121 protein-coding genes, 9 tRNA genes, 2 pseudogenes and 3 other annotated features (2 of these 135 only partly in view) are annotated in these 115,343 nt (G+C 33.8%); of the genes and pseudogenes, 9 read left to right on the forward strand and 123 right to left on the reverse strand.

Going from position 1 to position 115,343, the window contains the following annotated elements; genetic code table 11:
* From der to TETH514_RS10145, 39 genes are all read right to left on the reverse strand, one after another.
* On the reverse strand, positions 1-713 hold the 5' portion of the coding sequence (gene der, locus TETH514_RS09955; protein ID WP_009052532.1) for a ribosome biogenesis GTPase Der. 607 nt of this gene lie to the left of the window's left edge; 713 of the gene's 1,320 nt are visible here — the first part of the coding sequence; it begins with the start codon at positions 711-713; its stop codon lies off the left edge, out of view.
* Positions 714-717: 4 nt separating this feature from the next.
* The gene (locus TETH514_RS09960; protein WP_009052533.1) at positions 718-2,034 is read right to left on the reverse strand and encodes a DUF512 domain-containing protein; all 1,317 of its coding nucleotides are present in this window, start codon (positions 2,032-2,034) and stop codon (positions 718-720) included.
* Between the two features lie 58 nt (positions 2,035-2,092).
* Positions 2,093-2,557, reverse strand: a complete 465-nt coding sequence (locus tag TETH514_RS09965) for a DUF3189 family protein (protein WP_009052534.1) — start codon at positions 2,555-2,557, stop codon at positions 2,093-2,095.
* A gap of 12 nt (positions 2,558-2,569) precedes the next feature.
* On the reverse strand, positions 2,570-3,001 hold the full coding sequence (locus tag TETH514_RS09970) for a DUF3189 family protein (RefSeq protein ID WP_003867952.1): 432 nt from the start codon (positions 2,999-3,001) through the stop codon (positions 2,570-2,572).
* 9 nt (positions 3,002-3,010) lie between these two features.
* Entirely contained in the window at positions 3,011-3,214 is a 204-nt protein-coding gene (locus TETH514_RS09975) for a hypothetical protein (protein WP_003867951.1), read from the reverse strand.
* A 9-nt stretch (positions 3,215-3,223) separates the two neighbouring features.
* Positions 3,224-4,129: a YIEGIA family protein gene (locus TETH514_RS09980; protein WP_003867950.1), complete on the reverse strand. Its 906-nt coding sequence runs from the start codon at positions 4,127-4,129 to the stop codon at positions 3,224-3,226.
* Positions 4,126-5,271, reverse strand: a complete 1,146-nt coding sequence (spoIIP, locus tag TETH514_RS09985) for a stage II sporulation protein P (protein WP_009052535.1) — start codon at positions 5,269-5,271, stop codon at positions 4,126-4,128. Before spoIIP (TETH514_RS09985) ends, TETH514_RS09980 begins: the two co-directional genes overlap by 4 nt.
* On the reverse strand, positions 5,249-5,953 hold the full coding sequence (locus TETH514_RS09990) for a DUF1614 domain-containing protein (RefSeq protein ID WP_003867948.1): 705 nt from the start codon (positions 5,951-5,953) through the stop codon (positions 5,249-5,251). The genes spoIIP (TETH514_RS09985) and TETH514_RS09990 overlap by 23 nt, the downstream gene beginning before the upstream one ends.
* 101 nt (positions 5,954-6,054) lie before the next feature.
* Positions 6,055-6,708: a phosphate signaling complex protein PhoU gene (gene phoU / locus TETH514_RS09995; protein ID WP_012268757.1), complete on the reverse strand. Its 654-nt coding sequence runs from the start codon at positions 6,706-6,708 to the stop codon at positions 6,055-6,057.
* A gap of 14 nt (positions 6,709-6,722) precedes the next feature.
* Entirely contained in the window at positions 6,723-7,472 is a 750-nt protein-coding gene (pstB, locus tag TETH514_RS10000; RefSeq protein WP_009052536.1) for a phosphate ABC transporter ATP-binding protein PstB, read from the reverse strand.
* A 41-nt stretch (positions 7,473-7,513) separates the two neighbouring features.
* Positions 7,514-8,401: a phosphate ABC transporter permease PstA gene (pstA, locus tag TETH514_RS10005; RefSeq protein ID WP_003867944.1), complete on the reverse strand. Its 888-nt coding sequence runs from the start codon at positions 8,399-8,401 to the stop codon at positions 7,514-7,516.
* Positions 8,398-9,297: a phosphate ABC transporter permease subunit PstC gene (gene pstC / locus TETH514_RS10010; RefSeq protein WP_003867943.1), complete on the reverse strand. Its 900-nt coding sequence runs from the start codon at positions 9,295-9,297 to the stop codon at positions 8,398-8,400. The genes pstA and pstC overlap by 4 nt, the downstream gene beginning before the upstream one ends.
* Positions 9,298-9,493: 196 nt before the next feature.
* Positions 9,494-10,378 carry a phosphate ABC transporter substrate-binding protein gene (locus TETH514_RS10015; RefSeq protein ID WP_003867942.1) on the reverse strand — a complete coding sequence of 295 codons (885 nt, stop codon included), beginning with the start codon at positions 10,376-10,378 and terminating at the stop codon, positions 9,494-9,496.
* Between the two features lie 81 nt (positions 10,379-10,459).
* Positions 10,460-11,830, reverse strand: a complete 1,371-nt coding sequence (gene pnpS, locus TETH514_RS10020) for a two-component system histidine kinase PnpS (RefSeq protein WP_009052537.1) — start codon at positions 11,828-11,830, stop codon at positions 10,460-10,462.
* Positions 11,830-12,534 (reverse strand): response regulator, encoded by a 705-nt coding sequence (locus tag TETH514_RS10025; RefSeq protein WP_009052538.1) that lies wholly within the window; start codon positions 12,532-12,534, stop codon positions 11,830-11,832. The genes pnpS and TETH514_RS10025 overlap by 1 nt, the downstream gene beginning before the upstream one ends.
* Before the next feature lie 47 nt (positions 12,535-12,581).
* Positions 12,582-13,058, reverse strand: coding sequence for a transcriptional regulator NrdR (gene nrdR / locus TETH514_RS10030; protein ID WP_009052539.1), 477 nt, complete (start codon positions 13,056-13,058; stop codon positions 12,582-12,584).
* Positions 13,059-13,125: 67 nt separating this feature from the next.
* On the reverse strand, positions 13,126-13,371 hold the full coding sequence (locus TETH514_RS10035) for a YlmC/YmxH family sporulation protein (RefSeq protein ID WP_003867938.1): 246 nt from the start codon (positions 13,369-13,371) through the stop codon (positions 13,126-13,128).
* A gap of 68 nt (positions 13,372-13,439) precedes the next feature.
* Positions 13,440-14,210, reverse strand: a complete 771-nt coding sequence (gene sigG, locus TETH514_RS10040; protein ID WP_004402381.1) for an RNA polymerase sporulation sigma factor SigG — start codon at positions 14,208-14,210, stop codon at positions 13,440-13,442.
* Positions 14,211-14,279: 69 nt separating this feature from the next.
* Complete coding sequence (sigE, locus tag TETH514_RS10045) at positions 14,280-15,005, reverse strand: RNA polymerase sporulation sigma factor SigE (protein WP_009052540.1); 726 nt, start codon at positions 15,003-15,005, stop codon at positions 14,280-14,282.
* A gap of 14 nt (positions 15,006-15,019) precedes the next feature.
* The gene (spoIIGA, locus tag TETH514_RS10050) at positions 15,020-15,850 is read right to left on the reverse strand and encodes a sigma-E processing peptidase SpoIIGA (RefSeq protein ID WP_009052541.1); all 831 of its coding nucleotides are present in this window, start codon (positions 15,848-15,850) and stop codon (positions 15,020-15,022) included.
* Positions 15,851-16,024: 174 nt separating this feature from the next.
* A complete protein-coding gene (ftsZ, locus tag TETH514_RS10055) occupies positions 16,025-17,098 on the reverse strand; it encodes a cell division protein FtsZ (protein ID WP_003867934.1) in 1,074 nt (357 codons plus the stop codon).
* Positions 17,099-17,112: 14 nt separating this feature from the next.
* On the reverse strand, positions 17,113-18,339 hold the full coding sequence (gene ftsA / locus TETH514_RS10060; RefSeq protein ID WP_009052542.1) for a cell division protein FtsA: 1,227 nt from the start codon (positions 18,337-18,339) through the stop codon (positions 17,113-17,115).
* Between the two features lie 25 nt (positions 18,340-18,364).
* Positions 18,365-18,709, reverse strand: a complete 345-nt coding sequence (locus TETH514_RS10065) for a small basic family protein (protein WP_009052543.1) — start codon at positions 18,707-18,709, stop codon at positions 18,365-18,367.
* A complete protein-coding gene (locus TETH514_RS10070) occupies positions 18,709-19,431 on the reverse strand; it encodes a DUF881 domain-containing protein (protein WP_009052544.1) in 723 nt (240 codons plus the stop codon). Before TETH514_RS10070 ends, TETH514_RS10065 begins: the two co-directional genes overlap by 1 nt.
* A gap of 15 nt (positions 19,432-19,446) precedes the next feature.
* Positions 19,447-20,160: a cell division protein FtsQ/DivIB gene (locus tag TETH514_RS10075; RefSeq protein ID WP_003867930.1), complete on the reverse strand. Its 714-nt coding sequence runs from the start codon at positions 20,158-20,160 to the stop codon at positions 19,447-19,449.
* A gap of 57 nt (positions 20,161-20,217) precedes the next feature.
* Positions 20,218-21,471, reverse strand: coding sequence for a UDP-N-acetylglucosamine 1-carboxyvinyltransferase (gene murA / locus TETH514_RS10080; RefSeq protein ID WP_009052545.1), 1,254 nt, complete (start codon positions 21,469-21,471; stop codon positions 20,218-20,220).
* A gap of 73 nt (positions 21,472-21,544) precedes the next feature.
* A complete protein-coding gene (murG, locus tag TETH514_RS10085; RefSeq protein ID WP_009052546.1) occupies positions 21,545-22,639 on the reverse strand; it encodes an undecaprenyldiphospho-muramoylpentapeptide beta-N-acetylglucosaminyltransferase in 1,095 nt (364 codons plus the stop codon).
* A 6-nt stretch (positions 22,640-22,645) separates the two neighbouring features.
* Complete coding sequence (spoVE, locus tag TETH514_RS10090) at positions 22,646-23,752, reverse strand: stage V sporulation protein E (protein WP_003867927.1); 1,107 nt, start codon at positions 23,750-23,752, stop codon at positions 22,646-22,648.
* Between the two features lie 4 nt (positions 23,753-23,756).
* Positions 23,757-25,121: a UDP-N-acetylmuramoyl-L-alanine--D-glutamate ligase gene (murD, locus tag TETH514_RS10095; protein ID WP_009052547.1), complete on the reverse strand. Its 1,365-nt coding sequence runs from the start codon at positions 25,119-25,121 to the stop codon at positions 23,757-23,759.
* A gap of 12 nt (positions 25,122-25,133) precedes the next feature.
* A complete protein-coding gene (gene mraY / locus TETH514_RS10100; protein WP_009052548.1) occupies positions 25,134-26,084 on the reverse strand; it encodes a phospho-N-acetylmuramoyl-pentapeptide-transferase in 951 nt (316 codons plus the stop codon).
* Position 26,085: 1 nt separating this feature from the next.
* Entirely contained in the window at positions 26,086-27,471 is a 1,386-nt protein-coding gene (gene murF / locus TETH514_RS10105) for a UDP-N-acetylmuramoyl-tripeptide--D-alanyl-D-alanine ligase (RefSeq protein ID WP_009052549.1), read from the reverse strand.
* The gene (locus TETH514_RS10110) at positions 27,468-28,919 is read right to left on the reverse strand and encodes a UDP-N-acetylmuramoyl-L-alanyl-D-glutamate--2,6-diaminopimelate ligase (protein ID WP_009052550.1); all 1,452 of its coding nucleotides are present in this window, start codon (positions 28,917-28,919) and stop codon (positions 27,468-27,470) included. Before TETH514_RS10110 ends, murF begins: the two co-directional genes overlap by 4 nt.
* A gap of 83 nt (positions 28,920-29,002) precedes the next feature.
* Positions 29,003-31,078 (reverse strand): stage V sporulation protein D, encoded by a 2,076-nt coding sequence (locus TETH514_RS10115; protein ID WP_009052551.1) that lies wholly within the window; start codon positions 31,076-31,078, stop codon positions 29,003-29,005.
* A 12-nt stretch (positions 31,079-31,090) separates the two neighbouring features.
* The gene (ftsL, locus tag TETH514_RS10120) at positions 31,091-31,534 is read right to left on the reverse strand and encodes a cell division protein FtsL (protein ID WP_009052552.1); all 444 of its coding nucleotides are present in this window, start codon (positions 31,532-31,534) and stop codon (positions 31,091-31,093) included.
* A 28-nt stretch (positions 31,535-31,562) separates the two neighbouring features.
* Positions 31,563-32,489 (reverse strand): 16S rRNA (cytosine(1402)-N(4))-methyltransferase RsmH, encoded by a 927-nt coding sequence (gene rsmH / locus TETH514_RS10125; RefSeq protein ID WP_003868863.1) that lies wholly within the window; start codon positions 32,487-32,489, stop codon positions 31,563-31,565.
* A 12-nt stretch (positions 32,490-32,501) separates the two neighbouring features.
* A complete protein-coding gene (gene mraZ / locus TETH514_RS10130; RefSeq protein WP_009052553.1) occupies positions 32,502-32,933 on the reverse strand; it encodes a division/cell wall cluster transcriptional repressor MraZ in 432 nt (143 codons plus the stop codon).
* Between the two features lie 140 nt (positions 32,934-33,073).
* Positions 33,074-34,351, reverse strand: a complete 1,278-nt coding sequence (gene yfmH / locus TETH514_RS10135; protein WP_009052554.1) for an EF-P 5-aminopentanol modification-associated protein YfmH — start codon at positions 34,349-34,351, stop codon at positions 33,074-33,076.
* Positions 34,352-34,353: 2 nt separating this feature from the next.
* Positions 34,354-35,619 (reverse strand): EF-P 5-aminopentanol modification-associated protein YfmF, encoded by a 1,266-nt coding sequence (yfmF, locus tag TETH514_RS10140; RefSeq protein WP_009052555.1) that lies wholly within the window; start codon positions 35,617-35,619, stop codon positions 34,354-34,356.
* 103 nt (positions 35,620-35,722) lie between these two features.
* Entirely contained in the window at positions 35,723-36,229 is a 507-nt protein-coding gene (locus TETH514_RS10145; RefSeq protein WP_009052556.1) for a YhcN/YlaJ family sporulation lipoprotein, read from the reverse strand.
* Positions 36,230-36,371: 142 nt separating this feature from the next.
* On the opposite strand from TETH514_RS10145, the gene ychF reads away from it, so the two are divergent.
* Complete coding sequence (ychF, locus tag TETH514_RS10150; RefSeq protein ID WP_009052557.1) at positions 36,372-37,463, forward strand: redox-regulated ATPase YchF; 1,092 nt, start codon at positions 36,372-36,374, stop codon at positions 37,461-37,463.
* Between the two features lie 28 nt (positions 37,464-37,491).
* On the opposite strand, the gene TETH514_RS10155 is transcribed toward ychF, so the two are convergent.
* The 16 genes from TETH514_RS10155 to lpdA form a co-directional block, all read right to left on the reverse strand.
* Positions 37,492-37,788, reverse strand: coding sequence for a DUF2089 domain-containing protein (locus tag TETH514_RS10155; RefSeq protein WP_009052558.1), 297 nt, complete (start codon positions 37,786-37,788; stop codon positions 37,492-37,494).
* Between the two features lie 178 nt (positions 37,789-37,966).
* Complete coding sequence (thiI, locus tag TETH514_RS10160) at positions 37,967-39,109, reverse strand: tRNA uracil 4-sulfurtransferase ThiI (protein WP_009052559.1); 1,143 nt, start codon at positions 39,107-39,109, stop codon at positions 37,967-37,969.
* A gap of 3 nt (positions 39,110-39,112) precedes the next feature.
* Positions 39,113-40,264, reverse strand: coding sequence for a cysteine desulfurase family protein (locus TETH514_RS10165; RefSeq protein ID WP_012268760.1), 1,152 nt, complete (start codon positions 40,262-40,264; stop codon positions 39,113-39,115).
* Between the two features lie 82 nt (positions 40,265-40,346).
* Positions 40,347-40,613: a metal-sensitive transcriptional regulator gene (locus tag TETH514_RS10170; RefSeq protein WP_003867269.1), complete on the reverse strand. Its 267-nt coding sequence runs from the start codon at positions 40,611-40,613 to the stop codon at positions 40,347-40,349.
* A 166-nt stretch (positions 40,614-40,779) separates the two neighbouring features.
* The gene (ltrA, locus tag TETH514_RS10175; RefSeq protein ID WP_009052561.1) at positions 40,780-42,192 is read right to left on the reverse strand and encodes a group II intron reverse transcriptase/maturase; all 1,413 of its coding nucleotides are present in this window, start codon (positions 42,190-42,192) and stop codon (positions 40,780-40,782) included.
* A 448-nt stretch (positions 42,193-42,640) separates the two neighbouring features.
* Entirely contained in the window at positions 42,641-43,312 is a 672-nt protein-coding gene (locus TETH514_RS10180) for a hypothetical protein (protein ID WP_003867268.1), read from the reverse strand.
* A 159-nt stretch (positions 43,313-43,471) separates the two neighbouring features.
* Positions 43,472-43,774: a ferritin family protein gene (locus TETH514_RS10185; RefSeq protein ID WP_019907801.1), complete on the reverse strand. Its 303-nt coding sequence runs from the start codon at positions 43,772-43,774 to the stop codon at positions 43,472-43,474.
* 185 nt (positions 43,775-43,959) lie between these two features.
* Positions 43,960-45,108, reverse strand: coding sequence for a dihydrolipoamide acetyltransferase family protein (locus TETH514_RS10190; protein WP_009052562.1), 1,149 nt, complete (start codon positions 45,106-45,108; stop codon positions 43,960-43,962).
* Positions 45,109-45,112: 4 nt separating this feature from the next.
* On the reverse strand, positions 45,113-46,111 hold the full coding sequence (locus TETH514_RS10195) for an ATP-NAD kinase family protein (RefSeq protein ID WP_009052563.1): 999 nt from the start codon (positions 46,109-46,111) through the stop codon (positions 45,113-45,115).
* A 40-nt stretch (positions 46,112-46,151) separates the two neighbouring features.
* Positions 46,152-47,123 (reverse strand): alpha-ketoacid dehydrogenase subunit beta, encoded by a 972-nt coding sequence (locus TETH514_RS10200; protein ID WP_009052564.1) that lies wholly within the window; start codon positions 47,121-47,123, stop codon positions 46,152-46,154.
* The gene (gene pdhA, locus TETH514_RS10205; protein WP_009052565.1) at positions 47,120-48,106 is read right to left on the reverse strand and encodes a pyruvate dehydrogenase (acetyl-transferring) E1 component subunit alpha; all 987 of its coding nucleotides are present in this window, start codon (positions 48,104-48,106) and stop codon (positions 47,120-47,122) included. The genes TETH514_RS10200 and pdhA overlap by 4 nt, the downstream gene beginning before the upstream one ends.
* A 17-nt stretch (positions 48,107-48,123) precedes the next feature.
* A complete protein-coding gene (locus tag TETH514_RS10210) occupies positions 48,124-48,489 on the reverse strand; it encodes a Lin0512 family protein (protein WP_009052566.1) in 366 nt (121 codons plus the stop codon).
* Positions 48,490-48,633: 144 nt separating this feature from the next.
* Positions 48,634-50,601 carry a sigma-54-dependent Fis family transcriptional regulator gene (locus TETH514_RS10215; protein WP_009052567.1) on the reverse strand — a complete coding sequence of 656 codons (1,968 nt, stop codon included), beginning with the start codon at positions 50,599-50,601 and terminating at the stop codon, positions 48,634-48,636.
* Positions 50,602-50,659: 58 nt separating this feature from the next.
* Positions 50,660-51,508, reverse strand: coding sequence for a lipoyl synthase (gene lipA, locus TETH514_RS10220; RefSeq protein ID WP_003867259.1), 849 nt, complete (start codon positions 51,506-51,508; stop codon positions 50,660-50,662).
* Positions 51,495-52,181 carry a lipoyl(octanoyl) transferase LipB gene (gene lipB / locus TETH514_RS10225; RefSeq protein WP_003867258.1) on the reverse strand — a complete coding sequence of 229 codons (687 nt, stop codon included), beginning with the start codon at positions 52,179-52,181 and terminating at the stop codon, positions 51,495-51,497. The genes lipA and lipB overlap by 14 nt, the downstream gene beginning before the upstream one ends.
* A gap of 18 nt (positions 52,182-52,199) precedes the next feature.
* On the reverse strand, positions 52,200-53,552 hold the full coding sequence (lpdA, locus tag TETH514_RS10230) for a dihydrolipoyl dehydrogenase (RefSeq protein ID WP_009052568.1): 1,353 nt from the start codon (positions 53,550-53,552) through the stop codon (positions 52,200-52,202).
* 153 nt (positions 53,553-53,705) lie between these two features.
* On the opposite strand from lpdA, the gene TETH514_RS10235 reads away from it, so the two are divergent.
* A complete protein-coding gene (locus tag TETH514_RS10235; RefSeq protein WP_009052569.1) occupies positions 53,706-55,091 on the forward strand; it encodes a hypothetical protein in 1,386 nt (461 codons plus the stop codon).
* On the opposite strand, the gene TETH514_RS10240 is transcribed toward TETH514_RS10235, so the two are convergent.
* On the reverse strand, positions 55,088-55,345 hold the full coding sequence (locus TETH514_RS10240) for a DUF3343 domain-containing protein (RefSeq protein WP_003867254.1): 258 nt from the start codon (positions 55,343-55,345) through the stop codon (positions 55,088-55,090). The genes TETH514_RS10235 and TETH514_RS10240 overlap by 4 nt on opposite strands.
* 120 nt (positions 55,346-55,465) lie before the next feature.
* Here TETH514_RS10240 and TETH514_RS12415 point away from each other — a divergent pair.
* Positions 55,466-55,585: pseudogene (locus TETH514_RS12415) on the forward strand (CAP domain-containing protein); the annotation flags it as partial.
* 19 nt (positions 55,586-55,604) lie between these two features.
* On the opposite strand, the gene TETH514_RS10245 reads toward TETH514_RS12415, so the two are convergent.
* The 39 genes and pseudogenes from TETH514_RS10245 to pepV all read right to left on the reverse strand — a co-directional run bounded on the left by TETH514_RS10245 (position 55,605) and on the right by pepV (position 86,979).
* On the reverse strand, positions 55,605-57,008 hold the full coding sequence (locus tag TETH514_RS10245) for an aminopeptidase (protein WP_009052570.1): 1,404 nt from the start codon (positions 57,006-57,008) through the stop codon (positions 55,605-55,607).
* 98 nt (positions 57,009-57,106) lie between these two features.
* Positions 57,107-57,733 carry a response regulator transcription factor gene (locus tag TETH514_RS10250; RefSeq protein ID WP_012268762.1) on the reverse strand — a complete coding sequence of 209 codons (627 nt, stop codon included), beginning with the start codon at positions 57,731-57,733 and terminating at the stop codon, positions 57,107-57,109.
* On the reverse strand, positions 57,711-58,877 hold the full coding sequence (locus TETH514_RS10255) for a sensor histidine kinase (RefSeq protein WP_009052572.1): 1,167 nt from the start codon (positions 58,875-58,877) through the stop codon (positions 57,711-57,713). The genes TETH514_RS10250 and TETH514_RS10255 overlap by 23 nt, the downstream gene beginning before the upstream one ends.
* A gap of 135 nt (positions 58,878-59,012) precedes the next feature.
* Positions 59,013-59,088 (reverse strand) — tRNA-Ala (locus tag TETH514_RS10260).
* Between the two features lie 49 nt (positions 59,089-59,137).
* Positions 59,138-59,833: a sporulation protein YunB gene (gene yunB / locus TETH514_RS10265; protein WP_003867250.1), complete on the reverse strand. Its 696-nt coding sequence runs from the start codon at positions 59,831-59,833 to the stop codon at positions 59,138-59,140.
* A 44-nt stretch (positions 59,834-59,877) separates the two neighbouring features.
* Positions 59,878-60,312: a DUF523 domain-containing protein gene (locus tag TETH514_RS10270; RefSeq protein ID WP_009052573.1), complete on the reverse strand. Its 435-nt coding sequence runs from the start codon at positions 60,310-60,312 to the stop codon at positions 59,878-59,880.
* Between the two features lie 11 nt (positions 60,313-60,323).
* A complete protein-coding gene (locus TETH514_RS10275) occupies positions 60,324-62,699 on the reverse strand; it encodes an endonuclease MutS2 (protein ID WP_009052574.1) in 2,376 nt (791 codons plus the stop codon).
* Complete coding sequence (locus TETH514_RS10280) at positions 62,699-65,050, reverse strand: DUF3656 domain-containing protein (protein WP_009052575.1); 2,352 nt, start codon at positions 65,048-65,050, stop codon at positions 62,699-62,701. The genes TETH514_RS10275 and TETH514_RS10280 overlap by 1 nt, the downstream gene beginning before the upstream one ends.
* A 10-nt stretch (positions 65,051-65,060) precedes the next feature.
* Positions 65,061-65,435, reverse strand: a complete 375-nt coding sequence (zapA, locus tag TETH514_RS10285; RefSeq protein ID WP_003867245.1) for a cell division protein ZapA — start codon at positions 65,433-65,435, stop codon at positions 65,061-65,063.
* A gap of 105 nt (positions 65,436-65,540) precedes the next feature.
* Positions 65,541-67,925 (reverse strand): phenylalanine--tRNA ligase subunit beta, encoded by a 2,385-nt coding sequence (gene pheT / locus TETH514_RS10290; RefSeq protein WP_009052576.1) that lies wholly within the window; start codon positions 67,923-67,925, stop codon positions 65,541-65,543.
* A 12-nt stretch (positions 67,926-67,937) separates the two neighbouring features.
* Complete coding sequence (gene pheS / locus TETH514_RS10295) at positions 67,938-68,957, reverse strand: phenylalanine--tRNA ligase subunit alpha (RefSeq protein WP_012268763.1); 1,020 nt, start codon at positions 68,955-68,957, stop codon at positions 67,938-67,940.
* A gap of 50 nt (positions 68,958-69,007) precedes the next feature.
* Positions 69,008-69,223: a binding site (T-box leader), on the reverse strand.
* A gap of 26 nt (positions 69,224-69,249) precedes the next feature.
* A complete protein-coding gene (locus TETH514_RS10300; RefSeq protein ID WP_009052578.1) occupies positions 69,250-70,014 on the reverse strand; it encodes an RNA methyltransferase in 765 nt (254 codons plus the stop codon).
* A gap of 52 nt (positions 70,015-70,066) precedes the next feature.
* On the reverse strand, positions 70,067-70,426 hold the full coding sequence (gene rplT / locus TETH514_RS10305) for a 50S ribosomal protein L20 (protein WP_009052579.1): 360 nt from the start codon (positions 70,424-70,426) through the stop codon (positions 70,067-70,069).
* A 20-nt stretch (positions 70,427-70,446) separates the two neighbouring features.
* Entirely contained in the window at positions 70,447-70,644 is a 198-nt protein-coding gene (rpmI, locus tag TETH514_RS10310; RefSeq protein ID WP_003867239.1) for a 50S ribosomal protein L35, read from the reverse strand.
* A 27-nt stretch (positions 70,645-70,671) separates the two neighbouring features.
* Complete coding sequence (gene infC, locus TETH514_RS10315) at positions 70,672-71,223, reverse strand: translation initiation factor IF-3 (protein ID WP_013150518.1); 552 nt, start codon at positions 71,221-71,223, stop codon at positions 70,672-70,674.
* Positions 71,204-71,326 (reverse strand) — a sequence feature (ribosomal protein L20 leader region). It overlaps the preceding gene by 20 nt.
* Positions 71,327-71,483: 157 nt before the next feature.
* Positions 71,484-72,536 carry a chorismate synthase gene (locus tag TETH514_RS10320; RefSeq protein WP_009052581.1) on the reverse strand — a complete coding sequence of 351 codons (1,053 nt, stop codon included), beginning with the start codon at positions 72,534-72,536 and terminating at the stop codon, positions 71,484-71,486.
* 11 nt (positions 72,537-72,547) lie between these two features.
* Positions 72,548-73,789, reverse strand: a complete 1,242-nt coding sequence (locus TETH514_RS10325; protein WP_009052582.1) for an MFS transporter — start codon at positions 73,787-73,789, stop codon at positions 72,548-72,550.
* 102 nt (positions 73,790-73,891) lie between these two features.
* Positions 73,892-75,796, reverse strand: coding sequence for a threonine--tRNA ligase (gene thrS / locus TETH514_RS10330; RefSeq protein ID WP_012268764.1), 1,905 nt, complete (start codon positions 75,794-75,796; stop codon positions 73,892-73,894).
* A 53-nt stretch (positions 75,797-75,849) separates the two neighbouring features.
* Positions 75,850-76,041 (reverse strand) — a binding site (T-box leader).
* Positions 76,042-76,093: 52 nt separating this feature from the next.
* Positions 76,094-76,693 carry a DUF445 domain-containing protein gene (locus TETH514_RS10335; RefSeq protein WP_003867234.1) on the reverse strand — a complete coding sequence of 200 codons (600 nt, stop codon included), beginning with the start codon at positions 76,691-76,693 and terminating at the stop codon, positions 76,094-76,096.
* A gap of 84 nt (positions 76,694-76,777) precedes the next feature.
* Entirely contained in the window at positions 76,778-77,656 is an 879-nt protein-coding gene (ytxC, locus tag TETH514_RS10340) for a putative sporulation protein YtxC (RefSeq protein WP_003867233.1), read from the reverse strand.
* Positions 77,657-77,711: 55 nt separating this feature from the next.
* The gene (locus TETH514_RS10345) at positions 77,712-78,446 is read right to left on the reverse strand and encodes a DUF6873 family GME fold protein (protein WP_003867232.1); all 735 of its coding nucleotides are present in this window, start codon (positions 78,444-78,446) and stop codon (positions 77,712-77,714) included.
* A 58-nt stretch (positions 78,447-78,504) separates the two neighbouring features.
* Positions 78,505-79,461: a response regulator gene (locus tag TETH514_RS10350; RefSeq protein ID WP_012268765.1), complete on the reverse strand. Its 957-nt coding sequence runs from the start codon at positions 79,459-79,461 to the stop codon at positions 78,505-78,507.
* 98 nt (positions 79,462-79,559) lie between these two features.
* On the reverse strand, positions 79,560-79,895 hold the full coding sequence (locus tag TETH514_RS10355) for a thioredoxin family protein (RefSeq protein ID WP_003867230.1): 336 nt from the start codon (positions 79,893-79,895) through the stop codon (positions 79,560-79,562).
* Between the two features lie 111 nt (positions 79,896-80,006).
* A tRNA-Cys gene (locus TETH514_RS10360) sits at positions 80,007-80,081 on the reverse strand.
* Between the two features lie 4 nt (positions 80,082-80,085).
* Positions 80,086-80,161, reverse strand: a tRNA-Gly gene (locus TETH514_RS10365).
* A 5-nt stretch (positions 80,162-80,166) separates the two neighbouring features.
* A tRNA-Phe gene (locus TETH514_RS10370) sits at positions 80,167-80,242 on the reverse strand.
* Positions 80,243-80,247: 5 nt separating this feature from the next.
* Positions 80,248-80,324, reverse strand: a tRNA-Asp gene (locus TETH514_RS10375).
* 1 nt (position 80,325) lies between these two features.
* Positions 80,326-80,401: transfer RNA gene (locus tag TETH514_RS10380), tRNA-Val, on the reverse strand.
* A gap of 125 nt (positions 80,402-80,526) precedes the next feature.
* Positions 80,527-81,411 carry an Hsp33 family molecular chaperone HslO gene (gene hslO / locus TETH514_RS10385; protein WP_009052585.1) on the reverse strand — a complete coding sequence of 295 codons (885 nt, stop codon included), beginning with the start codon at positions 81,409-81,411 and terminating at the stop codon, positions 80,527-80,529.
* Positions 81,412-81,471: 60 nt separating this feature from the next.
* Positions 81,472-81,675 carry a cold-shock protein gene (locus TETH514_RS10390; RefSeq protein WP_009052586.1) on the reverse strand — a complete coding sequence of 68 codons (204 nt, stop codon included), beginning with the start codon at positions 81,673-81,675 and terminating at the stop codon, positions 81,472-81,474.
* 75 nt (positions 81,676-81,750) lie between these two features.
* Positions 81,751-82,497, reverse strand: a complete 747-nt coding sequence (locus TETH514_RS10395) for an NAD-dependent protein deacylase (protein ID WP_009052587.1) — start codon at positions 82,495-82,497, stop codon at positions 81,751-81,753.
* A 25-nt stretch (positions 82,498-82,522) separates the two neighbouring features.
* Complete coding sequence (locus TETH514_RS10400; protein WP_003867226.1) at positions 82,523-82,693, reverse strand: small, acid-soluble spore protein, alpha/beta type; 171 nt, start codon at positions 82,691-82,693, stop codon at positions 82,523-82,525.
* Between the two features lie 340 nt (positions 82,694-83,033).
* Positions 83,034-83,177: a zinc ribbon domain-containing protein gene (locus tag TETH514_RS12605; RefSeq protein WP_157748019.1), complete on the reverse strand. Its 144-nt coding sequence runs from the start codon at positions 83,175-83,177 to the stop codon at positions 83,034-83,036.
* A gap of 105 nt (positions 83,178-83,282) precedes the next feature.
* Positions 83,283-83,504 (reverse strand): NifU family protein, encoded by a 222-nt coding sequence (locus tag TETH514_RS10405; RefSeq protein WP_003867225.1) that lies wholly within the window; start codon positions 83,502-83,504, stop codon positions 83,283-83,285.
* A 53-nt stretch (positions 83,505-83,557) separates the two neighbouring features.
* Positions 83,558-84,022 carry a GAF domain-containing protein gene (locus tag TETH514_RS10410; RefSeq protein WP_009052588.1) on the reverse strand — a complete coding sequence of 155 codons (465 nt, stop codon included), beginning with the start codon at positions 84,020-84,022 and terminating at the stop codon, positions 83,558-83,560.
* A 76-nt stretch (positions 84,023-84,098) separates the two neighbouring features.
* A pseudogene (locus tag TETH514_RS13200) lies at positions 84,099-84,212 on the reverse strand (Uma2 family endonuclease); the annotation flags it as partial.
* Positions 84,213-84,238: 26 nt separating this feature from the next.
* Positions 84,239-85,012, reverse strand: a complete 774-nt coding sequence (locus TETH514_RS10415; RefSeq protein ID WP_003867223.1) for a prolipoprotein diacylglyceryl transferase — start codon at positions 85,010-85,012, stop codon at positions 84,239-84,241.
* A 234-nt stretch (positions 85,013-85,246) separates the two neighbouring features.
* A tRNA-Val gene (locus TETH514_RS10420) sits at positions 85,247-85,323 on the reverse strand.
* Between the two features lie 261 nt (positions 85,324-85,584).
* A complete protein-coding gene (gene pepV, locus TETH514_RS10425) occupies positions 85,585-86,979 on the reverse strand; it encodes a dipeptidase PepV (RefSeq protein WP_003867222.1) in 1,395 nt (464 codons plus the stop codon).
* 340 nt (positions 86,980-87,319) lie between these two features.
* On the opposite strand from pepV, the gene TETH514_RS10430 reads away from it, so the two are divergent.
* The 3 genes from TETH514_RS10430 (at position 87,320) to TETH514_RS10440 (ending at position 89,185) form a co-directional block, all read left to right on the forward strand.
* Positions 87,320-87,643 (forward strand): helix-turn-helix transcriptional regulator, encoded by a 324-nt coding sequence (locus tag TETH514_RS10430; RefSeq protein ID WP_009052238.1) that lies wholly within the window; start codon positions 87,320-87,322, stop codon positions 87,641-87,643.
* A gap of 51 nt (positions 87,644-87,694) precedes the next feature.
* Complete coding sequence (locus TETH514_RS10435) at positions 87,695-88,873, forward strand: permease (RefSeq protein WP_009052589.1); 1,179 nt, start codon at positions 87,695-87,697, stop codon at positions 88,871-88,873.
* A gap of 72 nt (positions 88,874-88,945) precedes the next feature.
* The gene (locus tag TETH514_RS10440; protein ID WP_009052590.1) at positions 88,946-89,185 is read left to right on the forward strand and encodes a thioredoxin family protein; all 240 of its coding nucleotides are present in this window, start codon (positions 88,946-88,948) and stop codon (positions 89,183-89,185) included.
* Positions 89,186-89,358: 173 nt separating this feature from the next.
* On the opposite strand, the gene TETH514_RS10445 is transcribed toward TETH514_RS10440, so the two are convergent.
* The 16 genes from TETH514_RS10445 to TETH514_RS10515 form a co-directional block, all read right to left on the reverse strand.
* Positions 89,359-90,726 carry a PFL family protein gene (locus TETH514_RS10445; RefSeq protein ID WP_009052591.1) on the reverse strand — a complete coding sequence of 456 codons (1,368 nt, stop codon included), beginning with the start codon at positions 90,724-90,726 and terminating at the stop codon, positions 89,359-89,361.
* A 9-nt stretch (positions 90,727-90,735) separates the two neighbouring features.
* Positions 90,736-91,014 (reverse strand): ACT domain-containing protein, encoded by a 279-nt coding sequence (locus TETH514_RS10450; protein WP_012994981.1) that lies wholly within the window; start codon positions 91,012-91,014, stop codon positions 90,736-90,738.
* Positions 91,015-91,133: 119 nt separating this feature from the next.
* Positions 91,134-91,871: a 16S rRNA (uracil(1498)-N(3))-methyltransferase gene (locus tag TETH514_RS10455; protein WP_009052593.1), complete on the reverse strand. Its 738-nt coding sequence runs from the start codon at positions 91,869-91,871 to the stop codon at positions 91,134-91,136.
* 6 nt (positions 91,872-91,877) lie between these two features.
* Positions 91,878-92,804 (reverse strand): 50S ribosomal protein L11 methyltransferase, encoded by a 927-nt coding sequence (gene prmA, locus TETH514_RS10460; RefSeq protein WP_009052594.1) that lies wholly within the window; start codon positions 92,802-92,804, stop codon positions 91,878-91,880.
* A 27-nt stretch (positions 92,805-92,831) separates the two neighbouring features.
* Positions 92,832-93,992, reverse strand: a complete 1,161-nt coding sequence (gene dnaJ / locus TETH514_RS10465; protein WP_009052595.1) for a molecular chaperone DnaJ — start codon at positions 93,990-93,992, stop codon at positions 92,832-92,834.
* 55 nt (positions 93,993-94,047) lie between these two features.
* Positions 94,048-95,886: a molecular chaperone DnaK gene (dnaK, locus tag TETH514_RS10470; protein ID WP_009052596.1), complete on the reverse strand. Its 1,839-nt coding sequence runs from the start codon at positions 95,884-95,886 to the stop codon at positions 94,048-94,050.
* Positions 95,887-95,903: 17 nt separating this feature from the next.
* The gene (grpE, locus tag TETH514_RS10475) at positions 95,904-96,491 is read right to left on the reverse strand and encodes a nucleotide exchange factor GrpE (protein ID WP_009052597.1); all 588 of its coding nucleotides are present in this window, start codon (positions 96,489-96,491) and stop codon (positions 95,904-95,906) included.
* 13 nt (positions 96,492-96,504) lie between these two features.
* The gene (gene hrcA, locus TETH514_RS10480; protein WP_009052598.1) at positions 96,505-97,536 is read right to left on the reverse strand and encodes a heat-inducible transcriptional repressor HrcA; all 1,032 of its coding nucleotides are present in this window, start codon (positions 97,534-97,536) and stop codon (positions 96,505-96,507) included.
* Between the two features lie 94 nt (positions 97,537-97,630).
* On the reverse strand, positions 97,631-98,758 hold the full coding sequence (gene hemW, locus TETH514_RS10485; RefSeq protein ID WP_009052599.1) for a radical SAM family heme chaperone HemW: 1,128 nt from the start codon (positions 98,756-98,758) through the stop codon (positions 97,631-97,633).
* Positions 98,755-100,566 (reverse strand): translation elongation factor 4, encoded by a 1,812-nt coding sequence (lepA, locus tag TETH514_RS10490; RefSeq protein ID WP_009052600.1) that lies wholly within the window; start codon positions 100,564-100,566, stop codon positions 98,755-98,757. Before lepA ends, hemW begins: the two co-directional genes overlap by 4 nt.
* Before the next feature lie 33 nt (positions 100,567-100,599).
* A complete protein-coding gene (locus tag TETH514_RS10495; RefSeq protein ID WP_009052601.1) occupies positions 100,600-100,869 on the reverse strand; it encodes a hypothetical protein in 270 nt (89 codons plus the stop codon).
* Positions 100,870-100,872: 3 nt separating this feature from the next.
* Entirely contained in the window at positions 100,873-100,995 is a 123-nt protein-coding gene (locus TETH514_RS13075; protein ID WP_255345457.1) for a hypothetical protein, read from the reverse strand.
* A gap of 137 nt (positions 100,996-101,132) precedes the next feature.
* A complete protein-coding gene (locus tag TETH514_RS10500; protein WP_012268767.1) occupies positions 101,133-103,307 on the reverse strand; it encodes a hypothetical protein in 2,175 nt (724 codons plus the stop codon).
* 96 nt (positions 103,308-103,403) lie between these two features.
* Positions 103,404-104,594 (reverse strand): stage II sporulation protein P, encoded by a 1,191-nt coding sequence (gene spoIIP / locus TETH514_RS10505; protein WP_009052603.1) that lies wholly within the window; start codon positions 104,592-104,594, stop codon positions 103,404-103,406.
* Between the two features lie 69 nt (positions 104,595-104,663).
* Entirely contained in the window at positions 104,664-105,629 is a 966-nt protein-coding gene (gpr, locus tag TETH514_RS10510) for a GPR endopeptidase (protein ID WP_009052604.1), read from the reverse strand.
* 5 nt (positions 105,630-105,634) lie between these two features.
* Entirely contained in the window at positions 105,635-105,961 is a 327-nt protein-coding gene (locus TETH514_RS10515) for a phage holin family protein (protein WP_003868086.1), read from the reverse strand.
* Between the two features lie 133 nt (positions 105,962-106,094).
* On the opposite strand from TETH514_RS10515, the gene rpsT reads away from it, so the two are divergent.
* Complete coding sequence (gene rpsT, locus TETH514_RS10520; protein WP_003868087.1) at positions 106,095-106,379, forward strand: 30S ribosomal protein S20; 285 nt, start codon at positions 106,095-106,097, stop codon at positions 106,377-106,379.
* A 26-nt stretch (positions 106,380-106,405) separates the two neighbouring features.
* Here the strand turns inward: rpsT and holA are convergent, their stop codons facing one another.
* The 10 genes from holA to TETH514_RS10565 form a co-directional block, all read right to left on the reverse strand.
* Positions 106,406-107,422, reverse strand: coding sequence for a DNA polymerase III subunit delta (gene holA, locus TETH514_RS10525; protein ID WP_009052605.1), 1,017 nt, complete (start codon positions 107,420-107,422; stop codon positions 106,406-106,408).
* Positions 107,423-107,426: 4 nt separating this feature from the next.
* Complete coding sequence (locus TETH514_RS10530; RefSeq protein WP_009052606.1) at positions 107,427-109,700, reverse strand: DNA internalization-related competence protein ComEC/Rec2; 2,274 nt, start codon at positions 109,698-109,700, stop codon at positions 107,427-107,429.
* A gap of 1 nt (position 109,701) precedes the next feature.
* Complete coding sequence (locus tag TETH514_RS10535) at positions 109,702-110,424, reverse strand: MBL fold metallo-hydrolase (RefSeq protein ID WP_003868091.1); 723 nt, start codon at positions 110,422-110,424, stop codon at positions 109,702-109,704.
* Entirely contained in the window at positions 110,421-111,146 is a 726-nt protein-coding gene (locus TETH514_RS10540; protein WP_003868092.1) for an HAD family hydrolase, read from the reverse strand. The genes TETH514_RS10535 and TETH514_RS10540 overlap by 4 nt, the downstream gene beginning before the upstream one ends.
* A 368-nt stretch (positions 111,147-111,514) precedes the next feature.
* Entirely contained in the window at positions 111,515-112,015 is a 501-nt protein-coding gene (locus TETH514_RS10545; RefSeq protein ID WP_003868093.1) for an ECF transporter S component, read from the reverse strand.
* Positions 112,016-112,140: 125 nt separating this feature from the next.
* On the reverse strand, positions 112,141-112,326 hold the full coding sequence (locus tag TETH514_RS10550; protein ID WP_003868094.1) for an aspartyl-phosphate phosphatase Spo0E family protein: 186 nt from the start codon (positions 112,324-112,326) through the stop codon (positions 112,141-112,143).
* Positions 112,327-112,398: 72 nt separating this feature from the next.
* On the reverse strand, positions 112,399-112,617 hold the full coding sequence (locus tag TETH514_RS10555; protein ID WP_003868095.1) for a hypothetical protein: 219 nt from the start codon (positions 112,615-112,617) through the stop codon (positions 112,399-112,401).
* 264 nt (positions 112,618-112,881) lie between these two features.
* Entirely contained in the window at positions 112,882-113,064 is a 183-nt protein-coding gene (locus TETH514_RS12955; protein ID WP_369791827.1) for an alanine--tRNA ligase-related protein, read from the reverse strand.
* A gap of 106 nt (positions 113,065-113,170) precedes the next feature.
* The gene (gene ilvE, locus TETH514_RS10560) at positions 113,171-114,046 is read right to left on the reverse strand and encodes a branched-chain-amino-acid transaminase (protein WP_003868097.1); all 876 of its coding nucleotides are present in this window, start codon (positions 114,044-114,046) and stop codon (positions 113,171-113,173) included.
* 117 nt (positions 114,047-114,163) lie between these two features.
* Positions 114,164-114,334, reverse strand: a complete 171-nt coding sequence (locus TETH514_RS10565; protein WP_003868098.1) for a DUF362 domain-containing protein — start codon at positions 114,332-114,334, stop codon at positions 114,164-114,166.
* Between the two features lie 169 nt (positions 114,335-114,503).
* On the opposite strand from TETH514_RS10565, the gene TETH514_RS10570 reads away from it, so the two are divergent.
* Together TETH514_RS10570 and TETH514_RS10575 are read left to right on the forward strand one after the other, a co-directional pair.
* Positions 114,504-114,577, forward strand: a tRNA-Gln gene (locus TETH514_RS10570).
* A 4-nt stretch (positions 114,578-114,581) separates the two neighbouring features.
* Positions 114,582-114,657: transfer RNA gene (locus tag TETH514_RS10575), tRNA-Glu, on the forward strand.
* A gap of 38 nt (positions 114,658-114,695) precedes the next feature.
* Here TETH514_RS10575 and TETH514_RS12780 read toward each other — a convergent pair.
* Positions 114,696-114,857, reverse strand: a complete 162-nt coding sequence (locus tag TETH514_RS12780) for a hypothetical protein (RefSeq protein WP_003868099.1) — start codon at positions 114,855-114,857, stop codon at positions 114,696-114,698.
* Between the two features lie 128 nt (positions 114,858-114,985).
* A protein-coding gene (gene gltX / locus TETH514_RS10580; RefSeq protein ID WP_009052608.1) for a glutamate--tRNA ligase crosses the window boundary here: on the reverse strand, positions 114,986-115,343 show its 3' portion. It continues 1,082 nt past the right edge of the window; the window shows 358 of its 1,440 coding nt (coding positions 1,083-1,440); its start codon lies beyond the right edge, outside the window; its stop codon occupies positions 114,986-114,988.

Here is a 115,343-nt window from a genome sequence, read left to right on the forward strand (position 1 = left end):
CTTTTTCTACGTATCCCTGCTGTATCAATAAGAACATAGTTCTTCCCATCTTTTGAAAAAGGAGTATCTATTGCATCCCGTGTAGTGCCAGGTATGTTACTGACTATTACCCTTTCTTCTCCTAATATTTTGTTAACTAGTGAGGATTTCCCCACATTAGGTTTGCCAATAACAGCAATTTTAATTGTCTCTTCAGTGTATTCTAACTCTTCCTGTGGCAATCTTTTTACTACTTCGTCTAAAAGTTCTCCGATGCCCAACCCATTTGACGCTGAAATTGGAATGGGATTGCCTAAACCAAGACTAAAAAAGTCATAATAAGTAGGAGGCATTTCTTTAAAACTGTCCACCTTGTTGCAAACCAAAATAACTTCTTTTTTTGCTCTTCTTAAAATGTTTGCTATTTCTTCATCTTCTGGCATTAAACCTTCTTTTGCATCAACTAAAAATAATATTACGTCAGAAGTATCAATTGCTGCTTCCACTTGTAAACGAACTTTTGAAAAGAGAATATCTTCAGCATTTGGGTCTAATCCTCCTGTGTCTACTAATATAAATTTTTTGTCCAGCCATTCTGCATTACCGTATATTCTATCCCTTGTAACTCCTGGTTTGTCTTCAACAATAGAAATTCTCTTTCCCATAATCTTATTAAAAAGAGTAGATTTACCCACATTTGGCCTACCTACAATACTCACCATTGCACCTGCCATACTATCACCTTCCACTCTGTATCTTTTGTAAAAATTCTTTTCCATCCACTGGTGAAACCATAATTTGTGCACCAAGTTCCTTTTCTACTTCTTCAACTGTCATATCATCAAGAAAAACATTTGAACTTTCTCTTAGCATGACATCGGGAATAACTAAAACTTCCCCATTTACTTCGCCTTTTAATTGGTTTATTATATCTCTCCCCACCACAAGTCCAGCTACCGTGATGTTGTGACCAAAAAACTCATTGTGTATCTTCTCCACTTTTACATTAAACCCTGTTTTTCTTAATTCTTTCGCTACTTCTTCCATAAAATTATAGGCAGCTATTCCTGTAACAATAAGGTAAGGGGTGGTGTTTATATTTTTCCCTTTATTCGCTTTTAATCTTTTTAGACTCCTTTCAAATTGATGTTTAAACAATGCCATAAGTCCTACGCCATTTTCTATTTGAGGGAACCCCTCGTAATAATAATAAGAAGGTATAGTAACACCTGCCATCACATAAAACTCATCTGATAAAAAAACAAAAGAAGAACCTAATTCTTTCTTTAATTTCTTTTGCCATGAAGACACTTGTTCGACTACATTTTTAGCTTCTTCTTTGGTAAATGTCCTAAGTTTATAAAGTCTCTCTCTGTGGTCTGTAAGTCCTACTGGAACAACTGCTATTGATTTTACTCCTGGATACAAGCTCGACAAATCCTTGATAGTTTTGTCAAGAATTTTGCCATCATTTATTTCTGGACATAATACGATTTGACCATGTACCTCAATTCCGTTTTTACAAAGCTTTTTTAATTTATCCATTATACCTTTTGCATTCGGGTTATTTATCATTTTCACTCTTACATCATCATCAGTGGCATGAATTGAAACATATAAGGGAGAGAGCTTATATTTTATTACCCTGGCAATTTCCTCTTCACTCATATTAGTCATAGTAATAAAATTACCTTGTAAAAAGGAAAACCTATAATCGTCATCCTTAAATAAAAGAGATTTGCGGACTCCTTTAGGTAACTGGTCAATAAAGCAAAAAATACACTTATTTCTACAATGTTTTGGTTTGTCAATTATTTCTTCTTCAAAGACTAACCCTAAATCCTCATCATAGTCTTTTTCCACTTCAAAAATATATCTTTCTCCTGTAGCCTTTTCAATTTCTAATTGTATAAACTCATTTGACACTTCATATCGATAATCTATTATATCAATTATTTCTTTTCCGTTTAATGTAATGAGTTTGTCTCCTTTTTGTATATCTAAATCCCATGCTATACTTCCTTTTATTACATCTTTTATATTTATTTTATGCATATTTTTCCTCCTAAATTAACTCCTCTCTTTTCAATTATGAATTAATCCTATCAATACGTCAAGACCTTATTTGCAACTTTGTTTTAATATCTGTTACTAATTTTACGAAATTGTTGTATTTTTTCAATATACCATATACCGTTATAGGCCTACCTAAAAAGATAATTCCTAAGCGCCTTGACGTAATACCTCCAATCTTTGTAGTAAGTCCTATGGTAGGAAGTGCATCTACCACCAATATGTCCTTTTTTGAAATTCCATATAAAGACAAAAAACTATAAATAGCCTTTGTAACTATTTGTCTTCCATTTCTTGCTCCTACAATATACACTTCATTGCCAAACTCATCCTTACCCATATAAAAAAGAGTGCCAATTTCATCGTTGGAAGTTTTATCATAATGAGGAAGAGAAACAATTTCTTCATAAGTAGGCACTCTGTCAATAGGCAAAAGTCCTATGTGTATAGAAGCAGCTACAACAGAAGAGTGGGCACTTCCATAACACATATATACAATAATCACAAGCCTATCACCTCATAGTATTTTTTTATATCTCTCTACAAATCTTTTTATATTCTTGTGTCTCATCAAATAGTAATTATATAAAAAATTGTCTATAGTTTGTGTTAGTATTTTCTTACCTCTTAGATTCATCAGCACTTTAAAAAAAATTACATCATAGTGGGAAGTGTCTATAAAAATTATATCTTCTTTTATTTTAAAAACTTCCATCAAATCATACAAAGTTTTCTTGATATTTTCACTAAAATTTTTCATTCCTATTATGAAGACTTCATTTTGATTATTATCTTTCCCAATAAATCTCATTTGTCCATAATCAACTTGAAACAAAAAAGGAATTTTAAAAAATTCCTCTTTTTCAATTTTGGATTTGTCATTTAAATGAAGATATGCACATATAGGAGAAGAATAGCACCCATAATAGCTATAATACACTACTTTCATAGATACCACCTAATATTGTTTAACTAAAATAAATACTCCATTTTCAAGGTCGTGAACGGCTGCCTTAAAAATTCTGCTCAAATACATAGAAAGCTTTTGCTGTTCTTCTTCATTTTCTACATAAATGATGGGTGCAGTACCACTTGAGACATTGTCTTTTGCTTTTCTTAAAGCTACTATTGCTATTATATATCCTGTAACATGTACTTCCATTCTATCACCTCAATTGAAAGCTTTTCTCGCGCCCCTTGACTTTGAAGGATACTTTCTTACAGTTTCAATTGCTGGCACATTCTTTATAATTTCCACAAATGCATCTATATCAGGCTTCATCGCTACCATAACCACAATAATATCTCCATTTTCATTGTTGTTCATAGTAAGAGGAGCTAATTCAGGAGTATCAATATTCATTTTTAATCCTAATTGATTAGCAGCTTCATGGAGAATAGCCTGTCTTATTCCTAAGTTATTTATGGAAATTAAACTATCTAACCCTTTCGGACGTATTATAACAGCCATTCCAAATTTCTCTATTATTTCTCTTCCTTCTTTTAGACCTATATCTGCTAAAACCACATCCTCAACGCACAATAAAGGTCCTTTAAAAACAATCTTTGAAGGAAGAACTTCAGCAATATCTCTAATATAAGCGATTTTCATTACATAACGAGACAAATAAATTGCTAATCCTCCCACAATTGTACCTATTATAACACTTTTAGAAAGATAAACTGCCAAAGAAGTAAGAGCAGCTACTGCCATAGCAATATAGTTTCTTGCTTCAAAAATTTTAGCTATATTTTCTATATACGCTGCTCCTCTTGGAACTAATTCTGTTGCTTCCATTTTTTCTAAGCTGGCTCTCTCTATTTCTCTTACTTCTTTAAATTGTTGTGCTGCCAAAGCTAAAAAGGTGACAGCAGTGTACTGTTTTTCAATTAATGCAGGCACAGAAAAAGCTCCTAAAGCCGCTGAAATTATCCCTAAGGTTAAATGAGTCATATAACCTTGAGGATAAGTAGGATACTGCCTATAGTCCACTCTTAAATATATAAAGCGGGCAAGTGTCCCCAAAGCAATTCCACAAACCACAATATTGATATAAAATTCATGATTTATGCTCATGGCTCATCTCCTTTTTTCCGCCTAAACTTACCCAAATAACTTGCAAATTCTTTGCGCGTAGCTTTAGAAAACTTGTGATACATCTCTCGCCCACCAGTACTCAAAAACATGAAAGCTACTGCTGACACTACGACAACTCCAATCAAAACCCATATTCCGGTACCTGCAGCTTTGTTCTGTCCAGGAAGCGGTCTTTGAGCTTTTGTAACAGTACCTACTTGTTTTTGCTCATCTGAACCATAAAGTGCTTTAGTCAATATGTCTGCTATTAAAGAAGCAGAAACTTCTGCTCTTTCTCTTGTATGAGAATAAGTACCAAATTCTAACAATAAAGAGTTTGGAGTCAAATCTTGATTAAAATCTCCTTTTCCAAAAAATATATCCTTGATCATGTTTGGATATGTCTTATCCGCAATAGCTTTTATCCTATAGGCTAATTGCTGATTTGCTTTTAAATTAGGATTGTTTCGTCCTAAGACAATTCTTACGCCTGTAGCATTCTTCCCTGCAATTTTTCGTATATATTCTTCGAGTGGTACTGCATCTCTATGAACATCCAAAAGTAGGTCCGGTTTAAAATCCTTTAAAAGTTTGACCGCTCCAGTTCTTGATCGGCTGTATGCCATAGCATCATGAGGTAGATACAAAGTCCTGTCCACTTTGACTGTGACTCCTTTTGCCTCTAAAGCTTTTTGTAAGGCAGCATCTACTTTGTATATGCCGCCATGTCCATTGATACTTGCAGCGCCATCTGAAGGAAGATAGGATTCGTCACTGTGGGTAGAATATATCGCCACTCTTTTTTCACCAGTATTTTCTGCTACTGCCATTGCTTGTAAAATTTCTTCTATATTCACATCTGGAAGTTTTTCTGTTTGCAAATACTTTGCATAAGCTGTATTTTCATTTTTATTCACTTTGAACACTTCATACAATTTATTATCTCCTGATAAATATCTATCCCCCTTATAAACCTCCATTGCAGTTCTGAAAAGTACTTTATTTGTCTTTGCATCATACACTGTGTAATAATCGGGTTGTAATTCAGCCTGCTTCTCTGCATAACTGCTAATAGAAAAAGATAAAAATCCAATAACCAATAAGATTAATATTGTAACTTTATTCATCTTCCTTTTGTTCATTTTTATCACCCTCTTCTTTTTTGTTAGTATCTATCAAGCTGCTAGCCATACCCTCCCTAGGTTCAAGATGCTTTTTAGAAGTACCTCCTTGTATTTTTTCTCTTGTTTCCCCAATTATTTCAGACAAAAACACGGCAATTATCATAGATATAACTACCGAATCAAAAAATCCAGCTCCTCCTATGGATACGGCTCCTCTTGTCCCTGTCAAGTAGTTTGAGACTGCCTGCATTACATTTGCCAGTATTATTCCCATCACCCCTGCAATAAAAGCACTTCTTCTCGAACGTGAAAAAAGATACGCAATTAAACCTCCAACAATACCATAAATATACTTAGGCTCAATAATCATGGCTTCAGGTTCTGCAGGAAGTATTCGCCCTGCAATAAAAACAGCTATTCCTGCAACAATTGATACTACAACTGCATTTACTCTTTCTCTGGTACTTTCTGCTTTCAAAAAAAGATACACACATACTGCTATAGGGATAACAGCTCCACCTATGTTTATAGACACAGTTTTTGTTATAGGAATATTAGGTATTAATGTCCCTATAATCATCCCAATTATCACCAAAAAAGCCCATGTATCTGTCATTTTCATCCTATCTAATACTCTATGGGCAAATCCGAACAAAACGACCAATCCTGTAATAGAAAGCAAAATATAGCTTAATGGCATCAAAATCACTCCCTAACTTTTTTTCTTAAAAATATGTTTTACACAATGCAAAAAAAATATGCAAAAAGCGCTCACTTTTTCGAGTGAGCGCTTTTTGCATTTCAATTTAAATCTATATGTTCACCGGTATCTAGATAAATTACCCATTCACATATATTAGTTGCATGGTCAGCAATTCTTTCAAGATAACGAGCAACAAACAAAAATTGTGTTGCCTGGTCAATGTTTCTAGGGTCTTCCATCATATATGTCAAAAGTTCTCTAAAAATCTGTTTGTAAAGAGCATCTACTATATCGTCTTTTTCGCCAATAGCTCTCGCCAGTTCTAAATCTTGTCGTACATAGGAATCCAAAGACATTTTAACCATTTCTCTTACAATTTCTGCCATTCTTGGAATATCGATTAAAGGTTTTATATAATTTTGATGAGCAATCCTCAACGTAGTCTTTGCTATATCTACTGCATGGTCCGCCATTCTTTCTAAATCTGTAACAATTTTAAGACCCGTCAAAACTATTCTCAAATCTCTTGCAATTGGCTGCTGGGTTACAATAATCTTTGCACACTTATTATCAATTTCTACTTCTATTTTGTCTATTCTGTCATCGTCATCTATAACTTTCTGAGCTAATTCTGTATCATGGTTTACTAAAGAAGCAATAGAATTTGCTATGGCCTCTTCTACAAGGCTACCCATTTTTAAAACATCATAATGAAGTTCTTCTAATTCTTTTTCAAAATGAGTACGATTCACTGTGTCACCTCCTTTTAACCGAATCTTCCAGTAATGTAGTCTTCCGTCCTCTTATCTTTAGGATTATAAAAAACCCTGTCTGTTGGTCCACTTTCAATTAATTCACCATTTAAGAAAAAGGCCGTGTAATCTGACACTCTTCCTGCTTGTTGCATATTATGAGTTACTATTATTATTGTATATTTATTTTTCAACTCATTAATTAATTCCTCAATTTTCATAGTAGAAATAGGATCTAAGGCTGAAGTAGGCTCGTCCATCAAAATTACCTCTGGTTCTACTGCCAATGTCCTAGCAATACAAAGCCTTTGCTGTTGGCCACCAGACAAACTGAGAGCTGATTTGTCGAGCCTATCTTTTACTTCATCCCATAAAGCTGCAGCTTTCAAACTTTTTTCAACAATTTCATTTAACTTTTTTTTGTCTTTTATACCATGAATTCTTGGGCCATAAGCTACATTGTCGTAAACCGTCATAGGAAAAGGATTAGGTTTTTGAAAAACCATTCCTACTCTCTTTCTAAGTTCAATAACATCCACTTCTTTATATACATCTTGACCATCAAGTAAAACAGTACCACTTATTTTAACTCCCTCAATAAGATCGTTCATCCTATTCAAAGTACGAATAAAGGTAGATTTACCACAACCAGAGGGACCTATAAGTGCCAAAACGCTATTCGCTTCTACATCCAAAGTTATTTTTTTGAGGGCTTGGACATCTCCGTAAAACAAGTCTAAATCTTTGACCTGTATTTTTTTCATTTACCAGTCATTCCCCTTCCTATTAGCTATATTATACCATTTTATTTTTCTCCTGTCATTCTTTTATATAATGTATTTCCTAACCATCTAGCAAGAATGTTGAAGATCAATACCATTAGCAATAAAACTGCTGCAGCACCGTCTGCAATCTGTCTTGCATCAGGTGCTAACCCCTCACTATTTACCTTCCAAATATAAACAGCCAAAGTCTCTGCAGGCCTAAAGATATTTAAAGGCGAAGTAGGACTTGAGGGATTTAAGTTTGAAAAATTCAAGGCAGGGCTACTCATGCCTGCAGTATACAACAAAGCAGCAGCTTCTCCAAAAATTCTTCCAGCAGTTAAAATTATTCCTGTTATAATTCCAGGCATTGCAGCAGGCACTACAACTTTTACAATTGTTTGCCATTTAGTAGCACCTAAAGCGTAACTTGCCTCTCTTAAACTATTGGGCACACTTCTAATCGAATCTTCACTTACTCTTGTCATTACAGGAAGATTTAACACCGTAAGAGTAAGAGCTCCTGCAACGAGGGAATAACCCCATCCAGTCATGGTTACAAACACTAAAAGTCCAAAAAGACCTACTACAATAGAAGGCATTGAAGATAAAGTTTCTGCTGACAACCTTATAATTTCCGTTAATAAACCCGGTTTTGCATACTCTGCCATATAGATTCCTGCACCTAAGCCTATGGGAACAGAAATTATCAAAGTTATTATTAATAATTGTAATGAATTAAAAAGCTGTGGCCCTATGCCTCCTCCTGCTTCCATAAATTTTGGAGGGGAAGTTAAAAAATCTATATTCAGTTTAGTTCTCCCTTGATACAATATATAACTTATTAATGAAACCAAAAGCAAGATTAAAAACACAGCAACAACGTAAAAATATATATTCGCTATTTTATCATACAGTTTAGATTTCATTTATACATTCCCCTCCTGCCAACCAATTTAATTACAATGATGAAAGTAAAAGATATCATAAGAAGGAGTAATGCCAAAGACCAAAGGGCATCATTCCACACAGTACCCATTACTGTATTTCCCATGTCCATTGTAATGATAGAAGTTATAGTACTCATAGGTTCTAAAAAAGATTTAGGAATCACTGGTCGATTTCCTATAACCATTTGAACTGCCAAAGCTTCTCCAAAAGCCCTTGCCAGTCCTAATACAATAGCAGTTAAAATTCCCGGTTTCGCTGCAGGAAGAATCACATGTCTTATTGTTTGCCACCTTGTCGCACCGAGAGCATAACTGGCTTCTCTTATCTCCGTAGGTAACGACTTTATAGCATCAGTGCTAACACTGGTAATTGTAGGAAGTGTCATAATCGTGAGAACTAATATACCTGCCAACAAACTAAATCCCAATCCTCCAAAATGTTTACTTATAAAAGGAACTAATACTGTAAGACCAACCCAACCGTACACTACAGAAGGAATGCCTACGAATATTTCAATAGCTGGTTGTAAAATCTTTTGACCTAATTTTTTAGCAATTTCTACCATAAAAATTGCAGAGGAAACTCCAATAGGTGCGCTTATCATAATAGCAAAAACAGACACATATATAGAACCTAATATAAATTGTAATGCCCCTACCGCAGGTACCTCTCTATCAGGCTTCCAGGTAGTAGAAAACAAAAATTCTTTTATAGAGATACCATCTTTTATAAAAGTGGAAAGACCTTTAGATGCTACAAATAAAAAGAGAGAAACAGTGATAATTATTAATAGCAAAGCAGATATGAAAACGATAGCCTTTCCAAACGAATTAACCAATTTCCGCTTTCTTTCATAATTTTTATCAACTGTCATGTGCTTTCCCCCATTTATGAATTATAAGAAATTATAATGACAATAATGGCACTTCTTTTATAGTATCAACTCTAAAAAAAAAATTCATTAAATTTATGTTAAATATGTGTTAAATCTATGTTAAATCGATATCTATATCTATATATATATTAAAAAAGGAACTGGCATTCATGTCAGCTCCTTTTTTAATTATTTTCTATTTTGTTTTCATCTCACTAACAGGTATAAATCCCACCTTAGGAACAAGTTCTTTTTGTACTTCATCTGACATCATGAAATCTAAGAAAGCTTTAACTGCACCAGTAGGTTCTCCTTTTGTGTACATATGCTCGTATGACCAAATAGGATACTTGCCATCTATTATGTTTTGGGCAGTTGGCTCTACGCCATCATACTTTAGCACTTTTACAGTATCATCAATATATGCCAAACCGATATAGCTAATTGCACCTTTTGTATCTGCTACAGCTTTTTTAACTGCTCCATTAGAATCTTCTGTCAAAGCAAGACCTTCTGCTTCTTCCTGACCTTTTAACACGATCTTCTTAAAAGTTGCTCTTGTGCCCGAACTTGCAGGTCTCAAAATAACTGTTATCTTTTCATCTTGCCCGCCAACTTCTTTCCAGTTTGTTATTTTACCTGTAAAAATATCTACCAATTGTTGCTGAGTTAAACTATCAACTGCAACATCTTTATTCACAACTACAGCAAAACCTACAACTGCAACTTTATGATCTACTAAAGATTTTGCTGCCTCGGCATCTAATTTTTCTTCCGCAAAAATATCAGAATTTCCGATATCAATTGCGCCTTGAACTACCTGCGTCAACCCTGTACCACTGCCACCACCTTGCACTGTTATCACTACATTAGGATATTTTTCCATAAACATTTTGGCAGCTTGTTCAGCTAATGGCTGTAACGCTGTAGAACCAGCAATTGTTATCTTACCTGAAAGATTGTCAGTGGTTGTAGTAGAATTATTGCTTTGGGGTTGTTTTGAACCACACGCAGCAAAAGTAAAAAAGCTTGCAATCAACAGTACTGCAATAACAACTTTTGCAAATCGACTCTTTAACATTAAAGCACCTCCAAAATTCCTTAAATTTTTTTGTACAAGTACATTGTAACAGTCTATTGTAAATTCAATATTAAGATATTGTTAAGTCTTTGTTAAATCAGTTTTGTTGAATTTTATAATAAATTTTGTACCTCTCCCTACTTCACTTTCTACAAAAATTTCTCCTTTCATAGATTCCACAATATGTTTAACTATAGCAAGTCCCAATCCTGTACCACCTAATTTTCTTGAGCGACTTTTGTCAACTCGATAAAATCTCTCAAAAAGCCTAGGAATATTTTCTTTCGAAATTCCTATACCGTTGTCTTCAACTGTAATAATTATTTTATCCCCCTCTTCTCTGGTAGATACCTTTACAAATCCTCCCTCTGGAGTGTATTTTATACCATTATCTATTAAATTAATCATCATTTGATGAAATCTATCTTTATTAGTTTTTATCACTAAATCTGTACAATTTAAATCTTTTTTCAACGTTATATTTTTATTTCTCGCGACCTTGTCCATTATATATAATATATCCTCTATCTCATTATCTAATTCTATTTCTTCTTTAGGATAACCTTCTTTAACATTTTCTATTTCAGAAAGAGTGAGTATATCGTTTATAAGTCTTGTAAGTCTTTCAGACTCAAAATCAATTATATCTAAAAATTTATCTCTTGCCTGCGGATTGTCAATAGCACCATTTCTTAAAGTTTCAATAAAGCCTCTAATAGAAGTCAAAGGAGTTCTCAGCTCATGGGACACATTTGCAACAAATTCGCTTCTTATTTTTTCCAATCTTCTCATTTCTGTAATATCATCTATTATTAACACAAAACCTAAATTTTGATGGGAAATTGGATGAAGAATTGGACTAGTATACACTTTGAGGTGTTTGTTGAAAACATTTAGTTCTAAACTTTTGGAAGGGGAATTTTTATTTTTCTTAACATCTTCAAAAAAGTCATGTAATTTACTATTTCTTACAATTTCTAAGATATGTCTTCCAATTAAATCTTTCTCTTTTATATTTAGAATTTTCCTCGCAGCGTCATTTATAAGTAATATCTTCTCATTATTATCAAAAGCGATAACCCCATTTACTATGCTTTTTAAAATGGCTTCTAATTTTGCGTTTCTATCATTTAATTCCTCTATTGTTTCTTTTAATTTATAAGACATAGAATCTACTGCAAGAGAAAGTTCTTTTATTTCATCAATAGAATCGCTTTCAAGCCTATGACTGTATATCCCCTTTGCAATATCCTTTGTGATTTCAGTTATCTCTTTTATAGGCTCTACTATATTTTTTATAAATCTATAACTTAAAAAAAATGTTACTAAAATTCCTAATAAAATAGCAAAAATAAATTTAGTCATTGGAACATAGCCTAAAAAAAATATGGCGACTATTAAAATTCCAAGTAGGTTTATAAAAAACAATTTACAATAGGATTTTTTCAACATTACGCTTCACCTTTATCATTTAACTTATACCCAATTCCTCTTACAGTTTCAATATATACAGGGGATTTATCATCGTCTTCTATTTTCTTTCTTAAATGCCTGATGTGTACATCAACAGTTCGAGTTTCTCCAGCATATTCATATCCCCATACTTTGTCTAAAAGATAGTCTCTAGTTAATACTTTACCCATATTTTGAGACAAAAGTTTTAAAAGCTCAAACTCTTTTAAAGTCAATTCTAGGACTTTTCCTTTTTTATAAACCAAATGCTTTCCAGTATCTATAACTATATCACCAAATTTTATTATTCCTTCTTTTTCTTCATCTGGTTGTTGGGTTCGCCGAAGAACGGCTTTAATTCGAGCTAACAATTCTCTTACGCTGAAAGGCTTTGTTATATAATCATCTGCTCCCAACTCCAATCCCAATACTTTATCAAATTCTTCGCTTTTTGCTGTTAACATTATTATCGGTATATTTTTCGTTTCATCATTCTTTTTTAAAATTTTACATATTTCCAGTCCATCCACATCTGGCAACATCAAATCTAATATAACCAAATCAGGTTTTCCTTCAAGTGCTTTATCCAAGCCTTCTTTTCCATTTTCCGAAGTAATAACTTTGTATCCTGCTGCTTCCAAGTTGTATCTTAAAAGTTCCAATATATGAATTTCATCTTCTATAACCAAAACCGTATGGGCCATTTTGACACCTCCAGATAATATGGCTTGTACACCTTTGAAGCAAAAAGTTATGCATTTTCTTTTTTTGTCTCACTCTCTTTAAGAAGTTTCTTAAGTTCGTCCATAAAAGTATTTATATCTTTAAACTGCCTATAAACAGAGGCAAACCTAACATAAGCTACTTCATCTACATTTTTAAGTTTTTCCATTACCATTTCTCCGATTTCGGTGGAGGTTATTTCCCTTTCCATTGAATTTATTATTCTTTTGTCAATTTCATCTGTAATTTCTTCTAACACCTTTATAGGCACTGGCCTTTTTTCGCAAGCTTTTATCATGCCTTTTAATATTTTATCTCTGTCATAGACTTCTCGGCGATTGTCTTTTTTTATTACAAGTATAGGCAATTGTTCTACTTTCTCATAAGTAGTAAATCTCTTCCCACATTTTAAACATTCCCTTCTTCTCCTTATAGAAGTGTTATCATCTGTAGGTCGAGAATCAATAACTTTTGAATCTGGATACCCACAATAAGGGCATTTCATCTTATTACCTCCAACAATTCTTAATTGTTTAATAAAATTATAATAAACTTGTTTTCATTAGTCAAACTTAAGCTTCTCTATCTTTAAAATCTACTAATATTACATCCGTTCCAATCTTTTTTATAGATTCCCACGGCAAGTATATTTCTATATCTTTATTAAAAAACCTAAAAAAACTTGTTTCTTTCGGTATAACAATTCCCTCTACTCTTCCTTCTTCAAGGTTTACTTCAATGTCAATTATATTCCCTAATTTTTCTCCTGTATTTATATCTATAACATCTTTATCTCTTAACTCTGAAGCTTTAATCATCCTCATTTCCCCCTTTTGTCCTTTTCATAAAATTATATGAAAAAATCTAGCTTATCATTCCTGATAAGCTAGATGTATTTCCTCATGTGATTTAAAGCCGCTTTTTCTAATCTTGAAACTTGTGCTTGAGATATTCCTATCTCTTTTGCTACCTCCATCTGGGTTTTCCCTTCAAAAAATCTCATCGTCAATATCATTTTTTCCCTTTCGCTTAGTTTTTGTATTGCTTCTTTTAATGCAATTTTCTCTAGCCACACTTCATCCATATTTTTGTCATCGCTGACTTGGTCCATCACATAAATTGCATCTCCACCATCATGATATATAGGTTCAAACAAAGAAACCGGTTCTTGAATAGCATCAAGAGCCATTACCACTTCCTCTCTTGGAAGGTCCAGCTCTTTAGCTATTTCGCCTACTGTCGGCTCTTTGGAATTTTCCGATACTAATTTGTCCCTTACCTGTAATGCTTTATAGGCTATATCTCTTAAAGAGCGGCTCACCCTTATAGGAGTGTTATCTCTTAAGTATCTTCTTATTTCTCCAATTATCATTGGAACAGCATAAGTAGAAAATTTTACATTTTGATTTAAGTCAAAATTGTCAATAGCTTTTATAAGCCCTATACATCCTACTTGAAACAAATCATCTACGTATTCCCCGCGATTATTAAATCTTTGAATAACACTTAGTACCAATCGCAAATTGCCATTTATAAATTCTTCTCTTGCTTTTTTGTCTCCATTTTTCATCCGCTGCAGTAGCTCTTTTTGCTTGGAAGGTTTTAAAACAGGTAACTTAGAGGTATTGACACCGCAAATTTCAACTTTGTTATTCATAAATCCTGCCCCCACATGTTTAGCTTATTAACAGTATTGCCGGCAGGATAAAAAAATATACAGAAACGCTTAAACTAGTCTATTCATTTCTTTTTTTAATCTTTTTAAAATCTTTTTTTCTAAGCGAGAAATATAGGACTGTGAAATTCCCAACATATCTGCCACTTCTTTTTGAGTCTTTTCTACTCCACCCTCTAATCCAAATCTAAGTCCTATTATCTTTTTTTCTCTATCTGGTAATTTCTTTAATGCAGAAGTCAATAATTCCTTTTCTACTTCATCTTCGATATATTTATAAACTGTTTCATTATCAGTGCCTAAAATATCTGAAAGCAAAAGTTCATTTCCATCCCAATCTACATTTAAAGGTTCATCAAAAGAAACCTCTAATTTAGTTTTGCTATTCCTTCTTAAATACATTAATATCTCATTCTCAATGCATCGAGAAGCATAAGTAGCTAATTTTATTTTTTTCTTAGGATTGAAAGTATTAATAGCTTTTATAAGTCCAATCGTGCCAATAGATATTAAATCTTCGATTCCTACTCCTGTGTTTTCAAATTTTTTTGCTATATATACTACCAATCTTAAATTTCTTTCAATAAGTACCGTTTTTGCTTCATTATCTCCTTTTTCCATCTTTGAAATTAAATACATTTCTTCTTCTACAGAAAGAGGTGGAGGTAATGCTTCACTTCCTCCAATATAAAATATGCCTTCAGATAAATCTAAAAAATCAAGGATTTTTTTCCACAACAATAGCATTTCTATTTTTACTTTTGTTTTTAGTTGCACTTCCAACACCCCCATTATACTAAAATTTCTGGTGCTAACAACGCCGCATAATTACCATATTTATCTATTTGGCTTTTGTATACTCCTACTATTACATTCCTTATCTCTTTTTCACCTACCACTAATTTATCTGGCTTAAATCCTAACATTATTCCTTTAGACTGTCCTACTGATATAAAGGGTATTAACCTTATCCTTGATAACCATCTTTCCTCTTTCAAAACTTCAAAAATTTTGTTAAAATCTATCTTCTCTTCATTTAATAAAATTTCCATATTATCAGGAAGTATATTTTTCATAGCCAAAAACTCCACTACCACAACAGGCGATTTAGTTAAAGGGTCGTATAATCTATTTCCAGTATCTAACAATCCTTTTATCTCTATTTGTTTTTGAAAAATTTCTATTTTTATGCTGTATAACATTTTTTCCTCTTTTGATTTTCTCACTATATAATCCCAATTAGTATAGAAAAGTAAAATAGCTATCAATATTCCAATCCATAAACTATGTAAATTAAGTTTTGCTGTATATAAAACCGCAAAAATTGTCCCACCTATTGCAAAAGAAATTAGATAAAAAACTGCTAAAATTCTCAAAAATTCTTTTAATGTTTTTGGAGTAAATGCCATATATATTATTAAGAGAGATAAAATAATTTTTGCGAAAACTTCATGAATCATCTTATAAGGTAACAAAAAAATTATTAGGACATAACAGGCTCCCAATAATGCACCTAAAAAAAGTTTAATAGGTTTGCTGTCTTTTTTAGAAAATTTTCGTGTAAGGGATAAAATAAAATAGTTAATAATTAAATTTTCGAAAAAAATTACGTCTAAATACATTCATACCATCCCCGGGGACACTTTTAATCCTTATACAATGTATATTCCCATTTGCCTATTTTATTCATATTATAAAATAAAAATCTCAAATTTATTGTAATATTTTGGTATAAAAATAAGGTTGTTTTTGTAGAATTTTTGCATAAAAAAATCTGCAAAGAAACCTTTGCAGATTTATCGTCTTCCTCTTCTTAAAAAAGTAGGTATATCCAAATCATCACTTTCTATAACATTTTCTAATTTTACTTCAGGCTCCCTAGTGTCTTTTTTCTTTGCTGTATCCTTAGATTTTTCATTTCTTTCAAATCCTGTAGCTATAACAGTAATCCTTATTTGGTCCTCTAATGATTCGTCTATTACTGCACCAAATATAATATTTGCATCAGGGTCAGCAGCCTCATAGATAAAATTAGCCGCTTCATTAACTTCAAATATGGTTAAATTCGGACCTCCTGCAATATTCAAAAGAATTCCTCTTGAGCCTTCAATTGAAGTCTCTAATAGTGGACTATGAATGGCTTGTTTCGCTGCCTCAGTAGCTTTATTTTCCCCAGAAGCTATGCCTATTCCCATATGTGCAAGACCTGTATTTGTCATAATCGTTTTTACATCAGCAAAGTCAACATTGACAAGTCCAGGAACTGCAATAAGATCGGATATACCTTGAACACCTTGTCTTAAAACATCATCCGCTAATTTAAAAGCATCGATCATTGAAGTCTTTTTCTCTACAACTTGCAGTAATCTATCATTAGGAATAGTAATAAGCGCATCTACATGTTTTTTAAGTTCTTCAATGCCCATTTCTGCATGAGCCATCCTTTTTCTTCCTTCAAATGTAAAAGGCTTAGTGACAACTCCCACTGTCAAAATTCCTAATTCTTTTGCTATTTCCGCCACAACTGGAGCAGCTCCCGTTCCTGTGCCTCCCCCCATGCCAGAAGTAATAAATATCATATCAGCGCCTTTTATAACTCGTTCTATTTCTTCTCTAGATTCTTCAGCAGCTTTTTTCCCAATTTCCGGGTTTGCTCCTGCTCCTAACCCTTTCGTTAATTTTTCACCAATTTGTATTTTTGTTTCAGCTTTTGATAAATAAAGAGCTTGCTTGTCTGTATTAATTGCAATAAACTCAACACCGCGAAGGCCAGCATCGATCATTCGGTTTACAGCATTTCCGCCTCCACCACCAACTCCTATTACTTTAATAGCAGCAAATTGTTCCATATCAGTTTCTATACCTATCACAAAAAACCCTCCTCTTACGCCCAAAAATCGCTAAATATTTCCTTGAGCTTGTCAACTAATTTAGAACTCTTTTTCTCTTTTTTATCAGTCGGTTGGACATTATGCATAAACCTCTTATTGTTATATACATATTTTACCACTCCTGTCCCTGCCGAGTAAATAGGAGTTGCTACTCCGATATTTTGCGGAGAACCAATACGAATGTTTCTATTAAAAATTTTTTGTGCCAACTCTATGTTGCCTTTTAAGAAGGAAATACCTCCACCTGTTATAACAACATTTGTAACAATGTCTTCCAGAACCTTCGCTTCTTTTAATCTCTCGTACACAAGCATTAAAAGTTCAGAAACCCTTGCTTCTATTATATCAGATATTTCATTTACATCTGTAGTTGATTTGTTTTTACCTGCTAGACTTGCAATTTTAATTGGTTCCAGTTTTTCAGGAGGTAATTTTTCTAGAGTTCCATATCTCTTCTTTATATTTTCGGCTTCTTCAAAAGAAATCTTTAACCCTACAGACAAATCGTTTGTGATATGCCATCCTCCCACTGCTATCATAGAAGAATAAATAATGTTGCCATCTTTAAAAACAGAAATATCCGTCACTCCTGCACCCACATCAATTAATGCAACTCCCAACTCTTTTTCATCTTTTAAAAGTACTGCTTCTCCCGTAGCTAAAGGGCCTACAATTATTCCTTCTACCTCTAACCCTGCTTTTTTAACGCACTTTTCCATATTTTGAATAGCGGTAACACTTCCTGTTACTATAGCAGCATTTACCTCTAACCTTATACCTGCCATTCCAACAGGGTCTTTTATTTCCCCATACCCATCCACAATATATTCTAATGGTATAACATCGATAATTTCTTTATCAGAAGGAATGGCAATAATTTTAGCAGCTTGTAAAACTCTATCTACGTCTTGTTTTGTTATTTCTCTATCTTCTCTCGATACTGCTACTACTCCATTGTTTTTATATATTGTCGTCAATCCCCCATATATTTTCAAATACACAGAGGATATTTTTTGGTTGGCCATTCTTTCCGCTTGCTCTACAGACTTTTTTATAGAATAGGCAGTTTCATCTATATCTACAATAACTCCTTTTTTTACCCCATTACAAGGATAATAGCCAATCCCAACAATATGCAGTTCTCCGTTTTTATCCCCTTCTCCAATAATTGTACATACTTTAGATGTACCAATGTCTAAACCAACTATTAAATCACCCATTATCAAATCCTCCTTCAGGAGACTGCTATCTTCTCCGCATCTTGTCTATCAGATATCTCCTTATATATGCAAAATTGACAAATAGCCTGCTTCCAAATACAAAAATTGCCGCAAGATAAATGGGAACTCCTAATACATCCCCAATATAAGCAAGGCCTCCTGCCAATATCGCATTGCCAAAAAAACCAGTTATAAAAATAAGATTGTCAAACTTCTCTTCAAGACTAGCTCTAATACCACCAAAAACTGAATCCAACGCTGCAAGAATAGCAACAGATAAATAAGAAACATAAGTGCTGGGGATATTAATTGGCAAAATAAAACCTATCACTATTCCTATTAATAAACTAATTATTATAATATAAGCCATTAGCTATTCTCTCCTTCAACTAAAGGTTTTGCATATCTAAACTTTATCACTCCGTCATATTTTTTAATCAATATCTTGTCCGATTTTTTGATATTTACCTCTATTCCCCAAGTAGCTAAAGTATCTACTACTCCACCTTTTAGCTTAAGAGCAGCCTCTAACGTATCAGGGTCTCCAATAGCTTTTATGACATACGGCGCAGAAAAACGCACAGAATTTACATTTACTGTAGGGCCAACACACCTAATTTCTGAAGTAGCAATTAATCTTTGGTCATTTAAAGATATGGCCTCCGCTCCTGCCGCTCTTAGCTCATTTACAACTCGCAACAAGTCCTCATCGTGAACCAAAAATAAATTAGGGTCTTGTCCCGGCGGAACAGCTTGTTTGCTATCATTTATAGTTACAATTACTCCTGGACCTTGAAGGTCAGTCAGTCCTGCTAAACCTTTATATTTTTCTACATCATTTTTCAAAGTCTGAATAATCACGCTATTCTTTGAGGCAGAATCTTCATAAGCATTTATTTTTGCTTCTAAATCACTAATCTGTTTTAGAAAAGCATCTTTTTCCGACTGCAGTTCCTTTAATTGAGTTGCCAATTCTTCTGCTCTCTGCACAGTAACTATACCGCTTTTTTTTACTATTTTAAATTGAGTAGAAAGCATTATTCCTAATACTATTGAAACTAAAGCTACGGAAATATATACACTTTTTTTCATAAGTACCCCCATCCTCTATGGTATAAATACCGGATTACTGTCTCCAATAATTTGAATTGTACCTTTATGATACCCTTTTTTAGCTAAATCTTTTAATATTAATTCGGCAAATTTGAAAGAATAATTAATATCCAAAGGATTGTCAAAAGATATCTCTATGCCATTTTTTGTAACTAAAATAATTTGTTTTTCATTCATATATTTTATAACAGAATAAAAATCTGTACCTTCTATAAGTTCTAAAAGCGTTCCTAAATAACTTTTTTCAAAAATATCATTCAACTTTTTGCCAATTTGATATTTCTCAACTTTTATTCCTTCTATAACAGGAAGTTTAGGGTTATAATTCTCCTTTTTTATTACTACTCCTTCTTTATCTATCATTAAATAGTCTTTTTGATATTTGACTTGTGCAACTATTCGCCTTTCTTTTATAAATATTTCTACAGTGTCAGGGTATTGAATTTTTACTTTGCTCTCCCTTATATAGGGGTTAGCAAGTAAATTACTTTCTATTTTTTTAGGATTAACTTTAAAAATATTCATTCCATAATCAATCATAGCTAACTCTTTAATATCATTATAAGATAAAATTTGATTGCCTACAACTTTTATGGTTTTAATCTCAAAATAATTTGATTGAAACATAAAAAGGTAAAGCAAAACTATAAATACTAGCGTCACAAACATAAATATTAAAAACCGCTTCTTAAAAGCACTTTCAACCATTAAACCATCCCCTGCTTGTACTTTTCTTTTGCATATGTAAAACAGCATGACGCTGTTTTACATTATTCTTACAATATCCCCTCCCACACTTTTTAAAGCCTTTTCGATTGATTCATATCCTCTATCAATGTGTTCTGCTTCATCTACTATTGTAGTACCTTCTGCCCCCAAACCTGCAATAATCAAAGCAGCTCCTCCCCTTAAATCTCTTGCTACTACTTTTGCACCCATTAGCTTCTCAACACCACGTATTACCGCTACTCTTCCCTCCACTTTTATATCTGCTCCCATTCGTATAAGTTCTTCTGTGTATTTAAATCTATTATCAAATATTGTTTCTGTAACAATAGATGTCCCATCTGCTACAGATAAAACCGAAACCATCTGGGGCTGTAAATCTGTGGGAAAGCCAGGGTATGGCAATGTAACAATCATATCTACTGCTTTGGGGCGCTTATCGCATATAATTTTTATATAATCATTTCCAGCATGTATTTCGCATCCCGTTTCTCTCAATTTTGACAACAATGGTTCTAAATGTTCTTTTAAAGCATTTACTACTGTTAATTCTCCTCGTGTCATCGCCGCAGCACAAAGATAAGTACCCGCAACAATTCTATCTGAAATTATGGTGTATTCCGCATCATGCAATCTTTTTACTCCTTCTATGATAATCGTGTTAGTACCAGCTCCTGATATTTTAGCCCCCATAGAGTTTAAAAAATTCTGCAAGTCTTCTATTTCCGGTTCTTTTGCTGCATTTCTAATGATGGTGACGCCTTCTGCAAAAACTCCCGCCAACATGATATTTTCTGTGGCTCCTACACTAGGAAGGTCTAAGTGAATTTCATTTCCTCTTATCTTCCCACCTTCACATTTAATATATCCATAAGATTCTTCCACTTTAACTCCTAATCTTCTCAAACCCTTAAGGTGTAAATCTATAGGTCTGTGTCCTATATCACAACCTCCTGGAAAACTCATCAAAGCTTTTTTGTTTCTTGATATTAAAGCCCCCATCAAAAATATAGATGACCTCATGGTTCTCATTAAGCTATCAGGTATTTCACTATCTTTTACATCCCTTGCATCTACAATAATGTCTCTGCCTTTAAAAGTTACCTTACAACCTAAATGTTCTAAAATTTCTATCATTGAATAAACATCTTTTAATTTAGGACAATCATGTATTACAGAAATCCCTTCATTTAAAATTGATGCTGCAAGGATGGGTAAAACAGAATTTTTAGCGCCATTTACCTTTAACTCACCATACAGCCTGTTCCCTCCATTAATTTTAAATTTCCCCATCTTATCACCCCTAAATTTAATACAGCTTACACCATATACTATGCATAAATAAGATGGGGTGTTACATAGGGTATTAAGTTATGCTTTTTATAAGCTTGTATATTTTCTCCGCAGCATCAATTTTAGAAATTTTTTGGGCATTATCTCTCATTTTTGAAAGTACTTGAGGATTATCCAAAAGATATTTGATTTTTTTGTATAATTTTTCTGCTGTCAAATCCTTTTCTAAAATAACATAAGAAGCTCCGGCTTTTTCTAACACCCGGGCGTTATACTCTTGGTGATTATTAGCAACATAAGGAGAAGGAATCAAAATAGAAGCAACACCTTTTGCAGTAATTTCTGCCAAAGTAATAGCCCCAGCCCTACAGATTATAATATCTGCGGCAGCATATACATCCTGCATATTGTGACAATAAGGAATTATTTTAACTGTTTCATCTATGTCTATAGTTTCAGTTTTAACTTTTTCCAACACTTTTTCATATTGATTAGCTCCTGTAATTATTAAAACTTGCAAGTTTTTATCCTTTTGCTTTAAAAATTCTACCATTGTAAAATTTATTTTTTCTGCTCCTCTACTTCCCCCTACTGATACTATTAAAGGTTTATCAGAATAAAAACCCAAATTTTTTAAACCTTCCTCTTTAGTAACTTTTAGCAATTCTCTTCTAATTGGATTACCTGTTACCACAACTTTTTCTTTATTTTTAAAATATTTAACTGATTCTTCAAAACTTACCGCTACTACTTTCACAAATCGTGATAGTACCTTATTTGTAAGGCCTGGAAAAGCATTTTGTTCATGAATCAAAGTAGGTATCCCTTTTAAAGCCGCCATCATTAAAACAGGACCGCAAACATATCCCCCTGTTCCAATTACTACATCTGGTTTAAATTCATTTAAAATATTATTTGCTTCCTTAAGACCCACCATTGCTTTATAAATAGTTTTTAACGTATCCAATGATAATTTCCTTTTAAATCCTTGCACAGTAATCGTCTTTAATTCAAAACCTTCTCTTGGTACTAACTCATTTTCTAAACCTTTTTTTGTACCTACAAATAAAATTTGAGCATTTTTTTCATTTTTTAATATTTCCTTAGCAATGGCTATGGCAGGATAAATATGTCCTCCAGTACCTCCACCTGCAAACAAATATTTCAATTATCATCAACTCCTATCTAAATTTGCATATCGTGAAATATTTAATAGTATTCCTACTCCTGCCATCATAATAACTGTAGAAGTACCTCCATAACTTATAAAAGGAAGAGACACCCCTGTAGGTGGCATAGAAGAAGTTGCAACCGCAACATTTATAAGTGTCTGCACTCCTATAAGACTTGTAATTCCTGTAGCTAAAAGGCATCCAAACATATCTGGAGCTTTTGCTGCCACTCTCAAACCTCGCAAAATAAGGTATAAAAACATCAAAAGTATAGTGACTGTACCAACAAGTCCTAATTCTTCTCCAATTATGGAAAATATAAAATCATTGTGAGGCATAGGCAGATACATAAGTTTTTGCCTGCTTCCTCCAAGTCCAACTCCAAACAGTCCTCCAGAACCTAATGCATAAAGGGATTGTACGATTTGATACCCAGATTTTTGAATATCCTGCCACGGATTTAAAAATGTAAATACCCTTTCCCGTATATACTCAAAAGATGAAAAAACAACGACCGCTGCCCCAATTCCTGCTCCAAATAAAGCTCCCATAAAAGATAATTTAGCACCTGCTACAAAGAGAATTATTACAGCCACAATAAATATAATACCAGCTGTACTAAAATTAGGCTGTAACATTATAAGACCAAAAAACAATCCTGCCAATCCTAAGACAGGCATAACTCCTTTTTTGAAACTCTTTGCATAATCAGGATGTTTGTCAAAATATTTTGCCAAGTATATAATAAGAGCATATTTTGCCACTTCAGAAGGCTGTATTGTAAAGCTTCCAACTCCTATCCATCTGGTTGCATTATACCTTTCAACTCCTATTCCAGGAATCAAGACTGCAATAAGCAATCCAATCGAAATAATAAGTAAAGGACCAGCTAACTTTTTTAAAATAGTGTAATCAAAATTCATCATAAAAACCATAGCAAAAAAACCCAATATTACCCATAACAATTGCCTTTTTAAAAAATAATAAGGGTCATTATACATATACTCAGCACTGGCAGAACTAGCACTAAAGACCATAATTACACCAATGGAGACTAGTATTAAAACTGTGAGTAAAATGCCATAATCCACAGGGTACTTTTTTTTCATTATTTTACCTCCTCAACTCTGCCACTGCCTTTTTAAAGATTCTTCCCCTCTCCTCAAAATTCCTAAACATATCCCAACTGGCACAAGCTGGTGATAAAAGTACACTATCTCCCTCTTTCGCACTTTCATAAGCTTTTTTAACAGCTTCTTCTAAGGTACCAGCAAAAAGTATGTCATCTTCAGGATAAGAATACTTCCTTGCAGTATCTCTGATTTTTTTTGCAGTTTGCCCTATCAAAATCAATTTCTTTACTTTCCCATTAAAGGCTTTTACAAACTCATCAAATTCACTACCTTTATCATAACCACCAGCAATTAAAACTATAGGGGTTTTTAAGGCCTGTATTGCTTTAATTGAAGCGTCTGGGTTAGTCCCTTTAGAATCGTTATAAAATTTTACACCATTTATTTCATCAACAAACTCAATCCTATGTTCTACACCTTTAAAAGTCTTTAAAGTATTTGCAATAACATCTGCACTAATCCCTGAAAGATATGCTACTGAAGAAGCGGCCAATGCATTCTCTAAATTGTGTTCTCCAGGAATATAAATTTCCTCTATGTCAATAATTTTTTCAGCATTTCCATTAACACTTATATAAATACTTCCATCTTTTATATATGCCCCATTTTCTAATAAACTTTTTCTACTAAAAGGAAAAACTCTGCATTTAGCCTTATTTTTTAGACTCCAAGTAACAGGGTCATCGTAATTGAGAACAGTATATTCATCTTCTCGTTGATTTTCAAAAATTCTTCCTTTTATATCCCTATAATTTTCAAAGGTTTTATGTCTGTCTAAATGATCAGGAGTAATATTTATTATACAGCTTATTTTAGGTTTAAACTCTTTTATAGTCTCTAATTGAAAGCTACTAATCTCTGCTACGATAAAATCATCTTCTGCCGCTTCCATGACAGCATAAATAAGTGGATAACCAATATTCCCAGCAACATATACTTTTCTCCCCGTATTTTTAAACATTTCTCCTAATAAAGAAGTAGTAGTTGTCTTGCCATTTGTACCTGTAATTGCATAAATAGGAGCTTTAGAAAACCTATATGCAAACTCCACTTCTCCCAATAATTCAATTTTCTTTTCTTGTGCTGTTTTTACTATATCCGAATCAATAGGAACACCTGGACTTAAAACAATCAAATCCACACCTTCTAAAAATTCCTTTTTGAATTTACCAAACCTAAAATCTATGGACAAACTTTTAATTTCTTCTAAATTTTCTTTTAATACATCATATTCTTTTTCATCATAAGCTATTACTTTCGCCTTCAAGCTGTCCAACACTTTACACAAAGCTATTCCGCTAACTCCTAAACCTGCCACAAGAACTTTTTTACCCTTTAGTTCCATAATTTGCACTCCTTAGCTTAAACTATAAAAAGATAAAAACATCGCAATTAAAGTAACAATCCAAAAAGCGTAGACTACATTTTGTTCTTGCCATCCTGACAGTTCAAAATGATGGTGTAAAGGACTCATTTTAAAAACTCTTTTACCAAACAATTTAAAAGACAATACCTGAATAATCACTGAAAAAGCTTCAGCCACATAAATAATACCTATCAAGGGCAAAATCAAAGGCAATTTAGTCAAAACCGCGGCAGTAGCTATAGCTCCTCCAATAGCTAAGGAACCAGTATCTCCCATAAAAATTTCCGCAGGATGACGGTTATACCTCAAAAATCCTAGCAATCCTCCTGTCAAAGCGGCACTGAACGCTCCATAAGTTATATTATTTAAAAATAAAGCTGTCATAGTGAAAAAAGCCATAACAATAAAAGATACACCTGCTGCTAATCCATCAAGCCCATCTGTCAAGTTTACGCTGTTTACTGTTCCTACAATCACAAAAACTATAAAAGGAATATAAAAATTGCCAAGGTCAATAGTAGTTTTTAAAAAAGGAAAAATCACTTCTGTTCCTACATATTCTTGAGCAAAATATGAAATGATTATCGCAAGTAAAAACTGTCCAATAAGTTTTTCTCTCGCTTTTAAACCTAAAGGCCTTTTAAAATAAACCTTTAGAAAATCATCTGCAAATCCTATTAAACCATATCCCAAAAAACCTAATAACAAAATAGCCAAATATTTATTCCAATGAGAAAAAATTAAAGTAGAAATAACTGTGGCTGTAATAAACATTATTCCCCCCATTGTAGGGGTTCCAGATTTTTTTATGTGGCTTTTAGGCCCATCTTCCCTTACTTTTTGCCCAAATTTTAATTTTCTAAGATAAGGTATAAAAAGAGGACCAGAGGCCAAGCTTAGCACAAAAGCAACAACTGTAGCCAAAATTATCTTTTGTAACATTTTACTTTACCCTCTCCTGTAAAAATTGTACTATTTGTTCCATTTTCATACCTCTTGAACCTTTTACTAAAATTGAATCCCCTTCTTTGATAATATCTTTCAAAATTTCATTAACCTCTTTATTAGTGTTACAAACAAAAATATTATTCTCTTTCATCCCACAAACCTTGGATTCTTCTGCAATATATTTCGACATATCACCAGAGGTTATCAAAATATCTATATGGCTATCTGCCACCAATTTTCCTATTTCTTTGTGGGCTTCTACTGCATACTCACCTAATTCCAGCATATCTCCTAAAACTGCTATTTTTCTCTTAGCAGGTAAATCCCTTAATACGCTTAAAGCTGCTTTCATAGAATCCGGATTAGCATTATATACATCGTCAATAATTTTTATATCACCTATTTTTATTATATTAAGTCTCATTTTGCCTGGTTGAAAATCTTTTAAAGCCTCTGCCATGTCCTCTACATTAATACCAAACTCTAATCCAACACAAATTGCAGCAAGAGAATTGTACACATTGTGAATACCAGGAACCGAAAGCTTTATTTCTTTCGCCAAATTTTTATATTTTAAAGTATATTTTATATCTTTTTCTTCTTTTTCTATATCGCAAGCTTTAATTTCTCCACTTTTTATACCATATCTGTAATACTTACTTGAATACTGCAGAGGAATTTTTGATAGCATATCATCATCTGCATTTAATACAATCACATTTTCCTCTTTAAAATTTTCAATTAACTCAGTTTTTGCTTTTAATATATTTTCTCTTGAGCCTAATTTTTCGATATGAGCAACTCCTATATTTGTAAAAACTGCTACTTGAGGCTCTGCAATATTCTTTAACCTCCTAATTTCTCCAAAACCATTCATTCCCATTTCCACTACCGCAATCTGATGAGTATCTTCCAAATTAAAAATTGTCAATGGCAAGCCAATTTCATTATTAAAATTTCCCTCTGTTTTCAAAACTTTATACTTTTTAGACAATATTTGTGCAATCATATCTTTAGTAGTAGTTTTTCCACTGCTACCTGTCACAGCAATAAAGGGAATATTGAATTTTTTTCTATAATAAGAAGCAATTTTATGCAAAGCTTCTAAAGTCTCATTAACGTAAATGACATTAACTGAAAAATCTTTCAAACATTCTACATTATCCAACCTCGCAGTAATAACTGCACTAGCACCTTTGTCTATTGCATCTTTTACGAAATCTTCTCCATCGTATTTTTCCCCTTTCAAAGGGATAAATAATTCATCTTTTTTGACTTTTCTCGAATCAGTCGAAATTCCCATTACTTTGTCCTTTAAATTTCCTTTTATCAATTTTCCCTCTGTGGCTCTTACAATTTCATCTATTAAAAGTTCCATCATTTATTACCACCTTCAGACAAAATTTCTTTAACTATTTCTCTCTCATCAAAGGGAATAACCTTATTTCCTATAATTTGATAAGTTTCGTGGCCTTTGCCTGCTAATATTATTACATCGTCTTTTTGAGCATTAGTCAGAGCGTATCTTATCGCTTCTTTTCTATTTTCTATTACAACATAAGGGCAATTAGTCTTTTTTATGCCTTCCTCAATTTGTGAAATTATTTCTCTTGGGTCCTCCGAACGAGGATTGTCTGATGTCAAAATGCAAAAATCTGCATATTTTCCTGCAACTTCTCCCATCAAAGGCCTTTTAGTTTTATCCCTATCTCCTCCAGCACCAAAAAGAAGTATTTTTCTCCCAGTTTTATATTCCTTCAAGGCTTCCATTATATTCTGTATTCCGTCAGGAGTATGGGCATAATCTATGAACACATAAAAGTCTTTTCCTGTCTCCACCGGTTCAAATCGACCTTTTACTGTAACTTGACTTAAAGCCTCTCTCACACTTCGCAAAGAAATACCAAGAAAATCAGCCACTGTAATAGCAGCTAAAGCATTGTAGACATTAAACAAACCAGGAATTTTCAATGACATCTCTTCTTTTTTATCTTCAATCTGAACTTTAAACTTTACACCATCTAAACTATTCCTAATATCCTTTGCCATAACATAAGCAAAATCTTCTATACCATAAGTCAAAACCTTTGCTTTAGAACTCTCAATCATCATAGAAGAGTATTTATCATCTATATTGATAACCGACGCCCTCTTTGCCATCTTGAATAACTTACTCTTTGTCTTAGCATACTCTTCCATGTTCTGGTGAAAATCTAAATGGTCCTGGGATAAGTTGGTAAAAATTGCTATATCAAATTCACATTCGTCTACTCTATTTAATGCTAAAGAATGGGACGATACCTCCATAACTACATACTTAACACCTTTGTTCACCATAATGCTAAAAAGCTCCTGCAAATCTAACGATTCAGGTGTGGTATGTACAGAAGGTATCACTTCATCCCCTATCATATTTTGTATAGTCCCCACCAGGCCCACTTTATTATTTTGCCTTTCTAAAATCGCTTTTAGCATATAAGTAACAGAGGTTTTGCCATTTGTTCCTGTTACACCAATTAAAGTAAGTTTGCTGGTGGGGTTATTGTAAAAATTAGAAGCTATTTTTGCCATGGTAGCTCGAGCATCTTCTACTAATACTGTTGTAATGCCAGGATATTCTTTTATTTCCCTATCTGCTACCACTGCAACTGCCCCATTTTTAATAGCCTCTTCCACATAGAAAATACCATCGGTTTTAAACCCTTTTATAGCAATAAATAAATATTTCTTTTTGGCTTTACGGGAATCGTAACACACCCCACTGATGTCTATATTAGGATCTCCTTTTATCTCGCACTTAACACCCTTCAAAATATCTATTAGTTTCATGTTAGGCCTCCTCACAAAAATATCTAAAAAGCATACCACCACTAAATAGTATAGCACAATTATAGATTTTGCATAGAGGAAGTTTATTTTTCCTTAGGCCTAAACTCCACTTCTACAGTTTCGCCTTTTTTCAAAATCGTGCCTTCTTTCGGACTTTGATTCACAGCAAAACCGCTGCCTTTTATTCTTATTTTAAGCCCCAAAGAATTTAAAATTTCTGTAGCTTCTTTTACGCTTTTACCAGTTAAATCAGGAACTACTACCTCTTGTATTTTTTCAGCATTTAAGTACAAAATAACTTGTGTGTTTTCTTCTACAATTGCTCCTGGTTTAGGCATTTGGTCAAAAACAGTATCTCCATTTCCTTCTATAATAAAGTTAAGCTTATTCGATAAAATAATGTTTTCTGCTTCATAAAGTTTCATATTCCTCACATCCGGTACTACAACTGATGCAGGTTTTTCTATTCCTCTTGGCTGTACTTCCAAATATCTTAAGGTATCTTCTAAAATACTCTTTACTACAGGTGCAGCCAATTGGCTTCCAAAATGGGTTTCCGGATTATTAGGCTCATCTATTACCACCAACACAATAACTTTTGGATCCTCCGCTGGTGCAAAACCTATAAAAGATGCCACATATTTGCCTGGCATATATTTTTCTGTAGTACCAGTCTTTCCAGCTACATCAAATCCTTCAATATATCCTGCTTTGCCTGTTCCCTCTGACACTACACTTTTTAGTATTTCTCTCATTGTAGAAGAGGTCTGTTCAGAAATGACTTGCCTCACTACTTTTGGTTTAAATTCCTTCACTACTTTTCCATTTGAATCTACAATTGATTTCACAATTAGAGGTTGCATCAATTTTCCTCCATTGGCTATTGCGGAGACAGCAGTAATCATCTGAAGAGGCGTCACAGCAATACCTTGCCCAAAAGAATTAGTGGCTAACTCAACAGGCCCAACACTACTTTCTGCCAATACAAGACCTGGAGCTTCACCAGGAAGAAGTATTCCTGTCCTTTGTCCAAATCCAAAATCATGTATGTATTTATAGAGTTTTTCTACTCCTAGCCTTTGTCCTAACGTCACAAAAACTGCGTTGCAAGAATTTTGAACACCTTGAACAAAATTTTCACTGCCATGGGTAGCCCAGCAATTTATTCTATGTCCAGAAACTATAGTATAGCCCGGACAATAAAACTGTTCATTAAGACCTACAAGTTTTTCTTCTAAAGCTGCAGAAGCAGTAATTGTCTTAAAAACAGAACCAGGTTCATAAGAATCAGAAATAGCTTTATTTCGCCAAACTTTATACCATTCTTCCTGCGGTCCTTCAAAAGGATTATTAGGATTAAAATTTGGTCTATTAGCCAAAGCCAATATTTCCCCTGTTTTGGGGTCCATAACAATGGCTACTGCTCCTTTTGAAGGCTTAGAATGAACCATCGCTTGGTTAAGAGCCTTTTCTGCAAAATGCTGAATAGTTTCATCTATTGTAAGCACTACGTTATAACCTGGAAGAGGTTCAAAATACTCTTCCTCTCCCACATCCATCTTTCTACCTATAGCATCCATTGGAGTAAAAATTCTTCCCGGAATACCTCTTAAAAAGTTGTCAAATGCTAATTCAACGCCATCTAAACCCTGGTTGTCAATTCCAGTAAAACCCAAGACATGTGATGCAAGAGTATTATTGGGATAGAATCTTTTCATGTCCTCAGAAATTATTATTCCATCTATATTAAGCTTTCTTATCTCTGCTACCTTTTCGTCATCAACTTGTTTAGCAATTAACACTTCTTGTAAGTTTTTATTAGAAATCTTTTGAAGAACTTTTCCTTTATCTAAATTTAATATTTGGGCTAAAGCTTCAGCTACTGCTTCTCTTTGAGAATCAGGTATTTCTTTAGGGATAACACTTATTTTATTAACACTTATATTTTCTGCTAATACTTTGCCATTTCTATCAAATATATTTCCCCTTTTACCACTAACAGATACTTCTAAAGTCCATTGAGGAAGTGCCATCTTTTGATAATCTTCACTTTTTACTACCTGTATCCAAAAAAGTCTGAGTATAAGTCCAAAAACTACTATAGAAGATAAAAAAAGTAAAAAAAGAATTCTTCTCTTTACAGATATGGTTGGATATATTTATTATCCCCCCTATCTATTCAACACCCCCAATATCCTCATAAAAAAGTTACTTTTATCTTGTGATTTCTCTTCACCTTTTTTCTCTTCAGCTACTTTAGGCTTTTCTCCCACATTTATGTAGACTATCTGATTTTCTTCTGGCAATTGCATTCCTAATTTTTCTTTTGCAATCTCTTCAATTCGAGCGGGATTGGTTAAAGAAGCAATTTGGGCTTTTAATTGTTGATTTAAATTTTCTGCATATTGTACTTGTTTTTCCATTTTGTCTAAAGCAATTGACCTTTGATAAATTACAGTATACCTGTAAAGTATCAAAATGCTTAGAGAACTTATAAAAAACACCAAAAGTAAATTCTTTAATTTCGCATTTTTTTTAGTTTTTCTTACTTGCTCTTTCTTTTCTGAGGTATATGGGGGATACTCGTAATTATATTCTCTTTGTGCTACTATCAATTTATTCTACCTCCATTTCTTTTAGAACTTACAGTTTTTCCGCAACTCTAAGTTTTGCACTACGGGACCTGGAATTTGTTTCTATTTCCTCTTTGGAAGGTAGTACCGGTTTTTTTGTTATAATCTTCACTACCGGTTTTTTACCACAAGTACATGGCATATTAGGTGGACAAGTGCAGGGATTTTCTAATTTTTTAAAAGTATTCTTCACAATTCTATCTTCCAAAGAGTGAAATGTGATTATCGCAATGCGCCCTTTCCCCCGTAATACCTCTACCATATCCTCAATCGCCTTATCTAAACCTTTAAGTTCTTCATTGACTTCTATTCGTATGGCTTGAAATGTTCTTTTTGCTGGATGTGGTCCTTCTCTCCTGGCAGAGGCAGGAATAGCGTTTTTTATAATCTCTACTAACTGAAAAGTAGTTTTTATTTCTCCTTTTTCTCTTTCTTTTACAATAAATTTAGCAATACGTGATGCCCATTTCTCTTCTCCATATTCTCTTATCACTCTTTCTAATTCTTGCTGTGAATACTTGTTCACCACATCATAGGCAGAAAAAGGTGAATTTTTGTCCATTCTCATATCCATCGGAGCATCTTTCATATAAGAAAAACCCCGTTTAACTTCTTCTAATTGATAAGAAGATACCCCCAAATCCAAAAGGATGCCATCAACCTTGTCAATATTCAAACTTTTAAGTATCTCTTTTATATTTTTAAAATTATCATTTATGTACTCTACATTTTTGTAATTTTTAAGCCTTTCTTTGCTAGCCTTTATCGCATCTAAATCTCTATCTATCGCAATTAACTTTCCGGTGGTAAGCCTTTTTAATATTTCTTCAGAATGGCCTCCACCACCTAAAGTACCATCTACATATATTCCCTCTGGTTTTATATTTAAATATTCAATTGTCTCCTTAAGCAAAACACTTTTATGGCTATATTCCATTCTTTATCACACCTATATATTTAAGTCGTCAAGATGCTCAGCAATCTCTTCAAAAGAAACATCTGTATTGTTAGAGTATTCTTCCCAAACCTCTTTACTCCAAATCTCAACCCTTGTAGAAACTCCAATAAATATAACATCTTTTTCTATTTTGGCATGCTCTCTTAAATTAGCAGGTATAAGTATTCTTCCCTGTTTATCAATTTCACATTCCACAGCTCCAGCTAAGAAAAATCTCGTAAATGCTCTTGCGTCTTTTTTGGTAAGTGGCAAAGTTTTAAGTTTGGCCTCAATATTTTTCCACTCCTCCAAGGAATATACAAATAAACAATTGTCCAAACCTTTAGTCAATACAAACTTTTCCCCTAGTTCTTCTCTGAATTTTGCGGGAATTATGACTCTTCCCTTTGCATCAATTGTGTGTTCGTATTGGCCCATCAACATACAAAACACCAAACTTTCATTTCACATTCTCCCACTTACCACCACATTACACCACTTAATATGTTATTCTATATAAATTTAAAAAATCCTGCTAAATTTTTATAAAAAAATAAAAAAATCAGGCTTTGCGCCTGATTTTTTTATTTTTTTATAGGATTCACAACGGAAAGTACACTATTCTCTTCTCTCAGATGATTTTGAAATCTTTCTCTAACATCTTCAAAGCTTATACTGTAAAGCACATCTAAATAATCCAGTAAATTTATTTCTTTCATATAAAAGTTTATAAAACTGTAAGCTATACTATCGACCGAATTAAATGTTCTTAAAAATTTTCCTATGTATTTTTTCTTTATTCTCTCAAAATCTTCTTCCTTTAAAAATTGTAGATTATTTATTGCATTTAAAATGATATCTCTCACTTTAAAAGGATCTTTAGATTGACCTCCTATTATAGAATAACCGTAATCTATCTCTCCACCGTAATCAAAGCTAAAAGTGCTGTCAATAAGCCCTTCATTGTAAAGCCTCTCATACAAGTCAGAACTTCTGCCTAATGCCATTTCCAAACCTATTTGTATCTCTAAATTTTTCTTTAATAATTTCTTTCCCCCAAAACCCACATCTGTATCTTTAAAACCTAGATTAAAAAGAGGAATGGATACTTGCATATCTTGTACAACTTCTTTTTTATAAACGCTTAAAGGCTCTTTAGGATATATCCTTTTTATTTTTCCTTGTTTTTTATCTTGTCTCATATTTTCTTTTATAATGTCAAGAGTTTTATCTATATCAATGTCTCCTACCGCAAACAATACCATATTTTCAGGATGATAAAATGTGTAATAACACTTATATAAAATTTCTTTATTTATCTGAGAAATTGATTCAATTGTGCCAGCTATGTCCTTTCTAACTGGATGTACATGATAAAGAGCCTCTAATGCGTTAAAATAAACTTTCCAATTGGGGTCATCTTGATACATCCTTATTTCTTGAGCTATTATTCCCTTTTCTTTTTCCACATTTTCATCTGTAAAATAAGGATTTTGTACAAACTTTACTAAAAGTTTTAGATTTTCATAGAAGTTTTCAGTACTCGCAAATAAATAAGCAGTTGTAGTAAAATTAGTGTAAGCGTTAGCTGAAGCCCCTAATTTTGAAAACTGCTCAAAAATACTACCTTCTTCCTCTTCGAACATTTTGTGTTCCAAAAAATGTGCAACCCCATCAGGTACCTCCGTTACATCAGTATCCCCTGGAGCGATAAACTTACTGTCATTAGAACCAAAATGGGTAGCAAATATTGCAAACTGCTTTGTATAACCTCTTTTCGGCATTATATACACTTTTAGGCCATTATCCAATTCTTGTAAAAGCATTTTTTCGTCTATTCTCTCATTGTACAACTGCTGCATAATTATTCCTCCTTTTTGCCGGTCATAAAATACACCGTATCTAATTTAACCTTTTTAGCAACTTCCACTACGTCCTCTTTTGTCACCTTTTCTACTTTTTTAATAAATTCTTCTATATTTAAATCTACTCCTGCAATTTTTTGTGACAAATAGTAGTCAGATTTAGAAGTAGCATTGTCTTTCATTGCATTCAAAGAGGTCTTTAAGGCTTTTATTGTGGAATCTAATTCATAATCTGAGATATTACCTTCTTCAATTTCTTTTAACTGTTTAAGTATTATGTCAAGAGCTTTGTTGTAATTTTCTATCTCTATGCCGCAACTCACCACCATTAAACCTCTAAATCTCTCTAGCCTTGAATAAGCATAATAAGCAAGGCTTGCCTTTTCCCTCACATTCATAAAAAGTTTAGAAAAAGGTCCTCCTCCTAACACACCACTGTATACCAAAAGAGGAAAATATTCCTCACTGTTAGCCGGTACATTAGTTCTAAAGCCAAGAGTAAGCTTCCCCTGTGTTACTTCTAAATTTTCTGTCACATACTTTACTTCCTTTACCTCTTTATATATATTGGGGGAAGGAATATTTAGTATCTGTCCTCTTTGAAAAGAAAAATATTTTGTAAAAACCTCTTCTACATATCTAGGGTCCACATTTCCTACAACATATATATCCATTGGCAAAGTATTAATACAATTTTGATAATACTGGTAAAGGTTGACTTCATCAATGGAGTTTAAATCCTCACTTCTACCCAATTCAAAAATAGCAAAAGGTTCACCTTTACACATCTCTTCATAACAACGGTCTACTGCATATTTGGTTTTATCGTTTATTCTTGAATCTATTAAATTTTTGTGAATCTCTTTTTCTTGAAGTACATAATCTTTATTAAAAGCATTTCCTTCTGTAAGAGGGTTGAAAACTAACTCTTTTAAAAATTTTACTCCCTCTTCTAAAATATTCTCTTGTATGTACTCTTCTTGAGGTAATTCCAATCTATATTGTTGAAGGTGCCTTTCTCCTTTTTTATACACAGAAACAGCCATAGTAGTGCCATACAAGTTTTCCAAAAACTTCACCATTTCTTTGTAAGTTTTAATACTAAAAGTACCCCTTTTTAAAACAGCAGGCAGCAAAGCGTATTTTGTAGCCTCTTCTCCTAATTGATTGTGGATATAAAGATTAATTGTCACTGTTTTAAATTTGTCTGTAGTATCTATGTATAAATTTATTCCGTTGTTTAATTGTTTCCTAATTAATTCCATGTCATCAACTCCTTCTAAAATAATCCAATTATTTTTTGATTATATGATAATTGTAACACAAAGTCAATAATACATAAACCCGGGGAAAAACCCCAGGTTTCTGTTACATACCAGGTGTAATGCGTTTTATAATTTCTGAAATTTGTTTTGCAAATTCAGAAACTGGTCTTCCTGCAGAAATACCCTTAGCAATATTTTCTATTCTTTTGTACAAATCTGGATCTGCAGTTACATAGACCCTTGTTATAGACTTATCAGTATCTTTTACAGTCTTTTCTATTTTCTTTTTTACATCTGTTTCAAGAGTTCCCTGTACTCTTGCTTTCAAATCCACTCCTACAAGAGCAGTGCTTCCATATACTACCACTGTAGCCTTATTTACCTCTGGAATTTTAGCAACATTTGAAGCTATTCTACTTGCTCTTGCACTTTCTGTAGTCGGTTTTTTTACAGCAGTTGGAGTCTTAGAAGGCGCAGGAGTAGTCCTTGTAGGTGCCGGTGTATAACGAGCAGGAGTAGGCTTTCTAGTCGCAGTTTTACATCCTGCCATTGAAACCATTATCATTATCCCAATAAGCATTATTGTAATTATACTTTTTATTTTTTTCAAAGCTATGCACCTCCTCAAAATATATTTTTTCACTTTTATTAAAAAGTATTATACTAAATTATGGAATTTTTACGAAAAACATTTGAAAAAATTTTGTGAGTAATATATAATGCATATGTAAAACTATTGGAGGGAAGATGAAATGGAAATAGGAATTGTTGGACTACCTAATGTCGGCAAAAGCACTTTGTTTAACGCCATTACAAAAGCAGGGGCAGAATGTGCAAACTATCCTTTTTGTACTATTGAACCAAATGTGGGAATTGTAGCTGTACCAGATAAAAGGCTGGATTTTTTGGCAAAGATTGAAAATCCGCAAAAAGTTATACCCGCAACTATAAAATTTGTTGACATAGCAGGCCTTGTAAAAGGAGCAAGTAAAGGAGAGGGTTTAGGAAATAAATTTCTTTCTCATATTAGGGAAGTTGACGCTATATTAAACGTGGTAAGATGTTTTGAAGATAGCAATATTGTCCATGTGGAAGGAAGTATTGATCCTATAAGAGATGTTGAAATAATAACTTTAGAGCTTATACTTGCTGATATGGAAGTTGTCGAAAGGCGGCTTCAAAAAACATCAAAACTTGCGCGAAATGACAAAAAAGCAGCCTTTGAATTGGAAATACTTGAAAAAATAAAAAAAGGATTGAATGAAGGGAAACCTGTAAGGGCTCTTCAATTTACCGAAGAAGAAAAAAGTTTTGTATGTCAACTTATGTTGCTTACCTCTAAACCCGTCATGTATGTAGCAAATATATCAGAAGAAGATTTAATTTCAGGAGAAGAAAATCAATATGTAAAGCAACTAAAAGAATATGCTGAAAAAGAAAATTCTCAAGTTTTGGTTATAAGTGCAAAAATTGAAGAAGAATTAGCTTCTTTAAGTGATGAAGAAAGAAATGAACTTTTGAGAGAATACGGCCTTGCCGAACCCGGCCTTAACAACATAATAAGACATGGTTACTCTCTCCTTGGACTTATAACCTTTTTCACTGCTGGACCAAAAGAAGTCCACGCTTGGACAATAAAAAAAGGCACAAAAGCACCTCAAGCAGCAGGGAAAATTCATTCAGATTTTGAAAAAGGATTTATAAGGGCAGAAGTAATCTCTTATGAAGATTTAGTAAAAGCCGGTTCACAGGCAACAGCAAGAGAAATGGGACTTATGAGACTGGAAGGAAAAGATTATGTGATGCAGGATGGAGATATAGTAGTATTTAGATTTAATGTATAAAAATCGCCTTTTAGGCGATTTTTATACATTACTCTTTTTTGTCTATCTTTGGTGTCTCCTCAACTTTATATCCTAAAGCAGCAATTAAATTATCCAATTTATTTCTGATGGTAGGATAAGATAAACCTAATACTTTTTCCATTTCCCTTATATTTCCCCTCGTCCGTATGATAAGTTCCAAAAAATCTCTTTGCTCTTTTGACAAATAGCAAAATTTACAAAGTTCAAATTTGCCTTCAATTGCTGTTCCACATTGAGGACATTCCAGCCTTGTTACCACCATTTTTTCACTGCAAACTGGACATCTACCTATTACTTCATTCATTAATATCACCTCTTAAAAGGCAAGTTTATTATAAAAAACCTGCTCTCATTCGTCGTCTTGTTTTTATTATAACCCTTATTTTAAAAATGTCAATATAAATTTTAAATTATTTTAAGTTTTAGTTTAAAAAAATTAATTTTTTAAAAGGATAAAAATAAACCAAGCAAAGCTGCTTGGCTTAAACTTCTATAACCTCTTCTTCAAAATTATCAATGTATTTTTGATACTCCATTTTTTGTTCTGCTTCTATTACTTTTTCTAATTTTGGCTTTGTAGCAGGATGTTTTGGCACAAAGATAGTGCAACAATCTTCATAGGGTCTTATAGAGATCTCAAACGTACTAATCTTTTGAGCTAAATCTATAATCTCTGTCTTATCCATCCCAATAAGAGGTCTAAATATTGGCATAGAGACAGAAGCATTGGTTACATATAAACTTTCAATCGTTTGGCTTGCAACTTGTCCTAAACTTTCCCCTGTGATTAGAGCCATAGAACCATTTTTTTGAGCAATTTTTTCTGCTATCTTCATCATCATTCTTCTCATAATTATAGTAGTAAATTTAGGTGGACATTTCTCATAAATTTCTAATTGCAAATCAGTAAAGTGAACTACGTGTAATTTTATCCTTTGTCCATATTGAGAAAGGACTTTGCACAAATCTACAACTTTGTCTTTAGCCCTTTCAGAAGTATAAGGAGGGCTGTGAAAATAAACTGCTTCTACTTCTACGCCTCTTTTCATCATCATCCAAGCAGCTACAGGACTGTCAATTCCTCCTGACAAAAGTACAGTCGCTTTACCGTTTGTCCCAAGAGGAAGTCCTCCTATTCCCTCAATCACTCCCGCGTATACAAAAGCCATTTCTCTTATCTCTACATTTAAAAGCACATCAGGATTATGAACATCTACTTTTAAGTTTTTGACATTTTTCAATACTGCTGCTCCTACTCTGCGGCTGACCTCCATGCTGTTATAAGGAAAAGACTTATTTGGCCTCTTAGTCTCTACTTTAAAAGTCTTTCCTTCGTGTCCTTTCATAAGTTCTACTGCAGCTTTAAATATTTCATCCAAGTTTAAATCGGTTTTTTTAGCTTTTGTTATTCCTACAATACCAAAGACTTTTTTTAATCTTTCTATTACCTCTTCAATATCTCCATCACATTCTACATAAATTCTGCCATGAGTTTTTTCAACTTTAACTTCCTTAAAGTCAGAAAGAGCATGTTTTATATTTTTTATCAATTTATTTTCAAAAAAAGACCTATTATCTCCTTTTAAAGCTAATTCTCCATATTTAATCAATAATATGTCTTGCATATTTTACCTCCGTTTATACTTTCTTAAAAAATTCACTTTTTCTTTTAACACTGATATAGTATAGTCAATTTCTTCTTCTGTATTAAAAATTCCAATGGAAAATCTTATAGCGCTTTCAATAAGGTCCTCTTTAAGACCTATCGCTTTTAAAACATGACTTTGTCCTTTCTTTTTGGAAGAACAAGCCGATCCCGTAGAAACATATATGCCCTTTTCTTCAAGAGCGTGTAAAAGCACCTCTCCCCTCACACCGGCAAAAGAAATATTGAGTATATGTGGCGCTCCCTCTTCAACATTTGGCCCGTTTAAATGAACATCTTTTATTTCAGAAACTATGCCTTGATAAAGTCGCTTCTTTAAGGTCATTAATTTGCTTACATTACCGTGGAAATTTTCTTTGGCTAATTTGCTAGCCACACCAAATCCCACAATTCCTGGCATATTTTCTGTCCCAGACCTTAAATTTTTTTCTTGTCCCCCTCCAAAAATTATTGGCCTAATCTTTACTGATTTATCAATATATAAGGCTCCTACTCCTTTAGGACCGTGTATTTTATGACTGCTTAAAGACACCATCTTTATTTTATGCTTTTTTACATCTATATTTATTTTTCCTACTGCTTGTATAGCATCAACGTGAAAAACTATGTCTTTATTCTCTGCAATATCAGCTATTTCCTCTATTGGCTCTATTGTTCCTAACTCATTATTTACAGCCATAATTGATATAAGTATAGTTTTATTAGTTATCGCCCTCTTTAAATCCTCTACATCTACTTTTCCTGTTTTATCCACATCTAGATAAGTTACTTCAAAGCCATTTTCCTCAAGATACTTTAAAACATTGAGCACAGAAGGATGTTCAATTTTTGAAGATATTATATGATTTCCTTTCTTTTTTAAACTTTCTGCAACCCCTATTAAAGCAAGATTGTTTGATTCTGTCCCTCCAGAAGTAAAAACTATTCCTTCGGGCTCACTGTTGATTAAGTTAGCTACATTTTCTCTCGCTTCTTTCATTAACTTTTCAGCTTGATAGCCTTTCATATGTAAAGAAGAGGGATTGCCGTATTCTTTATCTAAAACTTCAGCCATTTTTTTAATTACTTCTTTCCTAACTCTTGTAGTAGCGCTATTGTCGAGATATACTTCCATGGCCATCATCCCTTTAATTAGATTTTTAATAATAGCAAATTCCTGGATATTGTGAATAATTATTAAACTTTTATAATTTAAATTATTTTGCAAATTTAATCATTAAATTAATAATTCTTTCTACCTCTTCATAGGTAGCCTTTCCATCCTCATTTGCTAATATGCATTCTTTTGCATGTTCTTGAATGATTGACATACCTACTTTTTCTAATGAGGCTTTAACAGCTGCTATTTGCAACAAGATATCCTCACATCCTTTTGATTCTTCTACCATTTTTTCTATACCGGCAATATGCCCTTTTATTGTTTTTAATCTCAGCAAAATATCATTTCTCAAACTATCACTCACTTACAACACACCTTTCAATAGATAGATTTCTTTTGCTCGTATTCTATTATAACTTTGCCACAAAAATAATAAAGAGTCAATCACTATATCGAGTAGGAGCTGAATAATTATTTTATTCAGCGTCCTCTCACACCACCGTACGTACCGTTCGGTATACGGCGGTTCATTAGGATTTATGTACAATTAGATATCTTTGGGATAAACTCTTATAACCTATGCTTTCAAAGTAATTATTTGTAAGAGTCTTATTTAGGATTGGGCTATTGGATATTCTCCAGTAGCCTTTCCTTGTATTGGTGTATTCCCAGGCTTTTTGATCTTCTACTCCTAGTTTTACTAGGTTATCATGCTTCGTTTTTATCTTCTTCCATTGTTTCCATATACATGCCCTTAGTCTTCGCCTTATCCATTCGTCAAGGGTTTTCATTATGCTTTTTGCGTCTGCTAATCCAAAATAGTTGACCCATCCTGTTGTTATTTGATTTAGTCTTTTTATTCTGTTTTCCATGCTTATTCCCTTGTTCCGATTGGTTATTTCTCTTACTTTTTCCTTAAACCTTTTGATGGATTTTTCATGGATTCTTATTCTTACTTCGTTTTCTTTTGTGTAGAATGAAAATCCAAGAAATTTTCTTCTCCATGGTCTATCTACAGCACTTTTTGCTTCGTTGACTTTTAGTTTTAATTTGCTTTCTATGAATTTCTTTATGCTCTTCATTACTCTGTTTCCTGCAGACCTGCTTTTTACATATATGTTGCAGTCATCTGCATATCGGCAGAATTTATGCCCTCGTTTCTCAAGTTCTTTGTCTAGTTCGTCCAACATTATGTTTGCTAATAGGGGACTTAATGGCCCTCCTTGGGGTGTCCCTTCTTCTGTTGATACTTTGATTCCGTTTATCATTACTCCTGATTCTAGGTATCTTCGTATTAACTTTAGTACCCTTTTGTCTCCTATCCGCTTTTCTAGTTTGGACATTATTATGTCGTGGTTTACTCTGTCAAAGAACTTTTCTAAGTCCATATCTACAACCCATGTATATCCTTCATTTATATATGCTTCTGCGGCTTTTATTGCGTCTTTTGCACTGCGTCCTGGTCTAAATCCATAACTGCTATCAGAAAATGTATGGTTGTAGACTCTATTTAGTATTTGGGCTATTGCTTGTTGTATTAGCCTATCTAGTGCTGTAGGTATTCCTAGTAGTCTTACTCCTCCATCTGGTTTGGAAATTTCTACTCTTCGCACTGGTTGTGGTTTGTATTTCCCCTCCAGCAGTTGTTGTTTTATGGTTGCCCAGTTTTCTTTGAGATACGGTAGAAGTTCATCTACTTCCATCCCATCGACTCCATGGCTTCCTTTATTTGCAACAACGCGCTTGTATGCTGCTCTCATGTTTCCTCGTTCTACTATCATTTCAAGCATCTTGCTGGTATATCTTTGTACATCGTTTCTTCTATCTTTTGACGCCGATGATATACTATGCACTTCCGTTGTCTTTTGAAATTCCATTTCTCTATTCAACGGATAGCCTCTTTGTTGAGTTGTCTGCAGTCTCTGCATATCTTTCGAGTCCATAAGATTTCCAAAACCTCCTAACGTTCGGTCCTTCCTTATCTATTCATGTCTAGATAAGTACTATGACCTCTGCTGACTTCTCAAGGTTCAGCCATACATCACTGCATGGGTTGTCACTTCAGATTTTACTCCCATGACTTATCCTTGAGACCTCCCCGGGTAAGAACGATAACTTTCATCTCATATATCTGCCAGATTTACTATATGGGATTCGGGTAGTGTTGGACTTCGTTTTGTTACGCAAACTCATCCATCCCAATTCAGCCTCTTATCTGGTTCTTGTTCATCAGACCGAGATTTTGCCTTAAGCTTCCTTCAGATTCCACCTCACGATGGACACCCTTGCTCTTGGCTAGTGGTTCCCACTACCAAGCCCACAGCGGACTTTCACCGCCTAGCTATCGCCCATGCCGGGCGCACATAAAAAAGCCAGCTAAGTAGCTGGCTTTTAATAAGGATTTTGATGCATTTGAGGCGGATCAAAAGATGGGAAAGGCTTCTGATTGAAAATTTCACACACATCTGTTACGAACTCCTCGCAAGCTGCTGGAGTAGGGCAGAAACCGTAAGACGGAACTAATAATTGCACATCTACTGCGGATTTTATCACAATCCATACCCCAATTATCACTTCTACAGTGGTAGTAACTCCTAGATTAACCTTTCCGTACAAGCCCTCTGCTAACGCCTCGTATTTCATTATTGCTACATTTGGGTCTGGTACGTAAAGTACAATATCTTTGTTGAAAGTAGTAATATTTCCTGGCAATGTTTGTGTAGTTCCATCTGGATAGTTAATCACAATATCATAAGTCACTTGAAAAGTTGCTTCTACCCTCGCAAATCCTGGCCTATCCGGAAGTGGAGTTATAACAAAACCAGGAGGTGTAACAAGTGATACAGTAATATTTGTTATTTCTCCAAAGCTGGGAGTTAAATTCAATACAGAAGGTACAAAAGTAATAGGTGGTATATTATCTAAACATATTCTTTGCGAACAAGCATCATACACTTTAGTCACTTCAATGCAAGCTATCTCTGTAGGTTCTGGAAGTTGCCCTGGCTCTACAGGGCCTGGCACTATTTCTTGCTGTCCTATCATCTTTTTAGAAAAAGCCATATTATTTCCCCCTTCACAGTTTAAGCTTTTATTAACTTAAATTATCTTATCTATCTACAATATACGTTTTAATATATTAGATAGTTACAAAAAATCAAAAAAATAAGTACCTCGATTGAGGTACTTATTGCAACTATCTATAAGCACAAACTCCTTCTTTTATTTAATCTTTTCAATCATTTCTTCTACTTCTTTTGCCCCTTCTTCGTAAAATTTCTCCTCATCAGGAGCTAATTCTTTCAAAAGCCTCAAAAACTCTCCCGCATGCACTTTTTCCTCATCTGCTATGTCCATTAAAACTGCTTTTGCTAATTCATTATCAGTAGCTTCTGCCAACTGAGTATAAAGTTGAATTGCCTCATACTCTGCCGCCACCATAAAGCGTATAGCCCGTACCAACTCTTCATGGGTCACTTTTCTTTTTTCAGTGAGTCCTGAAAAAGGAGTTCCAAACTCAGGCATAATTAACATCCCCTCTCCTTATGTATTGATTTTATTATATCATAAATTCATATAATATCAAAAAATTTCAAAAAGTCGAATCAACTCAAAGTATTTGTTAGGCTATCTCGGCATTAAATAAAACAAGCCAATGGTGAAAATATAACTTATTTTCAACATCAGCTTGTTTTATTTAAAATTTTAATTTAAATAAGTAAAGATACTGGATTCTCTAATGTTTTCTTTAAGTCAAGGAGAAATTTAGCAGCAGTAGCCCCGTCTATTAATCGATGGTCAAAAGAAAGGCTAAGTTTCATGATATGCCTTATAACAATATTGTTATCAAGAACTACTGGTTCTTTATATATTTTGTTGACACCCAATATAGCACTTTCGGGCGGATTTATAATAGGCGTGAAACTATCTATTTCATACATTCCAAGGTTAGTGATAGTAAATGTACTTCCGATTATTTCGTCTGGAGTAAGCTTATTATTTCTCGCTCTTTCGCTTAATTCTTTTATATTTTTTGACAATTCTAATAGACTCTTTTTGTCCGCCTCTTTCACTACAGGAACTATTAAACCATTATCTAAAGCCACTGCAATTCCGAGATTTATACTGCTATTTTTAATTATATATTCTCCTTCTATAGACCAGTTAACTACAGGATTTTTCTTTATAGCTATTACACATGCTTTTGCAATTAAATCGGTATAAGTAAATTTATTATCGCTAATATGATTTAAATTTTCTCTTAAGTTAACCAGTTCTGTGACATCCACTTTAATATCTTCTGTAACATGAGGAATTTCTGACCAGCTTTTTTTCATCCTTTGACTTATGGTTTTGCGAATATTGTCCATTGGCATTCTTTCAACTTTTTCCAATGCTTGTCCTTCTATTACTGCTACTTCTTTTTTTGGTCCCTCTTCTTCTGTTTTTACTTTTTGCTCAGAAATAAACTTTTTTACGTCTTCTTCAGTAATCCTTCCACCTGGTCCTGTTCCAGTTATTAAAGAAAGGTCTATGTTATTCTCCTTCGCCAACCTTTTTGCTACTGGAGTAGCTTTTATAAACTTTTCCTCACTTTTTTCTACTTCTTCTAACTTTTCCCCTTCAGCTGTAATTATTCCAATAGGAGTAGCTACTGGTACAATTTCTCCTTCATTTACTAAGATCTTCGCCAAAATTCCATCCGCTGGAGATTCTACAACATTGGTAATCTTATCTGTAGAAACCTCGACAATCTCTTCTCCTTTTTTTACAATATCACCAACTTTTTTAAGCCATCTATCTACTCTGCCTTCTTTCATTGTAAGTCCCAATTTAGGCATCACTACATTTACCGGCATAAAATCACCTCTTTACAAAAAATCCTATTTGTTGTGCAATTTCAAGCGTTTTTGTTACATTAACTCGATAAGGTCCACTCCGCGATATTCTAAAAATTAATCTATCACCTTCTTTTATTATCACTTCTCTTTCTCCATCCAATGCGATAGTACCTTTTTCCATCACCTCATAAGAATAATCTATGTCCATGTTCAATCTTTTACAATCAATTATCCCTACTTTTTCAACGACGCCCGGAGCTATAGGCGCCATGACCGACTCCGGGCTTTTCCCTATTTTTACATATATACCTCCATCCTCATCTTCTAACAATGTTGTTTTATAACCAGCTACAGAAGAAAAGCCGATGTTATTAGGGTGAGCCCTTGTAACAAAAATATCAGTTATTGTCGATATATCCCAAATCGCCTTAGTACCTGTAAAGTTCTCTTTAGATATTACAGCATCTATCAAAGCAATGTCTATTAACTTACCGTTTTTGTATATTTCTAATCTTTTATCTCTTTTACACAATATCTCTTTGTCAAATTTACCAGAAGATACTACAGAAGCTACAATGCCAGCTATAGTTCCTTCCAACATCATAGGATATACATTATTGGTACCTGTCGAAATTGGCAAAAGTGGTGTCTCGTTAATCACTTTTGCAATAACTCTGTTGGTTCCATCCCCCCCTAATGAAACAATGCATCCCACACCAAATTGTTCCATTATTTTCGTAGCTACCATTGTATCTGCAAAACTACCAGTTATAGTCATATCAAGTATCTCCACATCTATTCCCAATTGTTTTAAATAAATTAAGTTATTTTTGGCTTTATATCCAATTTCATAAGTGTCAGGCATTATATATATTTTCTCAGTACCAAATTTTTGAGCAGCCAATATAATTCTTTCTACTATGTTTACCTTTTCATAATTATCAATTACCGTCGCATGTGCAACCAATCGCCTTATATCTTTCCCCGATGACGGATTTGCAATTATCCCTATGGTTTTCATGTCTGCCTCCTTATATTTATCAAACAAAATGCTTTACGTCCTATGCTATTGATTTTACCGCCTTTATTATATCTTCTTCATTAGGGATTACAGCATTCTCAAGAACCGTCGTAAATGGAATTGGTGTATTTAAAGCTCCAATGCGTACTATCTGTGCATCTAGATAATCAAACATTTCTTCAGCTATCAATGCTGCTAACTCACCGCCCCAGCTACCCCTCTTAACTTCTTCTGTAACTATTACTATCTTGTGAGTCTTTTTTAGGGAATTAAAAATTTTTTCTTTGTCAAGAGGGAACAAAGTCCTCGGGTCTATTACTTCCACTTCTATACCCTCTTTTGACAATATTTCTGCTGCTTTTAACGCTTTATGGACCATGAGACCTGTTGCAACTACGGTAACGTCGCTGCCTTCTCTTTTGATATCTGCTACTCCAAGAGGTATGGGTTCATTAATATCAGGAACATCCCCTTTCATACTGTACAAAACTTTATGTTCCACAAAAACCACCGGGTTGTCATCACGTATTGCAGATATCATTAGACCTAAAGCATCTTTAGGAGTAGAAGGATAAACCACCTTTAATCCCGGCACATGAGTAAACCACGCTTCAAGGCTTTGTGAATGCTGAGCTGCTGCTTGTATTCCTGCACCTGCTGGCATTCTTAAAACCATAGGTATTGTGATTTTCCCGCCAAACATATACCTCATTTTTGCAGCCTGATTGACAAGCTGGTCCATTGCCACTGTTACAAAATCCATAAACATAAGCTCAGCAACAGGTCGCATGCCAGTAGCTGCAGCTCCTATCGAAACACCTGTAATTGCTGTTTCTGAAATAGGAGTATCTCTTACTCTGTCCTCTCCAAATTCATCTATCAAGCCGCGAGTTACGCCAAAAGTCCCTCCAAATCTCCCAATATCTTCTCCTAATAAAAACACTGCCGGGTCTCTTCTCATCTCATTTAAAATAGCTTCTCTTAAAGCCTCTGCATACGTCATATTCCTCATCTTACCCTTACCTCCTCTACTATATCTGTATAAACATCCTCTACCGCTGCCTCTTCTTTTGGATATGGGCTTTCTTCAGCAAACCTTACCGCTTCTTCTACCTCTTCAACTATCCTTGCCTCTATATCTTTTAATTCTTTCTCAGTTGCCACATCATTGTCGAGTATATGTTTACTTAATCGAAGTATTGGATCTTTTGCCAACCATTCTTCCACTTCTTCTTTAGACCTATAAATAGTAGGATCCCCTTCAAAATGCCCTCTATATCTATACGTTTTACATTCAACTAAAGTCGGACCGGCGCCACTTCTAGCCCTGTTTATAGCTTCTTTTGCTACTTCATATACTGCCAATACATCGTTTCCATCCACCGTAACCCCAGGAATACCATAACCAATAGCTCTGTCAGCTACATCTTTGATAGCTTGGTGCTTATCCTGCCTCATAGATATACCATAAAGGTTGTTTTCACAGACAAACACTACTGGTAACTTCCATATAGAGGCTATATTCAACGCCTCGTGAAAAGTACTCTGGTTGGAGGCGCCATCACCAAAGAAACATACTGCCACCTGATCAGTTCCTCTCATTTTAGCGGAAAGAGCTGCACCCGCTGCAATAGGAAAACCTCCACCTACAATACCATTAGCTCCTAAAATTCCTTTAGTGGCATCCGCTATATGCATAGATCCGCCTTTCCCTTTACAGTATCCCGTTTCTTTGCCATATAATTCGGCCATCATATATTTTAGATCGCCACCTTTTGCTATTAAATGACCATGACCTCTGTGAGTACTGGTAATATAGTCTTTATCCTCTAAATTTTCGCATACACCGACAGCTGTAGCCTCTTCACCAATGTATAAATGTACAAAACCTAAAACCTTCCCCTGAGCAAATAGTTCCGCGACTTTTTCTTCAAACTTCCTGATTTTAACCATTCTAGTGTACATATCAAGAAGAATATCTCTTGAAATTTCCATAACTATTCATCTCCTCCTCATTTTATACTTACCGTTATGCAAGCCACTGCAACTTCAATGGTGTCATCTTTGTCTCCAAATTCCGGCTCTTTTATTCCTGCTACCCTCATCCCCCCTTTTATTGCTTTTACATATTTTTCCCCAATGGGAAGCACAGCCTTTATTCCTTCTTCTTCAATTTCTTCTGGCCTTGATACTGCCACTGTAGCCTCTACAACTATCTCATTTAAGTCAACACCCAATATTTCCGTAAGTCCACATAGACAACTATGAGATATCGCATCTTTTACTGCCTTTTGAGCAGCTTTATTGACATCTTGACCGTGTAAATCTACTCCATATCCAAACTCGACTATAAACCTTTTAATAAGTACCGCCTCCATTTCTTAAAATTTTTTATCAAAAACAATGCTATTAAAATTAATATTCAAATTTCATGCCAAAATAAAAAACCCCTTAAATTAAGGGTTAATAAATTATCAATCTCATATTTATACAAAATCATTTGTCTCATTTTGAGATTCCTTTTATTTAGTCTCAATTTGAGACAGCAATTCCTTTACACTTATATTGTATTTTTTTATCTTTCTATAAATAGTAGCTCTACTCAAATTTAACATTTCAGCTGCCTTCAATATATTACCCTTGGCTATTTTTAGTGCTTCTCTTATGTTTTTTTCTTCAATAACTTCAATTGGAAAGATTGTAGTATTATTTTCCTGTTGTGCATTACTATTTTCACTTATATTTTCAGGGAAATACTCTTCGATAATTACTTTGCCTTCCGTAAGGTAATATGCCCTGTCAATAACATTTTGTAACTCTCGAACATTTCCTGGCCAGTTGTAATTCATCAATCGTTCTATAAACGATTCGCTTAAAACCTTATAATCTGAAACGCTTAAAGCATTATATCTATTAAGTCGTTCTACAAACACTTTAGCAAGAAGTTCAATGTCTCCTTTTCTCTCTCTTAAAGGAGGGATGTTTATTTTTATGACATTTATCCTATAATATAAATCATTTCTAAAATTCTTTTTATTCACTTCTTCACTTAAATTTCTGTTGGTTGCCGCAATAACCCTTACATTCAATTTCTTTTCCTCAGTGCCACCCACCCTTACAATTTTATGGTTATCCAGCACTCTTAAAAGTTTAGATTGCACCTCATAGGGCAACTCTCCAATTTCATCTAAAAATATCGTTCCATTGTCCGCTAGTTCAAATTTACCAGGTTTACCTTCTTTATTTGCCCCAGTAAACGCTCCTCTTTCGTAACCAAAAAGTTCACTTTCTACTAATTCTCTGGGTATAGAAGCACAGTTTACTGCAATAAATGGCCCTTTTGAACGTTTACTATAGTTATGTATCGCCTGCGCAAAAAGTTCTTTACCTGTCCCACTTTCACCTTCTATAAGGATATTGCAATCACTCTTCGCAGCTTTTTTAGCAGTTTCTATGATTTTTTTCATATTTTCATCATTTGTGATTATATCTTCAAATGTATAACTCGCTTTAAATCCTGCTAATTTATTAACAACATTATGAACATATTTCTCTTCTCTAAAAGTTACAACCGTACCTATAATTTTTCTGTTAGCTACTATAGGAACAGCATTTATACGACATGGTATTTTTTTGTTTCGACCATAAAAAATACATTCAACATCGTAATAGGGTTCTGTCTGACTTAGTATATCTTCAATTATATCCACATCTTCAAGTATGGACTGTATATGCATGCCTATAATTTCCTTCTTTGAAATATTTAATATCTTTAATGCTATTTCGTTAACCCTTTGAATAACAAAATTATGGTCCATTATAAGCATGCCTTCGTGAATAGAATCAAAAGTAGCGTCTATAAGTTTATGAGACTTGATAAGCGCAAGCTGCTTTTCAATAGAATAAGCTCCAGCAAGTACAATACCTAAATTGTGGGGGTGTGCATCCTCTTTTAATCCAGTCATATCAAGGCATCCTATGATATTACCGTTTTCATCATGAATAGGTGCTGCAGAACATGTAGCTATGTGATGGGTAATACAATAATGTTCGGCTCCCACCAGTTGTATAGGTTTATCAAGTTTTAAAGCCAAAGCAATCGCATTAGTCCCTACCGCTTCTTCTGTCCATAAAGCCCCCTCAACAAAGTTTAATTTTCTCGTCTCTCCCATTATACTATCATCGCCAATTCTATCGATAAGATAACCGTCCCTGTCTACAAGAACAAACAAAAAGCCCGAACCAGTTACTTGTTTATATATATTTTCCATAATAGGATGTGCAACAGATATTAAATCCTCATTTTGCCTCAACCTTATTTTCATATTATCTTCATCCAATATTTCCCCAACGCCTCCAAAAGGGTCTACACCATAGAATTTACAAAGTTCCCATGACTCTCTAATCTCTTCTTTAACACCTTCAGTAATTACCCCCTCATTAACGTATCTCCACCAAGCTTTCTCCATAAAAGATATAAAATCTTTCATGACACTCCCCCTTAAATCGTTTTAAAATTCTCCTCATGCAAAAACAAAGGCTTAAAAACTAAGCCTTTGTCAACTTCAATCCTTCATCAGCATAATAAGAACTTCTGACTAAGGGACCAGAAGCTACGTATTTAAAACCTAATTCATATCCTATCTCTTCATACCTCTTAAATTGCTGAGGAATAACATATTCTGCTACTTCTATATGTTTTGCTGAAGGTCTCAAATACTGTCCTATAGTCATCATGTCACAATCAACACTTCTTAAGTCTTTCATAACTTGTATAACCTCTTCTTCTGTTTCCCCAAGCCCCACCATAATTCCTGACTTGGTAAGAATATAAGGGTCTAATTCTTTTGACTTTTTTAAAAGGTTTAAAGACCTTAAATAATCTGCTTTTGGCCTTACATTGGGATAAAGTCTCGGTACTGTTTCTATATTGTGATTTATTATATCTGGCTTGGCTTCTACTACTTGAGCAATAGACTCTTCTTTACCCATAAAATCAGATACAAGTACCTCAACTGTAACTCCTGGCAATTTTTTAAGTTCATAGATTGTCTTTGCAAAATGTGATGCTCCACCATCCGGTAAATCATCTCTTGTAACACAAGTAACCACTACATGCTTTAATCCTAACTTTTGAGCAGCCTCAGCAATCCTTCGAGGCTCATCCTCATCAAGAGGTTGAGGATGTCCTTTTTCTACCGCACAAAACCTACAGTTTCGCGTACATATATTTCCCATAATCATAAAAGTGGCTGTCTTTCTCGCAAAGCATTCCCCCATGTTGGGACAATTGGCACTTTGACAAACTGTGTTTAAAGACATACTTTTTAAAAAAGCTTCCATCCTGTTTAAATCTTCGTTTAATAGCCTCACTTTGAGCCATTCAGGCTTTTGCATTATCAATCACCGCCAATCTATCTAAAGTTATCTCACTAAAGTGTATACCAAATACTTCGCTAAATTTATCAACCATTTTTTCTTTTACTTTTTCTATGTCTTCATTTATTCCAAGTTTTTGCATAGAAGTAACTCCAAACTCAGTGATGCCGCAGGCATTTATTAAGCCAAAATATGAAAGGTCAGTATTTACATTAAAGGCTATTCCATGCCAAGTAATCCAGCGCCTAACAGCGATACCTATGGCGCATATCTTTTCATCTCCTACCCATACTCCGGTGTATTTAGGCTTCCTTCCCGCTTTTATACCATACTCCTCCAGGAGTTTTATAATCGTCTCTTCTAATTTATAAACAAAAAGATGAACATCTTTTTGCCACTTTGCCAAATTAAATATAGGATAGGCAACTATTTGTCCTGGTCCGTGAAAAGTTATTTTACCTCCCCTTTCTACTTTATAAAGCTCCGCTTTTTTCTTAAGTTCCGCTAAAGGCACAAGGATGTTTTCGTCAAAACCACCTGAAACTCCTATAGTATATACTGGTGGATGTTGAAGCAATATAAGAATCCCGTCCGTCTCGCCCTTTTTAACTCTTTCAAAGGCTTTAAGCTGTATCTCTTTTCCTTCCATATAAGGTACAATTCCCAGTTTTAACACTTCTCCTTTTCTCAAGTGAATCTCTCCTTTAACTTATCCTTTATTTATAGGCATTCCTAATGCGTCTTCTGCTGCCTCTTTTACGCTTTCTGAAAGCGTAGGATGAGCATGAATTGCATCTGCTAATTCTTCTAATGTGAACTCTTCTTTTATGGCAAGTACACCCTCATGAATTATCTCTGTAGCACCAGCCCCTATTATTTCCATCCCCACTACTCTATTGTATTTTGCCTCCGCAATTATTTTAACAAATCCATCGTTTTGCCCCATAGTCATTGCTCTTCCTAAAGCAGTATAAGGGAAAGTGCCTATTTTTACATCTCCAAATTTTTCTCTTGCTTGAACCTCATTCAAACCTGCCCACGCTATTTCAGGATTTGTATAGAGACAATTTGGAACTATACTTAAATCCGCTTCCTTTTCTTCCCCTGCTATATTGTGAGCAGCTACAATACCTTGATAAGAAGCCACGTGAGCCAGTTGTATACCTCCTGTAACATCTCCAATTGCATATATATTTTTTATGCTTGTCCTCATGTGGGAGTCGACTTTTATGCCCTTTTTATCCATATCAAGATTTAAAGCTTCAATTCCATTTACATTGGCAACTCTTCCTACAGCGACTAAAACAGTATCACATTCCACTACCTGAGTATTCCCTTCTGTGGTATAAACTACCTTTAAACCTTCTTCTATCTTTTCTACTTTACTGTTTAAATGTAGTTCAATTTTTTTATGCCTCAAAATTTTTTCCATCGTATCTGCTATGTCTCTATCTAACATAGGCAAAAGTTGAGGAAGCATTTCAATGATGACAACTTTACTTCCTAAAGCAGAATAAATATTTGCAAATTCCAATCCTATAATTCCCGCCCCTATGATGACAATTTTTTCAGGAATTCTTTCAAGTTCTAACGCTTTATCACTTGTAATAACACCTTCTAAGTTAATCCCTTCAATAGGAGGTAAAAACACCTTTGAACCTGTTGCAATTATAAAATTTTCTGCTGTGTATCTTTTATCAACTTCTATAGTATTTTCATCAACAAACCTACCTCTCCCTTTTATAACATCTATATGGTGTAAGTTCATTAAATAGCCTACTCCACCGACAAGTCTTTTTACTACTCTTTCTTTTTTCTGACGAAGTTTTGCAATATCCACTGCATACTGGGCCATTATTCCAAAGTCTTTAGCATCTTTTATGGCATTTATAAGCTCAGCCGCATGAGAATAGACTTTCGTCGGTATACAACCTCGATTTAAACAAGTTCCCCCTAATGAATCTTCTTCTACAACAGCGACTTTTTTCCCTAATTCGCTGAGTCTAATAGCAGCAGTATAGCCACCAGGCCCTCCGCCTAAAACTATAACATCGTAATCCATTTTTCTCCTCCTTTTTGAGTGTATTGATTCTTGATTTATCTTTTTATTTATTTCTACACTTAACCTCAAAATCCTTCTTTCATCATTGTCAATAACATGTCAATTCTATTCAATAATCATTATGCATATATTTTAGCAAAGGGAGGGAAATTTATGGACAAGATTGTGACTAAAAAAGATGAGGATTTTTTACAGTATCTTTATCTTAAAGATAGAAAAATCATATTGAACACTATAGAAAATGGAAAAACAACAGAAGAAATCATTGTAAAAGACTGTTTAAGTGATTTTGACGCTTGTTACGACGAAGAAGGAAAACTAAACCTGATATACTATAATTCACAAGGAGAAATAATTTTTTTAATTCAAAAGAAAGAAGGATGGGTAGGAAAAGCTTTATACACTTATAAAGATAAAAAAACGTATATAAGCAATTTTAGCCTCTTTATAAAAAATAAAACACTTCACATATTTTTCACAATCAGTAATTCTAATAATCCTAGAGAAATCCATTTAATACACCAAAAATGGGCCAAAAATTGGAGCGGCAATAATATAGCTATTATAAAAAATATCTCTTTCACCCCTTTTTATGACTTATTCATTGATGAAGAGGAAAATATTCACTTGATTTACGTTACAAAAGAAAAAAATAACAGCCAACTTTACTACCTTAACTACGTAAAAGATAACTGGTCGCCAAAATTTCTAATTTCAGAAGCAGAAGGAATATACTATCCTACAATAACTGTAGATCCGCAAAAAAATGTACATACCTTATGGGTAGAAGAAGATATAATTCAAGAAATAAAATACAGAAAGAAAACCCCTGGAAGCTGGCCAAAAGGCAGTTGGGGTAGTATCACGACTTTGGCTTATTCTACAAATATTAAAAATTGCTATATCTCCCTTTTAGAAAATACTTTATGGTGCACTTACCTTCAAAACGATAGCTTTTTTGCCACCATGTCCTCTGATGGAGGAAATAGTTGGTGCAAGCCTTTTAAAATTCCTCCTTCTTTTTCTGAATACAACTTTTTTAAGTTAAAAACCCCAATAGACAGATTTCAAAGCAATTATTCATTTATAAGCGATAAAGGAGAAGTAATTCCTTCTTTGCAGTACACATTAACCAGCAAAAATGGAGAAAAAGATTCTTATTTCACTTTCTATATAAAAGAAGTTCAGGAGTATTTAAATATCCTAATAAAAAAGCTTGAAACTATCAAGGAGGAAAAAACAAGATTAGAAGAAGAACTAAGCAGAAAAAATGTTGAAATTACAATAAAAAACAAAAATATAGCCGATTTACAAGAATTATTAAAACAAACAAATGACGAAAAAATAAAAATTGCCCTTAAAGCGGACAATTACAATACAATGGTAAATAGTTTGATAAGAGAAAATGAAAATCTTAAAAAACAAATAAAAGATTTGCAAAATCAAATAATAACTTTAAACAGCAAGCTTGAATCTCTTCAAAATGTCAGCACTTTTCAAAAAATAAAAAGTATATTTATAAAAAGCGACGAACATTAAATAATTTTGACTATTTTATATCCCGCAGGAATTCTCTCTACTTCGTATATCCCCTTATAAGGAATGTTGAGCCTTTGCAAAAGGTTTTGTACTATTCGTAAAGATTCTAATCCAAACTTGAGAGAATGGCTACAGCTTTCCGTAATACTTCTGGGAGTTGGTACAAACTCCACCGGAATATTATTTTTCTTTAATATCTTTTCTGCCATTAAACCATGCTGATAAGAGTAAAAGACAATCAATCCATATTTCACTAATACCACCTCAAAATCAATATATTCCAATAAAGCAAAAGTTGATACAATGTTCCTATCTCACCATAAATTACTTGAAGGAATTTACAGCTGTCTGTAGAATATATGATTTGAGGTGGTAATAAAGAAGGACATAGAGCAAATATTTTAAACCCTTATTACAACAAGGTAGGAGTAGGAATAGTGAAAAATAAAGAGGACAATGGCATAATAGTGGTAGAAATGTTTATAAAAGATTAAATCCGGGTAAATCCCGGATTTAATCTTTTTCCATAAATACTTTATAGGCCTTATAAGCCATATACACATCTACTTTAGAAGATAACTCATAAGGCGCATGCATGCTTAAAAGTGCAACGCCACAGTCTAAAACTTCCATGCCATAATTTGCAACGTATTGGGCAACTGTGCCGCCGCCTCCCATGTCAACTTTGCCCAGCTCACCTGTCTGCCATACTACTCCATTTTCATTGAAGAGTTTTCTCACTTTGCCGACAAACTCAGCATTTGCATCATTTGACCCTGCTTTTCCTCTTGAACCAGTGTATTTAGTAATGCATACGCCTTTTCCTAAATAAGCAGTGTTTTGCTTTTCACTGACTTCTGGATAAGTAGGATCAAATGCAGCATTTACATCAGCAGATAGCAGTTCAGAATTAGCTAAAACCCTTCTCAATTTGATATCTGTATTTCCTTCGTATTTTTCTAATATTTCTGCAATAGCATTTTCGAAAAATCTTGATTGAAAACCAGTATTGCCCATACTTCCAATTTCTTCTTTATCAGCGAATATCGCAACAGCCGTCCTCTCTGGCACCTCAAGCTCAAGAATAGCTCTTAAAGAAGTATAAGCGCAAACCCTGTCATCTTGACCATAAGCCCCAATCATACTTCTATCAAAACCTATATCGCGAGGCTTATAGGCAGGCACTAATTCTAACTCAGCACTTAAAAAGTCTTCTTCCACTATGCCAAATTTTTCATTTAAATATTTCAAAATATTGGGTTTCACGCTGACTTCCTCAGAAAGAGGAATGCTTCCAATTACAGCATTTAATGCTTCTCCTGTAACCACTTCTGCTGCTTTTTTCTCCATCTGGTCTTTACCTAAGTGAGGCAATAAATCTGTTATATAAAGGACAGGGTCATTTTCATCTTCTCCCACTACAATGTTTATCTTCTCACCGTTTGCTTTGACAATTACTCCATGGAGAGCCAAAGGAGTTGTCACCCACTGGTATTTTTTAACACCGCCATAGTAATGGGTTTTAAATAAAGCCAAGCCGCCATCTTCATACATTGGATTAGGCTTTAGGTCAATTCTCGGAGAATCAATATGGGATGCTACCGCCTTTATCCCCTTTTGCATTGACTCTTTACCAATTACAGCTAAAACTACTGATTTCCCTTTGTTGTTGTAATACACTTTGCTGCCCGGCTTTAAATTTGTAACTTTTTCAATATTGATAAAGCCATTCTTTTCTGCTATTTCTATAATTTTCTCTGCCGTTTCTCTTTCCGTCTTACATTGTGCCATAAAGTCTTTGTAGTCTTCTGCAAACTGATAAACTTTTTCTTTTTCTTCATCAGAAATTTTTGTCCATGCATCTACGTTTTTGTAACCCAAACGCTTTTCAATTTCCTTTAAATCTTTATCTTCCAATGAAATTACCCCCCGTGGTTTTTTGTATGAATGACACTGTATATCAACAATATGATACGCTTTTTTTGTATAAAAGTCAAATTTAACCTTAAAAATAATTAGTTCTGTAAAATCGTCTCATTTTTAAGCATATAAATAGCAGCTTGAGTTCTGTCCTTCACATCTAATTTTTTAAAAATATTGTAAACATGGTTCTTGACAGTTTTCTCGCTTAAAAATAGTTTTTGTGCAATTTCTTTATTGCTATACCCTTTAGAAATAAGTTTGAGAATTTCTATTTCCCTTGGTGTTAGGTCTTTTTTCAAGGTTTCCTGATCTATGTTATCTATTTCTTCCATTAAAGAAGGATGAATATAAACTCCTCCATTGTAAATAGTCTTTATTGCTTTTATTAAATCGTCATATTCCGCATCCTTTAATATGTACCCTTCTACTCCTAATTTAAGCGCTTCCAAAAGATACTCCCTATCATTGTAAATAGTTAAAAACAACACTTTACTTGGATGTTTTTCTTCTTTTAACATTTTTGCTGCCTTTATACCATTCATCACAGGCATATTCACATCCATAAGTATTAAATCAGGCATAAATTTCTTTGCAAGTTTATAAGCCTCTTCCCCATTCGAAGCCTGAGAGATAACTTTTATATCTTTTTCCATTTCAATAAGCTGGACTAACCCTTTTCTTATCAAAGCATGGTCATCAGCCACCAACAATCTGATCATCCTCAACACCCCTTACAGGTATAGAAATATAAATTTGAGTACCATTATTTTTAAAACTGCTTATTTCAAATTTACCGTTTAAAATTTCTATTCTTTCCCTCATGCCCATCAGACCATATCCTTGCCCAATATTTTCTTTATCAAATCCAATGCCATCGTCTTTGATAATTATGCTGATAAATCGCATGCCAAACTCAAATTTAACAGAGGCATTTTTTGCCTTGGAATGTTTTTTTATATTTGTAAGAGCCTCTTGTACTACTCTAAAACAAGTTATTTCAATCTCGGGACTAAGTCTCTTGTAATCCGACAAAACACTAAAATCTACAAATATGCCTGTCTCCTCCGAAAAATTTTTTATATACCTGGATAGTGCTGGAATAAGACCTAAATCATCAAGAGCAGAAGGTCTTAAGTCATATATTATTTTCCTTACTTCTTTTAGAGATTGTTGTACAATATTTTTTAGATTTTTAAGTTCTATTTTCGCCTGTTCAATATCTTTGGTTATCAATTTTTCACAAAGTTCAGATTTCGATAACACGTTTGCCATCGCTTGCGCAGGGCCATCGTGAATCTCCCTTGCAATTCTTTTTCGTTCCTCTTCCTGTGCTTCAATAATTTTTACACTCAAAGCTCGTTTGTCTTTCAATTGCTCTAATTGAGTATTCATTTTTTTTAAATCCCTATTTAAATAATTGAGAGCTACATTAATTTGAGAAACAAGCTTTTCAGCTTTTTCTATAATAGCCTTATTGTCTACAAGTTTCCTCTCCAGTTCGTTTCTTTTTTCTATTAATTCTTTTTCCTCCCGCCTTTTTAACGCTAACTCTATTTGAGCCTCTTTTGCCTCTTCATAAGCTTCTCTTATAGCTTGTTCAGATAGGTGCCCAAATTGTTTACTTACAAATGCGAGTTTTAGCCTGCACTTTTTTTCTTTCCTTTCACACAGCTCTACTTCTTTTATGACATTTATAACTTGGATTTTCAGTTCTTCTAATTGCGCTTCTAATCTTCTCGCCTCTTCTTTTGCTTTTTCTAAAATATCAAAAATTTGTTCTTTACTGCTTTCAATTACTTCTATTGTTTTTTCTACAATATTATCCAATCGTTTTTTATAAGTGACTTCTACATTGGCATTCATTTAATTCACCTCTTTGAGCACCATCTTTTTAATAATTCGACAAAAAACAAAAAAATCCTGCATTTTAAAGAAAAAATTGCTAAGTTATAAGAAAGCAAAAAAAAATACCCTTCTCGGGTAATCTTTATCTTTAATTGGTGGAGATGAGGAGATTCGAACTCCTGACCCCCTGCTTGCAAGGCAGGTGCTCTCCCAACTGAGCTACACCCCCACTCATCACACGTTTTTTATTATATCACATTATCAAAAAAATTCAATAGTTATTTTTGTATTTCTATATTTGAATTTGGAGATTGAGGCACAGGAATTGTAAATTTATCTCCATTTACATCCACATAGCTTGAAGGCACATCTCCAACTATTATACTTTCTGCAATAGGCATGTGAAGTGTAACAGTTATTTTTTCTGAGGCTAAAGGCGCAATTATTCGTATCGTAGTTTGAATATCTAAATATATCCTATGCCTTGTTTGATTTATTCCAGCTGGTTCAAACTGTGAGCTAAAATCAACATCTACCGCTCCAACTGGCAAAAGCCCTACTTTTATCCGGGGCCCTGTATTAGCGAATAAATCAGTAGAAAAAACTAAACCTAAAGGAATTTTAGCATAGAGAGGACCTAAATTATTTAAATTTTCTTTTACTTCTTTTGTAATCTTAGAAGCTAACAAGTTCATTTCAATAGTATTTGCCTGTAACATTGACACTTTTCCATTGTTATCTGTTCTTACATAAATTAAATCTTTATACTCTATTCCTTTTAATACTTTTTCATTTAATGCATCATTTATAGTATTTACAGCTGTTTCTTTTGCTAAAGTTTCACTTGCTGCTATAATAGCCGGTTTTAATCGATATTCTGTAAAATAGTATAAAATCACAAATAAAACAGCTATGTAAATCAAATATATGTAAAACGAATTAACCCGCCTCAGTCCCCATTTTTTCCTTTTCAAGCAAAACACCTCCCCTACATTTTATGTTAGATGAGGTGTTTTGGTTACTCCTTTTTTATTTTTTTATAAAAATCATGTTCTGTCATAACAGATATCCCGTTTCCCTTTAAAATACTTGTGGTAATTCCATCTCCCTCTATCAAATTTCCCGAAAAAGTGCCATCGTAAATTTCTCCACAGCCGCAAGAGGGGCTTTTAGCCTTAAAAATTGCCTCCTTTATTTTATACATTTTAGCAATTTTTAAAGTCTCATAGGCTCCTCTATAGAAATATTCTGTAACCTCTTCTCCTTCAATGTTAAAAACCTTATCACCTTTTATCTCAGAAGGTAGACGCGGAGTTGGAAGTCCACCTAATTGCTCAGGGCAAACTAAAATAGCCTTTCCTTCTTCTACTAATTTTTTTATTTCTTCTTTTTCATTGTTTCCTTCATCGTATTTACAGTTAACTCCGGCAAGACAAGCACTTACCAAATACATTTTACCATCCCCTATTTATTGGCTAATTCTACTATTGTAACACCGTCTCCTCCTTCACCGTATTTACCTAATCTAAAAGATTTAACATGCTTATTGCTTCTTAAAAATTGTGATATCCCTGTCCTTAACACCCCTGTACCACGTCCGTGAATAATTGTCACCTCCTTAAGTCCAGCTAAATAAGCATCGTCTATATATTTTTCCACCTCTAATAAAGCATCGTCAAGGTTTTTACCTCTTACATCTATGGAAGTGCTTATAGATTGAGACTTTTCGTGTACAAATTTGCTGTAGCCTTTTTTTACTTCCTCCTCTTCTTTCTCCTCTGCTACCCTCAAATTACTTATATGAACTGTCATCTTTAAAATTCCTGCCTGCACTTCTACATTTCCCGATTTGTCAGGAAGAGAAAGTACAATCCCATTTTGGTCCAAAGGTACTATATAGACTGTCTGTCCCTCTTTTAAATTATCAGGGATTCTGCTGTAGTGAGCCTCTTTAGGCTTTAAAACTTCTTCTTCTAATTCTTCTAAATTTTTCTTTAATTCTTCTCTTACTTCTTGTATTATCCTGTCTTTATTTTGTGTGCTTTCTTCTGCCTCTCTTATCTTTTTGATTATTTCTTCAGCAGTAAATTTCGCTTCTTGTATTATTTTCCTCGCCTTTTCTTTCGCCTCTTTTAATATTTTATCCCTTTCACTTTGCAATTTTTTCTTTTCTTTTTCTAATTCCTCTTTTAAAATTTCCACATCTTTCTTTAAAAAAGCTATTTCGTGATTTGCCTTTTCCAATTCCCTTCGTTTACTTTCGACGTCTGCAATTATGTCTTCAAATTTTAAAGCTTCTCCTGAAATATACTTTCTCGCATTTTCTATTATTTGCTGAGGAAGTCCCAATCTTTTAGATATTTCAAAGGCATTGCTTTTGCCAGGAAGGCTTATTATAAGTTTATAAGTAGGCTTTAAAGTTTCAACATCAAATTCCACACTGGCATTTTCTACTCCTGGAATTTTTAAGGCATACTGCTTTAGCTCACTATAATGAGTAGTGGCTATTGTCTTCGCACCAATCTTATGCAAGGTATCGAGAATACTCATAGCCAAAGCAGCACCTTCTATAGGATCTGTACCTGCCCCTAATTCATCTAACAAAACAAGGCAATTTTTGTTTACTTTTTGGAGTATACTTACAATATTCGTCATATGAGAAGAAAAAGTGCTTAAGCTTTGTTCAATACTCTGCTCATCTCCTATATCCACAAAAACTTCCTCAAATATTGAAACCTGTGACTTTTCTTCCGCAGGAATATTAAGCCCCGCCATTGCCATTAAAGTTAAAAGTCCCACTGTTTTTAAAGTTACAGTTTTCCCACCGGTATTAGGACCAGTAATGACTAAAGTATTAAATTGCTTTCCTATATGTATATCTATAGGAACAACTACTTCCTGATTTATGAGAGGATGCCTTGCTTTTTTTAAATTAATATATCCCATTGTGTTTAGCTCTGGCCTTACAGCTTTTAGCTTTAAAGAATATTTAGCCTTAGCAAATATAAAATCTAATTCTGAAACTATTTCAATGTCATTAAATAAAATTTGTGAATACTTTTTGACCTCTTGAGAAAGTTCAAAAAGTATTCTCTGTATCTCCTGCTTCTCTTTTAATTCCACTTGTCTCAATTCGTTGTTTAAGTCAACCACTTGCATAGGTTCAATAAAAAGAGTAGCACCACTGGAGGATTGGTCGTGGACGATACCTTTAAAAGTGCTGCGATATTCTTGTTTTACAGGTACAACGTATCTTCCCTGTCTTACAGTTATAATAGGCTCTTGCAATTCTTTTTGACGTGTAGAAATTATTGAATTCAATGTCGCCCTTATTTTTTCATTTATGCTCAATTTCTGCCTTCTTAAAGCTTTAAGCATTGGAGAAGCATCATCTGCTATTTCATCTTCTGAAATTATTATATTTTCAATCCTTTTTTCCAAATTTTTTATCGGTAAGACTTTTTTATCATATTCTTTTAACCTTACAAATCTATCACTTTCTTGAAGATTTTTAAAATAGCCTTTTATTTGGCTTACCAAGTTAAGAAATTTCTTTATCTTTAAAAGCTCTTGGTTATAAAGCACGGAATCTATTTGTGCTTTTTTTATATAATCCCTTATGTCCTCAAAAGCAAAAGAAATACCTCCATAGGAGGAAATAAAGCTAATTGCCTCATTCAGTAAATCTAATTCCCTCTCTATTTCCTCTATGTCTTTTTTTATGACAATATCTAAAGCTTTTTGTTTGCCTAAATCCGAATCACAATAGCCAACAATAAACTCCACTATCTTGTCAAATTCAAGACTTTTTATTGCTCTACTATTAATTCCCCTCACCATCACAAAACTCCTCTGTAAAAATGTCCTTTTGTATATTTTCCTTCTAAAATTTCAATTTCATTCCCTTTTAAAGCTTCAATATGCATTTTTAAAACTTTCTCTATTTCTTCATCTTCTTCTATTGTATCATGTATCCTCAAAAAAGAAAGTCCAGCTTGTTTAAGCTCCTTTATGCTTAACATTAAAAGCACATCTGCGTTTAAAATCTGCATCCTGCAAAAACCATTGCTTTTAAGAGGCATTAATTTGCCTTTTCTGTCTTTTAGAAAATAATAACCTTTTTCACACCTTTCTCTGTCACAGCCTACTAAATTCCTTATTGGACAATATTCCATTGTCATAAGAGGCAGTCTACCGTATATTAAAGCTTCAAATTTTACATCACTTCTTTTGGCAATATCTTTAATCTGCTCCAGCGTAAGTTCATAAGATAAAGTCACAGCGTAAGGTTTAACGTAATCTACAGCTAAATTGTTGAAAATATTTAAAGGATAATCTATAAATATCTCAAAGTCATAATTTTTTGCAATATGATAAAGCCCTAAATTTGAAACCAAAATTTTGTTTATCCCCATATCTTGTAAAAATTCTAATTGAGGCTTTATTCTTTTTATCTCTTCCCTCAATATAGAAGGAAAAGCAGGTATAACCGTTGTCTTTGAATCTTTTGTCAGTTCTAAACCTTTTTTTAAAAGTTTTATATCAAGCTTGTAATTGAAATAGACGTATTCTATACCCAATTGGCTGGCTATCTTCAAGTGCTCAACTTTATCAGTATAAAAAGTTAAACTCACTTTTTCCTTTTTCTCTTTAAAAGGAAGTAGACTAAAAAAGGTGTGTTTTTCTTCTCTTCTGTAATACTCTAACTTTTTCTTTTCTAACATTTCTATTGCTTTTCTTCGCGCCTCTTTTATTCCCTTTACAGACATGTAAAGGCCTTTTTCAACTACTACTTCTATTTCTTCTACGTAGAAGGCTGTGTCATTTATTTGAGTAAGTTTATCCTTCAAAAAATCTTCCTCAATAGAAACTTTTTCTGCTATCTGACTTATTTCATCACTATAAACTTCTACTGTATGAATTCCTTCTTGTATCTTTATATACAAAGGTTTGTCCTTTTTTAACTCCGCATAAATTTTTATAGGAATCTTTTTAGAAAGTAAGTTTTTCAGCTTGTCATTTAACAATACATCATAAGTTTTATTTAATATTTCTCCTTCTTTTACATAAAACTTAAGAGGTAGTTCTATTATGTCTCCTTCATAAGCTCTATCTACCTTCTTCCCATTTTTAAATATTATTTCAACTTTTTGTCCTTTTTCTCCTTTTTCATTAGAAATTCCATCACCTTTTGCAATATCCCTTAAAAGCCTCAGTCTTGAAGTTTTTGAAGTTACACTTATCACTTCTGCAGCAGCAACTCCCGTGTTTTTAGGTGAAAGATAACTCATTTTGGAGGGTTTAACCCCAAAAAGATAGCCAGTAGAAAATCCTCTATTAAAAATTCGAGACATCTCTTCTATAGCTTTACCTGAATCAAAAGTCCTTCCTTCATAAAAACTGTCAATAGCTTCTCTGTAGGCTTTTACAACAGAAGCGACGTACTCGGCATTTTTCATCCTACCTTCTATTTTAAAAGAAGTGATTCCCGCCTCAATGAGTTTTGGTATATGTTCTATAGTACATAAATCCGCCATACTCAAAAGGTGTAAATCCTTTTCTAAAACTTTTCCCTCTTTATCTACAAGAGAATACTTTAAACGGCAGGGTTGTGCACATCTTCCCCTGTTTCCGCTTCTTCCTCCTAGTATACTACTCATAAAGCATTGTCCAGAATAACTGACGCAGAGGGCTCCATGAACAAAGACTTCTATTTCAATGTTAGAATTTTGAACTATATCCTTTATTTCCTTTAATGTGAGCTCTCTTGATAAAATAACCCGGGAAACTCCCTTTTCAGCTAATTCTTGTACTCCTTCTAAATTATGAACTGTCATTTGTGTACTGGCATGAACTTTTAAATCAGGATAATTTTCTCGTAAAAACTTTAATACTCCCATATCCTGCACTATAACTGCATCAACACCTATAGAATACAAAAAATCTAAATAGTTGACCAGCTTTTCAAATTCTTCATTCGCTACAAGGGTATTTACAGTAACGTATACCTTGACATCTCTTAAATGGCAGAATTCTACAGCAGATTTTAAATCATCATAGTCAAAATTGGTTGCATAAGCTCTTGCACCAAAATTTTTTCCTCCTAGATACACTGCATCGCATCCTGCATTAACTGCACTCGTTAAAGCCTCATAATCTCCTGCTGGAGCTAATAATTCAACTTTTTTCATCCAATCACCTTTACTTTTCTTCATCAAAAGTTTCTATAAACTGCCGAAACTCTTCCTCTGTCTCTAAAAGCTGTTGTTTAGTTTTAGTAAGCTCCTCCTCTAATTGTTTTATATAGCGATTTTTTTCTTCTAATTCTGCTTTTAAAGAAAGCAATTCCTTTTTGATAGCATTATTTTCTTCTTTTGCAATAAAAAGTTCATCTGCAATATTTAAAGACGACAAAAGTAGTAGTTGCATTTGTGATAACTTTTCGTAGTTTTGGAGCAATTCTTTAATTACATTGTCTACATAATTGGCAAGTTTTATTACATGCTCTTCAGGATAATCAGATTTTAAAATATATTCATTCCCATTGATAATCACGGTAACTTTATTTAACTCCACAAAAACATCCCCTTAATCTTTTGTTATTTTATTTACTTCTACATTAAAGTGCAATTTCCTTCTTAATTAAGATAAAAGATAAAAAAGGCTGTAAAATTGCCTTTTTTATCTTAATTTGGCTCCTAATTTTTTGTCAAGAGCCTCTACAATGTTGTTGTGAATTACATTTACTTCTTCATCTGTCAAAGTCCTTCCATAAGACCTATACCAGATAGAGAAAGCAACGCTTTTTTTGCCTTCAGGGATGTTAGGACCTTTGTAAACATCAAATAATTCGACTTTATCTATAAGTTTTCCTCCTGTTTCAAGTATAACTTTTTCCACAGCTTTTACAAAAATATCTCCATCTACTAAAACTGCTATATCCCTTTCTACAGCTGGATACTTGGGAAGAGGCATGTACCTATTTTCTACATTAGCATATTGTATTACTTTATCTAAGTTTATTTCTCCACCGTAGACTCTAACAGGTATGTCGTAATTTTCTAAAACATCAGGGTGTATTTCTCCAAATATACCTAATGTTTCGTCACCTAGGAGAATTTTTGCAGACCTTCCTGGATGATATGAAGGATCTTCTGCCCTTACATATTCTACTCCTTTTATACCCATTACTTCAAAAAGTGCTTCTATTACTCCTTTTAATGAGTAAAAATCCACATCTTTCCCGTACATTCCTATTGCAATAGTCTTTATTTCCTGTGGTAATTCTTTTAAGGGTAATTCTTTTGGCATAAAGATTTTAGATATTTCAAAAACTTTGAAATCTTGTACTTTTCTACTATAGTTGGTATAAGCTACATTCAATATAAAAGGCAGTAGAGTAGTTCTCATAAGGCTTTGGTCTTCCCCAAGAGGATTTATAATTTTGACTGCTTTTCTAAGAGGGCTATCTAAAGGTACGTTTATTTTGTCTAAATCCTTGTGTCCCATAAAAGACATAGTGACAATTTCATTTAATCCACAAGCCAATAGAACTTCTCTTGCTTTTTCTTCTAGTCGTTGCTCTTTGGTCAACGCTCCTAATGTAGTTTGAGCATTTTTCATTAAACTGTCTTCAATATTGTTATAGCCAAAGAGTCTTGCTATTTCTTCGGCAATATCTGCCTCTATTGTAACATCTCTTCTAAAGTGAGGTACCGTTACTTCAAGGTCATCGCCTTTTTGCACAACTTTAAACTCTAAAGACTCCAATATTTCAATCATTTGAGATGTCGGAAGGTCTGTGCCTAAAAATCTATTAATTCTGTGAGGATTTACAGTTAAAACTGTTTTTTCAATTGGCTTTGGATACTCGTCCACAAGCCCTTTTAAAACTGTACCGCCACAGTATTTTTCCATAAGCTGTGCTGCTCTTTCACAAGCTAAAACTGTAATCTCTGGGTCTAAACCTTTTTCAAATCTTGAAGAAGCTTCACTTCTTAAACCCAATTTCTTAGAAGTATGCCTTATATTGCTTCCTTTAAAATTAGCACTTTCTATTAAAATATTTACAGTAGTATCAGTTATCTCTGTATTTTCTCCTCCCATTACGCCAGCCAAACCTATAGCTTCCTTCTCATCAGCAATAACCAACATTGAGCTGTCTAAAATCCTCTCTTTTCCATCCAATGTAACTAATTTTTCTCCTTCTCTTGCCCTTCTCACTATTATGTGCTTGTTTTCAACTTTGTCCAAATCAAAAGCGTGTAAGGGTTGACCTAATTCCAACATCACATAGTTTGTAACATCCACCACGTTATTTATAGGTCTTATTCCCGCTTTCAAAAGACGCATCTGCATCCACATAGGAGAAGGACCTATCTTCACATTCTTAACGACCCTTGCCACATATCTAAAGCATAAATCCGTAGCCTCAATAGTCACTTTTGCAGGATTTTGTTCTTCGCTTTCATTAACTTCTACCACTGGCATTTTAAATTTTTTCTTAAAAGTCGCAGCTACCTCTCTCGCTATTCCTACCATTGACAAACAATCAGGTCTGTTGGGCGTTATCTCAAATTCCAATACATCGTCTTTTAGCTGAAGAGCTTCATTTATATCCATTCCTAATGGAAAAGGTGGTAATATAAAAATTCCGTTTCTTTGATATTCTGGCAGCAGGCTTTCATCAAGTCCTAGCTCTTCAGCAGAACACATCATGCCATTGGATTCTATTCCTCTTAATTTGCCTCTTTTTATCTTAACTCCTCCAGGAAGAGTTGCGCCATGAAGTGCTACTGGTATGTAATCCCCCACTTTAATATTTTGTGCTCCGGTTACAATTTGTAGTTTTTCAGTGCCTACATCTACAATACCAACTAACAATTTATCAGCATTAGGGTGCTTTTCTAATGAAATAATTTTCCCTACCACCACATTTGAAATTTCTTTCCCATAACTTGTTATAGTCTCTACCTTTGACCCTGACATAGTAAGGCCTTCAGCAATAGCTTTCGCATCTTCATCTATATCGACAAACTCTTTCAACCACAAAAGTGATACTAACATACGACCACCCCTTTAAAACTGTTGTATAAACCTTAAATCATTTTCAAAAAGAAACCTTAAATCATCTATTCCGTATTTCAGCATTGTAATCCTATCTATTCCCAAGCCAAAAGCAAATCCACTATATTTTTCAGGATCAATACCAGACATTCTCAAGACATTAGGATGTACCATCCCTGCTCCCAAAATTTCAATCCAACCAGTATATCCGCAAACTCTACAACCTTTTCCACCACAAGCAAAACAGCTCACATCCATTTCTGCACTGGGCTCTGTAAAAGGAAAATAATGAGGTCTAAATTTGGTTTGAGTGTCTTCTCCAAAAAACTTTTTCGCAAATATATTTAAAACTCCTTTTAAATCTCCCATTGTTATTCCTTCATCTACTACAAGCCCTTCCATCTGATGAAACACTGGGGAGTGAGTTGCATCTATCTCATCAGACCTATAAACCCTTCCAGGAGATATAACCCTTATTGGAGGCTTATTTTTCTCCATAGTCCTTACTTGTACCGGGGATGTTTGAGTCCTCAAAAGTATATCAGAAGTCACATAAAAGGTATCCTGTAAGTCTCTAGCTGGATGGTCCTCTGGAGTATTTAATGCCTCAAAGTTGTAATAAGTAAACTCTATTTCTGGCCCTTCTGCAATAGAAAAGCCTAATCCTAAAAATATCTTTTTAATTTCATCCAATACTTGTGTCATGGGATGTTTGTGACCGTACTCATAAGGTTTACCCGGCATAGTTATGTCTATGTACTCACTTTTTATTCTCTTTTCTTTTTCTAATTGGGCAATTTTATTTTTTGTTTCTGTGAGTAATCCCTCAATTTTTTCTCTTACTTCATTGGCAATTTGACCAATCAATGGTCTTTCTTCAGGCCTTAAATTTTTCATTCCTCTTAAAATCTGTGTCAATTCACCCTTTTTGCCCAAGTATTTGACTCTTAAGTTTTCAATTTGTTGTAAACTATCGGCTGACAAAATCTCCCTTTGTGCATTTTCATAAAGCTTGCGCAACAATTCCTCCATATATCTCAACCCCTCTTTTAGCGTATTAGTTAAAATAAAAAATCCTCCGTCAATAGGACGAAGAATCCGCGGTACCACCTACATTAGCATTTTATAAAAAATGCTCACTCATTTGGTTAACGGCATGACCGGCAATGCCTACTATTAGTTCAGCACGCTGCTCCGGAGGGAACTTTCCATTATCTACCTAACGATAACACTTTCAGTCTGCGGTGTTATCTCCCTGTGATTTTCGATAATGTACTTTACTCCTTCATAGCATTTTGCAATATTTTTTTAAAATTATACCATCCTAATTATTTTTTATCAACCTCTGCCTTTGAGATTCGTATAAAAATATACCAGCAGCGATTGAAACATTTAAAGACTCTGCCTCCCCTGTCATGGGTATTTTTACAAAGTCATCTACCAGGTCTACAACACTGACACCTTTCGCTTCATTCCCCAAAACAAAAGCTACTTTATCCGAAATATTGCACTCATGAACTAATTTCCGAGCTTTTAAGTGAGTTGCAAAAACTTTTATTCCTCTTTGCTTAAGTTTTAACAAAATTTGTGAAGCAGTAACTATGACAGGAATGTGAAAAATAGACCCCATGGATGCTCTTAAAACCTTTGGATTAAAAACATCTACACAGTTGTTTATAGTAAAAATAGCACTAGCTCCAAATGCATCAGCCGTACGGATTATAGTACCTAAATTTCCTGGATCTTGAATATTGTCCGCTATAATATATATGCCTTTGTCTTTTATATAAGTATCTTCTTCATATTTTGGTATTTTTATAATTGCCATCACCATTTGTGGAGTTACTGTGTCACTTATTTTTTTAAAGACTCTTTCAGTAGTATGTACAATTTTAAAATTCCCTGTGGGAATATCTATTTTAACCCCTTCTCCCATAACTATGTACTCTATTTCAAAGTTACTTTTTAAAGCTTCCAATACACTTGTAGTACCCTCTACAAAAAACAGCCCTTCTTCGTATCGGCCCTTTTTGTCTTTTAACTTTTTTATTTTTTTTATAAGGTCATTGTTTTCACTCGTAATTAACATTCCCACCACTCTTTTATAAAATTAGTTAAAGCAAAAGGCCAAAAAACTGGCCTTATGCGTTTAAATGCTGCTTAGCTATATTTACTAATTCTTCGAAAGCTTTTTCATCGTGTATAGCCATTTCTGAAAGCATCTTCCTGTTAATTTCTATTCCAGCCTTTTTTAGTCCATTTATAAACCTGCTGTAGGAAATCCCATGAGCTCTTGCAGCAGCATTTATTCTTGTTATCCAAAGTCTTCTAAAATCTCTCTTTCTTAATTTCCTACCAATATAAGCGTACATTAAAGATTTCATTACTGCTTGATTAGCAACTCTAAAAAGTTTGCTTTTAGCTCCCCAATAACCTTTTGCCAGCTTTAATATTTTTTTGCGTCTTCTCCTCGTTACTTTGCCAAATTTTACTCTAGCCATTTTAAAAACCTCCTAATCTATTATGAATAAGGTAGTAAGCGTCTGATATTTTTAGCATCCCCACCTACTAAATAAGTAGCTTTTCTTAATCTTCTTTTTCTTTTTGCATTTTTATGGGTCAAAAGGTGACTTTTATAAGCTTTTGACCTTTTAACTTTTCCTGACTTTAATACTTTGAACCTTTTTGCTGCTCCTCTATGTGTTTTCATTTTAGGCATAAATATATCCTCCTTCTGTAATTGTTACTATTTTCTTGGTGTTAATACCATTATTAAATTCCTACCCTCCATATTAGGAGCTTTTTCTATAGCGCCATACTCATCAAGCTCTTCTGCAAACCTCTTTAAAAGGTCTTCTGCCAGTGAAGTATGAACAGCTTCTCTTCCTCTAAATCTTATAGTAACTTTTACCTTGTCACCTTCTTTTAAAAATTTAATAGCACTTCTCAACTTTACTCCAAAATCATGATCTTCAATATTTGGAGACATTCTTATTTCTTTAACATTTATCACCTTTTGCTTTTTCTTTGCCTCTTTCTCCCTCTTACTAAGCTCGTACCTGTACTTACCAAAATCCATCAATTTGCACACGGGCGGATTGGCTTGAGGGGCAATCTTAACCAAATCAAGATGTCGCTCTTGAGCAATTTTATAAGCTTCCTTTGCCGACATTATGCCAATTTGCTTTCCATCTTGGTCTATCAACCTTACCTCTTTGTCTCTTATTTCCTCATTGACCTGCAGCTCTTTGTTAATAAATACACACCTCCTAAGAATTATGAAAAAATAAAAGCGGATATAGAAATACCCGCTTCTTTATAACAAAACAACAATAACTACTTTTGAAAAAACCTTTGCACCCTCGGTGAAAGGTGAGAAGCGGGCGCTTCTACTTATTGCTTCTTTAGTTTATCATTATTTTATTTTTTTGTCAATATTTATTTTTATGCTTAGCAACTGCTCTGTCAAGTCACTCGTCTTGTGCAAAATGTCAACTCTATTAACTAGTCTACCGAAATTTTTCGCGAACTTTATGCTTACCTTTTTATTTTTAAAATCTAGAAATTTTTTACATACTCTAAATAAGCATCATAATTTTTCTTTAGTTCCTCAATTGAATCACCACCAAACTTTTTAAGGCATTCATCAGCAATCACCCAAGCGCATACCGCTTCTAATACACAGGCAGCAGCTTCTACAGCAGTTACATCAGACCTTTCATAGGCAGCTTTTACCTGTTTCTTTGAATTTATATCAATTGAATTAAGAGGTTTTAAAAGTGTAGGAATTGGCTTCATCGCAGCCTTTATAATTATAGGACTTCCATTTGAAATCCCGCCTTCAATTCCTCCTGCATTATTGGATTTTCTATAAAAACCTCTTTCTTTATCGTAGTATATTTCATCGTGAACTAAAGATCCAGGTCTTCTTGCTGCTTCAAATCCCAAGCCAAACTCTACTCCTTTTATAGCTTGTACACTCATGACATGATAAGCTAAAAGAGCATCCAGTTTCCTGTCCCATTGCACATGACTTCCCAATCCAATAGGCACACCTTCTATTATTATTTCTATTACACCACCTAAAGTATCTCCTTTTGATTTTGCCTCTTCAATAATCTTTGGCCACTCTTCTTCTACACTTATTCCACCTATTTCTAAAACTTTACTTTTTACGAATATATTTAACTCCTTGAGAAGTAATTTTGCGACGCTTCCTACTGCCACTCGCGCTGCTGTTTCTCGTGCACTGGAACGCTCCAAAACATTTCTTATATCCCTTTGATTATATTTTATTGCTCCTGAAAGGTCTGCATGACCAGGGCGAGGTCTTGTCATAGCTGGAACTATTTTACCCTTCCAATTTTCATAATCTTTGTTTATTATCTGTATAGCAAGAGGGGAACCAATTGTTTTCCCGTTGCTCACACCGCTTAAAACGTGGACTTTGTCCTCTTCAATTGCCATTCTTTTTCCTCTTCCATGTCCACCTTGTCTTCTTTTAAGCTCTTTATTTATAAAGTCTTCATCTATTAAAAGATTTGCAGGAAGACCTTCAATAACAGCAATTAATGCTTCTCCATGGGATTCACCTGCAGTAATATACCTCATACTTTTCCTCCTTACTTTGCTTCAACTTTTTTAATCTCATCTTCATAATTAGCTACTAAAAAGTACAAAATACTCACTACTATTCTTGCAATACCTGTTAAAATCATAAAAACTACATAACCAATTTGTGTATAAAGCCACATTCCAAACATAGGAGCAATAAAAGCAGCAATTTGGGTAATTAATGTAAAAACTGCTATGTAACTCATTTTTCCTGATGTAGGAGGTAAAAGTTCTAACAGCCAATTTAAAAGCAACATGTTATAACCTCCTACAGCTATACCCCCTAAAAAATCAAAAACAGCACCAACATAAAGGCTTTTAGTTGTAGCCCACATAAGAGGAATAAATCCTAGAAGCAATGCACTTAATGCAACAGTAAATCCGTTTCCTTTTTTGTTAGAAAGGTCAGCCCATTTATAAAAAGCTAAAATAGACCCAATCGAGGAAACAATAGTAAATATACTCATCCATCCGTTGTTAGCATGCAAAAAATTCACTTTATATACGGTAAATATAGGCCAAGCCATTATCCATGTAAAATAATATATAAAAGAAGTTATATTAAAATATATGAATTTTTTGGACTCCAACATGTTTTTAAAAGCTTCGTAAAAATTTGCGGGATTGGCTTCCTCCAAATCGCTTTCCACCACGTAAAACCTTGAAAAATAATAAGATTCTATTAATCCGAAAATAAATGCAATGGTAAATATTACTTGATAATTAATAGGAAATACTATATTATCAAGCAACCATCCTGTTACCAAAACTGTAATTGTTGCCACAATTGTCGTCCAAAAATTTCTGTCAGCGAAAACTTTACTTCTATATTCGTGAGGAATTAATTCACTCATAAAAGACTGCCAGCACATACCAACCGCCATAGAAGGTAAATTCATTACTCCTACTAATATGACTACAATCCACGGTTGGAACTCCTTATTAAAAAAGGGAGCAAGAGCAAGTAAAAAATAAAAAGCTCGTGCAATATAAAGAACAATATAAGCAAATTTATGAACATTCTTTAAGCTATTAATCAAGTAGGTCACAGGAATTACTCCAATTACCACCATAAGGGCGGGAAGAGAATTTAAAAGAGATACCTGAAAATCGTCGGCTCCTAATTTTATGGCATATATTCCAATAAAAGGGTTAACCATATTAAAGCCTATAGCCCATGCAAGACCATTTATCATATTCATTTTTATGTTGTATTTCAAATGCTTGTAAACCTCTAAGTTCTTTTTCATACCTCTCCCTCAAAATTGATATTTTAATTTTAGATTATCACGTTTTTTAAATTCTTTCAATAAACAATAAATCAAAATGCCCCTTAAAGGAGCATTTTGATTTTATAAAGCTTTTGTAGCGATTTCTTTAAGAATTTTTTCTATAAACTCACTTAAGGAAATAGCACCTAGATCCCCTTCTTTTCTTGACCTTAAAGATACTGTCCCTTGTTCTACTTCTTTATCCCCTACAATCAGCATATAGGGAATCTTTTGAAGTTGTGCCTCTCGTATTTTGTATCCTACTTTTTCATTTCTGTCGTCCAATTCAGCTCTTATGTCATTTTCCAACAGACGCCCATATACATTTTGGGCATAAGCATAGTGTTTATCAGATATAGGCAAAACTCTAACTTGTACTGGCGCCAGCCAAGTTGGGAAAGCCCCTGCAAAATGTTCAGTAAGAATTCCAATAAATCTTTCTATACTTCCGTAAATTACCCTGTGCAACATTATAGGTCTGTGTTTTTCTCCATCTGGGCCTATATACTCCAGTTCAAACCTTTCAGGCATCTGGAAATCTAATTGGATAGTTCCACATTGCCACGTACGACCTATGCTGTCTTTTAAATGAAAATCTATTTTGGGTCCGTAAAATGCACCATCCCCCTCATTAACTTTATATGGTAAATTCACGCGATTTAAAGCAGAAATCAAAGCATTTGTAGCCAATTCCCAGTCTTCATCAGACCCCATAGAATTTTCAGGACGTGTAGACAATTCAACAAAATACTCAAAGCCAAAAATTTTATAGAAATAATCCACTAAATTTATAACCCCTAAAATTTCATCTTCAACCTGCTCAGGAGTCATAAACAAGTGAGCATCATCCTGAGTAAAACTTCTTACTCTCATAAGCCCATGCAAAACTCCTGAGAGTTCATGTCTATGCACTAAACCCAATTCACAAAGTCTTAAGGGTAAATCTCTGTAACTGTGCATTGTAGACTTGTAAACAAGCATTGCTCCAGGACAATTCATAGGCTTTATTGCATAAGTCTCTCCGTCTATTTCAGTGAAATACATATTCTCTTTATAGTGGTCCCAGTGTCCTGACCTACGCCATAATTCTTCATTCAAAATTATAGGAGTTTTTATTTCCTGATAACCATGCTTTATATGTTCTTTTCGCCAAAAATCTTCTAAAATGTTTCTTATAATCATTCCCTTAGGATGGAAAAAAGGAAAACCTGGTCCTTCAGGGTGGATACTAAACAAATCTAACTCTTTCCCTAATTTTCTATGGTCTCTCTTTTTAGCTTCCTCTAACATATGTAAATATTGATCTAACATGCTTTTTTTAGGAAAGCTTATTCCATATATTCTTTGAAGCATTTTATTTTTTTCGTCGCCTTTCCAGTAGGCGCCAGCAACTGACAACAATTTAATAGTTTTTACCATGCCTGTTGACATAAGATGGGGCCCAGCACAAAGGTCAGTAAATTCTCCTTGCTTGTAAAAAGAAATTTCCTCCCCTTCTGGTATTTCTTCAATTAGCTCCACTTTATAAGGTTCACCTTTTTCCTCCATTAATTTTATTGCTTCATCCTTTGGAAGGACAAATCTTTCCAACTTATAATCTTCTTTTATAATTTTATTCATTTCCTGCTCTATAGCTTCAAAGTCTTCTGTAGTAAAAGGCCTATCTGTGTCGAAGTCATAGTAAAAGCCATTGTCTATAGCCGGACCAATTGCCAATTTCACATCTTTAAAAAGCCTTTTTACAGCTTGTGCTAAAATATGGGAAGAAGTGTGCCAATAAATTTTTTTTCCTTCTTCATCATCAAAAGTCAAAATTTCTAATTTTCCGTCCTCTTCAATTTTTGTATTAAGTTCCACTACTTTGCCATTAAACTTTCCACCGACGGCTTCTTTTGCTAATCTTTCACTTATACTTTTAGCTATTTCATAAACTGTCATACCCTTTTCAAATTCTCTTTGTGTGCCATCCTTTAATATTATAATCATTCAATTACCTCCTTTGTAAAATTTTTCTCTTAAATAAAAAACCTCTTACCCCGTAAAGAGGCAGAGGTTATCTGCGGTTCCACTCTTTTTTATACTCTGGTATTATATCGGAATAACCGTTCGGACTCATCATCCGCAGCTCCGGGGTGGTCTTCGATATTCAGAACATTTGAATGATCTCAGCCTATGTCATTCAATCTCTGTGATGTTCTTTAAATATCTACTTTCCCCCTCATTGCTTTAATATTTAATTTTTTAATCATTATATCTTCCTCTCGGACATTTGTCAATAATAACTTATAAAAATTGTATCACAATTGCTTGCAATACTCCTATTAGAAACCCTAAAACTCCCCCCATAATCTCTATCATATAAAGTTCACTGTGAGCAATTTTTATCACCACATCCTCCAATTTTTCTAATTTGAAGCTTTTTATTTTTTCCTCTACAATTTCTGATATTTTAAGTTTTGTTGAAATAATCTCTACCACTTCATTAGAAGGAGAATTTAAAAATACTTCTACTTCTCTATTTATAATATCACCAATGTAGTTTGATATCATCTCTTTTATAGCCTTGGGAAGAAAAGAAGGAAGCTTATTTTCTGTAACTTCTTTAACTTTTAAGTCCAAATTCGATAATAGAAACTTGCGATTTTCTTCTGTTAAAAGCCTGTCCCATAAATCATTAAAAGATAACAATTCTCTTTCCACAATTTCACCTATTGATTTAGCAATTTCATATTTTCTTTTAGGGATAAGTCCTTGTAATGTAATACCAAAAATTTTTACGGGTTTCAAAGGCTTAAATAGCATTTTAACGGCGACAAAATTCGTAAGCCATCCAATAGCCGCTCCTACAAAAGCTAAAAATAGCATCCTTATTAAAAATTGCATTCCACCACCTCTAAATTTTAAAAAATCACAAATATAATAATATCAGATTTTGACGAATTTTAAAACCCAGCTTTAAAAGCTGGGCTATTTTTCACATTTAATCTTTGAACACAATTCACAGCCATAACAAATTTCTACTTTGTCATTAAAAACTTTTTTAACCGTCTCTAGAATTTCATTATCTCTCATATTGTTAATAGAATGAAAAAATATTTTTTTAGGAGCAATGGTTATAAGCGTGCTCATCAAAGCATCTTCATCACTTATAACACCATCTTTTAATTCAGTAACTATTTCATTAATAAAATCATTAGATATTGGTTTGTTATTTTCATCATAAAGTTTAAATTTGCCATTTTTATCGACAATGATATTCAATATTTCAACTTTTGAATCCTGTAATTCGACGAAGTATTTAAGTAAACCTATAAACTCGTTGTACTCTTTTTTCATTAAAAATTCATCAACAGCTTTGTCTGTTACTTCGCTAAGTTCACCAATAAAATCCCTCAGTCTAAAGTTCACAAACCCTTCTAAGTCTATATAATCACTCTCTTTTAAAAAATCTCTTACCAATACAAAAATTTGCTCTTTTTTTGCTAATTTAAATGTCTCTTTATTCACATCATCTTCCAAAATATTGTAAGCGATTTTTTCTATTTCCTCCTTTTCATCTTCTGAAAAATAATGGTAATATTTATTGATTAATTTTTTTATTATCCGTTTGTCAATTTGGTTAACAATTATATCTGAAATAGCTTCCGCTATATAATTTCTTATTCTCGCAACATTGCTAAAGCCTTGTTTATCCTCCACTTTTAAGCTATAATAGGTAACTGAGCCACATACATTAGAATTTATCGCAATCTTTATACCATTTTCAGCTAAATTTTTTAAGCCATGTTTTAAATTTTCTCCATCTAGTTTTAAATCCTTTGAAACACCTATGGAAAATAGTTGCAATTTTCTCACTCCCTTCGTTAATAGTATATGTGTCTTTTTATCATTTTTATCTGTTTTAAATCAGTGGAATGATGGAACCAATGTCTTTTATTTGTTTAAAAGTAAGATAAACAATTTCAATTCCTTTTTTATTTAAAAATTCAATAATTTTTTCATAATTTTTATGTGAATTGAATACACCAGTTACTGCTAATTTTTTCTCTCCTATAAGCCCCATTGCACCGCCAATAAACCCGTATTCAAAACCCTTTAAAAAAACACCTCCGGGTTCTATCAAAAGCGCTTCAAAACCATTGCTAACTGCTACCTCAAATATTCCTTTGTCTGAAGTTATAAAGCTATTATCATCTATGATTGCCATATTACATTTTGTATAACCTTGCTTTACATTTAAAAACTTGACACCTTTTTTTTCTAAGGACTCTCTTAAAACAGGATCTGTGTACTTGAAATTGTGAAAAGCTGTGTTTCCCAATCTTGCTACATTATATGCGATATCATAAGGATAGTTACGTTTCAAAAAAGTTTGTCCTATTTTTACTTTTAAACCTATTAATTTCAATTTGCGTATAAACTCTGGTGTCACATTGGGAGCTACAATGATTTCTCTGTCTCCTAAGGGATGCAAAAGTATATCGGGATGAAAAGAAATGGCATCGTATAAATCTGCACATTTTTCAGTATATAAGACTTTTATCCCTAACTTAGACAAACTATCTCCAATTTCCCTCTCTCTTCCATCAATTACAACCCATTTAAAATTGCCATGGGGAACAAAGGGATTAGACATTTTTTCACCTCTTTTATACAAAGATAGGGCATACTGTTGTATGCCCTTAACCTTTTCTTTAACCTTTTCTTCTATCTTTTAAATAACAACTTCCATCCATTGTCTTTAATTTCTTTTTCAATTCAGCAGCTACTGCACTTATTTCCAAATCATTTTTAAAATCTCTAAATTCATTTGTGACAATAGCAATAGAAATTGATACCAGTGGAAACATCATCTTTTCGCCAGTCCTACCAATTGTCTCTATGTAACCCCGTTTTCTATCTTCATCGTCATATAAATACTTTATTTCCTCATCAAAGCGAGAAATTATATACTTACACATCTCTTCAGCTTTATCAGGAGTAGTAATTATCACAAAATCATCTCCACCTATGTGTCCCAAAAAATCTCTTTCATTTCCAATCAGATTTACAGCATCTGATAAAATTTTGGCTGTAAGTTTTATTACATTATCTCCTCTTAGAAAACCATAGTAATCATTATAAGACTTAAAATTGTCCAAATCAATATACAAAATGGCATAAGGCTTGTTTTCTTTAATTCGCCTTTTTATTTCTTCTTTAATGTCAATATTTCCTCTAAGACCAGTAAGAGGGTTGGCCATTCTGTTGTGTTCTATCCGCTGAAACAAATTATTGACTTTAAACAGAAGTTCTTTGTCATTAAAAGGTTTCACTAAATAATCATCTGCACCCAATTCCAACCCTTTAATTTTTTCTTCAAAATTGTCCTGTGAAGTCAAAAGTATTATAGGAAGCATCAAATTTTCTTCTTCTTTCCTCAAAATTCTTAAAAGGTCAAAGCCAGTCATGCCTGGCATAACTATATCTAATATTACCATATCAGGTAGTTTATTCTTGTATATTTGTAAAGCCTCTTCTCCATCTTTAGCCTCTAGCACCCCATACCCAGCATTTTCTAAAATATCTTTCAAAATTTTCCTTGTAAGTTTGTTATCATCGACAATAAGAATGTTTCTCCCCTTCACAATGCTTCCTCCACAAAAAAACATTTAACAACCCCATAATATTATATAAAAATTTTGGCAAAAAAACTACTACTTTAGCAAATTAAATTTAAATTAAAAATGAAAAAATTTTACATAAAATTTTATGCAGTTTCTTCAAAGAAAAGAGAGTAATATTTTGAAATTTTTTCTTCCAATGTGTCCATACTTATAAAACGAGCCTCTCTTATTGCCTCTTTTCCATCCACATAAACTATTACAGTAGGAACAGTAAAAACAGAAAACTTACCAGAAGCCAGCGGAATCTCGTCAATAGGAATGTGAAAACTTTTTATTTTTGGATAGTTTACTAGCATTCCTTCAAGTTTAGGAAGCAATGAAGTACATATTCCGCAATCTTGTGTAGAAAAATAAAGAAATACCATATCATTTTCCTTTATAATTTGTTCTATATTTTCTATGTCGATAATTTTCTCCATAATTTCCCTCCTACCCAAAAGACTATAAACAATTAGATTTTAAAAATTAAAAAATATAAGCCCCTTCCAGGGCTTTTTCATAACCTTATTCACTAAAGTTTCATATTTTTATGGAGGCGACACCCGGATTCGAACCGGGGAATAAAGGTTTTGCAGACCTCTGCCTTACCACTTGGCTATGTCGCCATACTGGAGCGGACAACGAGACTCGAACTCGCGACCCTCACCTTGGCAAGGTGATGCTCTACCAACTGAGCTATGTCCGCACAAATGGTGCCTCGAAGTGGAATCGAACCACTGACACAGGGATTTTCAGTCCCTTGCTCTACCTACTGAGCTATCGAGGCATAACTGGCGACCCAAAAGGGACTTGAACCCTCGACCTCCAGCGTGACAGGCTGGCGCTCTAACCAACTGAGCTATTGGGCCGTGGTGGTCGCAATAGGACTCGAACCTATGACCCCCTGCTTGTAAGGCAGGTGCTCTCCCAGCTGAGCTATACGACCATTTTACTGCCGTGCAAGTAATAGTATACATAAAAAACTGCTATTAGTCAACACTATTTTGAGGATTTTTTCGCCTTTACGTCTAATTAAGAATAAAAAATATCAATTATTCTCTTAAATTTGCTTTATTCCTCTGCAATTCTCAGCAATTCTTTAAGCCTACTTTCCTCTATCAGATACTTTTTACCACAAAAATGGCATACAGCTTCAACTGATTGTCCTTCTGCAATAAGTTTTTTTATCTCCTCTTTTCCAAGAGCAATTATAGCAGTTTCAAATCTTTCTTGTGAACAATCACATTCATATTTTAAATCTACTCTTTCTAAAATATTAAGTCCCATCTCCCCTAATATATGGTTCAATATATCTTCTGGCAGATATCCTTTCCTTAACAATTCTGTCACTGAAGAAATATTCTTGAGTGCTTCCTCTACCTTTGCTACAACTTCTTCTTCAATATTAGGCAATAATTGTATAATAAAGCCTCCAGAAGCTAAAACATTTCCTTCTTTTCCAACTAACACTCCTACCCCAACAGCAGAAGGTACCTGTTCAGAGGTATAAAAATAATAGGCTATATCTTCTCCGATTTCCCCAGTTTGAAGCTCTACAGTTCCAACGTAGGGTTCTTTTAAACCTATATCCTTTATGACAGTCACATATCCATTTTTACCAACAGCTTTGCCTACATCTAATTTCCCTTTTTCAGACAGTGGTAAATCCACTGTAGGATTCCCTACATACCCTTTGACAATTCCCGGGTAATTTGACACTACAACGATATTCCCAATCGGTCCATCACCTTTTATAACTAAGGTAACCTTATCTTTTTCTCCCTTCATCATAACTCTCATCATCGCGACAGCTGTCAAAGCTCTTCCTAAAGCTGCACAAGTGGTAGGTGTGAGATTGTGAATTTCTTTAGCCTTCTGGGCAGTTTGTGTTGAAAAAGCTGCAATAGCTAATATTTTATTATTATAAGCTGTAGCTCGCACAATATAATCCCTCATCGTAAATACCTCCTATATCAAAAAACCCTAACATATTTAATGTTAGGGTTTGATTTCGCGTCAGTTTACCTTTCTTACCTTAGAAGCTTGTGGTCCTTTTGTAGCTTCAACTACCTCGAATTCAACTTTTTGTCCTTCCTCTAATGTCTTAAAGCCATCGCCTTCAATTGCTGAGTAATGGACAAATACGTCTGTGCCATCCTCCCTTTCAATAAAGCCATAGCCTTTCTCGGCATTAAACCATTTTACTTTACCTCTTACCATTTATATCTTCCTCCAAACTTGATAAATAATTTACTTCTCTATCATAGCACTTATATATCAAATTGTCAAATTTTTTTATTGAAATTTTATTATATCCCATATATTTCTAAGAGCATAACTTGCTTTTTCTCTTATAACTACATCAGCTTTATAATCATAGGGAGTCTCTGTCGCATTTATAATTATCAAATGTCTTACTGTATCTGGCAAAAAGTTCACTGGCGAAACTGCCAAGGAAGAACCTATGACTATTAATAAATCGCTGGACTTTACTTCTTTTACTGCCAAATCAAATGCATAAGGCATAGGGTCTCCAAAAAGCACCACATCTGGGCGCAATACGCCATTACAATCATCACAGCGAGGAGGAATTTGTTTTTTACTTACTTTTTCCTCTAAAACTTCAAAAGAAACTTTTTTACCACAACGTAAACAACTTCCTTCTCTCGTATTGCCGTGGACTTCAAATACATTTTTAGAACCAGCTTTTTGATGAAGATTGTCTATATTTTGTGTAATTACTCCAAAAATTATACCTTCTTTCTCCATTTCGCTTAATATGTAATGAGCTTCATTAGGCTCAGCATTTCTCATTGAAGACAAAATCTTGAAGCCAACTTTATAAAATTCCTCCGGGAAATTGTACAATACTCCCGTTGACAAAACCTCCATTGGATCTAAGTTCTCCCACAAACCCCTTCCGGGACTTCTAAAATCAGGTATACCACTTTCCGTTGATATACCTGCTCCTGTCAATACAATAGTTTTTCTTGACTGCTTAATGAGGCGAGCAGCTTTTTCAAACAAATTTTTATCCCCCATGGCAATTCACCTCAAATAGAGTATATCACAACTTTTCCTTTTTTCCTACCTCTTGTTGCAATTTCATCTTTTTCTTAACTATTGAACCTATCTTCCCTGTTTCTTGGGCAGACAACTTCGACCATCCAACTTTTTTTACCTTTTCAAGAAGTCCTAATTCTTCAGCCGCTTCAAGTTTCAAAATTTCATTGTCCATTTTAATCCTCCTCCCAATTTTCAATTATTCCTTCCCTATTTGTTTCAATAGTTATATTATCATTATAAAATTCCAATCATATTCACAGCTGGTTTACCAGTCAAATAAAAATTATTCACATAGCCAGATTTAATCAAAGAAATTTTATCTATTTTTTAACTTCTTGCTATATCATGAGCATTTGTCTCTGGATTTCTTAAATCAAAATAATTACCTTTTAATTTTACAAAATCCAGTGTAACCATTTCTTCTTTAATATCATTTCCTTTATAATTAGTAAAAATACCACCTTTAGCATCAATCCCTTGAACCTCTCCCTCTTATAGAAAAGGGAGATTCGTTAGGATACTTTTATCCTAACTGGGTTGTCCAAGAACCCTCTACCCCTATCTTTTTTAAGATTCGGAGATACTCTTCGTAATATGTTTACTGCTCCATTCACGTCGCCATTTACTACAATCCCACAATTCTGACATACATACAATCCTCTATATACAATCTTAATCTTGATAACAATACTCTTACACTATTCTATGTATTGTTAAAAATTTCCGCTTATATAATAAAAAAATCCGGATAACCCGGATTTTTAAACTGCTATTACTTCCTTAACTTCAGGAATTTCTTCTTTGATGGCCCTTTCAATGCCTTCTTTCAGCGTCAACGTAGCAAAAGGGCACCCTCCACAAGCACCTGTCAGCCTTACCTTTACAATTCCATCCTCTGTAACGTCAATAAGTTCCACATCTCCTCCGTCTGCTTGAAGAGATGGCCTTAGAAGCTCTAATACTTCTTCTACTCTTTCTCTCATAGCCTATCCTCCTTCCTGACACAATTATTATACCACAAAAAATCAATGGAAATCTATTTTTTGAGTTTTCGACTTATAATTTCTGCAACTTTTTCTAAAAATCTTTTATCTTCTTCATCAAAAGCAGCTAAATCATCGCTGTCAATATCTATTTCTCCTATTATGTCGCCATTAGCCCATATTGGCACTACAATTTCCGATTTCGTCTCAAGGCTGCAGGCAAGATAATTGTCTTCTTTAGTGACATCATCAACAATTATAGTATTTTTTTCTGCAACAGCTCTTCCACAAACTCCCTGTCCTACTTTAATTCTCACATGCTCTGTAGGTCTACCAATATAAGGTCCTATTACTAACTCTCCATCCTTCATGAAATAAAAACCTGTCCAATTGTAGTAAGGAACATTGTCTGCTAATATCTTAACAACTTCACCATAAAATTCATCCATATCATCAATTTCTCTTGCCTTTTGGTCAATCCTAACTAATAAGTCATCAAAAACTTTTCTTTTTTCCATCTTTTCAGCTCCTCTGTAAAAAATTTATCAATATAATTTTACCATTAAAATATTGTAAAATAAAGTAGTTCTTTTTTACCACTATATCTGGATCGATAATAGTTTTTATCTCATTACCTTTAGGAAATCTAACACCAAAAAATGACAAGTATACGTTGTATGGTCTATTTTTTAGATAATCGTAAAATTGCTAAAAAACTGCCTCAAGGGCAGTGTTTAATTGTAAAATTGTTTATTGGGGTCATTTAAAACCCTTCTAATCATCCAATAGGCCAAAATTAAAATGAAAGGTGTTACTAACTGAGTTAAAGTAAAAAATCCTATTCCCCATTTTTCATTTAAATATACAGGCCATATTAAAGGATTGTCTCTTACGGTTTCTTCAATTAAACCTCTCATCAATTGATAATAAAATATAAAAGACCAAAATTGATATCCATCAGGCATATGTTTTTTTTGTATATAAAAATACCTTATAAGAAGAATTATTCCCATTGCAACTCCTACCAGCTGTGCAGGCCATCTGCCAAAAGCAAATTCTGTAGGCCTTCCTAATACTTCTTGGTTAAATATATTGCCTATTCTGACTAATATATTACCAATTGAAAGTCCTAAAACAGCAAAATCCTCCAAAGGATTTATCCTCACACCTTTTTTACGACAATAATAAAGCCCTGCCAAAAAACCACCTAAAACTGCTCCATGCCAAGATAATCCGCCCTCATAAATTTTTAAAACCTGAACAGGATCTTTAATAAACCACTCAGGGTAATTTGCCAACACAAACATAAGTCGGGCACCTACAACTCCCGAAATTACTACAATCATCAAAAGATTAAGCAAAAAATCTTCATCGTAGTTCAATTTCATAGCTTGTCGGTACAAATAATATCCACCAATAGCAATGGAAATAGCCATAAAAATTCCATACCAATGAACGTCAATAGGTCCAATTTTAAAAGCATAAGGGCTAATTGTCGGAATGTACATTATACAACCTCCATACAATAGTTTTTAAACAGAAAACTCTGATAAGATTTTCATTATAATACCATTCTACAGCATTTCGATAATATGTCAAGAGGCGACTTTTATTTCCTTACAATGCTTTTATGTGGCCCTGAAATAAAAAGAATCTTCCAAACCATAAAAAGTTTTGGCACCAAATAGGCAATAAAACAAAAAACCCGGTACTAACTAAGTACCGGAAACTCGCTATTTTACTGGTGGGGTTAACAGGAATCGAACCTGTGACCTCTACGATGTGAGCGTAGCGCTCTGACCAGCTGAGCTATAACCCCACTTTCTATATTTTTATTATACACATCCTTCTAAAACATGTCAATCTCAAATTTTTTAATACAAAGAAGGAATTTAAACGTTTTAATAGAATTTATAATATAAAACCACTTAGTTGCATAATAACATATACTATATAGTAAAAATCGCCAAATAAGAATATCATTTTGTGTTATATCTTTGCCTTGGAAAGAATTAGGATTTATAGTAGAGGAAAAGAAACTATATTTTAGTTTAAAATAAAATCCCTCAAAAGAGGGATTTTATTTTGCTAATTCATATATAGCGTGAGCATAAATTTTTGCATTTAATATCAAATCTTCAATTTCTATATATTCATCCGCTTGATGTGCTAACTCTGGCTTGCCTGGGAAAACAGGCCCAAAAGCCACTGTGTTAGGCATCTCTTTCGCGTAAGTTCCTCCACCTATTGCTAAAAGCTCTGCCTTCTGTCCTGTCTGTTCTTCATAAACCTTGCTCAAAGTTTTTATCAAAGGATGGGCTGGTGGGAAATACAAAGGTGGCTGATGGAGCATGTCTTCTATTCTCATTCCATTAGTTTTGATTTTATTCTCAAAAATATTCATCCAATCCTCATATTTATATTTTACAGGATACCTGATATTTAAACCTAATACTCCTTTGCTTTCATCTAATTGAATTGTACCAACGTTAAAAGTCAATTCTCCTGTTTCATCTTTTAAGTATATTCCAAAAGTTTTTCCGTTTGTTTCTATTCCAATATTTGTAGCGAAGAAATGTATAAAATCTTTGACATCGCTATCTTCTAAATCGATTCTGTCAAGGAAGAGAAATAGCTGCATTATAGCATTTTTCCCTAAGTGTGGAAGGCTGCCATGAGCCGAAACCCCTACTGATTTGATTACAAGCATTTCGTCTTTTTCTTCAGCCTTCAAATTGTAACCCGTCTCTTTTACGAAAGCTTCTAGCTTATCTTGAATTTCTTTCTTCTTATTTGCCTCTTTTACCTTTAATCCAGCTTCACAAAAGCCTGGCACTACATTAGGCCTTTCTCCACCTTTGATGTATTTTATAACTATATTGCTGGGCTTTTTATTAAAGTCTTTTACTACATTAAACATTGTTATTCCCTTTTCTGCATATATGATGGGATATTGAGCATCAGGAGTAAAGCCCATTGTAGGCGCTTCATCGTGTTTTAAATAATAAGGAATTTCATGAGAACCAGTCTCTTCATTTGTACCAAATAAAATCCTCACTCTTCTGGAAAGTTCTAATCCTGCATCTTTTATAGCTTTTAAGCCATATAAAGCAGCGATTATCGGTCCCTTATCATCTACAGTACCTCTTCCATATATCTTTCCATCATGGATTTCAGCACCATAAGGTGGATAAGTCCACCCATCACCTTCTGGAACCACATCTAAATGTCCCAAAACTCCTATCATTTCTTCTCCTTCGCCGTATTCTGCATACCCTACATAGCCATCCACATTTTTAGTTTTTAAGCCTAAACTTTGTGCAATCTCTAAAGCTTTGTCCAATGCCTTAGCAATACCTTCTCCATAAGGCATTCCTGGTTTCGGTTCATCTTGTACGCTTTTTATCCTGACCAACTCTTGAACTGATTTTATAATGTCATCTCTCATATTGTCTATGTAGGAATTTAAATCCATAAAAATCCCCCCAATACTTTGGTAATCACACCTTCTATTATATGCTTTCATTTAAATGTTTTCAATATGTTTTCACCTTTTTGTAATTTCTTCTTCAATCACTCCTCCAGAATATACTTTGAATTCATCTATTCAAATAGTAAGAACCACCATAGCAACAATCTTCCATGTATTTGATTTGGTACCAATATCGTACTAGTTTTTTTGCTTTAACTCTCTTTTTTATCTTGCTGTATTTAATTATACAATGAGCCAACTTTTGTCTTATTAGGTTTTTGAAAATTTTTTGTTGACCTAATATTTCCTATATGCTAATATAGGAATATAGGAGGTGAATCCCATGGCAGAAAACATCTATGAACTCCGCGCAGAATTTTTTAAGGCCCTTTCTCATCCGACAAGGCTGAAAATTTTAGACGTAATTTTAAATGAAAAGGAGATTTGCGTATGCGAAATTGTAAATAAAATAGGTGTAGATCAATCAACAATATCAAAACATTTAAATATATTAAAAAAAGCTGGCATTTTAGAAAGCAAAAAAGAAGGTCTTTCAGTATTTTACAAAGTAAGATTCCCTTGTATGAAAGATTATTTTATCTGTATTGACAAAACCATAAAGTGTGATCTTGTAACTAAGGTTTCCTTTATTGACTCCAGTAAGTAGAAAGTTGAATAATTTTGTTAATATTAAAATTTATCAAAAAGGAGGCCACAAATGAAGGAAGAAATTAAAAAAATTCTAGTCATTGCAGGTGTTTTCTTTTTTGTTTACTATATGCCTTTAGAGAGTATGCACTTTAAAGGGGCTGTCATAGAATCCCTTTACATGCTTCAAGATTATGCAAGGCATCATGTATTAACCTGCTTAATACCTGCTCTTTTCATAGCAGGTGCAATTTCAAACTTTATTTCCCAGCAGGCGGTTATGAAATATTTCGGCGGTGGGGCAAAAAAATGGCTTTCCTACGCGGTCGCCTCAGTATCCGGAACAATTCTTGCTGTTTGCTCGTGCACGATTTTGCCACTTTTCACGGGAATTTATAAAAGAGGAGCTGGTCTTGGTCCCGCAATAGCGTTTTTGTATTCGGGACCTGCAATAAACGTCCTTGCAATAATAATGACAGCAAGAATTTTGGGATACAAATTGGGAATAGCAAGGGCAGTTGGGGCAGTGTTATTTTCAATTGTTATTGGCTTAATCATGGAAATAATATTTAAAAAAGAAGATGTGGCAAGGTTGTCAAAAATCTATCAAGTTTCAACAAAAAATGAAGGAAGAAGCCTATTGCAGGATTTTTTGTTTTTTGCAAGCCTTGTATTTATATTAATTTTTGCAGCATGGGGTAAACCCGCACAGCCTGTAGGATTTTTCAGTACTGTATATAACGTAAAATGGTACTTGACAGTATTTTTCCTTGTGATCCTTACAATAATCCTTGTTAAATGGTTCAAAAAAGAAGAAATTACCTCATGGATTGAAGCTACTTGGAGTCTTGCCAAACAGATACTTCCCCTTCTTTTTGCAGGTGTTGCGATAGCAGGATTTTTAATGGGAAGGCCTGGGTATGATGCGGGAATACTCCCCTCAAGGTATGTTGAAGCTCTTGTCGGTGGAAACTCATTACTTTCAAACTTCATTGCTTCAATAATAGGTGCTTTTATGTATTTTTCTACTCTTACAGAAGTTCCCATAATTCAGGGCCTTTTGGGTTACGGTATGGGGCAAGGTCCTGCCCTCGCACTTTTGCTCTCAGGACCTGCTTTGAGTCTCCCCAGCATGCTTGTAATTAATAGCGTCCTCGGACCAAAAAAGACTGTTACCTATGTAAGTTTAGTAATTATAATGTCGACTTTTATTGGATTTGTTTTTGGAAATTTTTTTAAAGCTATTTAAAAAAATTTATGATAAATTAAAATGTTTATATGAAAATAAAATAAATAAATGAAATTAAAGGAGGAAAATATAATGAATATTAAAATTCTTGGAATGGGATGCGCAAAGTGCAAAGCTTTGGAGGAAAATACAAAGGCTGCATTACAAGAACTAGGAATTGAAGGAGAAGTCGAAAAAGTTCAGGATTTAAATAAAATTATAGAATACGTAATGATTACACCTGCTCTTGTGATTAATGAAGAAGTCAAAGTTGCAGGCAGAGTTGCAACAAAAGATGAAATTAAAAAATACATTGAAGAATATACAAAATAAGAGGTGCGATTTTTGCACCTCTTACTCTACTTCATAAACTTCAGAAACAAACCCTTTTGCATAGTTAGCCAACTTGTAAGCTTCATCGTCAACAAATTGGCAAGCTCCGTCCTTCTGATGAAACCTTGTTGAAAATCTCAAATGAATAAGGTGATTTTTATTTTCTTATAGAATTAATTATTCAAGCTCTGAAGCGGAGCAGGAATCCTGCCACCTCTTTTTATAAATGTATCGGCGGAAAAATTGTTTACTTTCATAACAGGTGCGTGTCCCAAAAGTCCACCAAATTCGACATGGTCTCCTTCTTTTTTGCCGGGTACAGGGATGATCCTTACAGCTGTTGTCTTTTTGTTTATCATGCCTATTGCCATCTCATCTGCAATTATTGCTGATATAGTTTCGGCTGGCGTGTCCCCAGGTATTGCAATCATGTCAAGCCCAACAGAACACACGCATGTCATTGCTTCAAGCTTTTCTATTGATAGCGCACCTGCCTCAACAGCGCTTATCATTCCTGCGTCTTCACTTACAGGTATAAAAGCACCGCTTAAACCTCCAACATAGGATGATGCCATTACACCGCCTTTTTTGACGGCATCATTTAAGAGCGCCAGTGCTGCTGTTGTACCAGGTGCACCGCATTTTGAAAGTCCCATTGCTTCAAGTATGTTTGCGATACTATCACCAATTTCGGGAGTTGGTGCAAGCGACAGGTCAAGTATGCCAAAAGATGTGTTTAATCTTTCTGCTGCAAGCCTTCCTATAAGTTCACCTGCACGTGCAATCTTAAAGGAAGTTTTTTTAATAATTTCGGAAATTTGACCAAAATCAGCTTTGTTATCAAGCTTTGAAAGTGCTGCTAAAATTACGCCTGGTCCACTTACGCCAACATTAATGACGCATTCGCCTTCACCTACACCGTGAAAAGCACCCGCCATAAATGGATTGTCTCCCGGCGCATTACAGAAAACTACAAGTTTAGCTGCACCTATTCCGTCTTTGTCTTTTGTAAGTTCGGCGGTTTTTTTAATTATTTTCCCCATTAAAGCTACGGCATCCATATTTATACCTGCTTTTGTTGTAGCTACATTGATTGAAGAACAAACCCGTTCAGTAGAAGATAATGCTTCAGGTATTGAATTTATTAATCTTAAATCACCATCAGTAAAACCTTTGTGTACAAGTGCCGAGTACCCTCCGATGAAATTAACCCCGACTTCTTTTGCTGCAGCATCCAGTGCCTTTGCTATTTTTATAAAATCTTCCGTGCTTTTTGCGCTTTCGGAAATTAAAGCTATTGGTGTTACAGAAATGCGTTTGTTGACAATAGGTATGCCAAATTCTGATTCAAGGTCATTTGCTACTTTTACGAGATTCTTTGCCTTTTTTGTAATTTTATCGTATATTTTATTTGATAAAGTTTCTACATTATCGCTTACGCAATCTCTTAAATTTATACCCATTGTTATAGTTCTTATGTCAAGTTTTTCAGCTTGTACCATACGTATGGTTTCTTCTATTTCATCAAACGCAAATCTCATATCAATCCCTCACAGTCTATGCATTGCCCTGAATATGTCTTCTTTTTGAATATCAATCTTAAGTCCCATTTTCTCTCCAAGAGAATTTAAGTTTTCTTTTAAAATATTAAATTCCACTGTACTATTTGATATATCAACAATCATAATCATAGTAAATATATCCCTTAAAATTGTCTGGCTGATGTCGAGAATATTTATATTTGCTTCAGCTAACAATTTTGAAACAGAGTAAATAATACCGACCTTGTCTACTCCAATTATGGATATAATCGCTTTTTGCACATTCACCAAAACCACTCCTTGCCCTATTTCTGTATAGTATACTATAGTGCGAATATATTTGCAAATATACATTTTTTAATTGTTTTTTCGTAGTTTTATGTAATATAACTTTTGTGTTCCTATTGTTAACCCATATCTCCCAACTCATACATCACTATGGAACACACACTAATAGCTGCTGTCTCTGTTCTTAAAATCCTCGGTCCCAAACTCACAAGTTTAGCGCTATACCTTAAAGCCAAATCAACTTCCTCTTCTGAAAATCCTCCTTCAGGACCTACAAAAATAGCAACTTTTTTAATATTTTTTACTCCATCTAATACTTCTTTTAATTTTAAAGTTTTTTCTTTTTCGTATGGGATTATACATAAGTCAAATTCCTCAATTTGCTTTAATGCCTCCTCAAAAGAAATAGGCATACAAATTTCGGGCAATGACGTTCTGCCCGATTGTTTACAGGCTTCCCGAGATATCTTATTCCATCTTTCAATTTTTTTGTTTAAATTGCTGTTTTTTATATCTACAACCGAATAGCGAGTTATAATGGGAATAAATTTTTTAACTCCTATCTCTGTACATTTTTGAATTATTAATTCCATTTTATCTGACTTGGGCAAACCCTGAAATAATGCAATTTCAATTGAACTTTCAGTATTCGATTGTAATTTGCTTTCTAAAAATAAAATTACTCTGTTTTTTTCTACGCCATAAATAGATGTTTGATATTCAGTAGAACCGTCAGATATTACAATTTCATCTCCTTTTTTCAATCGAAGAACATTTATTATGTGATGAGTATCTTTTCCCTCTATATAGGCAAAATTTTCTTTTATTTTTTCTTTATCAACAAAAAATTTCCTCATAATAACTCACTTTTTCCTTGATAATATTGTACACCATTCTCCTTCTTCTTTTATTTGCAATATCTCAAAAAATGGCTGTATTTTTTCCATGACTTCTTTTTTTCTACTTTTTATTATACCACTAGCTAAAAATAAGCCCTCTTCTTTTAAGTATTTAGGAGCCTCTGCCGACAACCTAATTATCACATCAGCAATTATATTTGCCACTATAATATCCGCTTTTCCTCTAAATTCGCCTAATAAATCACTTTTAAATACTTTTACATTTTGCAAGTTATTTAATTCTACATTTTGTCGAGCTACTTCCACAGAAACTTCGTCTATATCTGCCGCATAAACTTCCTTTGCTCCTAATTTGCTACTAGTAATACTAAGTATCCCTGAGCCACAACCTACATCAAAAACTATGCTTTCTGGCATCACAATATCTTCTAAAAACTCCAAACACATCTTTGTAGTCTCATGGGTGCCTGTGCCAAAAGCCATTCCGGGGTCTAACTCGATAATTATCTCTTCTCCTTGAGATACATATTCTTCCCAAGAAGGCTTAATCACTATTTTCTTCCCTATTTTTAGAGGCTTGTAGTACTGTTTCCAATTGTTTTCCCAGTCCGCTTCATCTACTTCTGAGACTTTTACGTCAAAATTGCCTATATCAATTCCAAAAGATTTAAGTTCTACAATTCTATCTTTTAAAATATTTATTTTATCTGTAGTATCTGAAGCAATAGGAAAATAGGCAAAAACCTTAATATTTCCCTCTTCTTCAAAAAGAGAAGAATCCAAATAATCCCAATTATCACTTTGCGCCAACAGTTTTACATCATTAGGGTTTTTTATAACTACACCGCCAGCTCCTAATTCGTGCATGATATTTGTCACAGCCTCTTCTGCTTCTTGTGTAGTTGTAACTTGTACTTCAATCCATTTCATTCTTTTCACACCTTTAATTTAAATTTATTATCCGCCAAAAGCATCCTTCATCCTTTGAAAAAAGGATTTTGATTCTGTCGCAGTATTTCCTTCTAATTTTTTTAATTCTCTTAGCAATTCTTTTTGCTTTTCTGTCAACTTTTTAGGCACATCAATATAAACTTCTACAATTTGGTCTCCGCGTCCTCTTCCATTTATGTGAGGAATCCCTTTTCCCCTTAACCTAAACTTAGTCCCTGTCTGAGTTCCTTCTGGTATTGTAAAACTAACTGTTCCATCCAGCGTAGGAATTTTTATTTCTCCGCCTAAAGCTGCATCAGCAAAACTTATAGGCATTTTCAAATGCACATTGTATCCTTCTCTTGTGAACAACTCGTGGGGCTTTACGTGAATTACAATATACAGATCTCCCCTTGGACCTCCTCTTAAGCCTGGCTCTCCTTCCCCTCTTAAGGTAAGCATTTGTCCTTCGTCTATTCCTGCTGGTATAGTAACTCTAATTTTTCTCCTCCTTCTAATTCTACCTGTTCCACCGCATTTGTTGCAAGGGTCAGTAATAATTTTTCCTTCACCATGGCACCTATGACAAGTTCTTATATTTACAATTCTTCCAAAAGGAGTATTCTGTGCAGTTCTCACTTCACCAGTTCCATGGCATACAGGACAAGTCTCCGGTTTGCTACCTGGCTTTGCCCCTGTTCCTTTACACACATCGCATTCTTCAAATCGCTCAACCTCTATCTCTTTTTCTGTTCCAAAAGCAGCCTCTTCAAAAGTTAAAGTAAGGTCATATCTTATGTCATTACCCTTTTGAGGGCCTGTTTCTGCTCTTCTCCTGCCAGTACCAAAGAAATCATTAAAAATATCGCCAAATATATCGCCAAATCCTCCAAAGCCTCCAAAATCAAAACCGCCCTCTCCAAAACCTCCTTGACCAAATCCACCTTGGCCAAAACCGCCTTGCTCAAAGGCTGCGTCTCCAAATTGGTCATATTGGGCTCTTTTTTGAGGGTCGGAGAGAATTTCGTAAGCTTCGTTTATTTCTTTAAATTTTTGCTCTGCTTCTTTATCTCCTGGGTTCAAGTCAGGGTGATATTTTTTAGCAAGCCTTCTATAAGCTTTTTTTATTTCCTCTTCTGTGGCATTTCTATCTACTCCTAATACTTCATATAAATCTTTTTTAGCCACTTTCTCACCTGCCTTTCATTACGCAAATTAGAACCAGGTAAAACCTGGTTCTACATTATTTATTATCATCATCCTCCACTTTATAGTTGGCTTCATAGACATTGTCCTGTGTTGTACCTTGTCCAGCACTATCTGTATTTGTAGCTCCTCCCGTTTGTCCTCCAGCTTGTTGGTATATTCTTGTAGAAACTTTGTAGAAAGCTTGTGAAAGTTTTTCAGAGGCACTTTTAATCGCTTCTATATCACTTCCTTCAAGAGCTTTTCTCACATTTTCTATTTCTTTGTTAATTTCATCTTTTTCTGCTTGCGTCATCTTATCCCCAAGGTCTTTCATTGTTTTTTCGGCTTGATAAATAAGAGAATCTGCCTTATTCCTTATTTCGATTTCTTCTTTCTTCTTTCTGTCTTGTTCTTCATATTGTTTAGCCTCATTGATCATCCTTTGTATCTCTTCTTCTGACAAATTAGTTGTCGAAGTAATTGTTATATCCTGTGATTTGCCAGTACCTAAGTCTTTTGCAGAAACATGTACAATTCCATTGGCATCTATATCAAAAGTCACTTCAATTTGAGGCACTCCTCTTGGAGCTGGTGGAATTCCTGACAAAATAAACCTTCCAAGAGTTTTGTTGTCTTTTGCCATAGGTCTTTCGCCTTGTAACACGTGTATTTCAACAGAAGTCTGATTATCCGCTGCAGTGGTAAATATCTGGCTTTTTCTTGTAGGTATCGTGGTGTTTCTCTCTATAATCTTAGTAAATACTCCACCTAAGGTCTCTATTCCCAAAGACAAAGGTGTTACGTCAAGTAAAAGGATATCTTTCACTTCTCCAGATAATACTGCCGCCTGTATAGCTGCACCTATGGCCACTGCTTCATCTGGATTAATTCCTTTGTGAGGTTCTTTACCCATTATTTTCTTTACTGTCTCCTGTACTAATGGCACTCTTGTAGAACCACCAATGAGAAGAACTTTATCAATGTCAGAAGGCTTTAAGCCTGCATCGTTTAATGCTTGGTTAACAGGACCTACTGTTGATTCTACAAGGTCGGAAATCAATTCTTCAAATTTTGCTCTTGTAAGATTTACATCTATATGTTTTGGCCCCGTAGCATCAGCAGTAATAAATGGCAAGTTGATATTAGTTACTGTTGCAGAAGAAAGCTCTATTTTTGCTCTTTCTGCAGCATCTTTAAGTCTTTGCAACGCCATTCTATCATTTCTTAAATCAATTCCATGTTCTTTTTTGAAATTGTCAGCAAGCCAATCTATTATCCTTTGGTCAAAGTCATCTCCACCCAAGTGGTTATTACCACTTGTAGCCAAAACCTCAAATACTCCTTCTCCTATTTCCAAAATAGAAACGTCAAAAGTACCACCACCTAAGTCATAAACCATTATCTTTTGATTTCCCTCTTTGTCAAGTCCATATGCCAAAGCAGCAGCTGTCGGCTCATTTATTATTCTCAAAACCTCAAGGCCTGCAATTCTACCTGCGTCTTTTGTAGCCTGTCTTTGGCTGTCATTGAAATAAGCAGGAACAGTAATTACCGCCTGTGTAACTTTCTCACCTAGGTATGCTTCTGCATCGGCTTTGAGTTTTTGTAAAATCATTGCAGAAATCTCTTGAGGTGTATACTCTTTATCGTCAATTTTTACTTTGTAGTCACTTCCCATGTGCCTTTTTATAGACATTATGGTTCTATCAGGATTTACAATTGCCTGCCTTTTTGCAACTTGCCCTACTAACCTTTCGCCTTCTTTGGTAAAAGCAACAACTGAAGGCGTAGTACGAGCCCCTTCTGCGTTAGGTATTACTACAGGTTGGCCTCCTTCCATAACAGCAACACAAGAAAAAGTAGTTCCTAAGTCAATTCCTATAACTTTCCCCATCTTTTTCAACCTCCTTTTTATTTTGCTACTTTTACTAAACTTGGTCTTATTACTTTATCTTTTAGATAATAGCCTTTTTGGAAAACTTCAATAATTTCATTGGGCTGTTTTCCTTCCACCTCTTCCTGCATTACAGCATGGTGTTTGTAGGGGTCAAAAATTTGCCCTTCTGCTTCAATTTCTTTCACGCCAAATTTATCCAATATCTTTTTAAACTGCCTGTAAATTAATTCTATCCCTTCTTTTAGAGAATTATAATCTCCACTGCTCGCCAAAGCTCTTTCAAAATTATCCATAATAGGCAAAAGTTCTAAAATTACTGTTTCTTTCCCGTATTCTACCATTTCTGATTTTTCTTTTTCTGTTCTCTTTCTGTAATTTTCAAATTCTGCTTTCAACCTTTGTGCAATATCTAAATATTCTTGAGCTTCAACTTCTTTTTGCTGAAGTTTTTGCTTTAGTTCTTCTATTTCATCTACCGTTTGCTGCTGTGGCTGTTGCTGTGCTTGTTCATCTTCGGGAGGTCCTTCCATTTGTTCGTTTGAATCTAAATTATTAACATCCTTTTCCTCCTCTTTGTTAATTTCCTTTTCTACTTCTTCCACTTATATCACCTCATTATATTTCATCATTGTATATATTCGATAAAAGATTCGAAAGCTCTTTTGTCATAACATTGATTTCATTAATTAATTTTCTATAATCCATTCTTGTAGGCCCTATAATTCCTATTGTACCCACCACACGACCGTTAATCTTATAAGTAGTTTTTATAACGCTTAAGTCCTTCATTTCCTCAAACTTGTTTTCGCTTCCTATTCTCACATCTATAAAATCTACTTCAGGTTCTAAAATTTCATTTAATAAAGACTTGTTATCTAAAAGGTTGAAGAAATTTTTTGCTTTGCTTAAATCTTTATACTCAGGAAAATCTAAAATATGAGAAGTTCCATCCGCATAAATATCCGTTTCCTGTAATTGCTTCAAGCTCAAAAGTATAGTGTTTATCAATTCGTCGGCTATAAAAACCATCTCTCCTAACATATGCCTTAAATCCTGTTGTAAAAACTCAAAAACATCTTTTTCATTTTTTCCGGCAATTTTCTCGTTTAACAAATTGTTTAAAAACTCAAAAATAGTTCTATCTACATTTTGGCACAAATTAAGCAAGTAATTTTTTACAATCCCTGTGTCTGTTACTACTAAAAAAATCATTTTATTAGAAGCAACAGGTATAAGTTGAATTCTTTTTATTCTATCAGGGTTCAACTTTGGCATTTTAGCAACTGTAGTATGGTGAGTAATGTTAGCCAAAATTTTTGCGTATTTCTTTACAATCTCATCGAATTCCGCTATTATTTCCTCGCGAGTATTATAACTAATTGGAGGTTCATTGTTTATATAATTTCGAAGAATGCTGTCTACATAAAATCTATATCCTTTATCTGAAGGTATCCTTCCTGCAGAAGTATGAGGTTGCTCCAAATATCCCATTTCTTCTAAATCCGCCATTTCGTTTCTTATAGTAGCAGAACTTAATCCTATATTGTACTTCTTAGCTATTGTTCTCGACCCTATTGGCTCTGCCGTCATAATATAATCAGTAATAACCGCATATAGTATTTTTTTCTTCCTATCATCTAACGGCATTTTCACCACCCCATGTATTATTAGCACTCTACTCGATTGAGTGCTAATTCATGTTTTTAAAATACCACTCTTATAATTTTTTGTCAATACTCATTTAGGGCAGAAATTCTTCAAAAATGACGTTAGAGACATCAATACCCCTCTCGGTAAGTTTTACACACTCATTATCAATCTCAATTAGACCTTCTTTTAAGTATTTTTGTATTACTTTTTTGTAAATTTCAAACAAACTGATACCAAATCTTTTCTTAAAATCCTTGTCACACACTCCTTTTGTCATTCTCATTCCTAAAAACATAAACTCAGCCATTCTATCTTGTTTTGTCAACTTTATCTTTTCCTTAACTGCACTTTTTCTTTCTAAAATGCTCTTAATATAGTCTTTTATATTTTCAATATTACTATATCTCACATCCGCCATATAAGAATGGGCTCCTGCACCAAATCCCAAATAATTTTTGCATTCCCAGTATAAAATATTGTGGCGACATTCAAATGTGGGCAATGCAAAATTAGATATTTCGTAATGGTGATAGCCTTTTTCTTTTAAAAACTCTATACCCCAATGATACATTTTAAGCTCTTCTTCCTCATCAACTATAGGCAACTGACCCTTTTCATAAAGTCTGTAAAAGGAGGTGTTAGGTTCTAAAATCAAGCTATAAGTAGAAACATGCGTCGGCTGTAATTTTACTACTTCTTTTAAAGTTTCTTGCCACTCTTTAAAGGTTTGAGTAGGAAGAGCATACATAAGGTCTATATTTATATTGTCAAAGAACTTTTTCACTAACTCATAATTTCCAAAAAATTCTTCTACTGTATGAATTCTACCTATATATTTTAAAAGCCTATTTTGAAAAGCTTGAAGTCCAATACTTACTCGGTTTATCCCGTTGTCTTTATAAATTTTTAGTTTTTCTTCAGTTATAAGGCCGGGATTCATTTCAATAGTAATTTCGCAACCATCAAGTATTTTATAATTTTTAAATACAGATTTCAATATCTTCTCTATATAAGAAGGAGGCAAAAGGTTAGGGGTACCTCCTCCTATATAAACCGAAACCACATTATAATCTTTTGTAGAATTTGATTCTATTTCCATAAGTAGTGCCCGAATATAGTCGTCAAAAAGATAATCATAGCCTGCATAAGAATTAAAATCACAATAATAGCATTTTCTTTTACAAAAAGGAATGTGAATGTATAATCCTATCTCCCTCATTTTTCATCATCTAGCTTCAATATTGACATAAAAGCCTCTTGAGGTATTTCGACACTTCCCACCTGTCTCATGCGCTTTTTGCCTTCTTTTTGCTTCTCCAAAAGTTTTTTCTTACGAGTTACATCTCCTCCATAACACTTGGCAAGAACGTTTTTTCTCAAAGCTTTTACAGTCTCTCTTGCAATAATCTTAGAGCCTATTGCAGCCTGGATTGGAATCTCAAAAAGATGCCTTGGAATATTTTCTTTTAACTTTTCTACAATTTTTCTAGCTTTTTCATAGGCTTTATCTTTATGAACTATCATGGATAAAGCATCTACCAATTCGCCATTTATTAAAATATCAAGCTTTACCAAATTAGATTCTTTATACCCTTTAAGCTCATAGTCGAAAGAGGCGTAACCCCTTGTTCGTGATTTTAAAGCATCAAAAAAGTCATATATTATCTCATTTAAAGGCATTTCATATTTTAAAAGTACGCGAGTTTGTTCTAAATATTCCATTCCTAAATATGCTCCACGTCTATCCTGGCAAAGCTCCATAACTGCCCCTACATATTCAGTAGGCACCATAATAGTAGCTTCCACAATTGGCTCTTCAATATGATCTATTTGCGTAGGAGGCGGCATTTTTGTAGGATTGTCCAAATCCAATACCTCTCCATTAGTTTTGTAAACTTTGTAAATTACACTTGGTGCAGTAGTGACAAGATTTAAGTTGTACTCTCTTTCCAACCTTTCTTGAACTATTTCCATGTGCAAAAGTCCCAAAAAGCCACACCTAAATCCAAAACCTAAGGCAGCAGAGGTGTCAGGTTCAAATACAAGTGACGCATCATTTAGCTGAAGTTTTTCTAAAGCTTCTTTTAAATTTTCATAATCTTGTCCATCCGCAGGATAAATTCCACAAAAGACCATTGGCACTACTTCTTTATAGCCAGGAAGTGGAAAATCGGCTGGATTATCTGCGTCTGTTATTGTATCTCCTACGCGAGTGTCTTTTACATTTTTTATGCTGGCAGCAATATATCCAACTTCACCTGCTTTAAGCTCTTCTACTGGATAAAGGTTAGGTCTAAACATACCCACTTCTGTAACTTCAAAAACTTTGCCAGTAGAAAACATTTTTATTCTCATTCCTGGTTTAACAATTCCATCTACTACCCTTACAAAGCTTATTGCTCCTTTGTAATTATCATAAAAAGAGTCAAAAATTAGCGCTTTTAAAGGCTTATTTTCATCTCCTTTTGGAGGGGGAATTCTATTTACAATGGCTTCTAAAACTTCTTCTATACCTATGCCTTCTTTAGCAGAGGTAAGCAAAGCATCTTCTGCGTCAATCCCAATCACGTCTTCAATTTCTTTTTTTACATGTTCAGGATTTGCTGAAGGAAGGTCTATTTTATTTATCACAGGTACTATCTCTAAATCATGTTCTAAAGCCATATATACATTAGCAAGGGTTTGCGCCTCAATCCCTTGTGTAGCATCTACTACAAGCAGGGCTCCTTCACAAGCTGCAATACTTCGGGATACCTCGTAAGTAAAATCCACATGTCCAGGGGTATCAATGAGATTAAGCTCATATTCATTTCCATCTTTAGCTTTATAAATCATTCTTACAGGCTTTAACTTTATAGTAATTCCTCTTTCCCTTTCTAATTCTAAATTATCTAAAATTTGCTTATCTGTTTCCCTTTCAGAAAGAAAACCTGTTTTCTCAATAAGTCTATCTGCAAGAGTAGATTTACCATGGTCTATGTGAGCAATAATGCAAAAATTTCTAATATACTGCATCCTCTCTGACATTTTGTACCTCCTCAAAAATTAAAGACTTAGACCTCATTTCCAAAATCGGCCTTTAAAGTATTGGCTTAACCCTCCTATGTCAATAACTGACTCCTTACCAAAAATTTTAACGATCACCTTTTCGCTATTTGAATATACACCAAATATTTTTACTTTCCTCACTCCAGTAGTAATTTCATTAAAGGAAGAATCAGCTATTACAAGTCCTACTACCATAATAACAATGTACAATAAAAGAGCAAAGATTACAAGTCTCTTTCTTTGAATCTGTTTCTTTCTCTCTCTTGTCCTTGTAAGCCTCATCTTTTATCTTCCCTTCAAGGTATGATAAATCTGTTGTATTTCTTTAATCATTTTATCATAACTATATTTTTCTGCACTTTCTTTTCCTTTTAAGCTTATATTTTTTCTCAGTTCTGCAACTTTCAAAAAATTCTCCATAACTTTTTTCCATTTTATACCTATTTTGTCTAATAATATCACTAGTTATAGTAAATGTTTTTTTATTCCTCCTTCTGATTTTCTTACAATTTGCAATACCTTCATTTTTACCATAAAACCACCTTTTAAGAGATTTCATCAATAACAAGATGTATTAGCATAGGTCCTACAAACACCATCATTGTAGCTGCCGCTACAATTCCTGAATCATTAAAAACCAATGCAAGAATGCTTCCTATAATCGTCGCAACAAAGCATATTCGAATGTAGGAGTGTTTTTTGAAAATTTCACTCAACACTCCAACGGGTTTGAAGAAAAGAATTAGTAAAACACCTATAAGTGTCAACAATACTCTCGACCATATAGAATATTTTATGAGTTTATAATTCATTAAAAGCTTTCTTTCAAAAATTTGCAATAAAGATTCTATGCCATGGTTTTTTACTAAAGCAAAAGTTTGTCCTATGTGAGTTTGTTGAGAAACCGGCCTTAAAGAATCCAAGTAAAACAGTCCTATAAGCATTAAAACTATCCCTATCCCAATATACAATAGATTTCTTATGTTAATTTTTTTACCAGATAAAAGTAACAATGCCACAGCAAAAGCTCCAAAGGCCGTTATCGATCCTCCAACATTTGTACCTATACTTGGAGCTGCAATAAAGTAGAATACCAGTGCGTATATTATTGAAGTTATAGCTAAAAGCAGCTTTTTATTCGAAAAAATTTCAAAAGCCATTGTAGTAAAACATAAGACGGCTCCAATCAATACCCCCAGATACTCGTTTCCTAGGCCATAAAAACGGGCCCCTACGATGACGTCATAGCTTAAAAAAGAATTTTTTAGCAAATATTGCCCTGTCACAAGGTCAATTAGCAAAACAAGGGAAGTAATTAAACCTATTATAGCATAGAAATAATAACCATAAGGATTAATTTCATGAATCGCTATAATTGCTACTGCTGTCAAAAATAATATTCCCACGATGCTATTTGATAGACTAGTATAATTAAACAAAGGTAATAGCAAAAAAGTCAAAGGAATAGTAGAAACAAAAAATAATAGAGGCTTTAAATAGACCGCATACTTTTTTAAAAAAAACAAAACTAATAGGGCTAAAATTAAAATTATTATCTCTAAAACCACATAAGTCCTTAAGAAAATAGGCCTATAAGTGTAATTAAAAACAAGTTTATGACTTTCAGCCAATAATTTGTCTACACTTCCTTTGTAACCAGAATTATAAAGGGGATGTCCCATCAAAAAAGTGGGTATAGGAATGTCAAAATACTGTAAAATTGTCGGCATTAAATCTGTATTTGTGACAATCCCCTCTCTTTTTGTTGTGTCTGAAGTAACATAGCCTTTAGTAAAGCCTGGTCCAAAAAGTATTATGGGGGTTAAATAACTCTTTTGCCCCATATCTTTAGATGGAGGAAGTGGAGTTAAGACAATGTATAAGGTGTTGGGACTGCCTTCTCTTATGACTTTGCCAATAAATTTATCTGCTTCGTATAAAGCCCTTTTTTTATTTCTCTCATTAATTTTATCCATCGCATATTTATGGTAATCATTCGCTCTTAACGTATCCCCTAATTGAAAAACCGTTAAGTCGGGTTTTTCCTTCATCTCAGTATATTTTTGATAAAGCAAATCATAATCTGTCATAATTCCAAAAGGGCTGAAAGGGTCTCTTTTTAAGACATTATCACTCACATCCCCAAAATCTACAATTCCTTTTTCATCCATTACTATAAGAGGTGCATATCTTCTTTGTTCTACATCAGTATCTTCATTACCAAACACAGCAACAGTTTTTCCATTTTGTTTTAAAAGAGTGCCTAATAAGCCAGGTACTACAATGTGATTTCGAGTTAGGTTATTTCTCTCTACTTGCGCAAAATCTAAATTTACTATATTAAATACTTGGGGTTTAATACCTGTATTTCTTTTGAAAATTATAGAGGCTTGTTCTCCATTTACTATTTCAGAAGCATTAAAATTAAGGGAAGCTTTTTCAGATCCTACAGCTCTTGTCCCACAACCAATTGTCATATACACGTTTTCAGGGGTCCTGCCTCCATCAGAATTTACCGTCATAAGTCCATATGTACCATTTTCCATGAGGTATTTTATATTAGGAAGGTCATTTTCAACATAGTCATTTAAATTAACCCTGTCTACAATAAAAATAACTATTTTTCTATCTTTTATACTATTTACTTGTCCATAAGAAACAGTACTAAAGAGGATTAAAAACGCCAAGACCAATCCCATTATTCTTGCTACAAATTTCATAAAGAACCTCCTAAATCTTTGATAATTACAGTAATTTATTTTAACCTTTTTTTAAATTAATATCAACATCTATCGCTATAAAATAAAAAGCAGTTTTCACTGCCCAAAATCTTGTTGCTGCTTTATCACTTCACTAATGGCTTTAGCCAGATACTTTGTAGTTGCAATTGCCTCCTCTAAAGTATTATAGTTACTTCCTAATTCTATCAGTATCGACTTTTCAAGAAGATGCTGATTATATTCACTGTAGGGCTTTACCTGTACTCCTAAAGATAGGCCGGGATAAAGCTCATTTAATTTATCACTTATTCTTTTGGCAAATTCGTAATTTTTTCTCCAATCTTGTTGCATTTCCGGTGTCCTTCTTGAGCCTATTATGAAAGAAACTCTTGCTACTTTTTCCCCGTTTATTTCCATCACATATTTTTTTCTAAAATCTTGGTTTGGCAAATTGCTCAAAACAGGAATAGTTTCTACTCCTGGTTTCATAACAGCACCATAGCCATCTCTATGCAAATCAATCGCTGCCTTAATAGAAGGATACTCCTTTAAAATTTTACTGACTGTTGCAAAAGAGTTTACATAAGATTTGTCATAGTTATAATCGTTGATAGTTTTGTCGTGCAATACAGGAATTCCTTCTTTTCTAAGATATTCCGTAAGATAATCCGCTACTTTTGCAACAGTATAATTTAAATCATCTGTCCTATCATAGCCGTACCTTGCTATGTATTTGTTCTTTTCTGTAGCAGCATAAGCTTCCATAGTATGAGTGTGATATATCAAAAGATAGGGTTTACTATTATCTATATTTTTCAAAACTGGTTTTTCTTCCTCTCCTTGTGTCTGAGATGTGTTTTTGTCACTTTGTGCATTAGTATCAAACAAATTCACATTGTTATTAGAAGGAGGATTTGTTTGTGCATCATCATTCTGTATATTATTAGTACTTACCTTTTTCAAATCTACCTGTGCTAAAATTGGAAGTTGAAATTTCAATATATTGATAGGGTCTTTAACTTTAGCATTTAACAAAGTGGAAAAGGTTAAATCCTTTCCTGTATATCCCTGAGAGGTAAAAGCTACTTCTATTATCGGCAGGGTATAATTTATTGAAGTTACAAATAAACTGTCTAATTTATCATACTCCTCTGAAAAAGAATCACCAATTATTTGTTTATATTCACCTTTATAAGGTTGTGTCATCCAATTATAAAGAAAAACATTTGTCAATAACAAAATTAAAAACATTATCCTGCTTATCTTTAAACTATAATACCTGTACAAAAGAAGCACCTCTCTTTGGTTTTTATATTTTATAAATATTCCATCAAGAGGTGCTTTAGTACTTCATGTTTAATGAAGTAATTGATTCATTTCCCTTTCTGTAAGACCAGGTTGCAGTGCAAGATTTATTCCTCTAGATATAATTGAAGCTATATTTCGTACCAATAAATCTATTTCTTTAGGAGTAACTACAAGATTATGTACATAAGGTGTTAAAACTTCTTGAATGAGACTGTATTTCTCTTGTTGACTCATGTTCTTAAGCACTTCATAAAAAGGGCTTTCTTCTTTGGTGTGTTTTAGTAACTCTTCTGTTAAATATTCGATGGTGTCGTTAGCAATTGTTACTGCATCTACTACTGTAGGAACTCCTATGGCTATTACGGGTATACCTAAGCTTTGCTCAGTAATGGAAAGCCTTCTATTACCTATTCCAGACCCTGGACTTATACCTGTATTTGAAATTTGAATAGTAGTTGACAGCCTCTCTAATCTTCTTGAAGCCAAAGCATCAATTGTAATTATTAAGTCAGGTTTTATTCTGTCAACTACTCCTTTTAAAATTTCAGCCGTTTCTATTCCGGTAATTCCCAAAACTCCGGGAGAAATTGCACTGACAGACCGAATTTCATCGCCAAACTGTTGAGGTGCGTATTCCTTTAAATGCCTTGTTACTACAATATTGGAAACTACACGAGGTCCCAACGCATCAGGAGTTACATTCCAATTACCTAACCCTACTACTAAAACTTGTGTATTTTCCGTCAAATTAGCTATTTCTTTAATTATATCTGCTAAAACTTTTGCAACTTCTTCTTCTAAATCTAAATCCCTTTCAATGAGGCCGGGGGCTTCAATAGTTATATAGTCCCCCACTGGCTTCCCCATTGCTTTTTCTCCTTCTTCATTTAAAATTTTGACCTTTGTCACCTTTATACCCTCTAAGTGTTTCTCATCCACCCTAACCCCTGGAATCTCTCTTCCTTTGTATAATTCTCTCGCTTCTACTGCAAGGTCTGTCCTTATACTGTACATTTACATCACCTCAACTCTGTGGGTACAAAGGCGTCAACTAGTCCTATCACAAAAGCAGCAATCAACGAACCAACTATTGTTGCATGAATGGTAGGAACAATAAACTGAGAAACGTATATCACTACCGCCGCAACAATAAATCCTACAAAACCACGGCTTCTTGGTGAAATATCTTTTCCTAATATTAATTCTACAATATAACCCAACAAAGCTATTACCAATGCTGAAATAAGAGCTCCCCAAAAGCCTGCAACACTAAAGCCAGGTACAAGATATCCCACCACCAATAGCACAATAGCTGACACAATAAAACGTATAATGGTTTGTAACATCAAATCACCTCCTCTAATTATGATAAACAAATTGACAAATTTTATACCTCTGTGATAAAGTAGAAAATGTATTAATCCTTGAAAAACTATTTCTTTCGTGGTAAAATTAAATTCGATTGAGGAGGTGAAACTTTTGGCAAACACAAAATCTGCAAAGAAAAGAATATCTATTATCGCAAAAAGGACTTTGCGTAATAAAATGATAAAATCAAGAGTCAAAACATTTATTTCTAACTTTAATAAAAGTTTAGCAACAGGAGATATAGAAACAATAAAAGAAAAATTAAGACTTGCCGTCAAAGAATTGGACAAAGCTGCCACAAAAGGAGTTCTTCATAAAAACACAGTGGCAAGAAAAAAATCCAGACTTTATGCAAAATTTAATGCACTTTTAAAATCAGCAGCAAGTAATGAATAAAGCGTACCTTAAAAGTACGCTTTTTATCATTTGCACAATTTTTTTACAAGCTCCTCCAATGCCAAACTGCTATCCGCCCCTGATTTCAATGCAATGTCACATTTTAAGCATTCTTTATATGCCCTTTCTAAATCCTCTTTTTTAAAAAACTTACTTTGTCTTGTTAGTTCTTCTACTACAAAATATGGCACTCCTAAAGAAGATGCTATACTCTTTTTATCTACAAATTTGCTTTCAAAAGTTTTGATTTTAGCGATCAGCCTCATCTGTCTTACTATCATGGACAATATAATAAGAGGTACTTCTCCCTTTTCTAAAAGGGCGTATAAAACTTTATAAGCCTCTTTTTCTTTTTTCATTCCTATAGCACTAACAAGATTGAAAATGTTTTGTTGCAGGTTTATAGTAAGGACTTCTTTCATTTTTTCCATTTTTATTTCTTCACTGTCAGAATAACAAACCACTTTATGTATTTCATTTACAATAGCATACAAATCAGTTCCTACACTTTTTACAAGGTATTCTGCATCAGATTTGCTTATCTTTTTCCCACTTTTTTTAAAAAAATAACCTGTGTAATTTACAGCTTCTTCAAATGAAAGCTTTTGAAAATACACTATTTTACCTGTTTTTTCTATAAATTTGTAAAACTTCTTCCTCAAGTCTACCTTTTCTCCATCTACAATAATCAAAACTGTTTTATTCTCCGCCATATTGGCTCTTTCTTCCATATAATTCACAAGCTTTTTTAAACTCTTATCACTCAATTTAGAAAGTTGGTCCTCCTCGTTTTTTACTACAACTAACTTATACTCAGAAAAAAAAGGCAAAGTCTCACAGCTTTCAATGATAGCATCTACATACTCTTCTGGATCATTCTTTTCAATAACTATGTAATTCATCTCATAGGTTTCTTCCTTTAAGATCTTTGATTTAAACCTTTTGATAGCGTCTGACAACAAAAATCTCTCTTCTCCGTAAAAAAGATATATATTATGTATTTCTCCTTTTTTTAAACTGTCTATTAATTCTTTATACTTCATTCTTTCACTCCTTAAGAACAGTCCTTATATATGCCTTTTTCCCATCTGTCTTTACAATAATGGTACCATTTTTGTCTGTTCTATACACTATAGACCTTTCTTGAAGATATTTTAGCACTCTCTCATCAGGGAGTCCATAACTGTTTTTACCTACTTGGAGAATACATATTTTCGGATTGGCTTTTTCAATGAATTCTTCTGAAGATGAAGTACTTGACCCATGGTGAGCCACCTTCAAAATATCAGTCTTTATGTCTAAATTCTTTAAAATTTCTTCGGCCGGTTTTTCTATATCACCTGTAAATAAAAACTCCATATCTTTATACTTCATTTTAAAAACAAGACCATTGTTATTTATAGGATTTTCTTCTATCAAATTTGCTGGGTCAGGGTGCAAAACATATATTTCAACACCATCTACTTTGACTTTATCACCCTTTTTTAAAAACACAACGGGAATGTTTTTTGATTTTGCAATTTCCATCAATTCTTTGAAATTATCATCAGTAACTTTTTGTATCCCTATAAAGATTTTGTCAACTTTCATTTGCTGCAAAATACTAAGTATCCCGCCTACATGGTCGATGTCAGTATGGGATATAAAAACTCCATCAAGCTTCATAACACCTTTGTAATACAAAAATGGAAGTACCACATCTTCTCCGACATCAAATGAAGAAATTGCAAATAAGGGCCTGCCTCCCCCATCTATTAAAAAAGTTTTGCCGTGGGGTGTCCTGACAAAAGTGCTGTCCCCTTGTCCTACATCCAGGAAAGTCACTTCTAAATCTTTAGGCAATAGATAATTATAAAAGAAAATTGCTATAACAAAAGTCAAGGCAATTGCAATAGAAATCTTTTTAGTTTTTTTATCAAAACTGCTAAGTAGGACTGCTAAAATCCCATAATACAAAACAATCACATACAAAGGCGGAACAATAGTATTTATACTGGCATAAGGAAAGCTATTGAATAATTTCGTTATGTACAAAATAACTTCTACAACAGGTATATTTATAAAATTTATAAAATAGGACAAGGGAGGAAAAATCAGCCCTATCATAGCCGATAAAAATCCCAAAACGACTGCTATATTCGCCAATGGCACTATTACAATGTTGGACAAAAGCGAAATTATGGATATATAATGAAAATAATACATGGTAAAGGGGATTGTGCCAATTTGAGCAGAAAGAGTTAAAGCGACTAATTCTCGTATTTTGGGATTTAGCATTGATAATTTTTCTCGTATCGGCTTATAGAAATACAAAATAGCTAAAGTAGCAACAAATGAAAGTTGAAAACCTACATCCCACAGCATTAAAGGATTAAATATTAATATCACAAAAGCAGCAAAAGACAAAGAATTTATAGAATTATGTTTTTTGCCATAAGTAGTGCCAATTAAAGCGATAGAAGCCATAAGAGCTGCCCTTATAACTGGCGGATTTGCTCCTGTTAAAATTGCATAGAAGGTCAATACAATTATAATGATAGGAACTTTGTACCTTCTAATGTTAAAAAGACTTAACATATAAAGTATAAAACCTGTTATGATTGCTACGTGCATTCCTGATACGGAAATAATATGTGAAATACCTGCTGTCCTAAATTGTACCAAAGTCTCATCGTCAACAAGTTTATCTCCTAAAAAAATCGATATAACAAACTTAGCATCTCTTTCGGGCATTGAATTTATATAATTAACTTCTGTTTTTTGCTTTGCAGCATATATAACCTTCTCAATAAAATTTAAATTGCCTTTGCCCACAATGTCAACGGCATACCCCTGCACTCTCATGACTGCATAAATTCCTTTTTTCTTTAAAAAGAGTTTGTAGTCAAAACCTCCTGGATTTGTAGCCCTTTTAGGTATTGAAACTATCCCCCTTATACTTACAACATCTCCATCAGAAGGATATTTGCCCCCATATTGAGTAAACAATACTTTAGGTAAATTAGTCGGTTTAACTATGTATTTAGCATATCCCTCATATTCTCTTACCTCCTGCACCTTGCCCTTTATAGTTATAAATTTATCTTCAAATTTTAGATAAGGATTGGGAGAATTAAGAGCATTGCCACTTAAAATTGCACCTACAAAAATAAAAGAAATTAAAAGAAGTAAACTGACATTTTTATTTTTCAAATACCCCCACAAAGAAATAGCCACTGAAATTGCTAATAAAAGCAAAAAAGCAAAAGGATAAAAAACATATCTTCCAATTATTATTCCTAAAGAAAGAGCTACAGTAAGATATAAAAATGGAAATTCCATTTTATATCACATAAACTTCAAAATCTCTCGCAATTTCTATATTTCCAAATACTTTAATTGCTTCATCATAATAATCCTTGATAGAAATAAACGGTGACAAATGAGTCAAAACTAATCTTTTGCACTCGGCTTTCTTAGCAATTTCAGCAGCTTCCGCAGCAGTTAAGTGGGGTCCTTGCATTCCTGTCAATAAATTTCCATCACATAGGAATAAATCAGCTTTATTTGCAAAAGATATTAAATCCTCATTATAGGTGGTATCACCACTATATACAAAGATTTTTTCTCCCTTTTTAATCTTCACAGCATAAGTCTCTACAGGATGCGTCATCTTTTTAAAAGAAATCTCTATTCCCTCTAAATTTAAAGTAGCCTCTTCATTTATAATGTGTAAATTAAAAACATCTTTAAACTTAAAATCTTCAAAAACATTTTCTGGTGTTTGTGGACAATATACATTCACAGGTTCAGTTATCATGCCTCTTGACTTCATAATATCAAGAGCATATCTTAAAACCATCATGTCTGCTACATGGTCAGAGTGCAAATGAGACAAAATTATGTATTTTAATTTATTTAAGTCGTAATACCTTTGGTATCTGCTTATTACTCCACTGCCACAGTCCAGTAAAATATGAGTATTTTCATCTTCTACTAAATATCCGGAAGTAGCCCCATAAGGCCCAGGGAAAGGTCCATGACACCCTAACACTGTGACTTTCATAAATTTTTGCCTCCCTCCTTAAAGCTACAGACAAATTCATATAAATCTTTGTAACTACCCTTTTGTGTCGCTACTATATCTTTTGAATTTCTATTTATCATATAGTCCTCAATCAAAAAAGTCTTCATCCCCAACTTAAAAGCTATCAAGTCCTCTTCCACATCATTTCCCACCATATAACAATTTTCCGGTTTTTTATTTATAACTTTTAATATCTCTTCATAGTATTGTATATGGGGCTTACAAAAATGCATATTTTCATAAGTAGTTATAAAATCAAAATAGCTTTCATTAAGGCCTGCCCATCTAAGCCTCTCTAAAATTGCAATTCTTGGAAATACAGGATTGGTTGCTAAAACAAGTGTATAGCCTTTTTCTTTCAAAATCTCTAAAGACTTCTTGACGTATTCATTAGCTTTAATATTTTTCCCCAATTCTTTGTAATCATTTAAATAAAAGTCTTCAAAAAGTACATCCAATTCTTCTTTTGGATAGTTGACTTTTTTTAAAAAAGAATCAAAAAATGCTTCTTCATTAGTTTTGTTTGGATCTAAATTATTTATCATGTCCATACTGGCACTATAAAGACTTTTAAATAAAAAATGGGGGTCAAATAGAGGAGAAAGCTTTTTTGTGAGACTTAAAAAATACTCATCCAACATCTTGTTCGTATCAACAGGAAGTAAGGTACCGTCCAAGTCAAATAAAAATGTATCAATCATTCTCATCACCTCAATTTCCCTTTCCATATATAATGATATATTTTTACATAAAAAAAAGCAAGGTTTAAAAACCCCGCTATACTTTGTTGACAAAGTTAAAAAATTTTCAAAGGAGATATTTTGCATCGTCGCTCCGATGTTCCAAAGCGACAAAACTAAAGCTCGACCTTCAGGTTCCGGCAGGGTACCTACGTCAGGTGGCATCCATGCCTTAAGGTGCCCGCCTCCGCCATCCTTGGCTTCGGCCCTGCCTCCACCCTCGGTCTTGCTAAGTTTTGTTTATCGCTTTGTAACAAGTCACTCCTTATGCAAAATATCTCCTTTATGAAAGTTTGTCAACAGTCTGAAGCAAGGTTTAAAAAGCCCTGCTACACTTTGTTAAATAGTTCCAATCGAGATATCAAACGTATCAAAATATACCCTATTATTATACTTGCAAAACCTTGCACTAAATTACTTGGCACATCAACTAATGAAGTTTTAAAACCGTACATGATTCCTCCTGCTATATAGTATCCTAACACCATCCATAAAGCTCCTATTATAAGAGATACAACTTTTAAATATTCCTTAGTATATTTTTTATACATAAGTCCAACAATCAACCCTTCTATCCCTTTAATTATAAAAGTCCAGGGAGACCAATAGGCATAACCTGACAACAAGTCCGCTAAAGCTGAACCAATTCCTCCAGTTACAAATCCCATTGTAGGACCAAATAAAGCAGAACTTAAGAATATAAAAGAATCACCTACGTTTATATAGCCTTTTGTAGCCGGAGTTGGTATCTGAATCACCATAGTACCAATAGTAACCAATGCCATCATAAAAGCCCCGTATACTATTTTTTTAACATTGTTTTGTTCCATATTTCCACCTCCAATAAATGTATATAAGATAGTTATATTATAACATACAATTGTAATGGTGCAATCATAACAATATAATAACAAAAAAAAGAAAAGCCTTCTTTTCTTAAAAGTCTTAAAAGGCTTTAGATATAGTTTCCCACTGTGGAATACCTATCTTTTTTGTTGATTATATATGAAACAATCAAATCATCCAGTTTACGACTTATATCAAGCACTTTTTCATAGTCAATCTCTTCCTTAGTAACGAGGTTATCCAGTTCTTTCCTCAAAACACTTATCTGTCTTTCTAATGCTTCATTACTTTTCATTTTGTTTACCCCTTTTTAAAAGTTCGTATATACAATTTTACCATCATAATACAAAAATTACAATAGGTTTTATTAAGAAACAACCCTTAATTTATCTACTATATTAACCAATTTCTTATAAATTTCTACAATTTCTCGTCCACACTCTACTTTCCAATCATTTTCTCCCTCATTTACCTGTTCAGCTTCATTAGTTAGTATCCTATTCAAGATATCGTCACTTTTTATTTTTTCCTTAATACTCTCCATGCTTCGTTTTAATTCTTCATCTACTTTTTTTACTACACCCATCTCCCTACTCTCCCCATTTTAAATATTTATTATAATATATTCTATATATGTTATAAATTTCCTGCTAAAATTTTAAAATTTTTTACATTTTATTTATTTCGCCTATAACAATACTCAACGCCTTGTCCATTGCTAATTCTAATCTGTCTGGGGAGCCTCCACCTTGACAAATATAAGCGTTTCCTCCGCCTTTTCCGTCAAAAACCCTTAATACCTCTGTTTTCTTTCAAAATATTAACTTCTTTTTTAACCTCTTTATTCTCTTCAAGTAATTTTGACACATTTATCTACTACATGGTATATTACATCATTTTCCTCATATACTTTGTAAACTTTAAAGCCATCAATTATCCCTGTATCACTCGGTTGTCTACCACTTTCAGGATAGAAATAAGTTTTATCTAACACTAACTCCCATTTATCGTGGGTTTTCCTTTTATCTATGATGTTGGCATCAAACTAGGTAACATAGTTATTTTCATAAAAAAGCTTTTCAGTCATAAAAATCATCCCTTCTTTATAAGAAATTGCATGGAAGTCATCCATGCAATTCTTATTCATAAACCTTTGTTCCTAAAGCAGTAGTAAGTTTTCTAAACTCTTCTATTATCTTTTTCGTTATGGGACCAGGTTTTCCATCTCCTATTACCCTATGATCTACTTCTACCACTGGTATTGCTTCAGCAGCTGTACCTGTCAAGAAACATTCATCTGCAGTATACACGTTAAACAAGGAAAAATACCTTTCTTCAAAAGGGATTCCTAATTGCTTTGCTATATCAATTACAGTAGCCCTTGTAATTCCTCCTAATGCTCCTACTGCCGAAGGAGGAGAATACAAGGTGCCATTTGAAACTATAAAAATATTGTCACCAGTACATTCAGCCACATATCCTTCTTGGTTTAGTATAAGAGCTTCAGGATACCCAGCTTTTACTGCTTCAATTTTTGCAAGAATATTATTTAAATAATTTAATGACTTTATCTGGGGATCTAAAGCCTGAATAGAATTTCTTCTATAAGTAGAGGTAATAATTTTTAAACCGTTTTGATACATAGATTCAGGATATAAAGTAATCTTATCAGCTATTATTACGACTGTGGGTTTAGGACATTTATATGGGTCAAGGCCTAAATCACCTTTTCCTCTTGACACTACAAGCCTTATATAGGCATCCCTTAAATTATTAACTCTTACCGTTTCCACAACTTTTTCTTTCATCTCTTCTATCGTCATAGGAATGTCGAGAAGAAGGGCTTTTGCCATACTATAAAGTCTTTTTAAGTGCTCATCAAGTTTGAATATAACTCCATCATAAGCCCTTATGCCCTCAAAAATACCGTCCCCATAAAGATAGCCATGGTCAAAAACCGAGACTGAAGCTTTCTCACTGTCTACAAATTCTCCATTCACATATACTAACCCCATACTTATGACTCCTCCTTTACTTCAAATTAATTTAGCAAAATTTTATCACTTTAAAAGAGTTTAGTCAATGTAATATAAAAAACAAAAAGCCCCAAAATGAGGCTTTTTGTTTTTAAATCATTCAGCTTTTATAGCACCTGTTGGGCACACAGCTTCACAAGCACCACAGTCAATGCAAGTATCAGGGTCAATCTCGTATTTTCCATCACCTTCGTGAATAGCATCTACCGGGCATTCTGCAGTACAAGCTCCACAGCTTATACATTCATCAGTAATGTAATGTGCCATTATTTTCCCCCTCCCTGTATACAGTATGTAGTTCCTCAAAAATTATAAATCATTTACATGCAATTGTAAATAAGCAAATTTAATTTTTGGAATTTAGCAAATTTTTTAAAAACTAAAAGGGTCTTGTCAAAAGATAAAACCTATGCTATAATTACTTTCGTCGAGGCGCTGCCGAATGGTGTAATGGTAGCACAGGTGACTCTGGATCATCTAGTCTAGGTTCGAGTCCTAGTTCGGCAGCCATTTTGGCCCCATCGTCTAGCGGCCTAGGACATCGCCCTCTCACGGCGAAGACAGGGGTTCGAGTCCCCTTGGGGCTACCAATATAAAAATGAAGAAAAAGGCATCCGGTGGATGCCTTTTATATTTTTAATATGGCTTTTATCGCTAAACCTCCAAAAAGAGCTATAAGTATACTTAACATTGTCCCTATTAAATAGTATTCTGCAAAATTTTTATCATCTAACTCTTTATATCTTGCGATGGAATTTAATCCCCTTTGCCAACAGTTCTCTTGAACCAATTATGTCGCCTGTTATCACTGTATACACGTGGTATCACCCTTTCATGGGTTAAAATAATAGTATCACCCTTATAAGGGTAATACTATTATCATAGTAGTAAAAATTATACACTATGTCAATATTTTTGTTATTTCCTCATCTTTTGAATAAAATCTATGGCTTTCTCAATTCTCTTTATAGTTCTTTCTTTTCCCAAAAGTTCCATTATGTCAAATAGTCCTGGTCCAAAAGTTCTACCTGAAATAGCTAATCTCGTGGGATGGAAAAGTTCACCACTGGATATTTGTAATTCCTCCACAAGTTTGCGATACGTTTCCTCAGTTGTAAATTTATTAAAAGGCTCGACTTCTTTTAAAGTCACTACTGCTTTTTTTAGGATATCCACAACTTTTTCTTTAGTAAAATACTTTTTAACTCCTTTTTCCTCATATTCGTTAACTTCTGTAAAATAATAGCTCATGGCATCAGCTACATCCACAAGAGTT

The sequence above is a fragment of the Thermoanaerobacter sp. X514 genome (genome assembly GCF_000019065.1).
Classification (GTDB): Bacteria; Bacillota; Thermoanaerobacteria; order Thermoanaerobacterales; family Thermoanaerobacteraceae; genus Thermoanaerobacter; species Thermoanaerobacter pseudethanolicus.

Bases quoted from the DNA above. Each gene is read 5' to 3' on its own strand.
- TETH514_RS09960 (WP_009052533.1), bottom strand. From the start codon at position 2,034: ATGCATAAAATAAATATAAAAGATGTAATAAAAGGAAGTATAGCATGG.
- TETH514_RS09970 (WP_003867952.1), bottom strand. From the start codon at position 3,001: ATGAAAGTAGTGTATTATAGCTATTATGGGTGCTATTCTTCTCCTATA.
- TETH514_RS09975 (WP_003867951.1), bottom strand. From the start codon at position 3,214: ATGGAAGTACATGTTACAGGATATATAATAGCAATAGTAGCTTTAAGA.
- TETH514_RS09980 (WP_003867950.1), bottom strand. From the start codon at position 4,129: ATGAGCATAAATCATGAATTTTATATCAATATTGTGGTTTGTGGAATT.
- spoIIP (WP_009052535.1), bottom strand. From the start codon at position 5,271: ATGAACAAAAGGAAGATGAATAAAGTTACAATATTAATCTTATTGGTT.
- TETH514_RS09990 (WP_003867948.1), bottom strand. From the start codon at position 5,953: ATGCCATTAAGCTATATTTTGCTTTCTATTACAGGATTGGTCGTTTTG.
- pstB (WP_009052536.1), bottom strand. From the start codon at position 7,472: ATGAAAAAAATACAGGTCAAAGATTTAGACTTGTTTTACGGAGATGTC.
- pstA (WP_003867944.1), bottom strand. From the start codon at position 8,401: ATGAAATCTAAACTGTATGATAAAATAGCGAATATATATTTTTACGTT.
- pstC (WP_003867943.1), bottom strand. From the start codon at position 9,297: ATGACAGTTGATAAAAATTATGAAAGAAAGCGGAAATTGGTTAATTCG.
- TETH514_RS10015 (WP_003867942.1), bottom strand. From the start codon at position 10,378: ATGTTAAAGAGTCGATTTGCAAAAGTTGTTATTGCAGTACTGTTGATT.
- pnpS (WP_009052537.1), bottom strand. From the start codon at position 11,830: ATGTTGAAAAAATCCTATTGTAAATTGTTTTTTATAAACCTACTTGGA.
- TETH514_RS10025 (WP_009052538.1), bottom strand. From the start codon at position 12,534: ATGGCCCATACGGTTTTGGTTATAGAAGATGAAATTCATATATTGGAA.
- nrdR (WP_009052539.1), bottom strand. From the start codon at position 13,058: ATGAAATGCCCTTATTGTGGGTATCCAGATTCAAAAGTTATTGATTCT.
- TETH514_RS10035 (WP_003867938.1), bottom strand. From the start codon at position 13,371: ATGATTAAAGCTTCAGAGTTAAGAGATAAAGATGTTATAGATATAAAT.
- sigG (WP_004402381.1), bottom strand. From the start codon at position 14,210: ATGAATAACAAAGTTGAAATTTGCGGTGTCAATACCTCTAAGTTACCT.
- spoIIGA (WP_009052541.1), bottom strand. From the start codon at position 15,850: ATGTATTTAGACGTAATTTTTTTCGAAAATTTAATTATTAACTATTTT.
- ftsA (WP_009052542.1), bottom strand. From the start codon at position 18,339: ATGGGTGATTTAATAGTTGGTTTAGACATTGGTACATCTAAAGTATGT.
- TETH514_RS10065 (WP_009052543.1), bottom strand. From the start codon at position 18,709: ATGGCTTATATTATAATAATTAGTTTATTAATAGGAATAGTGATAGGT.
- TETH514_RS10070 (WP_009052544.1), bottom strand. From the start codon at position 19,431: ATGAAAAAAAGTGTATATATTTCCGTAGCTTTAGTTTCAATAGTATTA.
- TETH514_RS10075 (WP_003867930.1), bottom strand. From the start codon at position 20,160: ATGGTTGAAAGTGCTTTTAAGAAGCGGTTTTTAATATTTATGTTTGTG.
- murA (WP_009052545.1), bottom strand. From the start codon at position 21,471: ATGGGGAAATTTAAAATTAATGGAGGGAACAGGCTGTATGGTGAGTTA.
- spoVE (WP_003867927.1), bottom strand. From the start codon at position 23,752: ATGAAAAAAAAGTACCCTGTGGATTATGGCATTTTACTCACAGTTTTA.
- murD (WP_009052547.1), bottom strand. From the start codon at position 25,121: ATGGAACTAAAGGGTAAAAAAGTTCTTGTGGCAGGTTTAGGAGTTAGC.
- mraY (WP_009052548.1), bottom strand. From the start codon at position 26,084: ATGTTACAAAAGATAATTTTGGCTACAGTTGTTGCTTTTGTGCTAAGC.
- murF (WP_009052549.1), bottom strand. From the start codon at position 27,471: ATGATGGAACTTTTAATAGATGAAATTGTAAGAGCCACAGAGGGAAAA.
- TETH514_RS10110 (WP_009052550.1), bottom strand. From the start codon at position 28,919: ATGAAACTAATAGATATTTTGAAGGGTGTTAAGTGCGAGATAAAAGGA.
- rsmH (WP_003868863.1), bottom strand. From the start codon at position 32,489: ATGGAATATAGCCATAAAAGTGTTTTGCTTAAGGAGACAATTGAATAT.
- mraZ (WP_009052553.1), bottom strand. From the start codon at position 32,933: ATGTTGATGGGCCAATACGAACACACAATTGATGCAAAGGGAAGAGTC.
- yfmH (WP_009052554.1), bottom strand. From the start codon at position 34,351: ATGCAGCAGTTGTACAATGAGAGAATAGACGAAAAAATGCTTTTACAA.
- yfmF (WP_009052555.1), bottom strand. From the start codon at position 35,619: ATGGAATTAATTAGGAAACAATTAAACAACGGAATAAATTTATACATA.
- ychF (WP_009052557.1), top strand. From the start codon at position 36,372: ATGGAAATAGGAATTGTTGGACTACCTAATGTCGGCAAAAGCACTTTG.
- TETH514_RS10155 (WP_009052558.1), bottom strand. From the start codon at position 37,788: ATGAATGAAGTAATAGGTAGATGTCCAGTTTGCAGTGAAAAAATGGTG.
- thiI (WP_009052559.1), bottom strand. From the start codon at position 39,109: ATGCAAGACATATTATTGATTAAATATGGAGAATTAGCTTTAAAAGGA.
- TETH514_RS10165 (WP_012268760.1), bottom strand. From the start codon at position 40,264: ATGGAAGTATATCTCGACAATAGCGCTACTACAAGAGTTAGGAAAGAA.
- ltrA (WP_009052561.1), bottom strand. From the start codon at position 42,192: ATGGACTCGAAAGATATGCAGAGACTGCAGACAACTCAACAAAGAGGC.
- TETH514_RS10180 (WP_003867268.1), bottom strand. From the start codon at position 43,312: ATGGCTTTTTCTAAAAAGATGATAGGACAGCAAGAAATAGTGCCAGGC.
- TETH514_RS10185 (WP_019907801.1), bottom strand. From the start codon at position 43,774: ATGCCTGAGTTTGGAACTCCTTTTTCAGGACTCACTGAAAAAAGAAAA.
- TETH514_RS10190 (WP_009052562.1), bottom strand. From the start codon at position 45,108: ATGCCGGTAAATGTAGTGATGCCTAAATTGGGACTTACAATGAAAGAA.
- TETH514_RS10195 (WP_009052563.1), bottom strand. From the start codon at position 46,111: ATGAAAACCATAGGGATAATTGCAAATCCGTCATCGGGGAAAGATATA.
- TETH514_RS10200 (WP_009052564.1), bottom strand. From the start codon at position 47,123: ATGAGGAATATGACGTATGCAGAGGCTTTAAGAGAAGCTATTTTAAAT.
- pdhA (WP_009052565.1), bottom strand. From the start codon at position 48,106: ATGGAAATTTCAAGAGATATTCTTCTTGATATGTACACTAGAATGGTT.
- TETH514_RS10210 (WP_009052566.1), bottom strand. From the start codon at position 48,489: ATGGAGGCGGTACTTATTAAAAGGTTTATAGTCGAGTTTGGATATGGA.
- TETH514_RS10215 (WP_009052567.1), bottom strand. From the start codon at position 50,601: ATGAAAGATTTTATATCTTTTATGGAGAAAGCTTGGTGGAGATACGTT.
- lipA (WP_003867259.1), bottom strand. From the start codon at position 51,508: ATGCAAAAGCCTGAATGGCTCAAAGTGAGGCTATTAAACGAAGATTTA.
- lpdA (WP_009052568.1), bottom strand. From the start codon at position 53,552: ATGGATTACGATGTTATAGTTTTAGGCGGAGGGCCTGGTGGCTATACT.
- TETH514_RS10235 (WP_009052569.1), top strand. From the start codon at position 53,706: ATGGACAAGATTGTGACTAAAAAAGATGAGGATTTTTTACAGTATCTT.
- TETH514_RS10250 (WP_012268762.1), bottom strand. From the start codon at position 57,733: ATGATCAGATTGTTGGTGGCTGATGACCATGCTTTGATAAGAAAAGGG.
- TETH514_RS10255 (WP_009052572.1), bottom strand. From the start codon at position 58,877: ATGAATGCCAATGTAGAAGTCACTTATAAAAAACGATTGGATAATATT.
- TETH514_RS10270 (WP_009052573.1), bottom strand. From the start codon at position 60,312: ATGTATTTGGTAAGTGCTTGTCTTGCCGGAGTTAACTGTAAATACGAT.
- TETH514_RS10275 (WP_009052574.1), bottom strand. From the start codon at position 62,699: ATGGTGAGGGGAATTAATAGTAGAGCAATAAAAAGTCTTGAATTTGAC.
- TETH514_RS10280 (WP_009052575.1), bottom strand. From the start codon at position 65,050: ATGAAAAAAGTTGAATTATTAGCTCCAGCAGGAGATTATGAGGCTTTA.
- pheT (WP_009052576.1), bottom strand. From the start codon at position 67,925: ATGTTAGTATCACTTTTGTGGTTGAAAGAGTTTGTCGATATAGATGAA.
- pheS (WP_012268763.1), bottom strand. From the start codon at position 68,957: ATGGAGGAATTGTTGCGCAAGCTTTATGAAAATGCACAAAGGGAGATT.
- TETH514_RS10300 (WP_009052578.1), bottom strand. From the start codon at position 70,014: ATGTTAATTACGAGTGAAAACAATGACCTTATAAAAAAAATAAAAAAG.
- rplT (WP_009052579.1), bottom strand. From the start codon at position 70,426: ATGGCTAGAGTAAAATTTGGCAAAGTAACGAGGAGAAGACGCAAAAAA.
- rpmI (WP_003867239.1), bottom strand. From the start codon at position 70,644: ATGCCTAAAATGAAAACACATAGAGGAGCAGCAAAAAGGTTCAAAGTA.
- TETH514_RS10320 (WP_009052581.1), bottom strand. From the start codon at position 72,536: ATGAGGTATATTACTGCAGGTGAATCCCATGGAGAAGCATTAATTGCT.
- TETH514_RS10325 (WP_009052582.1), bottom strand. From the start codon at position 73,789: ATGAAAAAGAACTTAGAGGTTTACAAGCATTTGAAATACAACATAAAA.
- thrS (WP_012268764.1), bottom strand. From the start codon at position 75,796: ATGATTATAATATTAAAGGATGGCACACAAAGAGAATTTGAAAAGGGT.
- TETH514_RS10335 (WP_003867234.1), bottom strand. From the start codon at position 76,693: ATGCAATTTTTAATAAGGATGCTATTTTTAGCTTTTGTAGGAGCGGCT.
- TETH514_RS10345 (WP_003867232.1), bottom strand. From the start codon at position 78,446: ATGTCTAATCCCTTTGTTCCCCATGGCAATTTTAAATGGGTTGTAATT.
- TETH514_RS10350 (WP_012268765.1), bottom strand. From the start codon at position 79,461: ATGTTTTTTTGTGGAGGAAGCATTGTGAAGGGGAGAAACATTCTTATT.
- TETH514_RS10355 (WP_003867230.1), bottom strand. From the start codon at position 79,895: ATGGAGAAAATTATCGACATAGAAAATATAGAACAAATTATAAAGGAA.
- hslO (WP_009052585.1), bottom strand. From the start codon at position 81,411: ATGAGGGATTATATTGTGCGAGCTACAGCTTATAATAATAAAATATTA.
- TETH514_RS10390 (WP_009052586.1), bottom strand. From the start codon at position 81,675: ATGGTAAGAGGTAAAGTAAAATGGTTTAATGCCGAGAAAGGCTATGGC.
- TETH514_RS10395 (WP_009052587.1), bottom strand. From the start codon at position 82,497: ATGGGGGATAAAAATTTGTTTGAAAAAGCTGCTCGCCTCATTAAGCAG.
- TETH514_RS10400 (WP_003867226.1), bottom strand. From the start codon at position 82,693: ATGGACAATGAAATTTTGAAACTTGAAGCGGCTGAAGAATTAGGACTT.
- TETH514_RS10405 (WP_003867225.1), bottom strand. From the start codon at position 83,504: ATGAGAGAAAGAGTAGAAGAAGTATTAGAGCTTCTAAGGCCATCTCTT.
- TETH514_RS10410 (WP_009052588.1), bottom strand. From the start codon at position 84,022: ATGGAAAAAAGAAAAGTTTTTGATGACTTATTAGTTAGGATTGACCAA.
- TETH514_RS10415 (WP_003867223.1), bottom strand. From the start codon at position 85,012: ATGTACATTCCGACAATTAGCCCTTATGCTTTTAAAATTGGACCTATT.
- pepV (WP_003867222.1), bottom strand. From the start codon at position 86,979: ATGGATTTAAATTCCTACATAGACAATATGAGAGATGACATTATAAAA.
- TETH514_RS10430 (WP_009052238.1), top strand. From the start codon at position 87,320: ATGGCAGAAAACATCTATGAACTCCGCGCAGAATTTTTTAAGGCCCTT.
- TETH514_RS10435 (WP_009052589.1), top strand. From the start codon at position 87,695: ATGAAGGAAGAAATTAAAAAAATTCTAGTCATTGCAGGTGTTTTCTTT.
- TETH514_RS10440 (WP_009052590.1), top strand. From the start codon at position 88,946: ATGAATATTAAAATTCTTGGAATGGGATGCGCAAAGTGCAAAGCTTTG.
- TETH514_RS10445 (WP_009052591.1), bottom strand. From the start codon at position 90,726: ATGAGATTTGCGTTTGATGAAATAGAAGAAACCATACGTATGGTACAA.
- TETH514_RS10455 (WP_009052593.1), bottom strand. From the start codon at position 91,871: ATGAGGAAATTTTTTGTTGATAAAGAAAAAATAAAAGAAAATTTTGCC.
- prmA (WP_009052594.1), bottom strand. From the start codon at position 92,804: ATGAAATGGATTGAAGTACAAGTTACAACTACACAAGAAGCAGAAGAG.
- dnaK (WP_009052596.1), bottom strand. From the start codon at position 95,886: ATGGGGAAAGTTATAGGAATTGACTTAGGAACTACTTTTTCTTGTGTT.
- hrcA (WP_009052598.1), bottom strand. From the start codon at position 97,536: ATGCCGTTAGATGATAGGAAGAAAAAAATACTATATGCGGTTATTACT.
- hemW (WP_009052599.1), bottom strand. From the start codon at position 98,758: ATGAGGGAGATAGGATTATACATTCACATTCCTTTTTGTAAAAGAAAA.
- lepA (WP_009052600.1), bottom strand. From the start codon at position 100,566: ATGTCAGAGAGGATGCAGTATATTAGAAATTTTTGCATTATTGCTCAC.
- TETH514_RS10495 (WP_009052601.1), bottom strand. From the start codon at position 100,869: ATGAGGCTTACAAGGACAAGAGAGAGAAAGAAACAGATTCAAAGAAAG.
- TETH514_RS10500 (WP_012268767.1), bottom strand. From the start codon at position 103,307: ATGAAATTTGTAGCAAGAATAATGGGATTGGTCTTGGCGTTTTTAATC.
- gpr (WP_009052604.1), bottom strand. From the start codon at position 105,629: ATGTACAGTATAAGGACAGACCTTGCAGTAGAAGCGAGAGAATTATAC.
- TETH514_RS10515 (WP_003868086.1), bottom strand. From the start codon at position 105,961: ATGTTACAAACCATTATACGTTTTATTGTGTCAGCTATTGTGCTATTG.
- holA (WP_009052605.1), bottom strand. From the start codon at position 107,422: ATGAAGTATAAAGAATTAATAGACAGTTTAAAAAAAGGAGAAATACAT.
- TETH514_RS10530 (WP_009052606.1), bottom strand. From the start codon at position 109,700: ATGGAATTTCCATTTTTATATCTTACTGTAGCTCTTTCTTTAGGAATA.
- TETH514_RS10535 (WP_003868091.1), bottom strand. From the start codon at position 110,424: ATGAAAGTCACAGTGTTAGGGTGTCATGGACCTTTCCCTGGGCCTTAT.
- TETH514_RS10540 (WP_003868092.1), bottom strand. From the start codon at position 111,146: ATGATTGATACATTTTTATTTGACTTGGACGGTACCTTACTTCCTGTT.
- TETH514_RS10545 (WP_003868093.1), bottom strand. From the start codon at position 112,015: ATGGAACAAAACAATGTTAAAAAAATAGTATACGGGGCTTTTATGATG.
- TETH514_RS10550 (WP_003868094.1), bottom strand. From the start codon at position 112,326: ATGAAAAGTAATGAAGCATTAGAAAGACAGATAAGTGTTTTGAGGAAA.
- TETH514_RS10555 (WP_003868095.1), bottom strand. From the start codon at position 112,617: ATGGGTGTAGTAAAAAAAGTAGATGAAGAATTAAAACGAAGCATGGAG.
- ilvE (WP_003868097.1), bottom strand. From the start codon at position 114,046: ATGGGGTTAGTATATGTGAATGGAGAATTTGTAGACAGTGAGAAAGCT.
- TETH514_RS10565 (WP_003868098.1), bottom strand. From the start codon at position 114,334: ATGGCACATTACATTACTGATGAATGTATAAGCTGTGGAGCTTGTACT.